Here is a 115343-nt window from a genome sequence, read left to right as displayed (position 1 = left end):
TAGCAATATCGAAAACGTGAAAGATTCCATCGTCTTCCATGCGGGCACGAAAGGGGAAAATGGCGTGGTGCATACCTCAGGGGGGCGCGTATTAGCCGTCACGGCGCTGGAAGATACGCTATTCGATGCGTTGCAACAAGCCACTGCCGATGCGGGGCGTATCTACTTTGAAGGAAAATATTTCCGCAAGGATATCGGCTTTGATTTGCTGTAGCCTTATCTATTTGCAGGTATCCGAATTACCTGTATATTTGCAGTCCCTCTGAAGGCCCATTCGTCTATCGGTTAGGACGCCAGATTTTCATTCTGGAAAGAGGGGTTCGATTCCCCTATGGGCTACAGAAAACAAGAAAAGTTGGTTTAAAGCGATACCGCTGAACACCAACTTTTTTTCGTTTTGGGGTATCGTTCGGTATCGTCTTAATTAGTGGTTTTGTTTCCCCTATAGCTTCCCCCTTTTTTCTCCTGTCCATATTTCCGTAATCTGCTTTCGGTACAACTTTGTATATTTGGAACCCACACATCCTGAAAAAAGACTGAAATGCCAATATATAAAATCGATGGAACCCAAATGATTAAGCTTCAACACACAACCTTTTCAACCGAAGGAATAGACGAAGCAAGACACTTACAGAAAATCATCATAAACTCCATTGAAACGGTTGAAAAAGACCTCTTTGTCATCAGCAGCGAATTTGGTGACTGGGAAGACAGCAAAAGGCGCATTGATATCCTTTGCCTTGACAAAAACGCTAATCTGGTTGTTGTTGAGTTGAAAAGAACCGAAGACGGTGGCCACATGGAATTGCAGGCCATCCGCTATGCAGCAATGGTTGCCAATATGACGTTTGAAAAAGCGGTCAAGGCATTTCAAAACCACATAGAGAAAAGCCGCCTTCAAGTAGATGACCCGCAGGAAGCGATTTTGAGCTTTTTAGAGTGGGACGAGGTTAATGAAGAAGGGTTTGCCAATGACGTAAGGATAATATTGGTTTCGGCAGATTTTTCTAAGGAAATAACGACTTCCGTTTTATGGCTGATTGAGCGGGATATCGACATCAAGTGCATCAGGATAAGGCCGCAAAAAGATGGCAGCAACCTATATTTTGACATTCAACAGCTGATTCCTTTGCCGGAAGCGACCGATTATCAGGTGAAACTCCGTGAAAAGGCAACAGAACAAAGGCAATCACGGCGGGAGGGAAGCAGGGATTACTCAAAGTTTGATGTAACGATCAACGGTAAAACCGAGTTCAACCTCAACAAAAGACAAACTATGCATTTGGTAATAAGTGAGTGCGTCAAATCAGGAATCAACCCAATAGATTTGATGAGGGTGACTGGGGAAAGGAAATGGATTTGGGTGGATAAAATCTGCTCTACCAAACAGGAATTTGAGTCCGAAATGGTAAAATCAGCAAAAAAATATGACCCCATCAGATGGTTTAACCAAGATGGCGAACTGCTTGTCTTCGATGGCAAAACATATGCATTCAGCAACCAGCAAGGAAAGGAAGCTTTTAATCTGGCGACAAACATATTCAGTAAGTATCCCCATTTACAGGGGGAAATAACGAAAAGCGAGTATTAATAAGGGCTGCACCATTCAGACCAAGAAATGATAATAAAGGGAAACAGGCAAAACGGACAACCCGTTTATATTAACAACCAAACCGCCAAACATCTACTTCGGCTCCCACTGGACGGAAGGGACTTTAATGAAGATTGGATACAAAGGCTTATCCACAATCAACCTGGTATTCTGCCGATAGGCGAAATCGAACCCGTCTTTAGTCCACCAATTGCAATTGGGCGGGAAATTTCCACCAAAGCGGGTTATATTGATAATCTGCTTATTTCTCCTGATGGCTATTTAACGATCATTGAGACCAAACTTTGGCGCAATCCCGAAGCAAGGCGCGAAGTGGTTGGACAAATCATCGATTATGCCAAGGAATTAAGCAAATGGACGTTTTCGAGCCTTGATAATGCGGTTGTGGCATTTAATCGGCTGTACAACAACAATGATAACGGCCTCTTGGAAACCGTGCGGGAATATGCAGAACTAAACAAGTCTGATGAACAGTTTTTCATAGACAATATATCCAAAAACCTAAAGCGTGGCCGCTTCCTATTGTTAATCGTAGGTGATGGGATACGTGAAAGTGTTGAAGAAATGGTGGAGTACCTCAGTCAGTCTCCACAATACCATTTTACATTGGCGCTGATTGAACTACAGGTCTTCAGATTTGGGGATGAAGACAATCAACTCATAGTAATTCCTCAGGTCGTGACACGGACGAGAGAGATTACGCGGGCAATTGTAAAAATAGAAGGCTCCTACCCCACTGATTTAACCGTCAACGTTGAAACCGACATGGGAGCGGATTCCGAATATCAAAAAAGCAATACGCAATCACGGCACACCATTACAGCCGAAGATTTTTTTGAGCAACTGTTTCAAAAAGCCGATGGCGAAACAGTCGAATTTGCAAAGCAGATTATCAAAGATGTTCAAGAAGTCGGCTGCCATATCGACTGGAATACTGGGAGTTTCGGAGTGAAGTTTTTTGACCCCAAGGGAAGCGGAATAAAAATACCTTTGTTTAACGTTGATAGGAATGGATTGGTTTATCTGGGCTATTCACAAACCGCGCTGACGAAGCTTGGTCTTCCATTGGAATTGAGTTATGACCTTGCGAGAGATACCGCTGCTTTACTTCCAGATATTCAGCAAAACCCAGTAACCAAAAATAGTTGGAATAAGTATTCAACCCTTTCAGACCTTAGGCCGGTTTACGATCAGTTTTTGAGTCGGTTTAAGGTTTATGTGAATGAATTAATACGCATTAGCCAAAAGGACAGTTAGCGACTTCATTAGAGAAGCATATTCGGAAAGTGTAGTTATTCATCGTTTTCCCGTATAAATCAAAAATAAGCACCGAAATCCTTTGAGAGACGAACGAAAAGCCAAAAATCAGGGAAACCCCTATTCTGCCTCTCGTTCGCTTCTCTAAGGGCTTAAAAAGTATTAAAAACGGATTAATTCTGGGCGAGCAACCACGCATCTACCGCGTTCGGGTCAAACCTTAACTGATTCCCCAATTTGATGAAGGGCATTCCCTCCGCCATCCGTCTGCGCAAAGCCATCTTGCTCGTGCCAAGCCGTTCAAGCATTTCTGCAAAGGTCATCCAATCCCTATGCGGCTTTTCATCGGCTACGATTTGGTCACTTGCTTTTCCTATTGAAGCCACCCGCAAAAATTCCAGTTCGGCATCAATCCACTGGATGGGATTGTATTGATGCTGCTCCTGTCTGATGGCTTCAAAGGACAGGTCATATTCTGCCCTGAATGCCTCGTAATGATTCCGGTTAGGGAAACGCCTGACTTGCAGGATGATTTTCTTGCAGAACTGGAGGTAATATAGCTTCTCGTCCTTTGATTTGAGCAGGCCTGTCAGATTTTGCATAAACGCAATGAGTTCCTGATTCACATATAGTCCTGAAACCTCATTCTTCAAGAGATTGAGCCTTTTCCTACCCTTATAGAGATTCCATCGTTTGGTAAAATATTTTTCCATGTTATTGACTGTTTATTCCATGCCAGACGTGTATTTCTTCATAGCATATAATGGCATGGATAATTACTGATTATTCTTAAACTGCTTCCTGATGTTCGTACATGGTATTCAGGTTATCCATAGACGCAAATATGTCTTCTTGCAAAACCTTCGCGTAGATCATCGTGTCCTGAATATTACTGTGGCCCAATAGCATCTGAAGGTGCGGTAGGCTCGTTTTTGAATGCAGGAGTGATGTTGCAAAGCTATGCCGAGCGCAATGAAACGATATATGCTTTTTGATACCAGCGAGTTCCATCAACTCTTTCAGTTTCTTATTGATAGTCGCATTGGCTATGTTTGGAAACACAGGCTTTTCTTCTTTAGGAATACAGTTTTTCCGGTATTTGCTTATTATCTCCTTTGCCTTCGGCAGTAAGGGTATCACAATCGGCTTTGATGTCTTTTCCATTGTCAATTCTATACTATCAGGATTTGTCTTGATATTCCTGTACTTCAATCCGATAACATCGCTGAACCTTAGCCCCGTCAGACAACTGAAAACAAACATATTCCGCGCATGGTTCAGGTTCCTACTATTGGGTGATAATTCCACCTTGATGAGTTTGTCCACTTCCTGAATGGTTAGAAATACCCTACTACCTTTGGCAGGTTTGAATTTGAAGTACTTGTAAGAGTTCTCCTTGATATATCGTTTCAGGACTGCTTGGTTCAGCATACTCCGCAGCACCTTGTGTTTGGTGAAACGTCCACCTACGCTGTTTTTTCTGACGGTGGCCATGTGGTGGTCAAACTTCTCAATGAACGCGTAATCAATATCTCCGAACGATAGCGTAGGGGCGATTGCTTTGAGGATACGGTACGTAGTAAGATAGCTTTTGAGGGTGTTGTATTTTTTCTCTCCCTCCCAGAGCGTAATTTGCGAATCCCAAAAGGCGTAGAAATCCGCTTTGTTGGGAGTATCAAAAAATGACATCGCAAGATTGATGGTGATTTGTTTGCCCATCGCCTCGTGGCTAAGCATTTGAGCATTGAAATCATTGATACGCTTGTTCAGATACGAGGCCAAGGCAATCCCTTTGGGGGAATTGCTCTTGGCGGTGTTCTCTTTCTTATTCCATTCTGATGGCATCACGGATTTTCCACTTGGGATTTTCATCGTTTTTGCCCCAACCCGCAGGAAGAAGTATATCGGACATGAGCCGTCTGCTTTCTTCTTGTCCATCCGCATTACCGGATATAATCTGTATGTGATTTTCATTTTGAAGTTATTTTTTTGGAAATTTCCAAAGACTTCTACAAAGGTTAAAACCTTCTATTACGAGCATTTGATAACTTACAGAAGTCTTGAAAGATTATTTTTTCTTAGTAATTTGAAGCGTAGACAAGGCTTGGCGCGGAAGTCGCGCAGAGCCTTGAATCCAACATGCGTTTATTTATCCCCTTTCTTCAAATAGCGTTTCTTTAATCCATCATCATCCAAGTAGATGCGCCTACTCTTTCGGGAATTGTACTCATGATTTTCTATCCGGATAAGCCCCTCATTTTCCAAAAGCGAGATGTGTTCAGAAACACAGCTGTTTTTGGCTTTTAGCAATTTCCCCAAGAATGCGTTCTGTGCGTAACAATACCCCTTGTTCACAGATAGTGAGGCAATGATCTGAAACAGTATTCTTGTTCTGGATTTTAGAGCACCATCAAATAGGACGGGGGTCAATGTCTTGCATACCTGCTTATATTTTCTGTGCAGGATATACGTTACTACTGCATTGGGGTGGAATTTATCCTTCTTGCCTTTTGCAAATCCCCTAAATTCACCAACATGGTGTATTGAATACATTTCGGGTTTGGGGCAGTCTTTCCGCAGATTATGGTACAAAACGCTTATCTTTCGCCCATGCCCCACACCGTTTGGCTCCATTTTTCTCTTTATCCAACCTTTGTTTTCCAGTTCGGCCAGACTACTCTTAATGGCGGATGGGACTAAGCCACTCCTTTCGCCTAAACTGCGGCTGTCCAAATAACAATGCCCTGTACGGCATGCAGACAGATAAATCTGCTGGAATAAAATCCTTGGTGAACTTGACAGCTCATTACCGCTTAACACATGGATGAAAGCCATAAATGTTTCTCCATTTTTCTGAAAGACGTCAAAGACGTCATTTTTTTGTTTTTTTGCCATTTGAAATTAATTAATTAATGAAACATTGACCTTTACACTTGTTTGGCCTTTGCTCCTATTAACTCCCCATGTCAAAAAGTCCAAAAATTGCTTGATTTAGGTATTACACTAAGGTCTATTTTCCTTAGGGGTATATATAAATTTCATATACATAGATAAATATATATAGATAACAAGTAGATAAGACTTCTTTCATTAAAGAAGCCAAATCTATTTATTCATATGAAAATCAAACACACCCCCTCAGAAGTAACACATAAGATGCTGATTTTAAATCAATAATATACAATTGTAATTTTTGCATTACATAAATTTCCGTACACTTAGTGTATCATCAGAAAAGATTTGAAGAATACTTGGAATTGTGTTACTTTAGCTGAAAAATGGAAATAATGTAGAGAGAGTCAAAACAAAAATATAGCGTATCTCATAACGTTGTCGTTCAGAATTACCACAAAACACGACTTAATACAACTTATGACATGGATACGCCCAGAAATGGGCGCAACCTTGTCTTTTGTATTAAGGGGCTGTGGTAAGCCTTGAACGGCGAAAGAATTTAGGTCTGCGCCCTGTTTATTTACTAACCGTTCAAAAATTACCACATGCCCAAAACCATCCGCTACCAAAATCTGGTTGCGAAATTCAAAAAACACAGATTCTCCACACCGGAATTGTTGAACCCCCATGAAATTGAGAATTTCGACTTTGATGTCATCAATCCATGGGAACTATGGCAGGGAAACCTTGATGCCGAAGTCATGTTGATAGGTCAGGACTTTGCCGATTCAGAATCCCTAAAAAATAATTTACAGGAAGACTGGCAAAAGGAAAAAAGTAGCTCAACGAATTTAGCCCTGATAGACTTTTTTAAGATATTAGCCCATCCTATTGCAGAAATCTCGTATGCAGGAACAAGCGAATTGCCCCTGTTCTTTACCAATGCGATATTGGGAATCAAGAAAAGTGAAACCCAACATATGAGCAAGCCCGTAAAGGATAGTTGGATACGGGAAAGCAGGGAATATTTAAAAGGACTTATTGACATCGTCCAGCCCAAACATATCATTGCGATGGGAAAGACCGCCTACAAGGCTGTTTGCGGCATCTACGGCATCAAACCTACGGCCGGCATGAAAGAGGTCACAGGAACAAAAATAAGGCTGCCTGACGGCAAGAATTTGTTTGTAGTGCAACATTGTTCCCCTTTGGGCAGGGTAGGCCGTTCGGCAGAACTTCAAAACGCTGATTGGGCAAGGATTGGGGGTGAAATCAAAAGCACCACCGCTACCACTCTCAGTACACACAATGGAAAACAAACCAAATATTAGCTAAACAAGAATAACCACTTATATGAAGTTTTTCATTATCCTGATGTTTATGCTCTGTTCCTTTGCATATACATTTTCACAGGATAGCCTCTCGCTATCACAACAGCATGAATTTCTAACAAATGAGAATATCGTACTGAAACCATCCCAAATCATTGCAAACTTTAGACCAACAGAGCGCCATTGGCTCGCAGACCGTGGAGACGATTGGACGCAGCCTAAACCAAAACCGTTTGAAAGTGCCTATCATTTGAATGTTTTTGACTTCTTTAAAGAGGCAGCCATTTATGATACAAACCTCAAGAAAGAGGTCTTCAAAGAAACGGATGAATACAAGTACCTGTTAGACAGCTTAAAGGGTGTAAAAGCAGAGTTTTTAAATTCTGCTTTTTATGCAGAAGAATGGAATGTCGGCACTTTTTTTTACGGTTTGCGTGAAGATTATGACATCAACAAGAGAGGCTTTTTTGTCCAAATTGGGCCTGTTAGACCTGATTATTGTAAAAGAAGTTTCTTGCCAAAAGTAATCGGTGACATTGAGTTTAAACAATTGCAAATTCATAAGAGATATGACAACCTATTTCATGGTAACAAAAGCTACACCCAATATATCTTTATACCAATGGATGCGACAACCGCATTAGAAGTTGAAGACAATAGGAGCGATGTTGGGTTTCTATTCGTTTTCGACATTAAAGGAGTATATACAGCCTTGTTTAATGACGAAGATTTTTCCGAACACCGGAGGAAATCTCTGATAAATAAGGAGCCTTGTCGGATTGAGGTTGTTAGAGGGAATAACTTGCGGTTGATCTTGTACAATAAAACCTCTGATAAAATATACTATGACAAAATTTTTCGGGCTATATGATAGTAATTGTTTTCTGATGGGGCTTACAAAATCTCTTATCTGCCTATCCTTTATTGTCTGCTTATCTGCCGATACCTTTGGTCAGGATGTGAAAGAGGTTCTTGTTTCAAGGGCACACCGAAAAGTACCCAATGGAAAAGTCTGGTCCATCTCAAACCAAGAAACCCACAAGGTACTGTTTTCCGAGGGGGCTTTGCAGTCGGGAACATTTTGCTATGCTTTCCTTTATTCCAATCCAGGGCACGTGTTTGGAATAGCTTACCAAGATGGCCTTGAACCAAAGAATAGACGACCTAAAAACATCGGGTTTACGTTCCAAAATATGGAAGAGACGATTGGAAGCGATGTTTACTTGATAAAACCACATTTCATCTTGCGAAATGGAATTGGAATGGATGCCGTCAAAAACAGCCTGTCTTGGGAGTATGAGCCTACGGAAGCCGTTTTTTACCCTGAAACAGTTGTTTTCACCAATGGTTGCATTTCGGAAATGGTGCTTTTTGAACGTGAAATGACGGAGACTGACAAAGCGAAGCATCAGGAAAGAATTGCCAAAACGGAGCAAGGCCAAACATCAGGGAGCATGGAATAGCTTTACATATCGGCAGCAAACAATACAGAGAAATGGGAGAAATGGTTGAACTTGAAAAATTACCGCAACACCTTGACACATTATCGCCAAGGGATTGGGATAGGCTCTTTGAACTCTTACCAGAGATTGAGAGAACTCAAGATTTTAGAGAATATGCTGAAATCATAAGCAAAACCGTTGGCGTTATCATTGACTTGCGGATTAATCCCGTGTTTGACTGGATGGCATGGAAAGAGGGCGAAGCTATGGCTACCAATAGGGATTACGACTATTCCCAACTTGATACGATTACCTTATGCAAACTGTTGGCAGCCATCATCAGGGCAGACAGGTTTACTGATGGCTTTTTGGCAGATTGCTTTGAAAGGGGTGTCATAGCAAAAATCCTTCGTGCGTTAAAAAACAAGGTGTATAGTTCAGATGCGTCCGAGGTTGTTTAGCCTGAATTATCAGAAATCCCTAAAGCGTTAGCAAAAAGTAATATAAACCTTAATTTAAATACTTATGAATCTGACAGATGTACTTATCTTTTTGGGAGTTGGAATTGTTGTATTTCTTATATTCCGTGAAATTGTCATGTGGTATTGGAAGATTAACGAAATAGTCTCAAATCAAAGGGTGACCAATGAATTATTAGAAGAGCAGAACGAGTTGTTAGAGGCCAATAACGAAATTTTGAGCCAATTCGTTGAAGACTTCATGAAGAAGTAGTATTTCTTTTGTCTAAAATTATGTATGTGCCTGATTTGCGGAGGTATGGATAAAATCATGTGCTTTTACAACCAACTTCCCCTATTGTTTCCCCCACACGGGTATTTCTTACAAGGTTGTGCGGGAAATTTGACGAAATACAGCGGTTTTAGTAGCCCCCTATGGGCTACTTAAGGAGACACCACATACAGGTTGTCTCCTTTTTTGCCAATAAGAATCTGTGGACCATCGTAATTTAATCCTTCAGGAATGGGGATGCCTGTTGATATAGTCCATGATCTTCCGGAATATCCTATCCCCGGTTTCTTTCTCTTTTTCGGCCAGCAATCCTATTTCAATGCCGCTGTACATCTCTTGCTGATACCATAGCAACAATTTTCTTTTCTCGGAAAACGTCAGGTTCCGTGTGCCGCAATCGGCAACTATGTTAGCTATTTCTGTGGGAATTTCCATTGTCGTATTTGTCCGTTCCGAATGCTTTTTCAATACATGAATTCACAACCTATTTAGTGGTAATCACGTAAACCGATCATCCGGCCCAATCTTGATGTCCCTTACACGCCCCCATATCTTTTCATTAGGATTTCCTGTTCTTTTACTTCATTGCGGCTCAATCACCAATCTCCTTACTGTTGCCACAGGCTCCAAGCAAGACCCTTACAAGGGGCAGGATATATTTAAACTATGTTTCATCATCTTTTAATCGTAAAGGTTGGTCTGATAAAAGTCAAGCAATTTATTCACCGCCTGTGATACGTATTCGGGTTTCCAGTAGGTCTGTATGTGTGTAGCGCCATCAATCACAAATAGTTTCTTGTTTTTGGCATTTATGGCCTTGGGGAATGCCTCATCTGTCATGTATTTTGTATCGGCTTTGCTACAGGTTATCATCAAAAGGGGTTGATTGATTAAATCCATGTTCGTGGTGGCATCCCAAGTCATTAAATCAAGTAGGCTGCTCGTAGTGTACAGAAAGGTCTCTTGACTTGAACCTGTCTTTGATTGGTTGGTCTGTGCATTTACTGCGTCGGTAGCTGCTGTTAACATCGCCAATGCTATAATTGATATTACCTTTTTCATTTTTAAATCGGTCAAAATTTTATTCCTTGCTTTTCAGTACCTCGGTCAAAATTTTCCGGGCCGTTTTTGCTTCTTTTTTTCCTATGGTTGATTTAACGATGGTTACGAATTGCTGTAACTGTTCAGGGGTTAAGCCTACATTGAGGCAGATGGTCAAATGTGAACGAAGCATGGGTTCCGCATTGCCAATTGCGCTAAGTACCGATACCGTCACCAATTCCCTGTCGGAATAGGTTAAAACATCCCGTTCAAAAATATCAGCAAATAGGTGTTCTTTCAGAAAAGTATCTATTATCGGTGCAAATGCCGAATAACCTGTAAGGGTTTCAGGTTGCTGCGATTGGGTAAGTTCTCCTAAAATCCTTTTCCCACGTTCGTATTTGCTTCCTGCTTCATCAATGGGTGAAGCATCATTGCCTGTTTTATCATTGATACCCCTGGTTTTCCGTTCATCAAGGATTTCCATAAAAGCCTGCAGGCCACGGATACTACGTGGAAATCCACAATAGGCATACAGATGCACCAATACTTCCCTTGTTTCATTAACGGTTAGCCCCGTTGCAATCCCTGCATTCAACGCTATTTTCAGTTTGGATAAATCGCCTTTTGCGGTCAATGCAGAAATGGTTATGATGCTTTGTTCCTTTGGGCTCAATGCATTTTCAACCGCTGTTTTTGGTTGTGCATTTGTATTAAAGACCATAACGGCTATTGCCATGAGTGACAGTATCGTTGGTTTTCTCATCCGTTATTGTTTTGGTGGTGCTGCGGGCTACTGGTTACTGTTATTGCCGTCCATTTTAACTGGACGGAGCAGACGAGAAAAAGTGAGTGACCCCATCTTCCATTTGCCGTTTTCTTTGATATACACTTCGGTCACCATAAAAGGATTTGTAACCGTATTGCCGCCAACTACCGCTTCCAAATCAATGTCATTTAAGAGAATGGCCGTATTACCAATAATGTTGACTATAACTGAATATACTGCCGCTTTCTTGTACCAAATGCCTCCGCTTTTGATTACATCCACTTCCCGTTGCCTTCCCCAAGCGCCGCCCATGTGAACGAACATGGACTTCTCATGAAATAAATCGGCCAGTGTATCGGCTTTTTTGTCTGCCATCCAAAGCCATTTCTCTTTTGAAAGGTCAATGATTTCCTGCTGCTCCACGCTTGCATTTTCGGTTTGTGCAAAAAGCGTCTGGACAGCCAACATCAATAGACACGCTCCGAGTATTGATACTGTTTTCATATCCTTGTTTATTTAAGTGAAAATTTTTAAAGCGGTTTTTTTAGTTTTATCATGTAATTTGTTTTACTGATCCAACCGTTTTTCTTTTAGCCAGGTCGCCAAGATTTCTGCCACTTCTTTGTTGTTTAAATCTGACATCGGGAAATGTGTATTTCCTTTTATGCCGATTTCGGGTAGGTGAACAATGGTGGCATCGCCGCCGTGAGCATTTACAACCTTTGCCCACTGCCTTGCCGTGGCCAGCACACTTCGCCAAAAGTTGAGCGAGGCAGCGCTGGTTTCTTCTTCCGGGATGTAGTCGCCAAAATAAACGACGATGGGGATTTTGGTCAGCTTTAAAAACTCACCAAGAGGTATGCCCCTGCCTCCACGGTTGCCTTCGGGTGTTTCGCCCTCGGGAAAAACAAATCCCCCCGGTTCATAGGAAACAATCGCTTTTACACGCTCATTCCTGATGGCAGTTTTCCAGCCCGGCGCTCCGCCTGCCGAATGTGTAAACAGGATGCCATCGGCCGACCTGTCAAACACCGCAGACATTGCATTGACTATGGTCTGTTCATCAATATTGCCTGTGCTGGGTGTCATCATGCGGAAAAATTGGTCGAGCGATTTTTCATCTTTGGGGAACTGTACACCCTCGTTGAAATCGGGATATAAACCGATACGGAATTGCGTAAACCAGGTCTGGTCATCGGGTGTAGCCGAGATTTGTGCAGGTGTTGTGGTTTGTCCCGCATCGCCGCGCCCCGGTTGGTCAACAAGGTACACACCGTAACCTTTGCGCAAAAAAATGTCGGCAAAGCCCTCCCGTCCGTCTGCGGTGGTTTGCCAACTGCGTCTGGATTGCCCGTAGCCGTGCAGGAATACCATTGCATTTTGCTTGGCATTTACAGGGATTTGGTAAAATACATCGGCATGGTCTCCATGCCTTGTCTGTCCACCCTGTGCCTCGTTCCACGGTTTGAGCGGGTCAAATGTCCCCTCGCTTTTGATTACCTTACCGCCCGCCGAAAATGCCCCTTGTTCTTTGATAACCAGATTGTCCTTGTTTTCTGCTGTTGTCGTACACGATGAAACGGTGGTGACAATGGCGCACACTGACAAAGCATTCAGCAATGCTTTACCGATGCCATTTTTGCTGTCTTTTTTGTCCATTATTTTAGGTTATTTTCTGTTTTCATCTATTTACCTACCCTTCCCTGTAAATGTGCGGGGTAGCGTTCGCCTGATATTTCTATTTCGTCCAACGCTGCATTGATCCTTCTTAAATCACCTTTTGTCAGTACAACACTTTCACTGCCGATGTTTTCTTCCAAACGGTGCAGCTTTGTAGTGCCGGGTATCGGGACTATCCACGGCTTTTGGGCAAGGAGCCAGGCCAATGCGATCTGCGCCGGGGTTTCGTTGTCGGCTTTTGCGATGGCTTTCAGCAATTCAACCAATTCCTGATTGGCTGCTAAATTTTCGGGGGAGAAGCGTGGCACAATGCTCCTGAAATCGGATTTGTCAAATTTTGTGTGTTTGTTTATTGCACCTGTTAGGAAACCTTTGCCCAACGGACTGAACGGAACGAAACCAATGCCCAATTCTTCCAATGTCGGTATGATTTCCTTTTCGGGTTCGCGGAAAAACATCGAATATTCGCTTTGCAATGCGGTAACAGGTTGTATGGCATGTGCCCTGCGTATGGTTCCCGTCCCTGCTTCCGATAACCCGAAGTGTTTTACTTTGCCTTCTTTTATCAAGTCCTTTACCGTTCCCGCAACTTCTTCAATCGGCACGTCGGGGTCAACCCTATGTTGATAAAACAAATCAATGTAATCAGTCTTTAACCTTTTCAATGCTGCTTCCGCAACCGCTTTGATGGTCTCAGGACGGCTGTCCATCCCTAATTCGGGCCTACCGTCTTTGAAGCCAAACTTGGTGGCAACAACCACTTCCTTGCGGAACGGCGCAAGCGCTTCACCCACCAATTCTTCATTGGCATAAGGACCGTAGGCTTCGGCCGTATCGAAGAAAGTAATGCCCTGCTTATAAGCCGAACGCAATAGTTTGATCGCGTCGTTTTTTTCGGTCGGTTTTCCATATCCGAAGCTTAAACCCATGCAGCCCAAGCCCAATGCGGATACTTCCAATCCGCTATTGCCCAATGTTCTTTTTTGCATCTTCTTATTTTGAAATCAGTTTATTCAATTAGTTGGTAAGCCCACCATATTTCCTCTACCCAATATTTTAGCAAAATTCCACATTAATAATAACCACATTGGTATATGGATTACTGTTTTCACTACCAATATTACTGATTGGGTATGGCGTATGGTTAGACCTATGGCAGAATGCTTAAATTTGTGTTACTAACAAATAGAACCAATGGAACAGGTAATCAATTTCGATACGATAAGTGATTATAATGCTTTTAATAACCACGAGACATTACATCCGTTGGTAAGCGTGATAGACTTTTCAAAAGCCAACCAAAGGACAGGTCATAAAATGAACTTCGGGATTTATTGTATCTTCCTGAAAGATGTGAAATGTGGGGATTTAAAATACGGGCGACATACTTATGACTATCAGGAGGGAACATTGGTGTTTATTTCGCCCGGACAGGTGCTGGATGTGGAAAATAAAACAGATTATTATCAGCCAGTAGGTCATGGACTGGTTTTTCATCCCGACCTGATACGCGGCACTTCTCTTGCCAAAGGCATCAGTGAATATAGTTTTTTTTCCTACAATACAAATGAGGCGCTGCATCTATCGGCAAAGGAACGTGAATTGGTATTGGATTGTTTTTCTAAAATTAATATAGAATTGCAGCATTCGGTTGATAAACACAGCAAAAAGCTGATTGTCTCAAATATTGAATTGTTCCTGAATTATTGCGACCGGTTTTATGACCGTCAGTTTATAACCCGTGAACATGTCAATAAAGGCATTTTAGAGCGATTTGAAGAATTGTTGAACAGCTATTTTGCATCAGATAAGCCTATTCATATTGGTTTGCCATCAGTTGCCCTCTGTGCCGATGAACTGCATTTGTCGACTAATTATTTCGGCGATTTAATCAAGAAAGAAACCGGAAAGTCTGCACAGGAATATATTCAGAACAAAATTATTGACGTTGCCAAAAACAAGATTTTCGACAGCAACAAAACTATTAATGAAATTGCTTTTGAATTGGGGTTTAAATACCCTCAGCACTTTACTCGCTTATTCAAACAAAAAACAGGGATGCCACCAAATGAGTACCGGAATTTGAATTGATACCCCAAAAATTGAAAGCTGCTGTTGTGGATGGGCATTTGCAAAGGGCGCAGTATAGCCATTCCCAGCCAAGACTTGTTTATTAATTCGATAAGTTCGTCTCCTTTTTTATGCCTTATATTGTCGTTGGTGTTCCAAAGGGATTTCTTCCTCGCCTTGGATAATTCTGGTTAACATTTCCTAAAACACTTTGAAATACAACGTATTTTTATTCGCTTTGTATTTCAGAGTGTTTTTTGCGTATAAGTTGATTAACAAATCGAAATATAAATAAAGAATTTGGAAATCTTTTAAAAGAGCGGAATTTGAAATAAATGATGGTGGAGGATTATAAAAATTCAACTTAAAAAAACCTGTGGTCCGTTTACCCCTGATGCTCAGGAACACCGTTTGGATCCATCCATACAAATTCCCAATGGTGGCCGTCCAGATCTTCAAAGCTATGCTGGTACATAAAGCCGTAGTCCGTGGCGGGGTTAGGTATTGTGGCACCTGCTGCTTGTGCTTTATCTACCATTTCGTTGACGGCATCTTTACTGTCGGCAGATAAAGCAATCAAGCACTCCACCGCCTTGTGGGCATCTACAATTTCTTTTTTGGTAAACGTCTGGAAGAAAGGCACAGTTAGCAGCATCACATAAATGGTATCGCTAATGATCATACAAGTTGCTTTCTCGTCAGTAAATTGTGGGTTAAATGTATAACCCAGTTTGGTGAAAAACGCTACAGATACGTTCAGGTCTTTAACCGGAAGGTTCACAAAAATTTGAGTTGCCATACGTGTCTTCTAATTTAGTTTATTCAAAGTTACGGTAACGCCACGTACGCGCATGCATGCAAAAACGACAAATTAGGGGGGTAATTGCGAAAAAAGAAAAAGAAAAATTACGTACTGTTTAACTTAAGTGAAAAAAACGCATTTCGCTTTTGCCAAATTTTGTAAAAACATTTAAAAATGGGATTATCAAATTTAGGCATTTTTCATACCGCAGTCGGTATCATTGCCATCGTCGCAGCGTTAGCTTCCTTTGTGAAACATGGAAAAATAAACCTCGAAAGCAAAAGCGGGAACACCTACTTCTTTGGAACCATCATTACCTCTGCAACCGCCTTAGGCTTGAGCAGGGCAGGAGGATTCAACCCCGGACATGTGTTGTCGTTACTCGTGCTGGCCCTCGTGGTTGGCGCATTTGTTCTTCACCAGTGGAAAACAGGGAATAACAAGGCCCGCTATTTTGAGAACTTTTTCCTTTCGTTCAGCTTTTTTCTTTCCATGATTCCTACAGTAAACGAAACCCTTACCCGTGTTCCATTGAAAGCGCCCTTAGCCAGCGGCCCCGGTGATCCGCTGATCGGCAAAACGCTGCTGGTCATACTGGTACTATTCATAGCCGGTTCCTGCTATCAATACATCCAACAAAAGAAAACCAATAAACGAGCGTAGCCCAAAAGGGGGCTATGCTCAACGATTAATGCGCTTACGGATACGGCTCAACGAGGGATTCGTGATCCCCAAGTAAGACGAGATGTGGTAAGCCGGGATGCGGTTTACGATGTCAGGATGCTCTTCCAGTAATTTGACGTAACGCTCTTCATGCGAATTGAACAGGAACTCCTCCGCTCGGGCCTGGGAATAATTGAAAAACAACTCCGCCAGTAAGCGGCCAAATTTACTCCATCCATGATAGGTATCATACAAATGGTTTAAATCACGGTACGTAATATATATGATTTCGGAGTCTTCCATTGCCTCTATGAAATAGGCGCAAGGGTAGCGCGTGATAAAACTCCTAAACGATACGATAAACTGGTTCTCGGAAATGAAGAAAATATTCTTCTGTTCGTCCGTCACCGGATCATTATAATAAATCCTGAAAATCCCTTTAAGTACCAAACCCAGATCATTACAGACCACATTTTGCATATTAAAAAAATCCCCTTTTTTAATCGTACGCGTTTTCCAGTAAGTCTGGCTTTCGATGATATCGTTGGGCGTCAGTGCTGCAAAGCTCATCAAATGTTGATGTAGTATCTCATGGGGTTCACTCATATACTGCTGTTTTTCAAAATAACGGATAACGCATTTATGTCGTTAAAAATAAAAAATCAAGCGACAACTTTTATAACCGGGATCTACTATAATACTTATTCAGGTTCTGTCGACCCGGGTCAAATTAAGGTTGTATACGTTGGATAGGGAAAGCGAACTCAAGATGCTATTTATTGACTATACTGTCAGCTAGCATTCAGCAAGTTGAACCTATGGGAGAAAGATTCATTTCCATCTCCGATGAGACCATAACCACCATGCCGGGTCTTTGCATATACTCTGCTCCAACATTTTGGCATACATCGTGGTAATGCATCCATCCGCTGTCTCTGAAGCATTTTCGCAGATGGTCTGAATTTCCATTTTCCATATATGATTTGGCTTGGAAGTCAATTCTACGTATCCCACGAAAGCTCCTAATCGTCTAGCGAGTTGCTCCGCTCCCGAAAACATTCGGGTTTGCTGGTTTAGGAAATCTACAGCGATTCCTTTGCCATTCCCGGGGAACTGATCGGCTATGAATAGGATAATCGAATTATTATCCTTCTCTTTTAAAAGAACCCTAAGCGCATGTCCGGATTTGATCAGCCTTAAACCATGCTTAGTTCTCCTGCTGCGAACGAAGTAATCGACAAAATTATTCTTTATGGGTTTATAAATGGCGTTTACACGGACATCTATATGCCGTGGAAGTTTATTGAGTACTTCCCAATTCCCATAATGCCCCATTAAAAGTATGGTAGGGCGTAGCCGTTTGTTCGATTTCCAAATTTCAGCTATCGTAGCCAGGCTTACTTCTAGCTTTGTCACCGATGGAAAAAGCACTTCCCACCCTATCTTCGCAAGGTTTTGGTAAAATTCGGCAGTACATTCACTAATCTCTTTATACGAAAAACTGGGAAAAGCCCTGGAAAGGTTTTGGATACATACGTTTAGCCGGTACCTAATGACTTTTCCTAAAAAGTAACCCAACATATTTTAATTTCTTATAAACTAGTATTTATGCTATGACAATCAATTTAGCTGATACCCTTAGTCTTTTTTGCCTTTCCACCGAGTTCTTTCAGACATTCCGCCCAGTCTTCGCTCATACTCCGCTCGTTATCCGCTGCGGCTGGATACCCTCTCCGTACCTGGGCTGTACCTGAACTGCTCCTGCTCCGCTATTTCTCCGCTGCTTCTCCGCTCGTTCTCCGCTACTCCTCCGCTGCTCCTTCGGTGCTTCTCCGCTGCTCCTCCGCTTGAGCAGCGGAGAACAGGCGAACAGGACTCCGAAAACCAACGGCTCAGATACCCCGCAGATGTGCGGCAGGTATTGCGCAGGTAATGAGGCCGGACGGAGGATGAATGGACGTTCTGCGGATAACGATGGCAGGAACGGCTCCGGTTTGGCTTGGGGTCAGCGGCGAAACCGTTTTGAAGACAATTTCGCCTGCCACGCGACAAGAAAGGTTGTTTTGATTAATTTAGCCGCGCGGAACAAATATAAATCCCGATGCGCAGGCATATCAAACAATTTTTCGAGGCAGATTCAGCGAGTGGCATAACGCTGCTTGTCTTTCTACTCCTTTCGCTTATTGTCGCAAACTCCCCGTTCGGGCCGGGATTCGAATCGCTTCTGGCACAGGAGATCGGCTTGGAATCCGGTGTTGTCCATTTGAGATACAGCATCCTCCTTTGGATAAATGACGGCTTAATGGCCGTCTTCTTCCTGATGGTGGGTATTGAAATCAAACAGGAGTTGGCCCATGGCCAACTTTCATCAGCGAAAAAGGCGTCATTGCCGTTCTTTGCCGCTTTAGGCGGTATGCTGGTGCCCGCCGGAATCTACACATTGTTCAACGCGGGCACGGAGACCAGCTCCGGTTGGGGTATTCCCATGGCTACCGACATTGCATTTGCCATCGGCATCCTGTCTTTACTCGGCAAGCGCGTACCGGTAGCATTGAAAGTGTTTCTCACCGCCCTGGCAATCGTAGACGACCTTGGCGCGATTCTCGTGATTGCCCTTTTTTACACCTCTGATCTCCAAGCTTCCTATTTACTGTATGCGTTGGGTGTATTTGTCCTGTTAACGTTCATGAACCGTATGGGGATCAAGTCCCTTTGGCTTTACCTCATTCCTGGCTTGTTTATCTGGTACCTCATCCACCACTCCGGTGTGCATGCCACTATTGCAGGTGTACTTACGGCCTTTGCAATTCCAATACAAGGCAAAAAAGCGGGACATTCACCAATCCAACAGGTCGAGCATGCTATTAGCACACCCGTCAATTTTATTATTATGCCCCTGTTTGCACTGGCCAACACCAATATCCGCTTCGAAAATGACATGATAGATGGACTGGCTAGTCCGCTGGGACTCGGGATTATCGCTGGCCTTTTCGTGGGCAAGCCCTTAGGCATCACGCTGCTATCATGGATTGCTGTAAAATTCAGAGTAAGTGAACTCCCCAAAAACACGAAATGGTTGCAAATCTTGGCTATCGGTCTCATGGGAGGTATCGGATTTACGATGTCTATCTTCATCGCCTTACTTTCGTTTGCCGACCTCTATCACCAGACGGAGGCCAAATTTGCTATTTTGGTCGCTTCGGCGCTTTCGGGAGTAATCGGCTATCTGGTTCTGAAACGATTAGGCAGAAAAGGCATTTCAACACAATAATACCCGGAACGATCTTATTCATTTCAGGTTGCATGCTTCCCGCTGGACACGCTTAGCAAGTGCAAACCATCTGGTAGCAAACAAAGCAAGTAAAAAATGCAACAGCTTGCACACAAATGATTAGATTTGCCTAATCTAGCCAGGTTGATACAATGAAAAAAGCGCTTGCACTACGTTTCGGTTTACTAATGATATCCTTATGGGCCGGGGCGTTGTCCTCATTTGGCCAGCAACCCGTGGTCTGGTCGGTTTCCTTAGGATCCGGCATAACGGATATGCGAAATTTCGGGTATGGCATGGATGAGTTTGTATACGACTTGCCCGGGAGTGATGAAGAGGCAATGCCTTTCCGGTATATAAACAACCCAATAGCATTGGGTACAGCAGGAATTGCGGTGAATGGCATGTTTAAGCGGCCAAGTATTTTTGGATGGGAAGCCGGGTTAAATATACGCACAGGAGGGTTCAAAATTTCGAATGACAATCCGCGGCAACTGGTTCCGGAAAATCCGAACGATCCCTTGCTCCCGAGGCTCGGTGCGACCGAGACGTTTCGTTATTGGGCACTTCACGTGCCGCTTTCGCTAACGTACAAGCCGTTTGACGTTGTGGGATTCAAAGCCGGTGTAGATTTCTACTACCAATTGTCCGGCGACCCCTCCGACGGCGGCGATGGCAGCCAGAGTCCGCTTGAAATGCATATGGGCAATCTTCTGTCCGCTTCTTACAAATACCCCTTTAATTTGGGCGGACACTTGGGTGCTTATTTTCCGGTAGGCGACAGCTTCCGCGTGGATGGGGGCTTTTTTGCGGATATTCCCACACGGATGAAATTTCAGGCCCCGAGTGGCACCAATAGCTCGGGTTATGATGCGTTTCGAGAAATGGGATTTTTCCTCAGCATCCGCTATAATCTGGATTTTTAGATCGTACTTATCTTTTACCGCTAATTGCCTAAGCCTTTGGCAAATCAAAATAAGCCTTGGCGTTGTAATAACAAATATCCTGAATGATCTTGCCCGTCCATCCGATGTCCCTCGGCAACAATCCTTTCGCTATGTCTTCTGCAAACAGGTTGCAGAGCAAGCGCCTGAAATATTCATGGCGCGAATACGAGAGGAAGCTACGTGAGTCGGTAAGCATCCCTACGAAACAGCTGATCAGCCCGATATTGGATAGGATGTTCATTTGCTGGGTCATGCCGTCCAACTGGTCCAAAAACCACCAGCCTGATCCAAACTGCATCTTCCCCATTATTCCTTCGCCTTGAAAATTTCCCATCATGGCCGCAAACACCGCATTGTCAGACGGATTGAGGTTGTAAACGACCGTTTTCGCCAGGCAGCCCTCTTCTTCCAAGGCATTGAAAAATCGTTGCATGCTTTCGGCCTGCGGAAAATCACCGATAGAATCGTAACCTGTATCTGCACCAAGCTCCCGCAGCTTCCGGCTATTGGTGTTGCGCAACGGGCCGAGGTGGAATTGCTGTACCCAGCCTTTATCGTGATAAAATTTGCACAGCTCAGACAGGACGGCGTATGTAAATGCCTCTTCGTATTCGGCGGCGAGCCGATCATCCCCGCTAAGCACTTGTTTAAAAATTTCATTTAATGAAACCGCGGATGTGCCCTTACGGGGCAGGTGGCTCAAGCCATGGTCGGCAATCCGGCACCCATGGCTGTGGAAATAATACAGCCTATTCCAAAGCGCGTCCAATAACGTATCCATATCGACAATGGCCACGCCACTGCTCGATTGCAGTCGCTCAATGTACTGGCGATATTCAGCGCCCTTGCTTAATTGGAAGGCCTTGTCGGGTCTGAAGGTGGGCAGCACGCTGGTCTCGAAACCAGATTCGGCAATGGTTTGGTGATGCCGAAGATCATCGGCAGGGTCATCCGTCGTACCCACCATCTCCACATCGAAATGGCGGAGCAGCCCTCGTGGTGAAAATGCAGGCGTTTGCAACTGCACCTGCGTGCTGTCGAAAATAGCATCTGCATTATCGGGACCGAGCAATTCGTGGATACCAAATGGATTTTTCAACTCCATGTGCGTCCAATGGTACAGTGGGTTGCGCAAGGTATAAGGCACCGCTTCGGCCCATTTCCTAAATTTCTCACGATCATCGGCATCGCCGGTAATGTATTGCTCGGGAATGCCCAACACGCGTTGCGCGCGCCACTTATAATGGTCGCCAGCAAGCCAGATGTGGGTGATGTTGCGGAAGTTCGCATCGGTGGCCACTGCATCCGGCGAGAGATGCGAATGGTAGTCGATGATAGGTAGTCCTTTAGCGTAGTCGTGATAAAGCGCCTCCGCCGTATCCGACTGCAACAAAAAATTATCATGAAGGAAATAAGCCATGGCTATTCAATTAGATAACGATTATTGTCCAAGAATCCCCAACTCCAGTCCCCGCAGTTCGGCAAGCCCCCGCAGGCGGCCAATGGCCGAATAGCCGGGAGCTGTGGTCTTCTGCAGGTCATCCAGCATTTGATGGCCGTGATCCGGCCGGAAAGGGATGGCTTGATCCCGCAGCTGGTTTTCTGCCGTCAAGGCTTTCATCACGGTATACATATTCACATCCCCATCCAAGTGGTCTGCCTCGAAGAAATTACCCTGCTCGTCCTTCTTTATGTTGCGCAGGTGCACGAAGTAAACCCGTTCTTTTACCGCTTCAAAAATAGCCGGAATATCATTCGATACGCCAGCCCCCAATGAGCCCGTACAAAAGCAGATGCCATTGAAGGGTTTATCCAATTCGCGAATGATATAAAGGAAGTCTTCTTTATTGCTGGCAATGCGTGGCAAGCCCAGGATAGGATATGGGGGATCATCGGGGTGTATGGTCATCCTGATGCCGCTTTCTTCGCAGACATCAGCGATGGACGACAAAAACCAAATCAGGTTTTGCCGTAGGCCATCGAAGCCAATGGCCGCGTATTCGCGGATACTCGCCCGCAGTTCGTCCAGTTCGATGCTTCGCTCACCGGGGATTCCCATCAGTACGTTGGTGCTGAGTAGATCAAGTTGGGCTGGTGTATAAGACTCAAATCGACGCTTTGCTTCGTCTTTAATATCTTCCGGATAATCTTGCTCAGCGCCTTCGCGCTTCAAGACAAAAAGGTCGAAGGCGGCCAGATCATTCCAATTAAAATACAACGCCTTCGAGCCATCCCGCATTTCCAGGTCAAGCTGGGTACGTGTCCAGTCCAATACGGGCATAAAGTTGTAGCACACGGTTTTTATACCTTCCGCAGCGAGGTTGAGCAGGCTTTGCCGGTAATTTTCGATGTAGGGGCCTGCATCAGGCCGGCGCGTTTTGATGGCCTCATGTACGGGCACACTTTCCACCACACTCCATGTCAGTCCCGCCGCTTCGATGATGGCCTTTCGTTCGCGGATGTCTTCCAGCGGCCACAACTCTCCGTGCGGGATATGGTGTAGTGCCGTGACCACTCCAGTAGCTCCAGCCTGTTTGATGTCTTGTAGCGAAACGGTATCTGCGGGGCCATACCACCGCCAGGTTTGTTCAAGTTTTTTTGCCATGTTTTCTCTTTTATTGCATTCAGCCATCAGCGGTTAGCTGCCAGCTATCAAATCAATCTAATGCGCTGCGCCCTCCTCACACCCCGCTCCACGCATTGAAGCCGCCGTCTACCAAAATCGTTTCCCCAGAGATAAAACCCGAAGCATCGCTCAGCAGAAAAATCAATGCGCCGGTCAGCTCTTCGGGGCTCCCCATCCGGCCGTATGCCGTATTGTTTACAAACCGCTGGGCACGTTCGGTATATGTTCCATCCGGATTGGTCAACAAAGTTCGGTTTTGTTCGGTAAGGAACACCCCCGGGGCGATGGCATTGACACGCACCTTATCACCATAGCGCTGGGCCAATTCTACCGCCATCCATTTCGTATAACCTTCAATGGCACATTTAGCCATGTTGTAGCCCATCACCCGGGTGATGGCTTGTTGGGCTGCCAATGACGAGATATTTACGATTGACCCCTTACCTTTTTCGGCTATCACGCGTCCAAAAATGTGGGTAGGTATCACCGTGCCAAATAAATTGAGTTCCACGGCTTTCTGCGTGTCGGCAATTTTAGCGTCAAACAGGTTCTGGTCCGGACCGATGGTGGCTCCGGGGATATTACCCCCGGCAGCATTTACCAGGCCATCTATTGTGCCCCAAGCATCCAGTATCGTATCTTTGGCCTCATGCACGGCTTGTTCGTCCAGCACATCTGTAATGACCGCGATCGCCTCTCCACCTTTAGCTTTGATAGCCGCTACCCGGGCCTCAGCCCGCTCCTTGTTGCGCCCCAACACGGCTACCTTAGCGCCCGCTGCCGCGGTGGCAAGTGCAAACGACTCGCCCAAAACCCCCGTTGCTCCCGTGATTACGACCACCTTACCCGCCAGCGAAAACTGTTGTATTCCATCCATAGCTCTTGAAATAAAGGTCTATATGCATTCAAACCCCAATATTAGGTAAAAAATGGACTCGTCCCATGTACTTTTTAAATAATTATCTACGAAAACGTTGTAGCGTCATTTAATTCGCCAATATTTGAAAACAGTTCATTTACAAAATTTTAACAATTTTATTTTAAGATATCGTTTTAAAGCGATACTTTTGCATCCCCAACATTGAAAGGGCTTACGTGTTGAAAAATAATTAATTACAAAAAATATAGATATGACTAAAGCAGAAATTATAGCAGAAATCTCTAACAAGACTGGATTAGAGAAAGTAGATGTTCAGGAAACCGTCGAAGCTTTTTTCAAAGTCGTGAAAAACGCGATGGTTGGGGGCGAGAACGTTTACGTAAGAGGTTTCGGCAGTTTTGTAGTGAAGCAACGAGCTGAAAAAACCGCACGCAATATCTCCAAGAATACCGCTATCATTATCCCTGCCCACTACGTACCCACGTTTAAGCCAGCGAAAACATTTGTCGAGAAAGTAAAATCCGGCAACAAATAATTTCTGTCTAAGGCAACGTTTACCCCACCATGCAACAACGGACCAAACAGATAGTCGCCATTACATCCATCGTGATACTGATGGGTTTTCTATTGGCGCAACCTATCAAAGGATTGGTCAACGAAGATAAGGGCGCTACTGCCACTTCTGATGCGGGTGCGGCTGCTGGAGTCTCACTCGAATTGGTCGCTCAGCAAGCCAAGCAAGGGCTCAATGCCAATATCATCAAAGAAATATCGGATATAGAAGCGCAGCTACCAAGTGCTTCCAACTCCGAAAAGATTGATTTGCTGCAACAGCTTGCAACCAAATGGGACGATGTAAACAGGCCAGCACCATTGGGTTTTGTCTACGAAGAGCTTGCCAAGCTTGATAACACGGCTGACCATTGGTTGAAAGCAGGCAATGCATACCGTGCGGCGTATACGAACTTACAGGATACCGTAATGGCGGCTGCCTTCACCGAACGCGCCATACAAGCTTACGAAAAGACACTTGAATTGGATGCGGCTAATTTAGCTGCTAAAACAGGATTGGGCAGTGCATACGTAAGTGGGACAAACAACCCCATGGCCGGCATCGCGTTGCTGCAGGAAGTCGTCAAAGCTGATCCGGATCACCTGGAGGCAAACAAAAGTTTAGGTTTGTTTTCGATGCAATCACGGCAATTCGACCGGGCAATCGATCGGTTCAAAACCGTGGTATCCATACAACCGGATGCTGAATCTTATTTTTACCTCGCAACAAGTTATGAAAACATTGGGTTGAAACGCGAAGCGATAGCTGCCTTTGAAAAAAGCCGGGATCTCGCCGCAGATCCAACCCTCACTCAGTTTATCAATCGTAAAATCGATGAATTGAGCAAATAATCATTCATTTATTCATTATTAAAAAAATTAAGCTATGCCAAGCGGAAAGAAAAGAAAAAGACACAAAATGGCTACTCACAAACGTAAAAAACGTTTAAGAAAAAACAGGCATAAGAAGAAATAACCTTGCCTGACGCAGACCCACTTCCGGAATGGGGTATATAAATGAGCGTGTTTCACAATTGAACTCTGCCTCACGGAAAACAACCGGAAGATGGGCGTGTTGATTAAACGTATTTTATTGTTTCATTCAAAGCAGGCATTCATGGCATAAAAGCCACAAAATGGGTAGCATGATTGTGCTATTTCCAGTATTGCCTGCTTTGCAAAAAGAGTAGCTGTTGGTAAAGGAGTTAATCATCGATTCGGCTCCCGAAAAGGGAGTCACTATCGCTTTACTTCAGGACAAACAGCTTGTAGAGCTCAGCAAGGAACAGGCGAATAATAACTACGCTGTAGGTGATATCTATTTAGGCAGGATAAAAAAAATCATGCCTGGGCTTAATGCCGCATTTGTAGATGTCGGATATTCAAAAGATGCATTCCTTCACTATTTGGATCTGGGTCCACAGGTGCAGTCGCTCATCAAGCTTACCAAATTAGTAAAGAATGGCAGTTACAAAGAGAAACTGCTCGATAGTTTAAAACTGGAAAAAGACATCAACAAAGCCGGCAAGATATCTGAGGTATTGGCCCGTAATATGTTGTTGCCCGTCCAGATAGCCAAAGAGCCCATTTCCACCAAAGGGCCAAGGTTGAGTTCGGATCTGTCCATTGCAGGAAGGTATGTGGTATTAGTGCCTTTCTCAAGCGCCGTATCCATTTCCAAACGCATTAAAGGCAATACCGAACGCAACCGGCTTAAAAAGATTGTAGAAAGTATCAAGCCCGCTAATTTCGGTGTCATTATCCGTACGGTATCGGAAGGCAAAGGGGTAGCTGAGCTGCAAAAAGATTTGTTGGATCTGATTGCGAAGTGGGAGGTCTTGACCAGTCGCTTGCGCGGGGCCGAGCCTACACATAAGGTGCTCGGTGAAATGGATAGGACATCGACCATCCTGCGGGACATCCTCACGGATGAATTTACGCACATTTATGTAAGTGACCCTGTCATCTTTGAGGAAACTCGTTCGTATGTGCAGGAGATCTCTCCTGACTTGGAGAAAATCGTCAAACTCTATAAGCACCGGGAACCAATTTTTGAACACTTCGGTGTCGAACGGCAGATCAAGGCAGCTTTCGGTAAAACGGTCAACCTCCATGGTGGTGCGTACCTGGTCATCGAGCATACAGAGGCATTGCATGTCATCGATGTCAATAGCGGCAACCGGACGGCCAATAAGGAAAATCAAGAGGAGAATGCCCTACAGGTGAATATGGAGGCGGCCAAGGAGATTGCACGCCAGCTGCGGCTGCGGGATATGGGAGGTATCGTCGTGATCGATTTTATCGACATGCACAAACCGACTAATCGCAAGGAATTGCATGCCTATCTCAAGCAGTGCATGGCTGCAGACCGCGCACGCCATACCATACTGCCCCCAAGCAAATTCGGGCTGGTGCAGATCACCCGGCAGCGTGTACGTCCCGAGATGACCATCGTCACCAACGAAAAATGCCCCGCATGTGACGGTACGGGAGAGATACGATCCAGCATCGTATTGATGGACGACATTCAAAACAACCTCAGTTTCATCCTGCACGAACAAAACGAAAAGGATATCACGCTGGGTGTACACCCATACATTTATGCGTATATTAAATCCGGCCTAATCTCACGCAGAATGAAATGGTATTTTAAATTTGGGCGCTGGATTAAGGTAAAACCGATTGCCTCATATTACCTCACCGAGTTCCATTTTTTCAATGGCAAAGACGTAGAGATAAAATTATAACTGAAAAGGGGAGTTGAGAAGCTCCCCTTTTCAGTTATCGTTTTTTAGGATTTCCGATGCCATCTCATCGATCGTTCCGTGTGCCAGCCAATGGATATGCAGTCCATCCTTTTCCATCTTTCGAAAATAAGTCATCTGCCGTTTGGCAAAGCGGTGTATTTCCGTATTAAGCCGGGCAAAAAACGTTTCTTCGTCCAGCTCCCCCAATAGGTATTGCACGGCATATTTATATTCCAATCCATAGTAAACCAGCCGATCTGGCGATACGCCGTTGTGCAACAATGCCTTCACTTCGTCCAGCAAGCCCATATCCAGCCGCTGCTGGAGCCTGGCTGTAATGCGCTGCCTGCGGATCGCTACAGGAGGATTGATACCGAAGATTGTAGCTTCCAACGCGGGCCGCGAAGCGAGGGGCAAGGGATGATGTTGGCACCACTCGGCGATTTCTATGGCACGGATGAGTCGCTTCCGGGTACTGGTATCAGGAACAAAATCCGGCGGCATCGGCAATTGCTGTAGCCGTTCTCTTAGCAACTCAATAGTCGACGATTCAAGCACCGTGCGCCGTGTGGCATTGACGGGGACGACATCATAAGTAAATCCTTGCACTATCGACTGAATGTATAAGCCCGTACCGCCGCAAAGAATCGGCTGTTTACCTGCTTCTTTGATGGTATCCAGCGCGTGGTATACATCTTCGCGATACCGCGTTACATGATACGTTTCCCCAGCATCAACAACATCAATGAGGTGGTAAGGGATATCGCCATATGCTTCTAAATCCTTGCCCGTACCCAAATTCATATCCCGGTATACCTGCCGCGAATCGGCACTAATTATTGCGCCATTTATACGTTTGGCCAATGCCACGGCCAATTGGGTTTTACCGGACGCCGTGGGCCCAAGGATGACTACCAGCTTCACACGACAGGGTTGTGTTTATAGGTCTTTATCAATTTTATGCTCCCGCTGTTGTAAACAGGCACATACCCCCGCTTTTTGCGCTCTTCGGCCGGTATTCCTTTAATTTCATCGGGAAGCTCCGGTTCGTAATACCGCGTCATCGTACTCGTATCTACCCAAAAGGCTTGAGGAGCCGTTTCACCAACAATCACAAAACCTGTCTTGCGGTAGCTGCTGCCATCCGTCCAATCCTTGTCGGCATAGGTCATGATATCTCCGGGGTCAAATTCTTGCAGAAATGCGTCGATAAGCTTGCTGAAACCGCCCACAACGTGGATACCTTGTTTGTGGCAAAACCTTAGCAATTCAAATGAGCGGTAATCAGCTGGTTTATCGTCCATTTTCCTCCCACCGCTGAATACCGCAATGGATACCAATTCGCCTTCACGAAATAATCCATAACGATATTTGCCTGGCAATGCAACCTGTAAATGATGATTTTGCTGAAAAACCATCGCCATGTGCTTGTCAATCCGGGCCACTACGGTACTCCGGGCGTGGACGCGCTGCGCAAGCCCCGCCAATGCGGCAATCCGGTTGAGCAGCAAATCCGGCTGTGCTATCCATCGATCCTCATCGATGTGAATGCAGCGGGTAGCGCTGTCTACAGGGATGCGTTCCTTGGCACTGCATAGGTAATAGACGATGCTTGGCATCCCGTCTGCATGCATCATGCAGGCATTTGCAGACAATGCCTTGAGATCAAACTCCGTATGCAGCTTCGCTTGCAAAGCCATCAGAAACTTATAAAAGGAACTGTTGACATTAAACATGGAAACAGGTAAATGAATTACAAAAGTCGCAAATTTTTCAAGAGCTACCTATAATTTGTGCAAATTAGCGATATTCGTCTAATATGAAAAATTTTCACCCGGTAATCTACCTCTTGGTGACTTGCCTTTGTGTAGCGCAGGGGGCCCATGCTCAGCGATATGCTCCCAAGGTAAACCATACGGTCTTGTTGAATAACCATACAAAGGTTATCCCGCTGCGTGAGCTAAAAAACCGTGGTATCGCTTATATCAGGTACCAGGATGAGCCAGCCTTAGCTACTTTTGGGGAGGTATTGGAGCGCTATGCTCCGACCGACCGTTTTTTTATACCTGACCAAACCGACACCTACCACGACCTCGACGAAGCGCTTAAATTTTATAACACCCTCATTTTCGCCCTAAATACTGCTGATTTAGCAAACAAGCGCTTATTGCAACTCATCAATGCACAAACCGTGGGCAAGCAAGTCATACTGGCGGTATTTGGAGATGGTGTGAAACTCGGCGAATTGGATTTCGTTTATTTTCCGATAGTATGGAGCCGGGAAGCAACCGAGACGGCAGCTGAAAATGCGGCGATGTCCATTTACGGAGGGGTTGCCTGTACGGCGCGCCTACCGCAGTCTTTTTCGGCAAGATACGCCTCCGGCGCTGGCTTTATCACCGAACAGACACGGCTGGAATATGCAGACGCCGCTGCTTTGGGTATCGACAAGTTCCGTTTAGAAGCCAACATCGATGCCATTGTAGCGGAGGCTATCCGTGAGCGGGCTACACCCGGCGCCGTCGTAATGGCCATTAAAAATGGAAAGGTGATCTTTGAAAAGGCATACGGCTATCATACCTATGAACAAGAGGCGCGCACAAAGGTGTCTGACATCTTTGATCTGGCATCTGTAACCAAAATTACCGCGACAACCCCGACCATCATGCGGCTCACCGAACGGGGCATTATCAGCTTGGACAGCACCATGGGCCATTACCTGCTGCAAGCGCAGGGTACCAACAAAAACGGCACTAAATTACGGGATGTCATGCTCCATGAGGCTGGTTTTATTCCGTTTATCGCTTTTTATCAGCACTTGAAACCTGGTGACCTGAGCACCGATTCATCGGCGGCATATGCGGTGAAAGTAGCAGACGGTTGTTACATCCGCACGGGCTATTACCAAGACGTCATGTGGCCTACCATGTTGCAGTCCAAAATCAATGCCTCCGGATCATATGTGTACAGTGATATCAGCATGTATGTCATGAAAGAGGTGGCCGAGCATCAGATGGGCATGCCCATACAAACCTATGTCCAGGAGGCGTTTTACCGTCCATTGGGTATGCAGACCGCTGGTTATCTGCCCCGCCAACGTTTTGACAGAAGCCGCATCGTGCCGACGGAAAACGACAAAACGTTTCGGAAAACCTTGCTGCAAGGCTACGTACACGACCAGGGTGCGGCTATGGCTGGCGGCATTGCGGGCCATGCGGGATTATTTGCCTCGGCAAACGATTTGGCCATCTATGGACAATTACTGCTCAACCGGGGGATATATGGCGGCGAACGCTATTTCAAAGCCGAGACGGTAGACCTATTTACGTCCAGGCAATCGGCCACCAGCAGAAGGGGACTGGGGTTTGATCGCTGGGATCCCGATACCACCAAGCACTATCCCGCTGCATTAGCTTCGGATGCCACTTTCGGACATACGGGATACACCGGCACCTGCATCTGGATTGATCCCAAAGAACAGCTAATATATATCTTTCTCTCCAATCGGGTACATCCGGCGGTGAGCAACAAGTTGATCAGCCTCAATATCCGGGGAAGGATACAGGACGTGCTATACGAAGCCATCAACACCGCGAACTTTTAACAATGGCCAAAACAAAAACCACCTATTTCTGCCAAAACTGCGGGTATGAGTCTGCTAAATGGCTCGGCAAATGCCCATCGTGCAACGAATGGAACACCTTCGTGGAGGAATTGGTCGAACCTGCAAACATACGTGTACCTGATTGGCGGACAGCCACAGGCCCGACCACTAAACGGACAAACAAGGCTGCACGCATACACGAAATCGTCCATCAGGAAGAAAGCCGCTACATCACGCCGGATGGCGAATTGAACCGCGTGCTTGGCGGGGGTATTGTCCCCGGATCCCTGGTGCTCATCGGCGGCGAACCCGGCATCGGTAAGTCCACGCTGATGCTGCAGATTGCCCTCGGTATGCCGGGGACAAAAACCTTGTACGTCTCTGGAGAGGAAAGCGAACAGCAACTCAAGATGCGCGCCGAACGGTTGCTCCAATCGTCAAAAGCCGAATGCTTTATCCTCACCGAGACCTCCACGCAAAACATTTTCAAACAAATAACGGCTGTCGCCCCTCAGCTGGTCATCATCGACTCCATACAGACACTGCATTCGGCCCAAATCGACTCGGCTCCTGGCAGCGTCTCGCAGGTACGCGAATGTACGGCAGAGCTCTTGCGCTTTGCCAAAGAAACCGCCATTCCGGTATTCATTGTGGGACACATCACCAAGGACGGCGCCATTGCAGGGCCTAAAGTACTGGAACACATGGTAGACACCGTGTTGCAATTCGAGGGCGATCGCCATCACGTATACCGCATCTTGCGTGCCGTGAAAAACCGTTTCGGGTCGGCCGCTGAGTTGGGCATTTATGAAATGCAGGGGTCTGGCCTGCGCGAGGTGAGCAACCCATCGGAGATTTTGCTTTCCCAGCGCGAGGACAGCATGAGTGGTATAGCCATTGCGGTGCTGGTAGAGGGTGCACGGCCCATGCTCATCGAGGTACAGGCATTGGTAAGCACCTCCGCTTATGGCACCCCTCAACGGTCATCCACCGGATTTGACACCCGGCGGATGAATATGTTGCTTGCTGTACTCGAAAAACGATTTGGTTTTCGACTGAGTGCGCAGGATGTATTCCTCAACATGGCCGGTGGTTTACGTGTGGAAGACCCGGCCATTGATTTGGCCGCGATTATTGCTATCATTTCGTCCCAACAGGACATCCCCGTTCCGGCCACATCCGCCTTTGCGGGAGAAGTGGGGCTTTCCGGTGAAATACGGGCGGTCAACCGCATCGAGCAACGCATTGCAGAGGCGGAGAAACTGGGCTTTGAAACGATTTATATTTCCAAGTACAATACCAAAGGGCTAAGCGATGGTAAATACCAAATAGCTATCAAGCCCGTGAGTAGGGTAGAAGAGGTCTTTCAGGCTGTATTCGGGTGATTGTTGTAGAAGGTGTCAATTAATCGTCTTTCCAAAAGGCGTAAAGGCTAGTCCCATTAACTTGAAATGCTGCCTTCCAAATGGAATGCCGATGACGGTCAGACAGAGCAACAGGCCGAAAAGAAAATGCGTAAGTGCCACCCATATCCCGCCAAACACAATCCAGAGGATATTCATGAGCGTATACAGGCATCCGGTGCTGGAAGGCGCATTGGTGACCACCGTGCCAAACGGCACCAACGACGCAATAGCCAGCTTAAAAAGCTGTATACCAAACGGGATGCCAACGATGGTCAGGCAGAGCACTATCCCGCCGATAAGGTATTCCAAAAAAATGAAAAAACCACCGAAAACGATCCAGATAAGATTGCCTATAAGATTCATTATGACGAAGATAAAAGCATGAGCAATGCGGTTTCATCCATTTTCCGCTGCTCACCCGTTTGCATATTTTTCAAGGAAAGCAGCCCGCTTTGGATTTCCTCTTCCCCGATAAGGATGACATAGGGGATTTTCTTGGCATCGGCATAGGCCATTTGCTTTTTCAGCTTAGCCGCGGTGGGATAAAGCTCCGCCGCGATATCAGCCTTACGCAGCTTTTGCAGCAAAGGCAAGGCATATAACTCAGCCAGCTTATCGAAATTACTGATGAGCACGTTGGTCGATTGCGCAGCACTTTCGGGGAATAATCCGAGTTCTTCCAATACATCATATATCCGATCCGCCCCGAAAGAAACACCTACCCCGGTAAGCCCTTTGAGGCCAAACATACCCGTAAGGTCATCGTAGCGGCCGCCGCCACCGATACTGCCCATGCTCACTTCGTTGGTTTTCACCTCGAAGATACACCCCGTGTAATAATTGAGACCCCGGGCCAAGGTGATATCTATGACGATAAAACGGTTCAGCAGCTCCGCATCACCCGTCAATTTTTCGACATAACCCAGCACGGTTTCAAGCTCATCAATACCTTGCAGCCCAGCACTTGACGATGCAAGCACCTGCTTCAAACGTTCCAATTTTTCCACATTGGATCCTTGCAACTGGATGATGGGCTGCAATTTTTCCAAATCCGCCGCCGAAAAACCCCGATCAAGCAATTCGGTGATCACGCCGTCCAAGCCAATCTTGTCGAGCTTATCTATGGCCACCGTCATATCCACGATTAACTCCGGCTTGCCCAATATTTCAGCGATGCCCGTCAGTATTTTACGGTTGTTGAGCTTGATGGTAAAATCGTTCAATCCTAAATTGGCCAGCGCCTCGTGGTAAATGAGCACGAACTCCGCCTCGTTAAGCAGGCTTTCCGAGCCCACCACATCAACATCGCACTGGTAAAACTCCCGGTAGCGTCCCCGCTGTGGTCTATCCGCCCGCCATACGGGCTGTATCTGAAACCGTTTGAACGGTAGGGTTAATTCATGCTGGCGCATCACCACATACCGCGCAAATGGCACCGTAAGGTCATACCGCAGTGCTTTTTCAGCAATATGCGGAATCAGTGGTGAAGACGCCCGTTCTTCCAGGAGGTTCATCGGCACTTTGGCCAGGTAGTCCCCGGAATTAAGTATTTTGAAAATCAGCTTATCTCCTTCGTCTCCGTATTTGCCGGTAAGCGTTTGCAGGTTTTCAACGGATGGGGTTTGTATCTCTCGATAGCCGTACTTTGTAAATACTCGCTTAATGGTATCAAAAATGTAATTGCGCTTTTCCATTTCCACGGGCGAAAAGTCGCGCGTGCCTTTTGCCAATGAAGGTTTAATTACTGCCATGCTGCAAAGATAGTTGTTTTCGTCGGGAGTTCTTCCCCTACAACACGTTCAACGCCTCGCAGGCTTTCTCTGCGGCTATTTTCTCCGCACTTTTCTTATTGTAGTCCCGGCCTGTGCCACATACTTCACCATCCACCACGGCATCGATGGTAAAGATTTTGATGCTATCGCCTTCTGCATTCTCCGTTTGCACAAAGCTCACCTCTTTGCCGGCCTGCTGGCACCATTCAATAAGCCTGCTTTTGAAATTGGTTTCCGTTTGCTCCAGTGTCTGGATATCCACATGGGGCTTGATGATACGGTTTATCAGGAAATTCTTGGTAAATACATAACCTTTGTCCAGGTAAATGGCCCCAATCAATGCCTCAAAAGCATCGCCCAGCAACGAGCCCTGTTTATTGGGGTAGTTGATCATACGCGTATCGTATTGGATAAGCTCATTGAGCCCCAGTTTTTTGGACAATTGATTGAGGTGCGCACGGCTTACGATTTTTGAGCGCATTTCGGTCAGGAAACCTTCGCCCTTATAAGGATATTTTTTGAATAACAGCTCAGCCACTACCGAACCCAGTACGGCATCCCCTAAAAATTCCAGCCGTTCATTGCTGTTTTTTGTGCCATCTTTCACCGGCACGGCCACGGATTTGTGGCGAAAGGCCAGGTGGTAAAGATGGAGGTTGCCCGGGACAAAGCCCAGCATGTTCTTCAGCGCCTTGACGTATCGGCGATTAGATGAAAAATGCAGTTTGTAAATTTTCGAAATAGGCATCTAATGACTAACTGAATACAAACATGCAAAGGGGTCTACCCCTTTGCTGCAAATGCCTTTAAATGCTACGCTTCAAATTTTTTAAATATGACCGTGGCATTATGTCCACCAAAACCAAAGGTATTGCTCATCGCGGCTTTGACCTCGCGTTTTTGTGCTTTATTAAACGTGAAGTTTAGTTTCGGATCAAGGTTGGGGTCATCTGTAAAATGATTGATGGTCGGAGGTACGATGTCATGCTGCACCGCCAAAATAGAAGCGATGGATTCAACAGCTCCGGCAGCCCCCAGTAGATGTCCTGTCATCGATTTGGTAGAGCTTATGTTAAGCCCATAAGCATATTCGCCAAAAAGTTCCAGAATGGCCATGATTTCACTGGGATCTCCTACCGGTGTAGACGTACCGTGTACATTGATATAATCAATGTCTTTGATAGTGATTTTGGCGTCGGCCATCGCATTGGTCATCGCGAGCCGGGCACCAAGACCATCGGGATGCGATGCGGTAATGTGATAGGCATCCGCGCTCATTCCCCCACCGATAAGCTCGGCATAAATTTTCGCCCCCCGGGCCTGGGCATGCTCAAGGCTTTCCAGCACAATGGCTCCGCCGCCTTCTCCGGCGACAAACCCATCCCGGTCTTTGTCAAAAGGCCTCGATGCCGTTGTGGGGTCGTCATTGCGCGTAGACAATGCATGCATGGCATTAAATCCGCCAATACCCGCTTCATTGATGATAGCCTCAGAGCCCCCACTGATGATGATGTCGGCAAATCCTGTCCGGATGTAGTTCAGCGAATCGATCAATGCGTGGGTAGAGGAGGCGCATGCAGATACCGTAGAGAAATTCGGCCCTCGCAATCCATGCCGCATCGAGATATGCCCGGGAGCAATATCCAGAATCATCTTGGGAATAAAAAACGGATTGAATCGCGGAGTCCCATCGCCTTTGGCAAAATTGCTCACCTCATCCATAAACGTCTTCAGTCCGCCAATTCCCGAACCCCATATCACTCCGATGCGGTTAGTATTTAATTTATCGAACTCAAGCGATGCATCAGCAATCGCTTCATCTGTCACAGCCAATGCGTAATGTACAAATGGATCTACCTTCCGGGCTTCTTTGCGCTCCATGAAATCCTCGGCATTGAAGCCTTTTACTTCACAAGCAAAACGAGTCTTGAATTTCGAGGCGTCAAACTTCGTGATAGGAGCAGCGCCGCTTACCCCTTTGATCAGGTTGTCCCAAAATGCCGAGACAGTATTCCCAATAGGAGTAAGCGCACCTAACCCTGTTACTACTACTCTTTTAAGCTCCATTTATTACGATTAGCCTAATGAAATTAGTTAGTTAACGTTTTTTTCTAAATAAGCGATGGCTTGTCCTACTGTGCTGATGGTTTCAGCCTGGTCATCGGGAATGGCTACGTTGAATTCCTTTTCAAATTCCATGATCAACTCTACAGTGTCAAGTGAGTCGGCACCTAAATCATTGGTGAATGAAGCTTCCGGTGTAACTTCGTTTTCGTCTACACCCAGTTTCTCAACGATAATAGCTTTAACTCTTGATGCGATATCAGACATGATTTTATAGTTTAATTGTTTAATAAATCTGTGCAAAGAAAAATAAATTTCAGCAAATACTAAAACGTTTTTGATTTTTAGAACATTATTCAGGCTCCTTTTGCTTAACCAAATTATGATTTTTTATATCAACGATTTAGCCGCTAATTTTTTAAGTCACATAACGGTTTATTGGTATAACGCTATTCCAGCATCTGCCTTCATTATCTTGTATATAATTGCTATACTAGTGTTTTTGTTTTCGTAATTTTGCGTTGAATATAGAAAAAACTTTGAACAAAGTCACATTAAAATACGAATTGGACCTTGATTTCGTCCTCATTGCCATTACTTCTTCGCTCAAGGACTATCGTTTGTGTTATTTCATCAACAAGCTTACGGGACTTAAGCTGAGCAAGGTTGAAGACCATGAAACTTGGATGCCGGCTCCCTTAGGAACGACGTACTTCAGCCGGTATGCTGATTTTCCAGAGACATCGGATACGGAATACTACTTATTAGCCAATAAAGGGGCGGAAGGGGGCTTATTAATCCCCGAAATGCGTCATTCTGATTACTTCTTACTCATCAAAAACTTTATTGACGACGAAGATCTGGCGGCTATCCAAGACCATATTACAGCTATTCCCGAAGTGGTGGTTGCCAGTGAAATCTCCCCACAAAAATTGAAATCCAAAGAAAATCTGATATTTTAGCGCCATATTTCGCTATGAAAATTGTCTCTTAGCGGCAGCGGAGAGACCGATAAATTCTTTTATGCAACTCAATTATATTGCATATAAAAGAATTTATCTAAGTTTGTCAAAGTGTATCAATGACACCACAGTTACAAGGAATAATCATTTTTTAATGCCTTATCAAAGGGGGGCAAAACAAAACAACTCTATAAATAAATGGAAAAGGTTCAAAAGCGAACTAAAATCGTAGCCACATTAGGCCCAGCATCGGCCAAAAAAGAAGTGTTAACCAGTATGATTGCCAAAGGTGTAGATGTCTGCCGCCTCAATTTTTCGCATGGCAGCCAGGAAGATCACCTCAAAGTAATCCATACCATACGGGAGATCAACCAAGAACACCAGACCAACATCAGTATTTTGGCAGACTTACAGGGGCCGAAAATCCGGATTGGCAAAATGAAGGAAGGTGGCGCAGTCTTACTAAACGGCGCACAGGTAGAGATTACCACACAAGAGCTCATTGGCGATGAAAACCGTATCTACATTACGTACGACAGCTTTCCACAAGATGTAAAAGAGGACGAGATTATTTTGCTGGACGACGGAAAAATCCAGCTGCGCGTGCTGCGCACCAACTTTGCAGATACCGTATGGTGCGAAGTGGTGCATGGTGGTGTACTCACTTCCCGCAAAGGGGTAAACCTACCCAATACCAAGGTTTCGATCCCCAGCCTGACCGATGAGGATTTGGATAACCTTAATTTTGTTCTCCAGTATGACGTAGAGTGGATCGGGATGTCATTTGTACGGACAGCCGAAGACATTGTGAAGCTTAAGGAAATCATTGCAGCTAAAGGTAAAACCGCACGCGTCATCGCGAAAATAGAAAAACCTGAAGCAATCGATAATATTGATGATATCATCGCAGCTACCGACGGCATCATGGTCGCACGGGGGGATTTGGGCGTGGAGATGCCCATGGAAGATGTTCCTGTGCTTCAGAAAATGATTGTAAAGAAAAGCCGCAATGCATCCAAGCCGGTGATCATTGCCACGCAGATGCTTGAAAGCATGATCACCACTCCCCGCCCTACACGCGCAGAGGTGAATGACGTAGCCAACTCCGTGCTTGATGGCGCTGACGCTGTGATGCTGAGCGGCGAAACATCAGTGGGCGAGTTTCCTGAAATTGTCATCGAAACCATGAGCAAAATCATTGTGCATGTCGAACAGACTTCTTATCCTTATTACAACTCCAAGAAATCCGATCATGGCACAGATTCCGTCATCCCGGACGCCATCTGTGGTTCGTCCGTATACTTGGCGGAGAAGACCAGTGCTTCAGCCATTGTCGCGATGACATATTCGGGCTATACCGCTTTCGAAATATCAAGCTATCGGCCCAATGCGGATATTTATATTTTTACCGGCAACCCTGTATTGCTCAATACGTTGAGCCTACTATGGGGCGTCAAGACCTTTTTCTATGACAAGTTTGAGAGCACGGACGGCAGTATCCACGATGTAAACTCGTTGCTGAAGGCGAAAAACCTCGTACAGCCCGGGCAAATCGTGATCAATACCGCATCGACTCCCTTACATAAAAAAGGAAAAACCAATACCATTAAGGTCACGGAGGTGGAATAAGGAGGAGGAAAAAATGATTGCCGAGCAGCTCCTTACAAAGGCGCAATCTTTGCTTTATTCGTTCGTAGACAAAGAAAAGGCCGCTCTTATGCGGATAAAAACGCAGCACCTGACCTATTTGGCCACCAGCGATCTCTTTAACCTCTATGATACAGCCGCCGAGGTAGAACGCGCGCAAATCGCCGGATTGTTTATCGAAACCGGTTGTGCGCTCGGCGGCTCGGCCATTGCCATCGCTAAGGCGAAAAGCAAGCAACGGGAGTTTCGGGTATACGACGCCTTCGGGTTGATCCCGCCTCCTTCTGAAAAAGATGATGCCGACGTGCATATGCGGTATGAAGAAATTAAAACGGGAAAGTCAAAAGGCCTGGGCAACAATCCCTATTACGGATATACCGAAAATTTAAAAGACGTGGTGACCGCCAACCTGGCCAAACATGGCGTGCCTATCGAGGCCAACAATATCAAACTGATAAAGGGGTATTTTGAAGACACCCTTTATCTCACAGAGCCGATAGCTTTCGCACATATCGATTGCGATTGGTATGCCTCTGTCATGAGTTGTTTGATGCAAATCGAGCCCCGTTTGTCGCCCAATGGTGTCCTTGTTTTTGATGACTACTACGCTTGGTCGGGGTGCCGCTCTGCAGTAGATGAATATTTCAGCGATAAAGCGGGATACACCTTTATTAAGAAAGGCCGCAAGCTGCACGTGAAGAAAACTGCATCATAATACTACCTTGGCGTTGGTTGTTGCGCCCGCGCTTTCTTTTCTGTTTTGCGTTTATCTTTATCGAATGGTTGTTTTGTGCTATCTGCGGTATGCCTCTTAATGAGGGGCACTACGTCGTAAAGATTCGGCATGGCTACAGCGTTGTCGCTCCTGTACGCATTGGGCATGGCTACACAGTTGTCACCGCGATAGGCATTCGGCATGGGGTGGGTGGAAAACGCGGAATCGATAAGCGGCGCGGTTACTTTTCCGGATGGGCTTGCCCTTACACGCGCTTTGGTACTGTCTTCCTGTCCAACTGTAATTGCAACGGGACCAAGTGCTGCAAACAGGATCGTAAAAAGCCGTTTCATAAAAATGCAAATTGGTGTATCAAAAGTAACGAAAAGAACCCCATAGTTTCGTAACTTGCCTTGTTAAAATATGTTAAATGCTGTATTTTGCTTTTAAGCTTATGTATTTTTGTGTGGGATGAAACATAAAAGCATTGCATTAATTATCGGGTTGATGACGGTGGCGCTTCTTGGGGTGATGGCCATGCAATATTTTTTCATCAGGCAATCGTACGTCCTGAAAGCGCAGTTATTTGACGAATCGGTGAAAGCCGCGCTCAACGCGGTTGCTGCCAAAGCCGAAAAAAGAGAGGTCATGCAGCTTGCGGATGCCCAGCGGAAAAACAAGGAAAAGCTGGAACGGGAGCAGCGCAGGCTGGAACAGCAACTTCGTATAAAAACAGAAATCGAGCACCTCCGGGAGCGGCAAGCGCAGCAATACGCTGCTTTCAAACGGCAAGAAGAAGCGTTAATCGCACAATACGACATTGTCTTGCCCATTGAAAGCAATGAATTTTATGAAACTTACCTCAACGATTCCCGGTATAAAGACCTTGTGAAGGTCAATTTCCAAACGAATGCCACTGTCAATGGCGTTTTCCAACGCAATGAAAACCTGATTAGCCTCTACGCTATCCAACAGGTGCCGTTGCTCAAAGCCAAGGATGATAGTATGCGTTATTTTATTCCGGTGGGGCCTGTCGCTTACAACGCTGAGATTTTAAATTACGCCATCAAGACTTTACCGCCCAGACAGGATCTCAAGCTAAAAAACGAGATTTTACGTAAAGAGCGCCAGCTTCAATTGCTGGAAGCTACTACATTGATGGATACCATCGCCATCCTGAGTGGCAAAAACCCGCAATTGGTGGAGGATTTTGCTGCAGAAATCGAGCTGTACAAACGACCATTAAGCCAGCGTATCGACGTGGGCTATATCAAAAGCGAGTTGGAAAAAGAGCTGTTGAGCAGGGATATCAATGCTGCTTTCAACCTGGAAATAAAAGATAAGCACACGACACTTTATACCTTCGCCAATTTATCGGGCGAAGCGCCTTCCCCCGAAAACCTTTATACCACGGAATTGTTCCGTGCAGATAACGAAAGCTCTTCGGGTCGGCTTTCGGTATATTTCCCCAACAAAACCAATATGCTCATGGGTAATATGACCGTGATGCTGTTTTCGTCGGCAGCACTTTTGCTCGTCCTTATCGGCTGCTTTGCCTACACCATCTTTACCATACTGCGCCAGAAGAAAATTTCGGAGATGAAAACAGATTTCATCAACAACATGACCCACGAGTTTAAAACGCCAGTGGCGACCATCATGATTGCCAGTGAATCCTTGCGGGATCCCGAGATAGCATCTGATCAGACGCGCGCGGCGCGCTTAGCCAATATCATCTATGACGAGAATGTACGCTTGGGCGATCACATCGAGCGCGTGCTTAATATTGCCCGCCTTGAGAAGGGCAATTTAAAGTTGGAGCGCCGCGATGTGGACATCAATGATCTTGCCCAAGCCGTGGTAGATAGTATGGAGTTGCAATTGTTAAAAAACGGTGCCAATGTACACATGCAGCTCGATGCCGAGCATGCCATCGTGGTAGGAGACGAACTGCATTTATCTAACGTGCTGTTCAACTTAATAGACAATGCCATTAAGTACAGTCCAGAAAATCCAGCTATTACTATCAAAACTAAAAATGCCAATGGCCACATTCACATTACCGTGGCCGATAAAGGCATCGGAATGAACCGCGATCAGCTCTCCAAGATTTTCGATCAGTTTTACCGTATCCCTACCGGGAACCGCCACGATGTAAAAGGATTTGGCCTTGGACTGAGCTATGTGAGTGACATTGTAAAACGATTCGGTGGCAAGGTGCAAGTGAAAAGCGAGAAGGACAAGGGAACGGCATTTGAAATCATGCTGCCGTGCAAAGGATAGGAAAACTATTATGCAGAAACCTGCATGAGCAGCACGTACAAAAAGGAAAACAGTTAGCTCATGCAAGCTTCATCGCCACTTAAAAACAAATAATTCGGATGAAAATCTTATTAGCAGAAGACGACCCCAACTTGGGCGACATTTTGAAAGATTACCTCGAACTGAAAGGAAAGTTTGACGTTACGCTTTGCAAAGACGGCGATGAGGCGCTACGCCAGTTCAACAAAGAAAAATTTGACCTCTGCATACTCGACGTAATGATGCCCCGCAAGGATGGGTTTACGCTGGGCAAAGAAATCCGGGATGCCAACGCGGATATCCCCATTATCTTTGCCACCGCAAAAGGAATGATGGAAGACAAGACCGAGGCTTTTGAGCTCGGTGGCGATGATTACATCACCAAACCCTTCCGCGTGGAAGAACTATTGCTCCGTATCAATGCCTTGCTCAAGCGTGCTTCTCGGGATAAACCGGGCGAGGAAGAGCTCCCGGACAAGTTCCAAATCGGCGACTACCAATTCGACTACGTTGCCCAGCAAATCAGCAGCAATGGATACCAACAGAAGCTATCAACCAAGGAGGCCGAGCTGCTACGCTTACTTTGCATCAAAAAAAACGATGTCCTTACGCGTGAAGAAGCCTTGCTCAAAATCTGGCATGACGACAATTATTTCAACGGCCGTAGCATGGATGTATTCCTGAGCAAGCTGCGCAAATACCTGCGCGATGATCCCAAAGTGGAAATCGTGAATGTACACGGCAAGGGGTATAAACTACTGGTAAGCTGATCAATTATTTTTGCGTATCTCAATCTTAATTCCGATATTAGCGCCCGCTTATGGAGAAAGGCAGAGGGAATGGACCCTGTGAAGCCTTAGCAACCTGTCACCAGACAAGGTGCTAAATTCTACCTCGGTTTATCGGGGAAAAATAAGCAGACACAACTCACCTTGTGCCCTCTCCCCTAAAGCAATGTAAAAACAGAAGATCTGTATATTAAATATTTTATCCATACATTGTCATGTTAAAAACCAACAATTTGGGTTACCCGCGCATCGGTGCCCTACGGGAGCTGAAGAAAGCTAACGAAGCCTATTGGGCAAAAAAGATAGGCCAGCAAGAGCTATTGGACGCTGCACAAACCATCCGCGAAAGCAATTGGAAAACCCAACAGGAGGCCGGTATAGACCTCATCCCATCAAATGACTTTTCGTTCTACGATCAGGTATTGGATCTCTCCCTTACCGTGGGCGCTATACCAGCACGCTATCAAGGGTTTTCATTGGAAGGAGCCTCTTCTTACAACCTCGATTTATATTTTGCCATGGCTCGTGGTTTCCAACAAGACGGCCTCGATGTGACCGCCATGGAAATGACCAAATGGTTTGATACCAATTACCATTACATTGTTCCCGAATTTGTAAAGGATCAACAATTCCGCCTTACCTCGGAAAAGGTCATCAACGAATTCAATGAAGCCAAACAATTAGGCATTATTACCAAGCCGGTAGTACTAGGCCCTATCAGCTACCTGCTGCTGGGCAAGGAGAAAGAAGCAGGCTTCAGCCGTTTGGAGTTGATAGACCGCTTATTGCCCATTTATGAAGTGATTTTGGGCAAATTGGCGCAGGCCGGAGCAGAATGGGTGCAGTTTGACGAGCCCTTCCTGGCATTGGATATCGACAACAAGGTTCGTGAGTTATACGCTCGCGTATACGACCGCTTATCAGCGGCTGCCAACGGCATCAACTTGTTGGTGGCCACTTACTTCGAATCGCTGCTCGAAAATGCTCAAACAGCCCTCACCCTGCCCGTGCAGGCATTGCATATAGACTTGGTGCGTGGCGAACAGCAATTGGATAACCTGTTGCCCGCCGTGCCGACCAACCTCATCCTTTCACTCGGCGTAGTGGATGGACGCAACATCTGGAAAAACGACTACCAAGCATCGCTCCAAAAGATCAAACAAGCGGTAGATGCGTTAGGTGCCAACCGCGTGTGGGTAGCTCCGTCGAGCTCGCTGCTCCATGTGCCGTTTGATCTGGATTTGGAAGATAACGAGCAATCGCTGCCTGCCGAGGTGAAAAATTGGTTGGCCTTCGCCAAGCAAAAACTGGCGGAAGTAAAAGATTTGGCTGTATTGGCAACGAGTGATGCCGATGAAGCCACGTTGGCCCGCTTCGAGGCCAATAAAGCCGCACAGGAAAGCCGCCGTACATCGGCGCTGATTCACCGCGATGCGGTGAAAGCACGTGTAAAAAGCATTACCGACGCGGATGCGCAACGGACGAGTCCATTTGCCGAACGCAAAGCAAAGCAACTGGCGAAGTTCAACCTTCCTGCTTTTGCTACCACCACCATCGGTTCTTTCCCGCAGACAAGGGATGTCCGCAAATGGCGCGCTGATTTAAAGAAAGGGGCCATCACGCAAGAAGAATACGATAAGCTCATTGCCGAAGAAACCGAGCGTACCATCCGCCTGCAAGAACAGTTGGATATTGACGTGCTGGTACACGGCGAATTTGAACGCAACGACATGGTGGAATATTTCGGTGAGCAGCTCTCCGGCTATGCTTTCACCAAAAACGGGTGGGTACAGTCCTATGGCTCACGCTGTGTAAAACCCCCTGTCATCTATGGGGATGTAAGTCGTCCCGAAGACATGACCGTACGTTGGTCATCCTATGCGCAGTCGCTCACCGACCGACCCGTAAAAGGCATGCTCACTGGGCCGGTGACCATCCTGCAATGGTCATTCGTACGCAACGACCAGCCTCGCTCGGAAACCACTTACCAGATTGCACTGGCCATCCTTGACGAGGTGCAAGCCTTGGAAAAAGCCGGCATCAAGATTATCCAAATCGATGAGCCCGCCATCCGCGAAGGACTGCCCTTGCGTAAGGCCGACCACAAAGCATACCTCGATTGGGCTGTACGTGCGTTTCGTGTATCTTCATCCAATGTCGATGATGATACCCAGATCCACACGCACATGTGCTATTCGGAGTTCAATGACATCATCGAGCATATTGCCGCCATGGATGCCGACGTTATCACCATTGAGACCTCCCGTTCGCAGATGGAATTGCTGGATGCCTTTGCGGACTTCAATTATCCGAATGATATCGGTCCCGGTGTTTATGACATCCACTCACCACGCGTACCCAGCAAGGAAGAAATTGTGGCCCTATTAGAAAAGGCCAAAGCGGTCATTCCTGCTGAGCAACTGTGGGTAAATCCCGACTGTGGTTTGAAAACCCGCGCTTGGCCGGAAACCAAAGCCGCCTTGGAAGCCATGGTGGAAGCCGCTAAAACCCTGCGTGGCGTAACGGAGGCGGTGTAATCCGTTAACGAGATAAATAAATTTTTCAATCCTGTTGCCTGTCAAGGTAACAGGATTTTTTATACAGTCACCTGCTTCCCCTTGGTCATTACGCTATTGCAAAAGGGCTTTTGCCCGTTCCATTACCGGATCATGTCCCTGCATGAAATCTGCAATCGTTGGTTGTACCGGGTAATCGGGTATTAACCCATGACCAAATTGAGCATCTTTTCCATCGGTATCCAAAACGAATTTCAACAACGGAATACCAATCTCCAGTTTCGAGTATGGCAGTTTCAGGACAATCCTTAAACCGGAAGTGTTCCCATGATAACCGCCGCCGGCCTCTTCGCCGACGAAGGTTGCGTCCGTATGGATTTTAAGCAACGAAGCAAGTGTTGCCCCGGCAGAATAGGTGAGGCCTCCTGTGAGGACTACAAGTTTTCCATCGAAAGGATTCGGTTTTGCTTTCGCATGTTTTAGAATACCGGGCTTCCGCAAAATCCGTCCGTCCATATCCAAGTAATGCTCCGTCCGCATGATACTGTCCAATTTATGGTAATCATGCTTGTAATCAGAATAGGCATAAAACGAATACGTAAATGCGGAAGCTTGCACATAGTTAAATTTGTTGTAATCGATACTCACCAAATAAGACATCACCTCGTCTTCATACCCTTCGTTGCCGCCTTCATTTTTTCTGATATCCAGGATGAGATTGCGGATTTGGTTGTCACGCAGTTGCTGAAACGCTTCCGCAACGAATTGTTCAAAATCCATTCCAGCACTGCGGTAGGCGGCAGCGCTAAAGGTGTTCAGCGTCATTACGGCTGTTGAGTTCATCGTATCTATTGAGAATACCGCCGGCCGGTCGAAGCTTCGGGCTGGATACACACGGTTCAGCGAGTCGTTCAGATTGGCCAGTTCATTCAGCGAAACCGATGGTATACGCTTTATTCGACGGGATGCGCCTGTAGCTGTATCGATTACGTCTATATCAAAACTGCCGGTCATCGGAAAACATCGACCGAAATATGCGTTGAAGTTATAACCCGATTCAATCCATCGGTATTTGCTGCTGATATTATAGCCGTCAGACGGTTCGAGTGCCATAAACGTATCCATAATGCTGTCGATACTCACCCCGTTTATCCCCGTGAGCTGGAATCCTTTGGTGCCTGCATTACCGACATCATTGAGGATGTAGCACTGGCCATCTAATATTCTGACAAACAAAGGGAAGTAACAACCTTTATACCGCATGTAGGACTGCGCCGCCCGGCCCAGTTGTACGAAGGTATGCGCCTCCTTGGTAAAACCGATAAGCGGTGCGATAATCCTGTAAAACTCCAATACATTAGCTCGCCGCTTAATCTTCGACCGCAGCACCAGACAAAGGCTGTCAAACTGTGGTTTGGCATTGTACCAGAATAGGCCGGTATGCGCTTCCATCAACGATTGAACCAGCAAATCGAAATCACGGTACATCTGCGCCTTGGTCAAAGGCTGGAGTTTGGTTTTATGGGCCCGGCCCAGCAACTTATCCCATGCTCGATATTGATGGAGAGCGACCAGAAGAGTATCCTTCTTCAGGTAATCATAATTGAAATATGAAACGCCGATGATGGACTTTAGGTACGCCAATGCTTCCTGAGTGCGGCCAGCCATGGCCAACGCACATGCTGCATCGTATTTATCGGGCGGCTCGATGTCATCGGTTGCTTGAAAGATTGCCGCATAAGCCGCTACCGCTTGCGTATAGTCCTTTTTTTCGTAAAGCAATTTTCTTGCATCAAGTATCCGTTCATAGTAGCGGAATTCCTGGCCAAAAGAACGCAGCGAAGAAATAAAACCCACGAAGGACAGGAAGAATAACAATAATCGTTTCATGGCGCAAAGCTACCGTACAGCCGCCATCAGAAATTGAACAGATTTAACCTGTTATAGCTTACTAAATTGCTTGGGTAGAAAACCTGTGATGGCCTTGAAGGTGCGGGTGAAATGGGCTTGGTCGGCAAAACCACACGCGTAAGCAGTAGCCGTAAGTGAAGCATCGGTTGACTTGATTGTGCGCATCGCTTTATCTATCCTTATCCGTTGAACGAACTCTGTGAAAGTCGCTGAAAAATAGACCGGGAAATACCGCGAGATGGTCACTGGATGCACGCCCACTCGGCGGGCTAACTCCTCCAGGTGTATAGGTGTATGCCCCTCGTCCTCCAGGATTTCCCGAAGTCGTTTTGCCCACAGCGGTAAATTCTTTTCGCGTTTAGTCCGAGGGGGGGCGGATGGGGATAGGAATAGGTCGTAAAACATTGCTCCCAGGGTATCAGCGCAGGAAACACGGCTGTATTCAAGTTTGTGATACAGCTTCAGTAGCGAGACCTTAGTCCGCCTGGGCTCGTCCGTCAACCGCTTGAGGGAACCTTCCGTCATGCCCAATTCATTCAGAAAAAACGGACTAAAGGTAAGGTTGATTTTCCGGGTGTTGGCGCTGTAATTACGGCACCGATGGGTTACACCTGCCTCAATATACTTCAGGTTGCCCACTATTCGTTGATAGTTACGTCCTTGGATTTCCTCTGTGTAAGCGCCATTTACTAATAGACTTATACTGGGGTAATCATGAGCGTGCCAATCTTCGAAGGCGTCGTTACCCCCGTAGACTGTTTTTTCCAGTAAGCAATCGTTTATTTTTTGAGCGGAAATCGCCTCACCATGAAAAAAAGTGTTTGCCTGTGTTGCCATCTCTCCCCGCAAAGATACTGATTAAAGAGCAATCTAGCAGCTATCATCATTATTTACACAAGGGTTTCGGTATTGACTTCTCAGCAAATAAGGAATAAGGTAGCCGATAAAATCCTATCTTTGCCCTATGCGGTTTGACATCATCACGGTATTGCCGGGCCTATTGGAAAGTCCCTTCGCTCACTCTATATTACAACGCGCGCAAAAAAAAGGGCTTTGTGAAATCGTGGTGCACAACTTGCGCGATTATGCCGATAACAAGCATAAAAGCGTAGACGATTATCCATACGGCGGTGGCAGCGGCATGGTGATGCAGGTGGCACCTTTTGCTGCATGCATTGAGAAGCTCCGGGCCGAACGGGCATATGACGAGATCATCTTCATGACACCCGACGGCGAAACGCTCAATCAGACCATTGCCAACCACTTGTCTGTCAAAACCAACCTCATTATTCTCTGTGGCCATTATAAGGGTATTGACCAGCGAATACGTGACATCTATGTGACCCGCGAGCTATCCATCGGCGATTATGTCCTATCGGGCGGCGAGTTGCCTGCGGCAGTCCTAGTAGATGCTGTGGTACGCCTCCTCCCCGGTGTCCTCTCCGATGAAACATCCGCGCTTTCTGATTCATTTCAAGGCGGTTTGTTGGATGCTCCCGTATATACCCGGCCTGCCGACTGGTTTGGGCACAAGGTACCTGATGTGCTGCTCAGTGGCAACCAAAGTGCCATCGATCAATGGCGGGACGAGCAGGCCCTCGCCCGCACGAAATCCCGAAGACCGGATCTGCTGGATGAATGATTTTTTTTGATTTTTATTGCAAAAAATTTGTTTGGTGGTTTTTTTTTATATTTTTGCCTCACTATGTTAATGAATAAGTTCCGCATCGCATTATGGTGGTGGCTCGATGGAAATAACGTCGGGCAGGCTGGAACGGTTACATGTGGCTAATCACAATTCAGATTTTTAACATATATGCCCCGACGTTTTAAAAATCCGTCGGGTTTTTTGTTGTCCATTAAAAGGAAAATATGGCTTATCGATTTAAAACCAACTACAAACACTTGCTGGCGGATACGACCACGCCGGTAAGTACTTATCTCAGGCTGCGCGATGTATTCCCTAATAGCTTGTTGCTGGAAAGCTCAGAGTACCACAGCCGCGAAAACAACATGAGTTATATTTGTTGCCAGCCCATTGCCGGTATCAAGCTGGACGGGAATTTCCTCGAAATACAATACCCTGGCAGCCCCATTGAAAGAAAACCCGCCGCAGATATCAACCTTCGCGAAGAAGTCTCCCTATTCAGGCAAGCCTTTGAAGAAACACCGGTATCGGACTTTAAGGCCATATCCAATGGGTTATTTGGATTTTTCACCTTTGACACAGTAAGCCACTTCGAGGATATCGAGCTGAAAAGCCCAATGGATCCCAACCGGAATATTCCTTTCTTGCAGTATCATGTTTATCGGTACGTGATTGCCATCGATCATTTCCGCAATCAGCTTTATATCTTTGAACACCAGCTTGAAAACGAAGAAGGCCCCTCCGGCCTGGAAAAAATCCAATACCTTATCCAAAATAAAAATTTTCCGGAATATAGCTTTTCCATCAATGGGGAGGAAACATCCAATATGACCGATGAAGGGTTCAGGGCACTTGTTGAAAAAATGAAAACCCACATCTACCGGGGCGATGTGTTCCAGATTGTGCCTTCCAGAAGCTTTTCGCGACCCTTTTTAGGCGATGAATTCAACGTATACCGCACGTTGCGTTCCATCAACCCTTCTCCTTACCTGTTTTATTTTGACTACGGTGATTTCAAACTCTTCGGCTCTTCTCCTGAAGCCCAGTTGACCATCCGCAACAACGAAGCGACCATTTATCCCATCGCTGGCACATTCAAGCGTAGCGGCAACCAAGAACAGGATGAAAAAATAGCAGAAGCGCTTAAAGAAGATCCCAAGGAAAGTGCCGAGCATGTCATGCTGGTTGACCTCGCCCGGAATGATTTGAGCCGCCATTGCGAACATGTTCATGTCAAATCCTACAAGGAGACGCAGTATTATTCGCACATCATCCACCTGGTTTCCAAAGTTTGCGGGGTATTGAAAGCGGGTGTAAACCCTTTCGACGTCGTGGGCGATACCTATCCAGCCGGTACGCTCAGCGGGGCACCCAAACATATGGCCATGCAGCTGATCGATCGCTACGAAAACCAGCAACGGAGCTTTTATAGCGGGGCTATCGGGTATATGGGCTTCAATGGCGACTTTAACCATGCCATTATGATACGCTCATTCTTAAGCCGCAACAATACCCTCCATTATCAAGCAGGAGCAGGTATTGTGGCAGATTCCAACCCCGAAAACGAACTTCAGGAAGTCAACAACAAAATTGCTGCCCTGCGCAGAGCGCTGGAGCTGGCACAAGATATTTAATACGATAATGAGCACCCCACAACAACCATCACTCCGAATATTGGTGATAGACAATTACGATTCGTTCACCTTCAATCTCGTACACCTCCTGCACGAATGCGGGCATGAGGCCACCGTGTGGCGCAACGATAAATTCGCGCTTGAAGAGGTGGCCGCTTTCGATAAAATCTTGCTATCGCCCGGCCCGGGCATCCCGGAGGAAGCTGGCCTATTGCTGGATGTCATCCGCAAATACGGCCCAAGCAAAAGCATCCTCGGCATCTGCCTCGGCCAGCAGGCCATTGCCGAAGTATATGGCGGTTCGCTGTACAACCTCGCCAAGCCCGTACATGGCACCGCCACGCCGCTGTCGATCACCGCATCCGATGAGCCCATTTTTAGCGGGTTGCCCCTGTCGTTTTCCGTGGGACGCTATCACTCCTGGGCCGTATCACGGGATGGACTACCCGACACGCTTCGTATCACTGCCGAAGACGAGCAAGGGGTCATCATGGGCCTTTCCCACCGTACGCTGGATGTCAAGGGGTTGCAATTCCATCCCGAATCGGTACTTACCCAATATGGCAAGGAAATGATCGCCAACTGGTTGTCACTCACAAACGGCCGCCCCCCACAGACCACTAACCCCCCATTTACGGATCTCCAATCACTGACTGCCGAAGAAATATGACCATCTTAGAAACCATCGTCGCCAACAAAAGACAGGAAGTCAAGCAGGCAAAAAAAGCCGTTACAATAGCCGATCTGGAAAAGAAGCCGCTGTTTGCCCGCGAATGCCTTTCGTTGCGCGAATCTGTGCTGTCGCCCACCACAAACGGCATCATCGCTGAATACAAGCGGGCTTCGCCGTCAAAGGGAATCATCAACGACCGCTCACCCGTGGCCGAAGTGGTGGCGGGTTACCAAGCCGCCGGCGTGTCGGCGATATCGGTACTCACGGATCAGGAGTTCTTTAAGGGCAGCCTTGACGATTTGGTAGCCGCACGGGCAGCATTACACATCCCGCTGCTTCGCAAGGAGTTTATCATTGATGCATACCAGCTGGTGGAGGCCAAGGCCCATGGGGCGGATATCATTCTGCTGATCGCGGCGGTACTCCAACCTGCCGAGCTTAAATCCTTGTCGGAAGCCGCCCAATCGCTCGGCCTTAGCGTACTGCTGGAAGTGCATGAGCGCGACGAACTGGAGCGCAGCATGATGGACAGCGTGGATGCCATTGGCGTAAACAACCGAAACCTGAAGGACTTCACTGTTTCATTAGCGCATTCCTTGGAATTAGTTGATTTAATTCCCGACCAGTTTATCAAGGTTTCCGAAAGCGGCATCAGCGATCCCGCTACCATCCGAAACTTACGCCAAGCCGGTTTCCAGGCTTTCTTGATTGGCGAGAATTTCATGAAGACCGAAGATCCTACGCAAGCAATACAGCACTTTGTAGTGTCTTTATAGTCATCCGATTAGCAAAATTTCCGTATTTTTGCGCCGGATACCAAAAGATTCCGCATGGCTGTCAAGATAGGCAATATCGACCTTGGTGAATTTCCCTTGCTCCTCGCACCGATGGAGGACGTAAGCGACCCGCCTTTCCGTTTTGTATGCAAACAAAACGGGGTGGATATGATGTATACCGAATTCATCTCCTCCGAGGGACTCATCCGCGATGCCGCCAAGAGCCGGCAGAAACTGGACATTTTCGAATACGAACGCCCTATCGGCATCCAGATTTTCGGCAGTGACATCAATACGATGCGTGAGGCCACCGAAATCGCCTCGCAGGCAGGGCCCGACCTAATTGATATCAACTATGGTTGTCCCGTCAAAAACGTAGCCTGCCGGGGCGCGGGAGCAAGCCTGCTACAGGATATCGACAAGATGACGGCTATGACGAAAGCCGTGGTAGACGCCACGCACCTGCCCGTGACCGTCAAGACTCGCCTCGGGTGGGATGATAATACCAAGAATGTATATGAAGTGGCTGAACGCTTGCAGGATGTGGGCATCCAAGCCCTCAGCATCCACGGGCGCACGCGGGCACAGCTCTACAAGGGGCAGGCCGACTGGCACCTTATCCGTGAAGTGAAGCAAAATCCCCGGATACGCATCCCCATCTTCGGCAACGGCGACGTCGACAGCGTGGAAAAAGCCGCCGCATGGCGCATGGAATACGAGGTAGACGGCATCATGATTGGCCGCGCATCCATCGGCTACCCGTGGATATTCCGCGAAATCAAACACTTCTTCCACACGGGTGAATATTTGCCCGGACCCACCATCGCCGAGCGGGTGGCTATCTGCCGTACACACCTTAAGCAGTCCGTGGAATGGAAAGGGGAGAAAACCGGTATCTTCGAGATGCGCCGTCATTATGCCAACTATTTCAAGGGCATACCACATTTCAAGGAATACCGCATGAAGCTGGTATCACTCGCCGACATTGCCGATATACATGCCGTGCTCGATGAAATCAGCGAGCAATTCGAACTGGAAGAGGCATAAGTCTTTACCTGCGCATGAGTGCCAAGAGCTGTTTACGCTCGATGAGCAATGTCACCACCGCAAAGACGATGAATAACAGGTTGCCGATGATCAGATGGCGATCAAATACATCGAATCCCAGCCAGCAAATGACTACACCAATCAGGATATAGGTAATGTTTTTGCCGACATGATACGGGATAGGGTAGTGGTGCTGCCCCCATAAATATGAAATCAACACCATGCTGCCATAAGCCAAGAGGGTCACCCAAGCTGAGGCTACGTAACTGTATTGTGGAATAAAAATGAAATTGAAGGCCAGCGTGATGAGGGCCCCAATGCCAGAAATGTATAGTGCAAACCGCGTCTGATCAGACAGTTTGTACCAAATCGACAGGTTCATATAAATGCCCAGCAGCACGTAATTCAGTAGCAGGACGGGTACAATACGGAGACCAGACCAATATTCGTCCCGCGCCATAGGGCTATCGCTTTTTATGAAATATTTAAGCCATTCCATATTCACCGTAATGCCTACCATCACCAATACCATGGCAATAATGAAATAATCCATGATAAGCGCATAGATCTTGCGTGCATTTTCGTTTTTGGCATAACTGAAGAAAAAAGGTTCGGCCCCCAACCGGAACGCCTGAACGCCGATACTCAGGAAAACAGCAATTTTGGACACCGCGCCATAAATCCCCAGATCCCGATCGCCCGCTTCGCTGGGAAGCAATTTAGGGATCAAGATTTTGTCGATATGCTCATTGATGATGAACGAGATGTTGGCTATCAGAACAGGGAAACTATAAACAACCATATCCATAGCCAACTTGCGCTCCAAGCGTAGTTTCATTTTCACCACCTCGGGTAGCAGTAGCAGTAACGTAAGGCCGCTGGCCACCAGGTTGGACAGGAAAACATATCCCACCCAACCTTCTTGATACCACTCCGCAACATAGGCTGTATACGCGGTATCCAAAGCGAGAAACCAAGGGATGACTACAATGAACAGGAGGTTGAGCCCCACGAATGTCAAGATATTAATCAACTTGAGCAGTGCAAAACGTATCGCCCGCCCCTCGGCACGCAGGCGAGCAAACGGAATAACAGCCAACGCGTCCGCCACTAAAATCCATGCAAAATAGCGCACATACCGATTATAATTCGCATCATAACGGCCATTGTTCAGCCATGTAGCAATACTCTCCGAAAAAAAGTGAGCCATCACAATGAACACCAATGAGGTAAACAGTGTGATGATAAAACTGTTATTATATACCTGTGCCTTGTTTTCTTCGTGTTTTTGCAAATACCGGAAATAGGTGGTCTCCATACCAAAGGCCAGTACGGCATTGAGCATCGCTGCCCAGCTATACATGTTGGTAAAAATTCCATATATTGAAGGGGCGAACTTGCTTACATACAGCGGTGTAAGCACAAAGTTAATAAGCCGAGCGACGATGGTGCTCAGCCCATAGATAGCGGTTTGTCCGGCGAATTTTCGAAGTACAGACAAGTTCTTAAAACATTAAGGTCAACCACGCGATTTCCTGATGACCTCAAAGTTACGATAGTTTTTCACTTCGCCCGCCACGTGATCCACTTTTTCGACTACAGCCGCTTCGGGACCTTCATGGCACCACTCCAGAAAAGATTCCAGTGCAAATGGGTCGCCTTCTGCTTCAATGTATACCGTACCACCAGGTGTATTTTGGGCAAATCCTTTTACACCCAACTGGTCGGCCACAGCCTTGGTCGTCAGCCGGAAATAGACACCCTGCACCTTGCCAGATACTATGATATTGAGGTGTTTGATGTGGTCTTTACTCGCCATTGCCTTGATTTATTGCAAATCGCCAGCCAAAATAACGAGAATCGACGAAATGTCGTGCATTTTACCTTATAACAATCTAGTGATTCCGCCGAAGCGGTAGCTGATGCCTATCTCATGGGTGGCATTGCTGATGCCCCGGTTCAGGGCCTCGTTGCGCGTGCCGAACTGGTAGCTGTAACCAATACCCAGACGCTGCACATTTATCTGTGCCATGCCCGCCGCCGCTCCGCACGTTTACCCCAACACCCAGTGACCGCTTCACGAACACCATCGCCTTATATGCCCATCCCAGTTGTGAAGCCAAACACACCACGCTAGCGCGTGGTGTGTTTGGTTATGTTATTTATTTTCAATATGCCTCCACTCCAATTGATCGCCCAATAAGGTGAAGTGCATAAATCCCCGATGCACGGGCGGTTTTACCCACCAACTGGAAGAAACGGAGTTATTCGTGATGATATACCTTCCCAAGGTATAAATCACTTCATGAAAATGCTCATGACCTTGCATGATCAATTTTAGGTTTTTGCCTTCAAAAAGGCGGAAGAAATCCAACGAATTGTCGATGCTGGAAAAGTCGGGAGTCGCTACGAGCGCCCCCAATTCAAATAGTTTGCGGGTGGTGACAAACGGGATATGGCCACATACCGCAATAGGTGCCGTCGGTAATACAGTGGCCAATTCCTGTTTCAGCCAGGCCATTTGTTCTTCATCTACATGACCCACTACCCTGTTTTCCGCTTCAAGCAATTTGAGGTTGTCCAGTACAAAAAACCGCCATCCCTTATGTTCAAAAGTGTAATAACGTTTGCCTACTTTTTTTTCATACATTTTTTTAGCATAAAGCGGATGGGATGGATCTTCCTTGTTTTGTTTGGCTATTCCGAATAATTCGTGGTTGCCAATAGCGTGATAAATGGGCATATTGAACTGTTTAACCTCACTTAGGTACAGATCGTACAATGAATCTGCGAGCGACTCACTCGCTGCATTAACGTCACGAACGAGGTCGCCACCCGAAATAACAAAATCTGGTTTTAGCCGGTTAATGCTATCTACGGCCTTACGAAAATAATGCAAAGAGGAATCACGGAATGTTAAGTGAGCATCTGAAATGAATACAAAAGAAAAGCTGTCAAGCGGGTGTGCGGGAGTGGCTTGTGCGGCAGCCTGTACATAAAGCATAACAAGGCAGCCCAATACAGCCACGCATTTATTTCTAATATTCATAGCTATATTCAGTTACATCAACGCGTTGGATTTAGTACGATGGTGTCTACGACCTTGCCTTGTTGATCGACCACTTCAAACCGGAGCCGCCCGCCATCGGCGATAGCCCTCACCATGGCATTGTTGGAATTAACCAACACCGGGAATCGATTGGCTCCAGGCTGGGGATCTACCTTGATATGGCGGTGGAGATGGCCACTGATCATGATTTGGGCACCGGCGTCATTCAGCAGCGGGACAAACTTATCGGCAATTTCCTGTTCGCCGTGCCAGCCTCCGATTGGGGGCATATGGCAGATGACTACCTTGTAGGGGGCGTCGCGGTATTCCGGACTTTGCAGCGCCAGTTTCAACCAAGCAGCCTGTTGGGTACGGTATTCATCCATATTGACGATGCCGCTGTACTCGATATCCGTGTCGGGTTTGTCTTCTCCACAGTCCAACACGACGAAGCAAACGGGACCCCGGCGCATCAGGTAATACAAATGGCCGGATAAGGTGGGAAAATAATCTGGGAATTTTTCGGCAAAATTTCCCCGGGTCTCATGGTTGCCCCGCGCATAGTACATGGGCTTTTCGCCTGCGAACAACAGGGTAGCCGTATCCATGTAATGTGCAAAAAGCTGCTCCTCACTCCGCAGGTCATTGGCCATATCGCCGTTGAAAAAAAGGAGGTCTGTCCCTGCCCAGTCTACCTGCCCCAATAGGTTTTTCATGACGTCATTGCGCCCATGGATGTCATTAATGATGGAAAACGACAAATTCGCCTGCGCTGGATTGCTGGTCGTAAAGGTCAATGGCCCTTGGCGATATACCTGTGTTGCGACCACCCGGCCATACTGCACATCGGTACCCACGTGGCTGGTCACCTCCTGAGCATACACCCGATAGCGGTATTTAACGCCGGGTTGGAGGTTGCGAAGGGTGACCTTATGCAATTTGGACACATCCTTAAAGCCATGGCTGGAAGCGAAATACTTTGGCCGCTCTTGCAAATAGAAGTGGCTGCTATCATCAGGGGCCAGCTCCACCCAGGCAATGGCGTCTTTATCGGTTGTCCATACAATCGTAACGCCCGTATCGTGCAATGCTTGTAGATAGGGGCCATGGGTAATGGAAAAATCGCTTTGTGCAAAGCCCTCCCCAATAGGAAGGAGGCTGCATAGAAAAAAAAGGATCAATCTGTTCATCTTATCAATCGTCTAATATCCGGGGTTTTGGATCAGTAAGTTGTTTTTATTCAACTCATCCCTTGTGATTGGCAAAAAATAGGCCTTATCATTCCACGAACGGTTTTCAAACAATTCGTGGGATACCGTTGGTCTCGTGGCCGTTGTTTTGTCTGGATTGAGTTTGTATACCACTTTAGCAATATGGGCAGGTTTGTACGCTTCTGGGCCAATAGCCCAACGGCGGACATCAAAGAACCGGTGATCTTCGAATGCCAGCTCAACACGGCGTTCATTGCGGTAGCGCGCGCGCAATGCATCACCCGACTCCGTGATGTCCTGTAGCCCCGCCCGTTTACGTATTCTATTGATATAGGTGCGGGCTTCCGCATCCTCTCCCAATTCGATACAGGCTTCGGCATAGTTGAGTAATATTTCCGCATAGCGGATGAATCGCCAAGTAACCGTTTGCTTGATGTATTGGGCATCAATAGCCGGGTCTATGTATTTGCGGCAATAGTAGCCCGTATAGGATCCGTTCCAGTCTTCGATACTGCTTTGCCGCGTATCCACACCAGGCACAATCACGACACTGTTGGTTGCGTTGTCCCATCGCTCCCAGGAGCCTGTTTGCACTTTATTCAGCGGATCCAAGCCCTTTGCGTCGTCCGGGCGTTCCCGCCAAGGGGCTTCATTGTAAAAGATGGTTGCATAAAAGCGTGGCTCCCGATCTTGATAGGGTTCTGCGGCATGCACTGGATTATTCCAGTCGAATTTCGTACCATCAGCCATCTCAAAGGCATCCACCATTTCACCTATCGGAGCGTTGGTACCCCAGCCGTGATAGCCATTGGGTGATGTATAGAGGCCGAAGTTCTGGGCCATAGGGGTGGTGAAAAATTTGATGAAAATATCCTCTTCGGTCTGTTTGGAAATGAAGAGATCAACCATATTCTGGGCCACGGAATCGCCTGGCCCCGGTTCAGCACGGAAAAGGCTGTATTCATTGAGGTCGATCACGGCTTTGGCCGCATTTTTTGCTGCACGCCAACGTTCGGTCTGATCGCCGTCGGTATAACTCACCAATTCCGGATTGGCATAACCCGAAAAAATGGATGGTGTATGATACAGGTCGCTTGCCGCATAAAGCAATATTCGTGATTTCAGTGCTAGTGCCGCCCCTTTAGTAGCACGGCCTATGTTGTTGCCGCTGTGCTGCACAGGCAGCAATTCCGCTGCTTGGTCGCATTCACTGACGATGAAGTCCACACATTCGGCAAACGTACCCCGGGCGACACTGAAATCGTCGTCAAGTTCGTAGACATCGGTCACCAAAGGTACCCCGCCATACGTACTTACCAGAAAAAAATAGAGGTAGGCGCGGAGGAAGTGGGCTTCGCCAGCCATCCGATCCTTTAATGTTTTTCCATCGACCACTTCCGTACCAAATGGCACCTCTTCGAATTTCTGGAAGAAGATGTTGCAATAACGGATGGATTTATACAGGTCTTCCCAAGAGCGGTAGCGGGTAGCGCTTCCCCAGGCGGGCAGGTTGTCTTGTGTAATGACGCTGTTATTAAAATCAAGCGATGCAGCGTTCCCACGGTAATGCGACTCGTCCACAATGTTTGATTTCATCCGGCCATCTGACAGGGGATCGTCCAAGCGGAAATAAATCTGGTTGATGAACGTCTCCACCAACGCGGGGTCGCTCCATACCGCGGTTTCCGAAAATTCTGTGAACGGCGTGGTTTCCAAAAAATCTTGATTACAGGATACCATCACCATACTTATCAATGCGATAAACCCTTTTGTTATCTTATTCATGTCTTGTATCATTAGAAAGTTAGTGTTACACCAAGATTATACACCTTGTTCAAGGGGTAGGCTGTTGCAGACGTCGTTTCCGGATCAAAATCCTTCACGTCGGTAAACGTCAACAGGTTCAATCCCGAGAAATAAACCTGGGCGCTGCTCATCCGCATTTTTTTGCAGATGGCTGCCGGAATTTGATATCCGAAATCAACTGTTTTCAAGCGGATGTAGTCGGAATTTTGTAGCCAGTAGGTATTTTGATTGTTGCGCCAATATTCACTATAGCGGTTCCATGCACGCGGTTTATTGGCGTCAAGGTTATCCGGTGTCCAGCGCCCCTCAACATCCTGCGTGAGGAAGTTGCCTGTCTCTCCCTGATGCTCATAGTAATTATTCCGAACTGCTCCTGTAGCCCATTGGAAGAATAATGACGTATAGAAACCTTTATAAGAAAGGTCGATATTCAATCCTCCTGTTTGCGTAGGCAGGTCGGTTTCATATATGCGGATGCGATCCAGCGCATTGATTTCGCCATCATTGTTTACGTCTTCGAAAATGACATCGCCAGGACGGGCATTTGTCCAGTGCGGATAGGCATCCACGGCTGCTTGGTCACGAAAAATACCGATGGCTTTATAATACAAGTTGGTATTCATCGGATGCCCGGTAGATTGCTGGTAATCAGGCGACCCGGGGGTTTCATCCCAAAACTGGATTCTGTTTTTATTGAAGTTGATATTGGCCGACAGCGAATATTGGAATTGCCCAAGACTATTTTGGTAACCCAATTGGAATTCCGCTCCTTGGTTGGTCACTTCGCCGATATTTTCGCTTGGAAGTGTGAATCCAGAGGATTGCGGCACCGAAGCATTCCGCCTCCACAGGATGTCTGTCCGGACATTATGGAAGTACTCGGCCGATAATGTCACGGTGTTGTTGAACAAACCAACGTCAAAACCGACGTTGGATTGGTTGGCCACCTCCCAAGTGACATTTGGGTTGGGAATGCGAAGCTCGCTCAGAATTTTCGATTCTACGTTGCCGTTGAAGACATAAATCTGATTGGCCGCTGAAGCAAATCCATAGCTAGCCAAGTATTGATACGTCCCGATCCGGTCATTACCGGTTTGACCCCAAGATCCACGGATTTTGAAATCGCTGACGACGGGTTTCAAGGGCTGCCAGAAGGTCTCGTCTGAAACACGCCATCCCAATGACACACCGGGGAAAAAGCCAAACCGTTTTGCCTCTGGGAAGATGTATGAACCATCATACCGCCATACAAATTCAAACAGGTACTTATTGCTGAAATCATAATTGACCCGGCCGAAATAGTTCAACCGCGCCTGAAGGGATGCCGAACCACCGTTGTTTTTCTCGGCGTCACCCCCAGCAAATAGCTGATCCAGCGCCGTGGAAACGAAATTTTTCCGGTAAGCGTTAAAATTCATGGACTCACCAGAAATGCGTTCCACCCCAAATAGGGCCTTAATATGGTGTTTATCCTGCAGGTTCAATTGGTAGTTCAGCAACGTATTCAAGGTAAGCAAATCGCCATCCGACATTTCCTGCGTGAGTTCAGGATTGGTATAGCCCTTTTGTCCCTCTACCAGTATAGGCTCTCCATTATCATCGCGGCTCACGCCATCCCATGCATACAAATACCAAGGTGTACGCCACAATTTGTCATTGTTCAGGCGACGGTCATAAGCGGCGCTGCCCGTTAATGTCAACCCTTTTACCCCCGGAATGGAAATATCCAAGGTTGCCTTGGACTCCAGCATGGTCGCTTTATTCCGATCATAACCGGTCTGGTTGGTTGTTACCACCACCGGGTTATTGCCGTATTCAATGTCCGGGCCATTCATGCCGTTGGGCCAGTATGCCGGCATATTGGGTTTGCCACGGCGCAGCATGACAAAGATGTCAGATGCGGAGCGGGTGGGGTAATTTCGGTTTTCTTCCCGCCCAGCCACATTGACACTGTATTTAACATAGTCCGACATTTTCCCGTCCAAGTTGATGCGGAAATTCATCTGCTTATAATTCGTTGCGCTGTTTTTATAGATGGCATCTTGGTAGTTGGTTCCTGCCGAGATAAAGTAGGTGAGGTTTTCCTGCCCGCCGGAGATGGTAAGGTTGGCCGTGCGCTGTGCTGCTGCGTCCTTGAACGTAGCATCATACCAATTGGTATTGGGATATAACCATGGATCGTCGCCATTCCGGAAATGCTGTATTTCTTCTTCAGAATACTTGGCTGGTTGTCCGGCGTACATACTGATTTCATTCAACATTTGTAGGTAAGTTGCCGCATCAGCCGTATTCGGGATAACGGTGGGCATGCTCCACCCCTCATTGTAGGAAAATGAAATCTGGGGCTTCCCCTGCTTACCCCTGCGCGTAGTCACCAAAATTACACCGTTGGCAGCCTGTGCCCCATAGATGGCGGCTGATGCATCTTTCAGTATTGTTACGCTTTCGATATCCGTCGCATTCAACCGCTCCAAAGGTCGATTAGCCACCCCATCTACTACGATAAGCGGCGAATTATCTCCCAATGTGTTGGCCCCGCGAATGCGGAAGGTAGATCCATCTCCGCCGGGTTCGCCCGAGCGGGTAACGGCGACCAAGCCGGGCAAGCGGCCAACCATGGCATTAGACAAGTTAATGGCCGGGGCTTTCGTGAGTGTCTCGCCCTTCACCGTCGCCACGGATCCCGTAACGGTCGCTATCCGCTGCGTGCCGTAGCCAACCACCACCACCTCATCCAGTCCACTCACTTGCTCTTTAAGGGTTACGTTGATCGTGTTGCCTGCCGAAGCCGAAATTTCTACTGGTGCATAGCCAATGATCGAAAAGACCAGCACTTCACTGCGGTTTGGTAGTTGAATGCGATAATTGCCTTCGGGATCTGTCGTCACCGCGCGTGTGCCTCCTTTTACGATGACAGTCACTCCCTCCAAAGGCCGACCTTGTTCGTCCGTCACCTTGCCTGTGATGGTGATTTCCTGCCTGTTTTCCCCTTCTCTCATCGGGAGGTTTATTGATCCGGAGGTGATGATGATATTCTGCGCCACCAATTTGTACCCCAATCCCTGCCCCTTAAGGCTTTCTGAAAGCACCTCTTCGATGGTGGCTTCCTTCACGTTGATGGAAATGGGTTTCGTATTCCGAATCGTCCATGTGTCATAGAAAATATGATAACCCGTCTGCTTTTTGATATCCTTAAACACCTCTACAAGCGTTGCTTGTTGTTTTTGCAAAGTAACACGTTGGGCATACGTAAACGCGCTCACCTGCAAACAGCTGATTAGCAACAAAATACAGGACAGTTTCATAACCAATAAATATTTGGGCTTCACACAGTTACGAAGATGTAAGTAATGTGCGGTAAAAATTTCGTACATTTGAATAGGGTTTATAAAAAATGATTTTCCAGTTATTTTAGTTAAATCCATTTGGCCCAAAGCCATTCGCATTCAGGGGCGGTCGCAACGCTCCTGATTGCCTTTTTAGCCTTGAGCTCTGCATCTGTCCAGGCTAAGTCATGACTATCACCCTCCTTCCTGCTATCTTAAACCGGATGGATCCGGTGAGCGCAATGGTTTTTAATAGCGTTTCGAAATCTTCGAACCTTGAAATGGTACCTCCGAAATACTTATTTGTCATATCGCCCTGATACTCTACCTCAATATCATACCACCGTGCGATGACATTCATCACTTGGCTGATATGCTCATCAGCAAAGGCAAAATATCCGTTTTTCCATGCGATATATTGTTCTACATCCACAACGGAGACACGCGTCGTTGCGCCACGGACGATGCTTTGTTGCCCCGGGATCAACTTATTTGTTTTTTTGGATTGATGGTTGACAATTTGTACCCACCCTTCTACCAACGTGGTTTTGACAACGGGTTCGTCTGCATAAGCTGTAATATTGAATTGGGTACCAAGGACTTCCACGATTTGATCCTTCGTTTTCACCAGAAATGGCATTTTTTTGCGCGGTGTCTGCCCAGCCCCTTCCAACCATTGTTCGCTTACTTCAAAGTAGGCCTCTCCTTCAAGTTCAACGACACGCTCATCTCCAACAAACTGGCTTGGGTATTTCAGTGTAGAGGCCGAGTTGAGCCATACATTGGTACCATCAGGCAGGGTGATTTGATAGATGCCGCCTCGGGGAATAGTCATCGACATCGGCTCCGGGAGCTTTCTTTTCTGCGTCCCGCTTGGCACCAAAAGCCTGTCGTCCAAAACGATACTTCCATCCACGTAGGTGATATGGTCGCCCACCACAATGCCTGCCTGATCTGAGCTCAGGTTTATTTCCCGTCCGTCGGCCAACCTCAATATGGCCTTATTACCTCCGGGCACAATGGGCAATGCAACATCCGCCACATCAGCATGGTTTTCCTTTGCTGTTTGATTGGGCCAACGCCCATACCGAAAGAGCAACATACCGGCGCACAGCAATGCGGCAATTCCGGCCAGCCATCGCCAGCGGCTTAATTGCGATATCTTCGGTGTTTCCGGCGGTGCTAACGGCGGATCAGTCGCGACACTTGGATGGCGGAGGATACCTTGATACATCCGCTCACTGGAAGCAGGTTCTGGGAGGAGGCCTTCGTCCAACTGCTGCCATAATTCATCCACGGCATCACTTAAGGTGCCATTATCTCCCTGTTGCACATGCCGCTTTAATTCCGACAGCTCATCCGCATTGATTTCGTTTGCGAGATAACGTTGAAGCAAATAGCGTAAATGTGCTTTATCCATCGTGGTACTTCCTTAATAGTATGCAAGCAACCACCCCATGGGGGGCAGTCTCCGCCTTTAATATTATAAACGAATAGGTCGTGAGGAAGGACTATTGAGATTTGTTTTTTTAGGAATAAATCATACCATGTTGGGTAAAGCGGAGTTTCAGCGTCCTTAATGCGCTGACCATGTGGTTCCTTACCGTATTGGGAGAAATCTGAAGCCGTTCGGCTATTTCGTCATACGAGAGCCCCTCATCCCTGCTTAGCGTGAAGACCAGCTGCTGCTGCATCGGTAAGGCATTGATGGTTTCTCGTGCAAAACGATTGAGATCTTCAAAAAAAACCGCTTCTTCGGTATTGTTTGTGCTGTTGGCTACAGATTTTTTCGCATAATCTGAGGCATTGGCTTCTACCAATTTTTTCCGGAAATGGTCTATGGCAAGCCGCTTGGCCGTCAGGTAAAGATAAGGGTACAGTGGTTGCTCAGCATCCAGCTTCTGCCTGTTCAGCCACAGGGAAACAAATGTTTCCTGCAAAAGCTCTTCGGTCTTCGCTGTGTCCTTGACCAAGGCCAATATCATCCGATAAATCTGCCCATGCAGCTGATCATAAATCGCGCGAAAAGCAGCTTCCTCCCCATCCCGCAAACGGGTAATCAACGCTGGATCGACAGGAGTAGACATAGCAAACAATAACCTAATTAATTTTGAATTGCAGGGTTATCCTTGGTATCAACAAACTTAATGTTGTTTTTTAAACCACACAAGGATATGTTTCACAAACAAAAATAGCGGGGTTAACTAAAGTTAATATGCAATTCGTATTAAGTTTATGTTAGCAGGACAAAGGCGTGTCATTTCAAGGTGTAACGTCAATTTTTTCCACAGCTTCCGCAGTGTGTCTTCCGGCCGCCGGCAAAAGGACAAAATAATAATAGGAAATAAAACCGATGCCAAAGCTGAATGGTATGGCTGTATAATAACGAAGGAAATCGTATTCCGGCCAGAAAAACTCGAAGGTCATCCACGTGCAGTTGGCGCATATCCAGCATAAAATGGCCAAGTTGTGGTACAGCTCGCTTTTGATGTATCGGGTCTGGATGGTGATCCGGACGGCTAATAACAGCGTTGGAATAATCATCACCATTCCCAATGGCTGCCAAAGCATCGCCCAGCTGATGTCTTTGATTAACCAAAAGACAATGTGCAAATTTTCCGTAAAACGGAAGCGGGCAGGGACTTGGTAGACGGGTTCTTCCATGAGCGGTGGTTCCATGTATTGATTCTTTAAGATCCGAAAGTATTTCTTTTCATGCATATACGCAAGAGGGTAGCCATTAAATCCTTAAGTTTGTATCCACATGAGCAACATCATACCACCTGCGTTAGTTCGCCGATTAGGCAACCTGGCCGGGTTTGACACTGTGGCTTTTGAGGCCATACATGAACAGGAAGGAGGCATTACGTCCATCCGGATTAATCCGGCGAAGGCAAATAACGTGGATACCGCATCCCTTGAACGTGTGCCTTGGTGCGACAAGGGGTTTTACCTTGCACAACGGCCTGTATTCACGCTGGATCCGCTATTCCATGCCGGCTGCTACTACGTACAGGAAGCTTCCTCCATGTTTATTGCCCATGCGATAAGCAAGCTGGCATTGGACGAGCGACCCTTGGTAGCATTAGACCTCTGTGCCGCACCCGGCGGTAAGAGCACGCTGCTGAATACGTACCTGCATCCAGATAGCTTGCTCATCGCCAATGAACTCATCAAGACCCGGGTGACCACCCTGGCCGACAATCTTGTTCGCTGGGGGCATACCAATACCGTTGTCACGAACAACGATCCGTCGGCATTCAGGCATTTGCCCGGCTACGTGGATATGCTGTTGGTGGATGCCCCTTGTTCAGGTTCGGGCATGTTCCGCAAAGACCACGCGGCCATCGCCGAATGGTCTGAAGGAGCCGTGATGCTGTGCAGCGAACGCCAGCGGCGCATCCTTGCTGATAGCCTGCCCACACTGAAGGAGGAGGGCATCCTTTTGTATTCCACCTGTTCATATTCGGTGGAAGAAAACGAAGAGATAGCCGATTGGCTATGTGATACGCAGGGCATGGAGCCGATCGGTATCCCGATAGACGAGGGCTGGGGAATCGAACAAACACTATCGGAAAAACATGCCTGCCCAGGCTACCGCTTTTATCCGCACAAGTTGCGCGGAGAGGGTTTTTACCTTGCGGCTTTCCGCAAAGTTGCCCCGCAGTCTTCCTTTGATCAGCGTAAGGTAAAAACGGAAAAAGCCCTTGCACCCATGGTGCTAACAAATTGGCTTGCTGAAAGCGACGCTTTCTTTTCGTTTACGGTAGGAGACGACCTGCACATCTTGCCCAAGGGACGTGAGGCGGATCTGCGTATCCTGCGGGATATGCTCTACTTGCGCAATGCTGGCACACGCGTGGGTCGCCCGGCCAAAGGCGAACTTATCCCTGCACATGATCTGGCATTGAGCAACGCACAGCACCCCGACCTTCCCCAACTGGCATTGGATAAAGAATACGCCTTGGAATACCTCCGCAAAGGCAATCTTCCTGCAATGCATGATCCGAATGGCCCCAAGGGCTGGGCACTGGCTTCCTATAAGGGCACGCCCTTAGGCTGGGTGAAGGTACTTCCCGCCCGCATCAACAATTATTACCCCAAAGAATGGCGCATTGCCACGCTATAACAAATCATTCGCTAAATTGGCCAACTCGCTACGTTCGCCCTTTTGCAGGGTGATGTGGGCGTATAGGGGATGGTTTTTCACATTTTCGATGAGATACGACAGTCCATTGCTTTCGGCATCAAGGTAAGGCGTATCAATTTGATAAATATCGCCCGTGAAGACAATTTTGGTATGTTCACCCGCCCGGGAAATAATCGTCTTGATTTCATGGGGCGTCAGGTTCTGGGCTTCATCTACAATAAAGAAAATTTTGGTAAGCGTGCGCCCACGGATGAAAGCCAACGGCGTAATCGCTATTTTTTCCGTAGCAATTAGTTCATCTATCTTTTCAAGCATCTTTTCATCATCCGCATATTGCTCTTTGATGAAACGGAGGTTGTCCCAGATAGGAGCAAGAAACGGATCCGTTTTGGATTTAGCATCCCCCGGCAAAAACCCAATTTCTTTATTGCTCAATGGGATAACCGGACGCGTGATATAAATTTGCCGGTAATTCTTCCGCTGCTCCAACGCGCTCGCCAATGCCAGCAGCGTCTTTCCCGTGCCCGCATTGCCTTGGATACTCACTAAGCGGATAGCGGGGTCAAGCAGGGCATGGAGCGCGAACGCCTGCTCCGGATTTCTGGGCTTGATGCGGAATACCGGGGCTGTTGATACCGGGGCTAATGTCTGCGTGCTTTTATGGTAAAAAGCATGAAACGTCTTACGGTGTTGCTTCAGCACATAAAATTGATTGGCTCCAATGTGATTGAAGGGCATATTTTCCACGGCTATGGTTGTCCGGTTTTTCAGGGCCTCCACCAACTCGTCAGGCAGATCCCTCCGTACGGTCTTGCCGGTATAGAGCTCCGCTACATTTTTTATCTTTCCTGTTTCGTAATCTTCTGCCATCAGGTTCAACGCCTTTGCTTTAAGCCTTAAACAGATATCCTTTGAAACCAAGACAACCTTCTTTTCCGGGTTTTCTTCCATCAGAATAAGTGCGGCATTGATGATCTGATGGTCATATTTTTCATTCCCAAAGATCGCCGCTGCGTCAGTACGCTGGGGATTCCCTGAAAGGATGACCCTGAATTTTCCTTTGGTTTGCCCATTGAGATGCACCCATTGGTTGATGAGTTTTTTCTTGGAAAGACTATCAATCAATCGAATAAAACCACGGGCTTCGAAATTCCTTGTTTCATTGCCCCCCTTCATATTGTCGAGTTCTTCAAGTACCTGTATTGGAATAGCCACGTCATGCTCCTGAAAATTGTTCAGCGCATTGTGGTCATACAAAATGACCGAAGTATCTAACACAAAAATTTTGCGGGATGCCGCCATCAGTAACCTACTTTCCTTATCCAAATGAAGGTATAAAAATACGACTTTTTCTCGTGACGTTTTTTAAAAAACGGGGGTTTAAATGACGAAAACAACTGGACATAGCGACAAACTTAACACTAAATTGTTGATAAGTTTACTTAACCAACATGTGGATAAGATAGATTTCTATTTGCAATTAATACCTTATTCAACCCAAAACGGCGCATATAGACCCCGAAGCATTGTTGATAAAAGCGGCTTCAAAGGTGGAAAACTTGTTAACAAAATAAATCACTTTTCCTTGACACCGATACTTTTTGTTCTTACCTTAGTCAATATCAAGTACGGAGTTCTTTGAATCGCCCATAATAAAGTATCCAAGATGGAGTAATGCCGAAAGGCTGTTATTCCGGATGGCTTTAGCGATGGATTGGCTCTTAGCGGTATCATGCCGATGGAGATTTGTTCGCTGCCTTGAAAAAGGAGCAACCCAATCAAAACATACGCAGTGGATTTTGTGCATTATCGCAGTCCCCACGGGGAAAGCAACGAATGGCAAAATTGCATCATGTAAATGCAGCCTCTTGGCAAGCATAGGACAGATGCCGACAATGACTAAGACTTGATGCCTAAATTACAGCTACGGTTGTAATTAAGGTTAAAAACGGAGGATTCAAATCGAAAGAGGCGGTTCTCCGTTTTTTGTTATCCCTGCCCTTGTTCCAATCAAAACTGCACGTCAGCCCACACGGGATAATGATCCGAAAGCTTTGCTTTGATGATTTGATAATGATGTATCTTAAATTCCTTGCTTGCCAAAATATAGTCGATTTGGAAATTAGGAAAATCCCCATTATAGGTAACCCCCCAGCCTCGTCCCTTTTCATGGAAAGCATTCTGTAATCCCGCGGAAACTTTGTTTACCGAATAAGATAAAGGTGTGTCGTTAAAATCGCCGGCAATAATGTATGGGGTTTCACAAGCCCTGCTATGTTCGCGCAGTATCTCGGCCTGATCACTCCGGGCATTGAACGCATGTTTCAGGCGCGATCCGATGCGTCTGGTAGAGGCAGCATCTTTTTCGATGGTCTTTGATGGCCTTTTTATAAAATCATAGTCTTCTTTCTGGAAGCCGAACGAACGCAAGTGGACATTGTATACCCGGAAAATCTTGCCGCCTTTATCAATATCTGCGTAGATAATCCGATTCACGCCAAGTTCATGTTGAGGCAAATAGCCAGAAGCAACAATGGGGTAGCGCGAAAATATCGCAATACCATAAGCTTCATATTCGTTTTCTGCTGTAGGAGAAATGTAATGGTAAGGCGTTTTGATTTTCCGTTCAAATTCTTTAACCATTTTATACCGCCCTTTTTGGCGGGTATAGTATTCCTGGATACATATCACATCAGGAGAAATGCTGTCCATAAGTTTCATGGCATCCTCCCAAATGGTAAGCTCGGTATCTTGCTGTTCGAAAGCCCTGAAAAAATGCACATTATAGGTCAACAGCCGGACATGGGCGGCATCCGGCGTAGCAACTACCGCTTCGGGCACTTTGCTGTTGAAGCCTACATGCTTGCTCAATGTGCCCCAACCCAATAAAATGGCCAAAAAAGAAATGGCTGCGTAACGGGCCCTCAATGTCAGCCAATATACGATAAACACGATGTTGATGATCAGCAAGGGTAGGTAAGCAATACCAAAAAAGGCACTGGGCCAAAAGGCTTTTGGATTGATAAACGGAGCCGAATAACTTAACAGCAGCGCTAAGACTGCAAGGAAATTGGCGAATAAAACAGACTTACCGAAAAAATTCAGTGCTTTCTTGCGACGTGGTTTCGATACCATCAGTACTCATTTTGGCCCTGTTTGCTGGCTTTAAACAAGGCTTCTTTCTCGGCTTTGGTAAGGCTTTCATAACCGGATTGCGAAATTTTGTCCAAAATCCGATCGATGACTTCCTGATTGGGTACCAAAGGTTCTTCGTATGGGGGCGCATCATTCCGTACAACACGTAATTTTCTTTTCTTACGTTCAACGCCCAAAATACGGCTCCAGTCTTGCCCGTTCTGTAATCGTTTGATGTATACAAAGCCGAACAATGCCCCGCCAATGTGTGCGATACTTCCCCCAGCATTAAACCCGCCAATGGCCAGCACATCAATAGCAATAAATGCCAATGCCAGGTATTTCAGCCTTACATTGCCAAAAAACAGCATCCGGATGGTGTAGTCTGGCAATAGGGTTGCCGTTGCAAACACGATGGCGCTCACACTGGCCGACGAACCAATCATAACTGTTCGGAATGCTTCTGCTTTAAATATAGGTATTAGGTTAAAGGCCAGTAGGTAAAGCAGCCCGCCCGCGAGCCCCCCGGCGAGGTACACGAAGGTGAATTGCCGCTTTTTGAGAAAATCAAGGAAAATAATACCCAGCCAAAACAACCATAGCATATTGAAAAGCACATGGAACAACCCCTGTTGTGTAAACATGTAGGTGGCAATGGTCCACGGCTTATATAGCCATGCCGTTATTGATGCCGGAAGCTGCAGCCATGACATCAAATAACCGGACAACGGGATGTCCGTAAAACGTAGGGCAGTAATCAGCGATAGCATATTGATACCAACAAACACCAAAATGTTGATAGCAATAAACAGATATAAAGGACTTCCTGAACGGAAAGCCTTATCCCATAGACCGCCAATCCATGACCTTTTCATCGCTGTGCTTCCTGTGTAATTTCCAGATAACAGTGGCTAATATAGCAAAAATTTTTTTTAATCGTTTTCATCGAAGATATAACAAAATCAGCGCTTGTTTCATTTTACCAATAATTGGGCCGCCTGATTCCCCATAACTTGATGAGCAAGAATCCGAACAATGCGCCGCCAATATGTGCAAAATGCGCAATGGATGTGCCCGTGCGCGATATACCCAAATAGAGCTCGATAAGAATCATGACCGGAATAAAATATTTCGCCTTAATAGGCACCGGCAGAAAAATCAACATCAACGGGGTGTTGGGAAAGAGGTAGCCAAACGCGATCAAAAGCCCATATATAGCGCCGGAAGCTCCCACCATGGGGGTATTATAAATAGATACCAGTTTTTCAAAACTTCCCTGCGTCAATTCAGGATGGTTGCCATGCACCACCCCCTCAAGCATATCGAAGCGCAGCCAACCCCTGGCGACTACCGTGCCCGTTATCTGATAAACCTCTGCGGCCTGTACCGCAAATTGCAACACCAACGCGCCAAGGCCGGTAATCAAATAATAATTCAAAAATCGCTTGGAACCTAACACCTGCTCCAATACCGGCCCAAACATGAAAAGCGCAAACATATTGAAAAAAATATGCATAAACCCGCCATGCATAAACATGTAAGTAACAACCTGCCATATTTTAAAGAAAGGTGAATCCGGATAGTATACGCCGAAAAAACGGTTGGCCTGTTCGAAAATCATTGTGCCAACAAAGCAAATGATGTTAATGATAAGCAGATTTTTGACTACCGGGGGTAGCCCTGCAAAAGGAGATGCGGAGTTGTTATACATGGTTATTCATTATTCAATTAGTTGCGCTCGAAGCGCGCTGATAGTTCTTGCAATGTAAAAGTAAGGATTATCGGTTTGCCATTCAATGACACATTTGGCATCTCGCAGGCAAAGAGCCGATCAATCAGTTCGACCATATCATCAACCGACAGTGCCATACCGGGTTTGATAGCGGCATGCCGGGCCAAGCTTCTGGCCAGTTTTTCACGTTTCGGAAGTTTCAATTCTGCTTGGTTGTTTTTATAGTCTTCCAGCAGTTGTTCCAATACCTGCCGTTCGTTTACACCGGATGTCAAGTCTGCTGGGATACCTTCAACGACAAACGTATGCTTTCCAAACTCCCTGATCTGGAAACCCAACGCCTGGATGTCTGGAAGTAAATCGGTAATCAATTGGAAATCCGAGCCGGTAAGCGCGATAGTCTGTGGAAACAAACTTTGCTGGCTTGCACCCTGTCGGTTTTCAAGTTGCTGGCAAAACTGCTCAAACAAAATGCGCTCGTGTGCAGCTTGTTGGTCAATTAGGATAAATCCCGAGTGGATCTGCGAAATAATATAGCGGCTATGTAGCTGGAAGGGCTGTTTCTTGGGCGGCTGAGTATATTCATTGGATAAATCATCTTTTCCATGAAGCGTTAGTTGGGTATCTGCGGCCTTTTCCGTGATTTGATAAAGGGTGTCCCAATTTTGTGGGATAGCTGCCGACTGCGTCCCGCCACTGGGCTTCCCGCGGTCAAATGGATTAAAATTGGGATTAAAGGTAATGGAAGGCGGAGTGATTTCTTCCAGCGGCTTCGGACTGATCATATTGCTGAAACCGGTTTCCTGATTGAAATCAAGCGTAGGTGTAATGTTATAGCGCCCCAGTGAACGCTTTACCGCCGATTGCAAAATCGCATAGATCGCCCGTTCATCTTCGTATTTGATTTCCGTTTTGGTGGGGTGGACATTGATATCAATTTTTGCCGGGTCGATTTCTATAAACAAGACATACAGGGGGAAACTGTCCGACGGCAGGATGCCCTCGTAAGCCTTGACGATCGCATGATTGAGATAGGGGTCTTTCACAAAGCGGTTGTTCACGAAAAAAAACTGCTCCCCCCGGGTTTTCTTCGCAAATTCAGGTTTTCCAATAAAGCCCTTGAGGTTGATAATGGTTGTTTCTTCCTCCACCGGTACCAGCCGTTGGTTGTAGCCGTTTCCAAATACATGCACGATACGTTGCTTCAGGCTTTCACCGGGCAGGTGAAACAGCTCTTGGTCGTCGCTATGGAGGCTGAAAAAAATATGCGGGTATGCCAAGGCTATCCGCTGGAATTCATCCACAATATGGCGCATCTCAACCGGGTTGCTTTTAAGAAAGTTGCGCCTCGCCGGAATGTTGTAAAACAGGTTTTTCACGCAGATGCTGGTGCCTGCGGCAAGGCCTGCCGGTTCTTGCCGTACCACTTCGGCCCCTTCAATTTCAATCAATGTGCCCAGCTCATCTTCTACACGACGGGTCTTGAGTTCGACATGCGCAATAGCCGCGATGGAAGCCAGCGCTTCCCCGCGAAATCCCATGGTACGGATGGCAAACAAATCCTCCGCCTTGCGGATTTTGGAGGTCGCATGACGCTCAAAACACAACCTGGCATCGGTCACGCTCATGCCACATCCGTTGTCTATCACCTGGATGAGCGATTTACCGGCGTCCTTCACAATCAGCCTGATCTTATCGGCCCCGGCATCTATGGCATTTTCGATCAATTCCTTCACTGCGGACGCCGGACGTTGTACCACCTCTCCTGCGGCAATCTGGTTGGCTACGGCATCCGGCAACAGTTGGATAATATCTGACATGCCTGCGAAGTTACGAAAACGTCCCTACTCCCCGCATTTCTTGTTCAAGAAAGCGTGCTGTCTGGCTCCTTTTGCATTGAGTCAGGTCTTCGGGCGTACCGCTAAAAAGGATTTCTCCACCACCTGCGCCCCCCTCAGGGCCAAGATCCACTACCCAATCGGCCACTTTGATGACATCCAGGTTGTGCTCAATCACCAATACGGTATTTCCGCGATCTACCAACCGATTGAGCACTTCGAGCAATACATTCACATCTTCAAAATGAAGCCCTGTCGTCGGCTCATCGAGGATATAAAAGGTCTTTCCCGTATCTTTCTTGGAGAGTTCCGTGGCCAGTTTCACGCGCTGCGCTTCGCCTCCGGACAATGTTACGGACGATTGGCCCAACGTGAGATAACCAAGTCCCACGTCTTGCAAGGTCTTGATTTTACGATATATCGATGGGATATTTTCAAAGAAGGAAACCGCCTCATCGATGCGCATATCGAGCACATCACTGATGGATTTGCCGCGATAGCGTACCTCCAGCGTTTCACGGTTGTAGCGCTTGCCATTGCAGGTCTCGCAAGGCACTTGCACATCCGGCAGGAAATTCATTTCGATGACCTTCATTCCCGCACCTTGGCAGGTTTCACACCGTCCGCCCTTTACGTTAAAAGAAAAACGCCCGGGCTTGTAACCCCGAATTTTGGACTCGGGCAGTTGCACAAAAAGCGCCCGGATATCCGAAAAAACGCCCGTATAGGTAGACGGGTTAGAACGGGGTGTACGGCCTATGGGGGTCTGGTCTATCTCGATGACCTTATCGACATGTTGCAATCCATCGAGCTTCTTATAGGGTAGGGGAGTCTTTTTTGCCCGGAAGAAATGTCGGTTTAAGATGGGATACAGCGTTTCTGTAATCAAGCTGGACTTGCCGCTTCCCGATACGCCGGTAACGACGATAAGTTTGCCCAACGGAAAGTCAGCGGAAACATTGCGCAGATTATTACCGGAGGCACCGGAAAGATGTAGTATGTGGCCGTTGCCCGCCCGCCGTTTTGCCGGTACAGCGATGGCCTTTGTTCCGTTGAGGTATGCCGCAGTGAGTGTATTAGCAGATTTGATGGCTTCGGGTCTGCCCTGTGCCACCACCAGCCCACCATGTGCGCCTGCTGCAGGACCCATGTCGATTACATAATCGGCATGGAGGATCATATCCTTATCGTGCTCCACCACCAATACGGAATTGCCGATATCACGCAGGTTTTTCAAGGCCTTGATAAGTCGTTCGTTGTCGCGCTGGTGCAGCCCGATACTGGGCTCATCCAAGATATACAACACATTGACCAGCTGCGAGCCAATCTGGGTGGCCAGCCGGATACGTTGTGCCTCCCCACCGGAAAGTGTTTTTGCTGTACGGTCAAGCGTCAGGTAATTGAGTCCCACATCCAGCAAAAAGCCCAATCGTGCGCGGATCTCTTTCAGGATTTCCGTAGCGATGATGAGCTGCCTTTCATCCAGTAGCTGCTCGACAGCGTCAAACCATGCCGCCAGCGTGGTAATATCCATTACCGCCAGCTCGTGGATGTTTTTGCCACCTATTTTAAAGTGGAGCGACTCTTTCTTGAGACGGGCACCCTGGCACACCGGGCACACTTTCTGTACGCGGTAGTCATCCAGGTTCTGCCCGCTGACGCCGAGCCGTTCATTTTGTTCTTCAAGCATTTTGAAAATGCCCTCAAAGGTAATCTTATAATCCTTCGTATTCCAGCTACTATAAGTGACCGGTACGGTGATATCTTCCTCCGCACCATACAACAGGGTATCGAGTTGCTTGTCTGAGAGCTTTTCGATGGGAGTAGTTAGGGAGAAATCGTATTTTTTGGCAATGGCTTTCAGTACCTGAAAATTCCAGGTATCACGGTATTCGCCAAGCGGGGCTAGCCCACCTTTCACGATACTGAGCTTTGGATCCGGAATGACCGCATGGCGGTCTATTTCGTATACGTATCCCAGTCCGCCACAATGTGGACAAGCACCATAAGGTGAATTGAAGGAAAATGTATTGGGTTGTGGCTCGTCATAGGAGATGCCCGATTCTGCATCCATCAAATAACGGCTGTAGAAGTATTCGTTGTTGGCCTTGTCGCTGACCTTGATGATGCCCTTCGCCGCCTTCATGGCCTGCATCACCGATGTGTAAAGCCGTTTCCGATCCTTTTCCGAGACCATAAGCCGATCAACGACCATTTCGATATCGTGGATTTTGTACCGGTCGACCTGCATTTTAGGGGCGATGTCCAACAATTCACCATCCACGCGCACCTTCACATAACCCTGTTTGCGGATCTGCTCAAACAGCTCGCGGTAGTGACCTTTGCGGCCCTTCACCACGGGCGCCAGTACATTGATTGCTTGCCCCTCAAACTGTTGGATGATGCGGTCTACGACCTGATCTTCCGACATGCGTTCCATCTTTTTTCCCGTCACGTAGGAATAGGCCTCCCCGGCACGGGCAAAAAGCAGGCGCATAAAATCATACACCTCGGTGATCGTCCCTACCGTAGAACGGGGATTCTTGCTGGTGGTCTTTTGTTCAATGGAAATCACGGGGCTAAGTCCCGAAATTTTGTCTACATCCGGGCGTTCCATGCCCCCCAGAAACTGGCGGCTGTATGCACTGAATGTTTCCATATACCGGCGCTGGCCTTCTGCATAGATGGTGTCAAAGGCCAGCGACGACTTGCCGCTACCGCTTAAGCCGGTTATGACCACCAATTCATTACGAGGAAAGCTTACGTCAATGTCCCTGAGGTTATGTACTCGTGCGCCAAAAACTTGTATTTCATGTTGTTCACCCAAGTCGGGCGTCGTTTGTTTCGTCATTTACCCTAATCAATAAAAATCATGTGGTAAGCAAAAATACACATTTTTTGTGAATTTTATTAGTAAAGGAAAGAGGAATGTCCTTTCGAATAGTCTGTGAAATAATTGTTTTTACGCTCAAAATTTACGATTTTTGCAACTAAATAGCTTAGCATCACGTTTTGGCAAAAAATAAATTGGTTGCACCATTTTTGAAATGGGTGGGGGGCAAAAGGCAACTGCTTGACGCCATTAGCTCAATGAAGCCCGCCCAATTCGGTTCGTATTACGAGCCCTTTGTAGGTGGGGGAGCCGTATTGTTCCACCTACAGCCAAAAAGAGCGACCATCAATGATGCGAATGCCGAGTTAATAAATGTCTACAACGTCATACGGAATACACCCAATGAGTTAGTCGAAGACTTAGTCACGCATGAAAATGAGGCGGACTACTTTTATCGGATAAGGGCGCTTGATCGACTCCCGGCCTATGCGGATTTGCCGGCTGTAAGGCGAGCGTCGCGGCTGATCTATCTCAATAAGACTTGCTATAACGGCTTGTACCGGGTCAACAGTGCCGGGGAGTTCAATACGCCGTTTGGCCGGTACAAAAACCCCAATTTTATCAATGCGCCTACGATAAAAGCCGTTAGTAAATACCTGAATACACCGACTATCCGGATATTGAATGTTGATTATGAGAAGGCCTTAGCTGACGCCTCCCGCAATGATTTTGTTTATTTAGACCCGCCTTATCATCCGGTATCACAAACCGCGAACTTTACGGGATATGTCCAGGGAGGATGGGACGAGGACGACCAAATACGCCTTCGGAATGTATGTGATGAGTTGAATGCAAGGGGTGTCAAATTTTTGCTTTCTAATTCCGCTACTCCGTTTATCGGCGATTTATATGCGAATTACCGCATCCATACTGTGAAAGCAACCCGATCCGTCAACTCCGATGCTGCCAAACGGGGGGAAGTCGACGAATACCTCATCTGCAATTATGGCTGATTCCAAGAATGAGGCCGCCTGGAAGTTGTTGTTTGAGCGGCATCAAATCCTAAAAGCAATAGAAAAAACGGGTTATTACCTGATTACTTCTACCGAAATTAATGCCATTAGGGAAGCCCGGTTAATGACCAAATTTGACCACCAATCCCAACTTCCCCGCTTATTTGCTGCCCATCATCTTTCCATCCTTCCTGTCACGCGAAGAAACTACCTAATTTCCTCTTTTAACGCATTTCACCCTTTTGAACCGGATGATGATGTGACCGTTCATAAAATAAAATTTCCCAGCCATATTGAAAGCTTGGATTTCAGGAACATCACAAGCGAGTCAACCGCGTTAAACTGCGCCTTTATCACCGGGATTATCCAGGATTTCGTCAATGATGACACCTTGTTTGCGACGGTCAATGGCAGGATGAGCTCTTCCGCTTTCGATTTTAATGTCCGTTGTGCGGATGGGCAAACGAGAAATGTGGCTGTCAAAAATGCCCAGATCGAAATTGATGCAGGATATGAAGGCGCACGTTCCCTAAGTCTTATTGAAGCAAAGAATTACATCGCCGGAGATTTCCTGATTAGACAGCTGTATTACCCTTTCAGGCTTTGGCATGGGCAAATAAACAAGCCGATTAGACCCTTGTTTTTGACGTATACGAATGGCATTTTTCAGCTCAGGGAGTATGTTTTTGAAGATTTTCGCACCTATAATTCCCTGCGCTTGCATCGCCAAAAAAAATACATCATCGATGAAGGCGAACCCCCTATTAATTTACAGACCATCCTGGACGTATTGCACCGGACATCGGTTGTTGCAGAACCCAATGTTCCATTTCCTCAAGCCGATTCATTTCAACGGGTGATTAACCTATGTGAATTGCTGTTTGATGAAAAGGCACTATCCCATCAGCAAATAACCTCAAATTATGATTTTGATAGGCGGCAGACCAACTACTATAGCGATGCAGGAAGGTATCTGGGATTAATTGACAAAACACATGAGGGAGGAGAACCTTTGTTTTATCTTACCGACAAGGGTAATGCACTCTTTCAATTAGACATCAAAAAAAGACAGCTGGCTTTGGTCGCCGCTATTCTTGCACATGCGGCATTTCGCTCATCCTTCCTATCATACATTGAAGAGGCAGAGGTGCCCAATAAAGGTAAGATTGTTGAAATCATGAAAGCCAGCCATATTTACGGTGTTGCGGCAGAAAACACATTTAGACGCAGGGCATCAACCATTTCCCATTGGATAAATTGGATCATGGGGCTCATTGAAGCGTAGTCCTCGATAAAAAAACGGCCTTCATCTTTCCGAATGAAGGCCGCGGTTGAATAGTTCTTATCTTATCGTCTTAGGCGACTGCGGGCGACTCCGCTTCCTGTACCAATGCTTCGTCAACGAGTATACGGCCGCAATGCTCGCAAACGATGATTTTTTTGCGTTGCCGGATTTCGAGTTGCATTTGGGGTGGTATTTTATTGTGGCATCCTGAGCAGCTGTCGCGGTCAATGGAAACCACGGCCAGCCCGTTTTTATAAGACGTCCTAAGTCTACGGTATACGCGAATCAAGCGATCCTCAATCTCCGTTTCAGCTTCATCGGCCTGCTTTAAGAATTCGTCTTCTTCCTTTTGGGTTTCTCCAGTGATGGTATCCAACTCGCCCTTTTTTACTTCGAGGTCTTTTTTGGCCGTTTCAAGCGTCGCCTGCGTATTTTCGTAAGCTTCCGTTTTGTTCTTGATTTCAAATTCAAACTCACGGATTTTCTTTTCGCTCACCTGAATATCTAGCCCTTGGATTTCGATTTCCTTGGTAATGGCATCGTATTCCCGGTTGTTTTTTACCTCATTGAGTTGTCCTTCATACTTTTTGATGGCAGCCTGTGCATCTCTAATCATGTTGCGGCGATTGACGATGGAGTCTTCCAACTCATCTAATTCGCCCCGGATTTTCTCAATGCGGGTTTCCAGTCCAGCAATTTCATCTTCCAAATCACCCACTTCCATAGGCAACTCGCCCCTTACCTGGCGAATTTTGTCTATCTTCGTGTGTATGGTTTGCAATTGCCAGAGGGCCCTTAGCTTTTGTTCAATGGTCTGTTCCATTTAACTGTAGTATTTTATCGGATTCGTATCTATTTCCGTCAAACGGACTGCAAAGGTAGGAAATTTTTTTCGAATAATTTCCAACAATAATTGCTGCGTAAATTGTTCGCTTTCAAAATGTCCCACATCTGCAATCACAATTTTTCCCTCCGCATCGAAAAACTCGTGGTATTTGTAATCCGCCGTCACAAACGCATCGGCCCCCGAGCGGATAGCCTGGCTGAGCAGAAAGCCTCCGGCTCCGCCACAAACGGCAACACGGGTCACCGGTGTCCCGAGGAGAGCCGTATGCCGGATTACAGTCGCACTGAGCTGTTCTCTCAGTAGGCGGAGGAATTCAAGTTCCGGCAACGGGCGTTCCAGTTGGCCGATAATGCCGCTACCCACCTGCGGATGGTTGTTTTGCAAGGGGTATATGTCATAGGCCACCTCTTCATAGGGGTGGGCTTCAAAAAGACCAAGCAGTATCTTCCGTTCTCTGTTGGCCGGATATATCACCTCTACCCGCACTTCTTCCTCACGGTGTTGCTTCCCCGGGCTACCCACGAATGGGTTAGTTTCTTCATTGCCACGGAATGTGCCATAGCCCGTCATATTAAAGCTGCACTCGTCATAATTCCCAATATGGCCTGCACCGGCAGCAAATAACGCCGCCCGTACCGGCTCCGCATGGCTTGTTGGCACAAATACCGAAAGTTTGCGGAGCAATTCGCTTTTAGGGCTCAGTATAGCTGTATTTTGCAAGCCGAGTCGTTCTGCTATTTTGCTGTTTACACCTCCCTTTACGTTGTCGAGGTTGGTGTGGATGGCATACAGGGCTATATCATGCTTGATGGCTTTCATCACCACGCGCTCTACATAAGTATTCCCGTTGAAGCGCTTGAGCCCTTTGAACACGATGGGGTGGTGGGAAATAATCAAATCACAGCCTAGGCCGATGGCCTCATCGACTACCTCCTCCGTGCAATCCAGCGATACCAACGCCAGGTTGACTTCCTTGCTCGGGCTACCCACTAGTAAGCCAGCATTATCATAGGGTTCTTGGTAATCCAAGGGTGCCAATGATTCCAGGTAAGCCGTCAGTTCCTGCAGATACATAGCCAATCAATCTTGTTGTTTGTTTCTGAATTTTTCGTGTTCCATCAGCAGGTTTCTGAAATTGCTTACTTTCACCCAATACACAATGAAATAAACCGTGCTTAGCAAAAAGATGGTGATTAGTATAAACGGCGGAAACGGGATATTAGCGAGCAGAAACAACCAAGCATACCACATGCCTGCCGCGCGCCCCGGGTTTTCTTCCTCGGCTATCTTCCGGTCGAAAAACTCATTGGTTAGCGAGTCGGCCAGGCGGGAAGCGACGGAGAAATTCCAGTAGATATTGAAAAAAGGGATGATCAGCAGCCACGCCTGATCCGGATTCATTAACCGGTTTTCGGGACTGATTGACAATAGTGTTTTCCGCACCGTATTCGCATAAAATACCCATATAAGCAGCCGGATTAGGAATACTGCAGCCGCCAATTGCATCATTTCCGGCGAAAGATTCTCGTAGTCGATATTCATCGTCGCTAAATTACGGTGATTTAGGCACAATACCCAATGTCTCCGCATTTGATTGAACACGGATGACGCTAATTCGTTTAATTTGCATCAGCCGTGTTTCATTCGCAAGCGCGTGTCATCTCAATATGCAGGATGCCTGCATCCATATAGGGTTCGCTGGTCTGCTCGAAACCAAGGTGATTGTAAAATGCTTTCAAATGTTGTTGGGCACCGATTTTTATGGTGTGTCGTCCATACCGTGCATAGATCGCTTCAATACTCCGTAGCATCAGTTCCTCGCCAAGCCGTATGCCCCGGAAATCCTTGGCCACCAATACCCGGCCAATGCTTGTCGCGTCCGGATAGGAAATACCCCAAGGAATGAGCCGCGTATAGGCAGCAAGCACGTCCCCATGCCATCCCATCAAGTGGAAAGATTTCTGATCTTTGTTGTCCAGGTCACTGTATACACAGGCTTGCTCCAAAATGAAGACTTCCTGCCTTAGTTGCAAGATTTTATAAAGTTCCTCAAGCGACAGGGCATCAAAGGGCTTTATGTCCCATGCATGTATCTGTTTATCCATGATTAGCGGTTAGTTTTCGTCTCCTACCTCAGCCAGCAGTTGGGCCAGTTTGTCCGGCATGGTCATCTGCGGGTTGTGGTCTGCTTGCATGTGAATGATTTTCCACCCATATCCCTTCGCCCGGCTAGCGAAAAAGGCAAATGCATCCTTTTCGGGATCTTCACCTTCATAGGTCAATATATACGTGGTCGGTATTTCCAGCCGATTCTTGTTTTTTAGTACGAGTGGTTGAGAAAATGTCTTGGCGGGTTGCGGTACATCCCGCGGGAAACCCTGGCCATCCGTATTCCAAAACGGGTAAACCAGGCCGTCCTTCGACGGCATTTCCCCGCCCGGGCTTTCTTGCCCATGTGCCGTGGCCACACTTTGCCCATCCTCCGGTACAAAGGCATCCAAATAAATCAACTGCCGGACTCGTTCGGGAATGCTGTCAGCCACGCCGGTCACCACCATTCCTCCGTAGCTGTGGCCCAGTAAAACGACATCATGCAGGTTCTCGAACAAGATGGTGTTGACCACATCAGCGATGTGCATGCTTAGGTCAATCTCCGGTGATGCCAAATGCACCCGTTCGCCTAAACCCGACAGGGTAGGACGATATACGATATTTCCCTGCAAGCGGAGCAATGAATCCGTTTTCTTAAACGACCATCCGCCACCCCAGGCGCCATGCACCAACACGTAGGTCGTTTGCTGGGCCTTAGCCCATGTCGCTAACAGCAATCCACCAATAAGCAAGATATAGACCACCCTTTTCATATTGAAGACAAATTATGACACATAATTAGTGGTTTTTCGACAAATGACCAAAATTTTTCCATCCCAAAATCCCCTCCATATAGGTGTCGATAAGGCTCACGTTAAGCATATCGTTGACATAACCAATGTGCATGTCAGGCCTGACGAGAATAATTTTTGTCCCATCCGCCTTTACGTCAAACGCACTAAAGACACCATTGTTCTTTGCGGAATACGGCAAGTAGTAGAGGTGCATCTCCCTTGGATATTTCTGCCGCACCCACTGCCCAATTACATGAAGCTGATGCTGGCTGATGGTTCCTAAGAGGAGCAGTACAAAACCTGGTTTTTCGCACCATCGGTGCAAGTCTGTCCGGCTTTTTGTCTTCTCATCAAATATCGGCAAAAAGGGGAGCCTATCTCCAGCCTGTACACCACGGCCCGTGGCGTGGTGGATAGCAAGCGGGGCTTTGCGGTAATGTATATCCAATTGTGCGATACGGTCAAAAAAACGACCGAGCCTTGCAGTTTTTTTGTTGATATAATACAATCCCAAAGACAACAATGCGTCCCTCAACGGGGCAAGCCAAGGTGGCATAGCCGAGATGATCGCAAATGCCCGACTGGTGGCCCGGAGGGTAGCCCTTGCCACAGGCACACGTTCTTGTTCATAGCTATGCAGCACCAGGCGATCCATCCTGCCATTTATCACGCCGGCGAGCTTCCAGGCCAAGTTCGCGGCATCCTGCATTCCGCTATTCATTCCTTGGCCCCCAATTGGTGAATGTATATGTGCTGCATCACCTATCAAAAAACAACGTTGGCGGGCGAATTGTTCGGCCATGCGCTTGTGCAGGAGAAATCGATTGATCCAAAAACTCTTGCTTACCGGAAGCTCAAAGCCTATCACCTCGTCTATAGCAGGTTTGATATCGGCATATTGGATGTCACATAGCGATTGCTTTTCCCTATTCTTGGGTAATCGTCCAAAAAGTCGGTATTGGCCGCTTACGCCGTATGGAAAAATGCCCAAAAACCCCTTCTTCGACAGAAAAAAATGGACGAAGCGTTTATAGGGTCCATCTATCTGGACATCCGCTAGAAAAAAATATCCGTTATACGATCTTCCTTCAAACGAAACACCGATGCTGTCCCTTACGGTGCTATTTGTGCCATCGGCTCCGATTACCCACTTACATTCCCATTTCTGAATGGTGTTTTGGTGCATCAGCTCCACACTGGCCATGTTATCATCTTGCTGGAGCGATACCAGCCGTGTCTCCCACCTTACAGGACATGCTTTTTCCGTCAATCGATCTATCAACAGTTTTTCCGTCTTGTCTTGCCCAATGATGTGAATAAATGGAAATGCGGTATTGGGACTATCCATTTGGGAGAAATCCAGCTTGCCTAATGTCGTTTTCTGCCCCTGTAACTGTAAGCCATAGCAGGGTGCTCCTTGGGCAAGCAGCTGATCGGCCAATCCCATTTGCCTCAGTAATTCCAGTGAACGGGCGTGCACCGCAATGGCTTTGGACATCCTATCCGGCCCCGGCTTGGCGTCGATGATCACCGGCTGTATGCCAAAGCGAAGCAGCTGGGCGGCCATCATCAAACCCGAAGGGCCGGCACCTACAATGAGCACATCGGTGTATTTGACACTATCCACGGTTAGAAAATCAGGAAGATTGCCGGTTTTTTGTGAAAGTCATGGTTCCCTTTTTTCCATTGTTGTATCGGCTGACTGACGATTCGCTCATCCGCAGCGGTGAGGTTACATGCCACGCAAAGCCGCGTTTGCGGTTTACCTATGCGCAAAATTTCCTCCAGCAACTGATTGTTGCGGAAAGGTGTTTCAATGAACAGTTGCGTCTGTCGTTCGCGTTGGGCAGCCTGTTCCAGCGCTTTGATTTTTTTGCTCCGTTCCGCTTTGTCAATAGGCAGATAGCCGTGGAATACAAAACTTTGTCCATTGAACCCTGAAGCCATCAATGCCAACAGGATAGCACTGGGACCAACCAAAGGAGCCACATCGATACCCCTGCGGTGGGCTTCTGCCACGATGTCTGCCCCGGGATCCGCCACGCCTGGGCACCCGGCCTCACTCATCAGGCCCACGTCTTTGCCGTCAAGCAAGCCTGAAAAAAAAGATGTTGTGTCCGCCTTGTCCCGGGCATGTTTGCCATAATCATGCAACACCAACTCTCGTTGAGCCTTCTGGAGTCCCGCTTGTTTGAGAAACTTACGGGCGGTTTTCTCATTTTCCACAATATATTCGTCGATGGTATTGATGATATGTACAAGGTATGGCGTAAAAGACGCTGCAACGGCATCATCTGCAAGCGGCACGGGAATCAAGTATAATGTTCCATAAGGCATGTACAAAGGTAATGAAATTGTGGTACGGCTTTTTTCGTGTGGTATACTTTATTTATTCAAACACATTTATTAAATTGGCCAAAAATCTGCTATACGCATGGTCACGCAAACTACTGACGGGGTAAAAGTTTCAGTTGAAACCGTGTATCAGCCCGAATATTCCAATCCGGAAAACGAGCATTTCATGTTTGCCTACAAAATCACCATTGAAAATTTAAGTGATTACAGCGTACAGCTTTTGCGCAGGCATTGGTATATCTTTGACTCAAACGGCTCACACCGGGAAGTGGAAGGAGAAGGGGTTGTCGGCCAGCAACCCATTATCGAACCCGGCGAACAGCACGAATATGTATCCGGTTGCAACCTCAAAAGCGATATGGGTGCCATGAAAGGAACGTATCAAATGCTCCGCGAGTTCGACGGATGCCTCTTTGAAGTCAGTATCCCTAAATTTGACCTGATTGCTCCCCATCGTTTAAATTAATTTTTCACCGCAGAAAGTAACTTGCCAACGTCAGCCTTGCCAGTATTGGAAATAGGGAAGCCCGTTTGAGTCCACAGCATGAGCCACATATCCACAAAGCACCTATTCAATAGAGTACCAATATATTTGCGTATTTTTGCACAAAATTTATGCGATGCAAAAAACGGCAATGTTATTCGGGGCAACTGGACTTATCGGCGCTGCACTATTAAGACACCTGCTCGATAACCCGGCTTATGATCGAATAATCGTCATATCCCGTAGGGATTTGGCTATTAAGCATCCTAAATTAATACAGTTAATTGCTGATTTACAGTCAATTACGAAAATAGAAACCCAATTGGTTGCGGACGATGTATTCTGCTGTTTAGGTACAACAAGGAAAAAAACCCCAGATTTGGCGGCATATTATCAAGTAGACCACGATTATCCGCTGGCTGCTGCATCACTAACGAAAAAAAACGGAGCCAGCTCCTTTATGCTGGTTTCAGCCATTGGTGCCGATCCCCGATCGGCTAACTTTTACTTGCGGATGAAGGGAGAAACCGAACGGGACATCTCAGCGGTTGGGTTTGATTACCTACATATTTTCCGGCCGTCATTGCTTACAGGCCAGCGAAAGGAACGCAGGGGGCTTGAATCCATTTCCGAAGGGGTTTTCACTATCATTAATCCGTTTTTAGTGGGCCGGATGAAACGATATCGGAGCATTCCGGCTGCAGACGTGGCCAAGGCTATGGATAGCGCCGCCCAGCGCAAAACAAAAGGGACATTTATCTATTATTGGAACGACATTAAGAACGTAGTGTGAGTATTTTATCTACAGAACGGTTGGGACATAGCTATCATGACAGGTGGCTATTTAGGAATCTTCATTTCGGCCTGCAGCGGGGGGATAGGGTGGCATTGGTCGGGATCAATGGAACGGGCAAATCATCTTTGCTCCGTATCCTTGCTGGAGCACTGGATCCCGTCGAGGGAATCGTGGTCAAGGAAAAGGGCATCCGTATCGGGTTTCTTCCCCAAGATCCCGATCTAAGTGCTTACGCATCTATCAATGATTTCATCTATAGCGCAGACAACGAACAGCAGCGGCTTATCCGGTTATATGAAGAATTAGTTTCGGATCCCCAAGCAGATACGGATCGGCTGATGGTGCTGAGCGACCAACTGAGTGCGTTAAATGCATGGGAATATGAGCACACTATCAAGAGTATTCTTTCCCGTTTGCAGATTACCGATTTCTCCCGGGAAGTCGCCAAACTTTCCGGCGGGCAACGTAAGCGCCTTTCATTAGCCAAGCTGCTCATCGATGAACCGGATGTCTACATCTTAGACGAGCCAACCAATCATCTTGACATTGAAACCATCGAATGGTTGGAAAAGTTGCTTACGTCCGGGCAGAAGACGGTATTACTCGTTACGCACGACCGGTATTTTCTTGACGCCGTAAGTACAGAAATTCGCGAACTGGACAACGGTAAACTCACGGCTTATACAGGCAATTACAGTTATTATTTAGAAAAGAAAGCGGAACAGGAAGAGGCGGCAGGCATCCTGTTGGAGCGCAATCGGAATCTGCTTCGTAAGGAACTGGAATGGATGCGCAGGCAACCCCAGGCAAGGGGCACCAAATCCAAGGCCCGAATTGATGCTTTCCATGAATTGGAGGATAAAACAAAAACGCAAAAACAAAGCAATAGCGTCCAGCTCAGTGTAAAGATAAGCAGGCAGGGCAATAAAATATTGGAACTGGAAAACGTATCCAAAGGCTACCAAGGGCAGACACTCATTAGTGATTTTTCCTATGTTTTCAAAAAAGGGGATCGCATAGGCCTTGCCGGTCGAAACGGTACCGGCAAATCCACTTTCCTCAATCTGATCACTGGATTGGAACAAGCGGATAGTGGGACTATCACACCGGGTGATACGACAGTATTCGGCTATTACAAACAGAGCGGTTTGGTACCTTCGGAAAATGAACGGGTAATTGATGTCGTAAAGAATGTTGCTGAATATATCGATATGGCCAACGGTGATGCACTATCCGCTTCACAACTCCTTACACAATTTCTATTTCCTCCGGAAAAACAATTCAGCATGGTCAGCAAGCTCAGTGGGGGAGAACGCAAGCGGCTGCAGCTGATGCGTGTACTCATGCAAAACCCTAATTTTCTCATCCTTGATGAGCCGGCCAATGATTTAGATATCGACACATTAAATGTGTTAGAAGCTTTTTTAGCAAATTATCCAGGCATACTGCTCATGGTTTCCCATGATCGTTATTTACTTGATCGGCTTACTGACCAACTATTCATTTTCGAAGGTAATGGTACTGTTACTATTTACAATGGCAACTATGCAGATTACAAAACAGATCAAGGGATTCTCAATCAGCAAGCCAAGGCAGCCATTGAACAGAAAGCTTTGCCAAAAGCAGAAAAAGCAACCACGAAAAAGAAGCTGACTTTTGCCGAATTAAAAGAGTATGAGTCTTTGGATACGGAGATCCCGTTGCTTGAGCAGCGAATAACTGAACGAACTACCGCTTTGAATGAGACAAGTGATTATACTTCGATAACTGAAATTGCCACTGAAATCGAGCAATTAAATAGAAATCTCGACGCCAAAACGGCGCGATGGCTGGATTTGGCGTCGTATATGTAATGATGTTCCACGTGGAACATGAAGAAGTTAAAAAACTTCATTTAATGTTCCACGTGGAACAAAACCCAAAGAAAACATGTTTAAAAAATATAATGTCATTGTAGTAGGAGGGGGCCATGCAGGATGCGAAGCAGCTGCAGCTGCAGCTAACTTGGGTTCTTCTGTCTTACTCATTACAATGAATATGGCTACCATCGCTCAAATGAGTTGCAATCCCGCAATGGGGGGCGTTGCAAAAGGTCAAATTGTGCGAGAAATTGACGCGATGGGGGGATATTCAGGTATTATTGCCGACAAAACAACCCTCCAATTCCGCATGCTTAACCGTTCCAAAGGGCCTGCGATGTGGAGTCCCCGCTCACAGAACGACCGTATGCGCTTTGCGGAAGAATGGCGGTTACAACTGGAAGCATTGCCAAACATCGACATTTGGCAAGACACTGTTAAAGAAATCATCGTCAAAGACGGCAAAGCTAATGGTGTAGTGACATCACTTGGCCTCGCTATTGAAGGTGACGCAGTAGTGTTGACCAACGGCACCTTCCTCAATGGCACCATCCATATCGGCGAGAAGCGTTTCGGAGGTGGACGTACCGGAGAAAAGGCAGCAACAGGTCTCACTGAACAATTGGTCGCTTCAGGGTTTCAATCGGGACGCATGAAGACTGGTACACCTCCACGTGTAGACGGAAGAAGCCTCGATTATACCAAGATGGAAGAGCAATGGGGCGACGATGAACGCGGACGATTTTCTTTCACCGATGTTACATTACCTACCGAACAACGTTGCTGCTGGATCACATACACCAATGAGGCGGTACACGAAACACTGAAGGAAGGTTTCGAAAAATCACCCATGTTTACCGGCCGCATTAAAGGGTTGGGGCCTCGCTATTGTCCATCCATTGAAGATAAGATAAATCGTTTTGCTGAACGCGACCGTCATCAAATATTCGTGGAGCCTGAAGGTTGGAAGACGGTAGAAATCTATGTCAACGGATTCTCCACTTCCCTTCCCGAGGATGTTCAACTCAAGGCACTCCACTTAATTCCAGGCTTCGAACATGCACGTATGTTCCGACCCGGCTATGCGATCGAATACGATTATTTCCCGCCAATGCAATTGGATTTAACATTGGAGACTCATCGAATCAAGCACCTTTTCTTCGCAGGACAAATCAATGGTACCACAGGATATGAGGAGGCGGCCAGCCAAGGATTCATCGCCGGTATTAATGCTCACCAGCGCATCAATGATTTACATGAGTTGATTCTTAAGCGATCAGAATCTTATATTGGCGTACTCATCGATGATTTGGTAACTAAAGGTACCGAAGAACCTTACCGGATGTTTACATCCCGAGCAGAGCATCGGCTTCTCCTTCGACAAGACAATGCGGATGCCCGGCTTACACCTATTGCCCACCAATTGGGATTAGTATCCGACGAGCGCCTTGAACAAGTGAAACAAAAAGTCGCTTCCGCGGATTTAATCGTTGAGCACCTCCGTACACATTCCATCGATACCGAAGCCATAAATCCTGTTCTCCAGGAATTGCATACAAGCCCGCTTACGCAGAAGACGCGCTTATTCCATATCCTCACCCGGCCACAGGTAAGCATCGCCGACATTGCCCGAGCAGACAGTACATTAGCAAACCTGTTAGCCCGGTACGACAAGGCCGTCATCGAGCAAGCCGAAATCAAAGTCAAATACGATAGCTACTTTGAAAAGGAAATTGAAATTGTAAATAAAATGCGCCGCATGGAAGATCAGGAAATTAATCCCGATTTTGATTATACAAACCTCGTATCGCTTTCGAAGGAGGCGCGGGAAAAATTAATTAAAGTCAAACCCCGCACACTCGGGCAAGCATCCCGTATTTCCGGGGTTTCCCCATCGGATATATCCGTTTTAATGGTTCATATGAGCTAATTGTCTTATTTTCAATATTTTAATTGGTTAAAAAATAGGCTTTCATAATTTAGTTATAAGACACTTTCTTCAACATAGCTGATGTACGAATCGTTTCAAAGAAAAAATCGCTCCAATCGCCTAAAAATAGCCTTAAATTCAAAATGGGTTATTTTCACCTTTTTTTTGGGTCTTATTTTACTCACTTGGCAGTGCGCAAGTATACAACAGCCTACCGGTGGCCCCAAAGATTCGATACCGCCAACGATCATCAATGAAACACCCGCAAACCTGACCCGTAATTTCAGTGCGAATGAAATCATCATCGAGTTTGACGAATACATCCGGCTAACCAATCCGCTGAAGGAAATCAGTGTATCGCCGGATATCGACCAACCCATCAGTCCCCGTGTCCGCAGACGGAATATCGAAATAACCTTGCCAGACTCACTGGCGGAAAATACGACATATACCATCAATTTCGGAAAAGCCATTGGGGACTTTAATGAAAACAACCCCTTGCTCAATTATAGCTATGTCTTTTCCACAGGAGACGTTATCGACTCATTGGCGGTAAGCGGGCGGGTAGCGAACGCGCTAACGAAACTACCGGAAAAAGAAATTACGGTCATGCTCATTCCCATTAGCCAAGATTCTATCTTCGGTAAACGCAAAGCCAACATATTTACGTTGACAGATACTGCCGGGAATTTCCAATTAAAAAATCTGCGGGAAGACGCATACCGCATCTACGCCCTTAAAGAAGAAAATAACGACCGCGTGTATAATGATCCCAGCGAACTGATTGGATTTCTCAATGATTCCATCGTATTAAATAAAGATACCACCGGCATCCTGCTCCAAATATCACAAGGTATCGCACGGGACTTCCGGCTGCTCGACCGGAAAATAGAGCAAAACGGCCGCATCTTGTTTGCCTTCAATAAGCCACTAGCAAATCCGGATATCATCATCACGCATCCCTCTCCTCTCAACACAGACAAACAGATTGAGTACTCACCAAAACGCGATTCTGCCATTGTGTGGCTCAGCGACTTAACCTTTGATTCGTTAAAAGTTCGTTTCCTCGACAACGGCAACCTGCTGGATTCCGTCACCATGCGTCGCGGCCGAAACGAAAAGTATGACCGCGACTTCATTATTACGGATAACCTCACTGGAAATAAAGTGAACCGAATCCGCCACATTGAACTTACAGCCAGCTCGCCCGTACAGGCTATTGATAGGAGTAAAATTATCCTTTTGGAAGATTCGGTACCAAGGACAAATTTCCAGCTTGCCAAGGACACTACTGCACAGCGCCGATATATCCTGCGCTATAATTGGCGACCCAAAAGAAATTATTCGCTGACGTTGGAAGAAAGCGCATTCACCGGCTTCTTTGGTGATAAAAACAAGAGCGTATCCAAATCGTTTACCATGGATGAAACCGAAAATTTCGGCGATATTATCCTAAAAATAAACATACCCGATACCGTACACCAATACCTCGTCCAAATAACCAACGAAAAAATGGATTTTGTCTACCGAAGCGTCCCGGTAAAGACATCTACCAGCATACCTTTTCGGCAAATGCCAGGCGGTAAATATACCGTACGTATTATCTATGATGAAAATAACAATGCCGAATGGGATCCAGGCAACGTCTATGATAGGCGGCAACCAGAGCGAGTATGGTACATTGGCAAAACGTTTATTATCCGGGCCAACTGGGAACAGGAAGAAATCATTAACGTACCCGAATGATAGTCTCGAGGACCAGCCATTAAGAAAACCAGCTCGAATACATGACGTACCGCTGTGGCAATTCATTAAGCAACTGCCGTTGTTCGTCTGTAATAGGTTTAATTTTCTTTGCAGGAATTCCAGCATACAAATACCCACTTTCACATCGGGTTCCTTCCAGTACTACCGCCCCTGCAGCAACAATTACATATGCTTCCACCACGACGTGATCCATAATGATGGCCCCCATGCCAATCAATACCCGGTCTTCTAGTGTGCAGCCGTGCACCATTGCTTGGTGTCCGATGTTAACGAATGATCCAATCACCGTCTCTGCGGTTTGATACGTACAGTGAATCACCACGCCATCCTGTATATTCGTACAGCGCCCTATCTTAATACTATTCACATCACCGCGAATAACCGCATTGAACCACACCGAACAGTGTTCGCCCAGCTCCACATCACCCACAATGGTTGCATTATCTGCAACAAAACAATTCGCAGCTATCTGTGGATAAACACCCTTTACGGGAAGAACTAATGCCATCTCAAGTATTTTTATCAGCCCAAAACATCAAAAGACCGTGTCCACTAACGTAGCAGATCGATCCGGATAATCAGTTGTGTAATGCAAACCCCGGCTTTCCTTTCTCGCCATGGCCGACTTAATGACCAGGTACGCGACTTGGATAACGTTTCGCAACTCACAAAGCTTCACAGAGAGCCTCGTATTCTTATAAAAACTTTCTGTTTCATCATACAACAGCCCAAGCCTGCGCATGGCACGCTCCAACCTAAAATCAGAACGCACAATGCCTACATAATCACTCATCACCTTCTGCGTCTCCCGCAGATTGTGGGTCACCAAAATATCTTCATTTGATAGCGCCGTGTTGGAATCGTCCCAATCCGGTATCCCATCAGGTACAACAATGTTTCGGAACTTCCGTATCGCATCTTCATAAATTCGATGAGCAAACACCGTTGCCTCCAATAACGAATTAGAAGCCAGCCTATTAGCACCATGTAAACCCGTAGACGAACACTCACCGCATGCATAGAGGTGTTGAATAAATGATCGACCGTGCTCATCCACCATAATACCACCGCACAAATAATGGGCAGCGGGCGTCACTGGAATATAGTCCCTGGACATATCAATGCCAATAGATAGACACTTTGCATAGATATTGGGAAAATGCTTCAAGATCTCTTCTTTACTCCGATGCGCGATGTCCAAAAAAACAAAATCATCACCGGATTTTTTCATCTCCGAATCAATAGCTCTTGCCACAATATCCCTTGATGCCAATGAACCCCGTACATCATACTCCTCCATGAAACTTTCACCATTCTTTCGTCGAAGCACACCTCCATAGCCACGCACCGCTTCTGATATCAAAAAAGACGGATACTCCCCAGGATTATATAATGCTGTTGGATGAAACTGAATAAACTCCATATTCCGTACCTTTCCCTTGGCTCGGTAGACCATGGCAATACCATCGCCGGTAGCTATCACCGGATTCGTTGTACTCGAATAAACATGCCCCGCTCCACCAGAAGCCATTACCGTCACCTTACTCAAAATCTTTTCCACCCTGCTATCCACCGTATTTAGCGCATACACCCCATAACAAGTAATATCCGGAGTACTTTTATCTACAAATACACCTAAATGATGCTGCGTGATTAAATCCACTGCAAAATAATGCGTAAACAACGTGATATTAGGATTTTCATGAACCTTCTCCAGCAATACCCGTTCAATTTCAAAACCTGTAATATCCTTATAATGCAATACCCGATGTTCAGAATGACCGCCCTCCTTAGCCAAATCATAGACACCGCTAGTCGTCTTATCGAAATGAGTTCCGTAATCGATGACTTCCTGAATACGTTTCGGACCTTCCTTCACAACGTTTTCCACAACTTTCACATCACACAAACCATCGCCAGCTACCAGTGTATCAGTGATATGCTTCTCAAAGGAATCACTTTTATCCACAACTACGGCTACGCCTCCTTGTGCATATTTTGTATTAGACTCATCTTCGTTTGCTTTCGTGATAATCATCACTTTGCCGTGATTAGCGGCCTTAAGCGCAAAACTCAGTCCTGCAATGCCCGAACCGATAACCAAAAAATCAACAGTATGCATAAAATAGAATAAGCGGCAAAATCACAACTGCCGCGTTCGACAAGAAAACCTGTGAAAAACCTGTAAACAAAACGTTGAATAAAAATGAAAACTCATCAGTTTACCACACATGTGTCAATTTTTAAACAAAGACACGCAAAAAATCCCCACCAACAGGTCACAATATTAACAAATATCATCCAATAATTGCTATACATCACGCCATGGAAAACAATTTTAAGTAAAATAAAAGCCATTGAAAATCAGCTATAAAAGATTAAAATATTGTTAATAACATGTTAAAAAAAAGATCTAAGTCATAAAACAAAATAAAATCGACATCGATTCTTCACAAAACCAACACCCTAACAAACAATAAGAACATTTATATTAAAGATCATTTATTACTTATTGCCCCTGTGGGAATGATGAAAACCATGTCAAATTGTTTAGCTACCTTTGTATATCATGAATGCTTATCTAACTGAACTGGATACAAAAGGCTATATCGATGAACCAATCGATCCAACACTCGATTTGGTAGATGAGATAAACAAGCTAAAAAAAGAAAAAAATGCTGTGCTCTTGGCGCATTATTACCAAGAGCCGGAGATACAAGACATAGCCGACTACATTGGCGACAGTTTGGGACTTTCCCAGCAGGCTGCCAAAACAGAAGCGGATGTCATTGTGTTTGCCGGTGTGCATTTCATGGCTGAAACAGCCAAGATTCTTTCGCCTCAGAAAAAAGTATTGCTTCCCGATCTCAAGGCTGGTTGTTCGCTTTCCGACAGCTGTCCGCCCCATCTTTTTGCTAAATTCAAGGAGCAATATCCAGATCACATTGCCATTACGTATGTCAATTGTACAGCTGAACTAAAAGCGCTCAGCGACATTGTCTGCACATCAAGCAATGCGGTACAAATTGTGGATAGTTTGCCCCGGGATCAGAAAATCATCTTTGGTCCGGACAAGAACCTGGGTGACTACGTGAGGAAAAAAACCGGACGCGATCTGGTACTGTGGAATGGCGCCTGCATGGTGCATGAACTTTTTTCGCAGGAGCGCATAGCCCAATTGAGAAGTGAGTATCCACATGCCAAATTCATTGCGCACCCAGAGTGTGAAAAGGAGTTGCTGGAAGCTGCAGACTATATCGGATCTACCGCAGGATTATTAAAATATACACAAGAAAACCCTTCGGATACGTTTATCGTCGCTACCGAAAGCGGCATCATCCACCAGATGCAAAAGGCTACGCCTTGGAAGACTTTTATACCTGCGCCGCCAAACAATGCCTGTGCCTGTAACGATTGTCCCTATATGAAGCTCAATACCCTGGAAAAGGTGTATAATTGCATGAAATTTGACCTCCCAGAGGTCGATTTGCCTGCTGATATCATTGCTAGGGCTAAACAGCCCATCGTGCGTATGTTGGAAATTTCAGCCCGCTTAGGACTGTAAGCATGTGCTGGATTTATTAAAAAGAGAAGATGTTTGATAATAAGGAAAAGACCGATTTGGAGCATTTGGGCGAGTTTGGTTTGATAGCGCACATCACCAAAGCCGTTGAACTCACTGAAAAATCCACGCTAAAAGGTATCGGCGACGATGCTGCAGTACTGGATTTTTCTGGCAAAAAAACGCTGGTATCCACGGATTTACTATTGGAAGGTGTCCATTTCGATCTGCGCTATGTACCACTTAAGCATTTGGGCTATAAAGCCGTGCAGGTAAATCTCAGTGACATTTATGCCATGAATGGCATAGCTTCGCAGGTAACCTTTTCCATTGGACTATCAAGCCGCTTTCCGCTTGAGGCGGTGGAGGAGCTTTATGCCGGCGTGCTCTTGGCCTGTAACGCATACAACGTAGATTTGGTAGGTGGTGATACCTCTACATCTCAGCAAGGGTTGATCATTAGCGTGACCAGCATAGGCCATGCAAAAGAGGCGGACATTGCTTACCGTCATGGTGCACAAGAAGGCGATTTAGTTTGTGTATCCGGTGATTTGGGTGGTGCCTATATTGGTTTGCAGCTACTGGAACGGGAAAAACGTATATTTTTGGAGAATCCAAATATACAACCTGATCTTGAAGGAAAGGATTACATCATCGAGCGCCAGCTGAAGCCCGAAGCCCGGAAAGACATCGTCCAACTGCTGGCAGACATCGGTATCAAACCGACGGCCATGATTGATATTTCAGATGGGCTGGCCTCGGAAATCCTGCACATTTGCGAAGCTTCTGGAAAGGGATGCAGATTGTATGAAGAAAAAATCCCAATTGATCCCATGACGTATGATACCGCGAGGGAATTTGGCATCGATCCCACGATTTGTGCATTAAATGGCGGAGAAGACTACGAATTGCTCTTCACCGTCAGCCAAGCCGACTATGACAAGATAAAAAGCCAACCGGATATCAGCATCATTGGCCATATTACTGAACAGGCGGCGGGCTGTGAATTGATTTCAAAATCCGGAAACGTGCATCCCATCACCGCGCAGGGATGGAATGCATTTGCTAAACCGCAGGTTTAAGGAATCCCCGCAATACGTACTGCAAAATACCGCCATGGCGGTAATATTCAATTTCGATAGCGGAATCAAACCTGGCCTTTGCCTGAAATGAAATAATTTGGCCATTGGCCTTTATCGCTTTGACTTCAAGCAGTTTATGGGGTATTAAATCGGTGGATATACCCGTTATATCAAACGTTTCCGTTCCATCCAGCCCCAAAGATTCCGCATTTTCCCCTTCTGGGAATTCCATCGGTATGACACCCATTCCCACTAGGTTGCTGCGGTGTATGCGTTCAAAACTTTCAGCAATAACCGCTTTTACCCCTAATAAGTTGGTTCCTTTGGCAGCCCAATCGCGCGAGGATCCACTGCCATATTCTTTGCCCGCTAAAATAACCAGTGATGTATTATCCATTTGGTATTTCATGGCAGCGTCGTAGACCGACAGCGTTTCACTTGTGGGAAAGTAAGTTGTATAGCCACCTTCTTTCGTTGTAATTTTGTTGCGGATGCGTACGTTTGCAAATGTGCCCCGCATCATTACCTCATGGTTTCCCCGTCGTGAACCATAGGAGTTAAAATCTTTGAAGGCCACCTCTTTAGAAAGTAAGTATTGTCCTGCGGTGGATTCGGGTTTAAATGATCCCGCTGGCGAAATGTGGTCGGTTGTCACCGAATCGCCCAAATATAACAGTACCCTTGCGTCGCGGATATCGGCGGTAGGCTGTGGTTCGCTACTGATATCCTTGAAAAACGGAGCTTCCTGTACATATGTTGAATGCGTATTCCAGCTGAAATTTTTTCCCTGCGGGGCTATCAGCTGTTTCCAGTCCTCACCACCATCGAAAATGACATCGTATACTTTCTTGAAGTCTTCTACGCGCAAACAAGCATTGATGGTATCTAAGATTTCCTGCTGCGTGGGCCAGATATCGTGCAAGTATACCGGATTCCCATTTGGATCATAATCCAGCGGCTCATTGAGCAGATCCACGTCTACCCGGCCTACCAGGGCGTAGGCCACTACCAGCATGGGTGACATCAGGAAATTCATCTTTACCTGCGGGTGCACCCGTGCTTCGAAATTGCGGTTTCCGGAAAGTACGGAAGCCACCACCAAATCGCCCTTGTCCACTGCCTCTGCGATATGAGGAGGCAGCGGTCCGCTATTTCCGATGCAAGATGTACAGCCATAACCTACCGTATGGAAACGGAGGGCCTCCAGGTCTTCCAGCAGGTTTGCCCGGTGCAGGTATTCCGTCACCACCTTTGAACCCGGAGCCAAGCTTGTTTTGACCCAAGATTTTGTGCGCAACCCCTTTGCTACCGCTTTGCGGGCGACCAATCCCGCACCCACCATGACTGCCGGATTTGACGTATTGGTACAGCTGGTGATAGCTGCAATCACAATACTGCCGTCACTAAGTACATACTCCTTGTTTTTAATCTTTATCCGTACGGATCGGATGTCTTCGGTTTCCACCTCCACGCCAGAAGCTACATGTTGGTCTTCGTAGGTAAATTCACTTCCCGATCCACCTTCGGAAAGCCAAGCCTGTTCTTGGCGATTTTTAATGGGCAAATAGTTTCTTCGATATTCTTTTTCCAGTAAAAAGGAAAATTGCGGGGAAAGGTCTTTCACCAATATCTTATCTTGGGGACGTTTCGGGCCGGAGACCGTTGGTTCCAGGGTATCCAAGTCGAGCTCCAGCACATCCGAATAAACGATTTCCTCCTTCCCCGTACGCCATAATAAATTTTCCTTGCAGTATTCTTCCACCAATTCGATTTGCTCCGCTGAGCGATTGGTACGTCGCATATATTCAAGTGTCTGTCCATCTATCGGGAAATAGGTAACCGTACAACCAAATTCAGGCGACATGTTGGATATGGTAGCCCGGTCGGTCACGCTCAGCTGATCCAGCGCATCGCCAAAAACTTCAACAAATTTACCGACTACGCCATAATCACGCAGCAGCTTGGTAATGGTGAGCACCATGTCCGTGGCGGTGCAGCCCGGAGGTATCTTTCCAGTGAGTTTCAGGCCAATGACCTGTGGGCAGGTAAAATAGATGGGTTGTCCAAGCATGGCCGCTTCGGCTTCAATTCCCCCTACACCCCATGCGATGACACCGATACCGTTTACCATGGGCGTATGGGAGTCCGTTCCTACCAACGTATCGGGAAATGCCCAGCCATCACGGGCGATCACGCCCTTTGCCAGGTATTCGAGGTTTACTTGGTGGCAAATGCCCATGCCTGGTGGCACCACCGTAAAATTATCCAGTGCCTGCTGGCCCCATTTAAGTAATTCATAACGTTCGGCATTGCGCTCGTATTCCAGCGCCACATTGTTGTGGTAGGAGTAGTCCGTGCCGAAATAGTCAACCTGTACAGAATGGTCAATGACTAAATCAACAGGGATGGCCGGATTGATTTTGCTGCCATCTCCGCCTTTCCGGATGACTTCGGCCCGTATAGAAGCCATATCTACCACGGCAGGCACGCCAGTAAAATCCTGCATCAATACGCGCGCCGGTTTAAAAGGGATTTCCTTGTCCGTGCCTGCAGGATTCCAGTAAATCAAAGTATCTAAGTGTTCGTCTGTAATGGCAAAGTTATCGTGGTTGCGCAATACATTCTCTAATAATATGCGGATAGAAAACGGCAATTTGCTCACCTCTTTGCCCTCATCTTCCAATTTTTTCAAGGATGCTATCTGGTACTTCATGACGTTTAGTTAGCGTTTATATTTAGAATAATACGTTTTCTTCTTGATTGTTTGATGCCAAGTCTCTCCATCGTTTGGCTAGGGATCCTTCATGTTTTGGGATAGCCACGTGCTGTGCTAAAATAACCAAAATAATCGATGCATAAAACTGTGAACGATAAAGGTATGGCATTAAATTCAAATTTTTTTGTCTGATTTACAAATAATTATATACCTTTGATTTTTATTATTTTTTAATTTTTCAATACAATGGCAGAAGGAGTAGTTAAATTCTTCAATGAAACTAAGGGTTTTGGTTTCATCGTTCCAAATTCTGGTGATAGTGAAATTTTTGTTCATTCATCAGGTCTTATCGACAAAATCCGTGAAAAGGACAATGTTTCCTACGATGTCGAAAGAGGCAGAAAAGGTTTAAATGCGGTAAATGTTAAGGTGATCTAAGGATTACCCACTAATTATATTTATTGTATTTAGCCGGCTATCTTGTGATAGTCGGCTTTTTTGTTGTTTTTATTTCGGTATCCCGGTCACCGATGAGGGTGCCGTAAGGTTTCAGCGCATCTACATGGTCGAAGATCACTTTGGCCACACCAAGGAACGGAACAAAGAGGATCATCCCGGCCACGTCCCATACCAGATTGCCCAGCAAGAGGGCCATGAGGGTAGCAAGCGCATTTAGCTGTATTTTTCCACCGGTGATCTTAGGCGTCAAAATATAGCTGTCAATCTGTTGCATGACGATGAAAAACAGGGCCACAATGATGGGTGTCATCAGCGTGTCGCGGGTGATAAATGTATACAGGATCACGATAGAACTACCGGCCACCGAGCCGATGTAAGGGATAATGTTAATAAAGGCTACCAACATTCCAAAAAACAAGGCATTTTCTATGCCAATGATGGCAAGGCCAATGGTATTAATAACTGAAAAAATCAGTGCTACCGAACACACACCCGCCAAATACGCACTGGCCACATCTGTCGTTTTATCGACAACATGATGGGCTTCCTCGAGATTAGTTGTCCCGGCGTACCGACCTACCAAATCCAACACAAAATTTTTAATACGGCGTCGGTAAATCAGCAGTAACGCCGTATAAGCCGTAATGACCAGCAGGTGAACCAAAAGCGAAAGCAAGGATCTAAAAATATCCCCTACAAATTTCCCAGCGAGGTTGGTCAATCCGGTAACCTGCTTTTGCAAATAGGCTTTTTGCTGATCTACCGGCAACTGGAAATGTTCGGAAATGTAGTTGTGGCCGGAGTTGAGCATATCATTTAATTTGGCACCAACCATCGGCAAATCTTTTCCTAATGCAACGACCTGGTTAACGAGCAAATAGCAAATGCTTAACAACAATGCCAATAGCAACAGGACACAGATTACGGCTGATAAACCACGTGGAATTTTCCGTCTTTCCAATCGACGGCATAACGGAACCAACAGCATGGCCATCATGCCCCCAATGGCAATAGGAATAAGAAATAACTTAGCTACATAAAGTACACCAAAGACCAAAACAATGAAAAGCAGCACATCATTGAATCGGGAAACAGGGTTACTTTTGGACGGCATTACAGTATGTTATCTATTGCTCCGGCGAGTTTCCGATCTTTTTCGGTAACCGTATTTCCCGCGTCGTGTGTAGTTAGCCAAATTTCAACCTTATTCCAAGTATTGGTCCACGTCGGGTGGTGATTATGCTGCTCGGCCAACAGCGCTACACGGAGCATAAAAGCAAAAGCTTCCGAAAAATCTCCGAATGTAAACGCGCGGTAGAGGGTGTTATCTTTTTCCTGCCACATTCCGTTGGTATTTGGTTGTTTATGAATCATGGATTTGCATCATTGAAACAACTGAAGGATTGATTTTGTTTGCTCATCCGAGCACTTCTTCAAGTACTTCATGGGACTTGATCTCACCCAGGTGGTCGATATGGAGCCGGTAGAAGTCGATGATTTTATCGAGTAGGAGCCGCCTATCGGCTAGCGGGATGCGCACAGCGGCCAACTCATCAAAAGAGCAGCCCAGCAAGGTTGCCAGCTGGGCGCTATGCGGATCTTGCAGTACCAGGCTATGTGCGGGGAGTGTATGGCAGAAAACGCCATCTTTTAAATCAAAAAAAGTTTGTCCGGCTTTGGGCAGGGCCGGATTAAACCCCAGGTAACGGGAGAGCTTCAACAGAAAAAAAAGATGGAAATTAGGAGGCATCTTCTCCAGTGTATCCAACCACGAAATGGCATTAAACAGGTAATCGAACAGCGGTTCATCCGGTGATTGCTGGCGCAGGCATTTGTAGAGTATCTCATTTAAGAAAAGTACGACGGTGCTTTTGGCAATATCGTAGGGAATCGTTTGGAAATGTGGCATTTGCCGGGCTTCGGCTATCCGTTGCAGCGACGTGTTCCCCCGATGATAGACCACCATATCAAGCAAGTGCAAGGCTTGCAGGAGCGTGATGCTGATTTTCGCTTTCGGTTTGCGGGCTCCGTTGATGATGTACGACTGGAGCCCGAATTTTTCCGTAAATACCTGCACCACCACACTGCTTTCGGAATAGTTGGTCACCTTTAATACGATACCTCTGGTTTTGTGCAACATAGCAACAGCAGGGATTCTAAATCACCCCCCAAAATAGGAGCACAATTTCGGAATAAAAATCATTCCGCCAATGATCAGTGAAAAAATAGCAGCTATCAGTACCGCTCCAGCGGCAGCATCTTTGGCTTTTTTGGCCAACGGGTGATAGGTTGGCGACACCAAATCCACTATCGATTCTACGGCGGTATTCAACAATTCGGTCACGAGTACCAGCGCGATACACAGTGCAATCCAGTACCAGTCTGAAGTAGTCAGTGGCAGCCATATTCCAAGGATGATCACCAGCAGCGAACAAGCCACATGGATTTTAAAATTCCGCTCCGTATGGAAAGTCGCCGAGATGCCGACCCAAGCATGGGCGAATGGATTTGAGTTTTTTTTACTCATTGTCGTTTTGCCGTTCTTTGCGTTCTTCGAGGATGCTTTGTCGTTCGATTTTCCGGATAAAGCTATAGAAAATGGTTAGAAAACCAATGCCAAATAGGATGACGCCAATAATCATCACCCATTTATATAGCCTGATCTCCAAAGCCATGAGGTAATAACCCACTGCACCCAATACCAGGCCGGCAATGGTGTATAACAATCCCCTACGTAAATATTTATTCATAGTTTTTGCTTTTAAAACGAAGACAATTAGACAAAGATAAGGTTTACCTCTTGATGTAATTACATGGAGAATACCTATCTTTAGCTTCTATTTTGTGTGATGGCCACGATGACTTTACGGGATATTGCCAAAGCATTGGATTTATCGGTTTCCACGGTTTCCAAAGCCTTGCGTGACAGTTATGAAATCGGCGAAACAACCAAAAGCCGGGTGGCTGCTTACGCCCAGGCAAATCATTATTTGCCCAACAGGATGGCCAAGAGCCTAAAAGAAGGCAAGAGCGGGTCCATTGGTGTAGTTATCTGTTCCATTGACAATAGCTTTGTCTCGCGCATGTTGGATGGGATCGATGGGGCTTGCACAGCAGCGGGTTACGACATCATCATCATGCAGAGCAAAGAATCCCTGGCCCAGGAAAAATCCTGCCTCAAACAGTTGGAAGCCCGAGGTGTAGAAGGCATTCTCATATCCCCGTCGGCTGAGACGGTTCATTTTGGCCACCTTACCGCCCTGAAAGACACCGGTATGCCCATTGTACTGTTTGACCGGATTAGCGAACAATTCGAATCCTATCAAGTTGGGATAGACAATTATCAAGGTGCTTTTCAGGCAACACAGCATTTGATCGCCAATGGTTATCGGCGCATAGCGTTGCTTAATCTCGGCCCGGATATCCACTTTGCTTCCGAGCGGAGCGCGGGTTATCTCAGTGCATTGAAACATAACCATATCCCCTATCGTGGAGATCTTATACGACTGTGCCATCCAAGCGGGCGGGAAACATTGAATGACAGCGTACGCACACATATCCGTGCACTGGTTGGCTTAGCCGAACCACCAGAGGCCCTGTTTGCGGCTACCGATCAGCTGTCTACGCAATGTCTCAGCGCCCTCCGGCAGTTAGGGTTCCGTATTCCCCAAGAGATGGCATTGATAGGTTTCAGCAACACCGAGCTTGCCGACATGCTTACCCCATCACTTTCCACGGTGTATCAGCCAGCTTTTGAAATCGGCCGCTTGGCCGCTGAAAAATTAATCAAGCAGATCAGCGGAAAAAATGTGTCTCCGGATTATGAAACGGTGAAACTCCCTGTCCGGCTGGATCTCCGGGAATCAAGCAGGCCTAAGGCTCAAGCAGCTGTATAATACGAGAGCAGATGTCTCGTGCTACATCCCGTTTGGGTTTCAGATCAAATGCCTCAACGGAGCCGTTTCGATCGATAATGGTGATTTTATTGGTATCGCCGGCAAACCCGGCACCTTCATCGCGGATAGTGTTCAGCACGATAAAATCCAAGTTTTTCCGATGGAGTTTATCCACGGCATGGGCCTGTTCGTCATGTGTCTCCAGCGCGAAACCGACCAAAACCTGTTCGTTTTGTTTCCGTTGTCCCAGGGTGGCCAAGATGTCGGCCGTTTTGGTCAGCTCGATGGTCAGGCCCTCTTCTTCCCCTTTCTTGATTTTTTTATCGGCTACGGTTTTGGGCGTATAATCGGCCACGGCGGCGCTCATTATGGTAATGGTCGTTTGGGGAAAAAGTGCCAAGCAGGCATCCAGCATTTCGCCGGCAGAGGTGACGGCAATGTGCGCTGCTCCCGCAGGGGGTACCAAGTGGGTTGGTCCGCTTACAAGCGTTACATCTGCCCCGAGCTGGAGCAGCTCGGCAGCAAGTGCATAACCCATTTTACCACTGGAATGGTTGCCGATAAACCTTACCGGGTCTATGGCTTCGTAGGTAGGTCCCGCTGTTACCAGTGCTTTTTTTCCCGCTAATGGCCGGTTATCATCGAAGTATTCGTTCAGGGCAGCCAGTATTTCTTCCGGTTCGGCAAGCCGCCCCTCTCCCTTCAGTCCGCTGGCTAATTCGCCATGTCCCGGCGGGATAATCCGGTTGCCAAACGATTGAAGCCTGGTGATATTAGCCTGTGTACTGCCATGGGCCCACATATCCAAATCCATGGCTGGGGCTACAAAGACTGGGCTTTTGGCCGAAAGGTATATTGCACAGAGGAGGTTGTCACACAAGCCGTGCGCAAATTTGGCCAACGTATTGGCACTTGCAGGAGCCACCACGACGGCGTCAGCATCTAACGCCAGGTGCACATGGTTATTCCATTCGCCAGTTGAGGCATCGAAATAATCCACAAAGACGGGATTGCCCGAGAGCGCAGAAAGCGTAAGGGGCGTGATGAATTGCGTAGCATCGGGTGTCATCACCACCTGTACGCGTGCCCCGTCTTTGACCAACAAACGAACGAGGAAAGCAGCTTTATATGCAGCGATACTACCGCAGACGCCCAAGAGGATATGCTTTCCGCGCACGCTCACTACTCATCTTCTTTATCCCTTGTCGGGTTTCTGAAGTATACTTTATCGTGCAGGAATTCGTCTATAGCCACAAGCGTGGGCTTTGGAAGGCGTTCGTAATGTTTGGAGATTTCAATTTGTTCACGGTTTTCAAAGACCTCTTCGAGGTTGTCATTGGTCGTTGCAAATTCAGCCAGTTTTCCGTTCAGTTCTTCCTTCATGTCTACAGCAATCTGGTTTGCGCGTTTGCTGATGACCACGATGGATTCATAAAGGTTGTCCGTCTTTTTGTCCAAATCCCTCAAGTCACGGGTGACGGTGGAGTTGGGGATGGTTTTGCTTATTTGAATACTCATATCTTTTCTGTGTAAATTAATTCTGGGGAATGCCCGTAGGGGGCGTATTGCTCGTCGTTTCGTCTGTCGCCGTCTTGTTCACTGCTGCCGCTTCCATGGCTGCCGTAATTTGGGCCATTGTGCTTTTCGCCTGTTCCAAGCCTTTTTCCGAGTCCTGTTTGAGTTGATCAGCATCCTTACGGAATTTGCTTTCGGGATACGCCGATACGAAACGCTCGTACAAGTCCAGCGCTTCTCCGAAACGTTCTTCCTGTCTTCTTGGCGAACTTTGGTTGGCATAGAGGTATTGTGCCTTTATGGACAGAAACTCCATTTCTTCAGCATATTTTGTGTCCGGAAATTCACGCAACACATTGTCAAAGGCAATGACCGCTGCCCGGTAGTCGTCCTGGAGGCCCATATCGAGGTAGAGCTTGGCGCTGTTGAATGCCTTGGTTTCGAGTTTATCCCGCAATTGCTGGATGAGATCACCGGCCTCTTTAGACCGCTCACTCTGTGGATACAAGTTGATAAACAGTTGCAGCGCTTCAATGGCCCGGTACGTGTATTCTTGGTCGAGACCCACTTTGGGTGATTCGAGGAAATAGCAATAAGCACCCATGTAGCGGCATTCTTCAGCGCGCGCACTATTGGGGTATGTATCGGTAAACTGCTTAAAATGGAACCGTGCCGAGGTATAATCACGGAGGTTATAATTGGTATACGCCGTATAATAATACAGATCCTCCGCCTCTGCCTGACCCCGGTATTTCGTCATCAGATCATCAAATAAGGTAAGGGCCTTGGTGTACTTCTTATTGGTATAATATTTCATCGCCTCCTGATACTTCAGGGCGATGTTGTTGCTGGCACGTAGTTTTTCGAATTTGCTCTTACATCCGGCAGCCATCACGATCAAAAATACCATGGCAGCCCACGCCACTATTCGCCTGTTTATAAACATCCTGCAAAGATAAGGGAATTTAAAATACCTGTCAATTAAATTTTTATGGGGCAAGATAAGCGGAAAACGCTGGATAGGCAAACAGTTTAACAGAGTTTAACAGATGCGTCACCCCACGGCACAATAATTTTTCGGTTACAGCATTCGCCAATCGGGTAATTTTAACTATTTTGCCCGCAATCATTTCCGCAAACATGAAAAAACAATTACCACGCCCGCTTAGCCGTGTCTTTTTGATTGCGCTGGGCCTCTATTGCCTTTGCATGACTACCGTTGTTGCCCAGACCCAATCGCCCAGGGAATTCTTGGGTTATGAAATTGGTGCCCGGTTTACGCCCCACCATCGAGTAGTCGCTTATTTCGAGCATGTAGCCGCTACGAACAAGGATGTCAAACTCGTTAGCTATGGCACATCCAATGAATGGCGTCCGCTCATTGCGGCCTTCGTTTCGTCATCGGCAAACATGGCCAACCTGGAGACCATCCGGAAAGACAACCTCAAGCGTGCTGGCCTTGAATCCGGAGAAGCGACGACCCGCGTACCAATTACTTGGCTAAGCTACAATGTCCATGGCAATGAAGCGGTATCCTGCGAGACAGCGATGAAAACGCTTTGGGAGTTGGTAAATCCGGCAAATACCGAGACGAAGAAGTGGCTGGAAAATACGGTGGTGGTCATCGATCCCTGTCTCAATCCCGATGGACAGGAGCGTTACGTCAATTGGTACAACCAAAAAGTCAACCGCAGGCTACAGCCCGATCCGCAGTCCCTGGAGCATGCTGAGCCGTGGCCCGGTGGAAGGCCCAACCACTACCTGTTCGATCTCAATCGCGATTGGGCGTGGCAAGTGCAACGGGAGACACAGGCCCGCATCAGCCTATACAATCAATGGATGCCGCAGGTGCACGTCGATTTTCACGAACAGGGCATCAATGCGCCCTACTACTTTGCTCCCGCCGCAGAGCCGGTACACGCTTTTGTATCCGACTTCCAGCGATCTTTTCAGGAGACGGTAGGCCGCAATAATGCCCGGTACTTCGATGAAAATGCCTGGTTGTATTTCACCCGCGAAGTATTTGATTTATTTTATCCCAGCTACGGCGACAGCTGGCCGATGTTCAACGGTGCCATCGGCATGACCTACGAACAGGGCGGATCCGGACGTGCCGGCCTGGGTGTCCTTACCGCCCTTGGCGATACGCTGACGCTTGCTGAGCGGATATCGCACCATTACACCTCCGGGATGGCCACCATTGAAACCGTTTCGAACAATGCCGGAAAACTCATTGATGAATATGCAAACTATTTCAACGAAAGTCGCTCAAATCCCAAGGGCCAATACAAAGCCTATGTCATCAAAGCCGGTAATAGTCCTGAGCGCCTGTTGGCGCTGAAAAAACTGCTTGACCGCAATGGCATCCAATACGGCGAGGCATCCAGCCGATCCGGCCTGAAGGGGTTTGACTACTTTTCAGGGAAAACAGCTTCTTTTGCGCTTGAATCCGGCGATGTGGTGGTAAGTGCCTACCAGCCCAAATCTGTGTTGGCGCAGACCCTTTTCGAGCCCAACCCTGCACTTTCTGACAGCGTCACCTATGACATTACCAGCTGGGCGCTTCCTTATGCTTACGGACTACAAGCCTATGCGCTGGAAACCCGGTTGGATGTGACGGCAGCGACGCCAATCGCCGCTTTCGAACCCAATCACCCTACAGGAAAACCACTGGCGTATATTGCTCCTTGGACGTCGGTAGCCCATGCGCGGTTTGCTGCTGCCCTGCTCAATGCAGGCATCCGTATCCGCTATGCAGACCACGCCTTCACGCTTGGCGGGAAAAACTTCCCTTCCGGTTCACTGATCATTCCCCGTACGGGCAACGAAAAACGATCAGATTTTGCCGACAAGGTCATCCAACTGGCCAATGATCACCAAATACATATCGAAGGCGTGACGACGGGCTATGTAGACACCGGTAAAGATTTCGGTTCCGGAGCGGTAAGGCCCATACAGGCACCCAAGGTAGCATTGATTGCCGGCGACGGCACTTCCTCCTTGAGCGTGGGCGAAGTATGGCATTTCTTCGAGCAAGAGCTTGACTATCCGCTTTCCATCCTGGAGCCACAGCAGCTTAGTTCAGCAGATCTCAGTGCGTACAATACCATTATCCTGCCGTCTGGCAACTACGGCGCGTGGGGTGATGCTGCCACTAAAAAGCTGGAAGCTTGGATAAGAGCAGGAGGCAAGGTGATTGCGATAGAAGGAGCCGTTGGCTTCTTTTCCGGCAGGGATGGTTTTGGCCTTTCCGCCTATTTGAATGAAGATGAACGGAAAGCCGCTGAGAAAAAGCGTGAGCAGGAAGCTGCGGAAGAGCGTATCGCAGACTTCCAGGCGCGTGAGCGAGCAGAGATTGCCCATTCCGTATCGGGAGCTGTATTTGAAGTGAAGGTCGATGCCACTTACCCGTTGGGTTTCGGTACCGAAGGGAAATACTATACCCTCAAGAATAACGGCAGGCGGTATGCCTACCTGAAAGAGGGCATCAATGTGGGTATCATACCGGATCTGAACTATTACCGCACGGGGTTTGTGGGTGCGAAAGTGAAGGAAGCCGTGGGCGAATCGTTGGTGTTCGGTGTGGAGCACGTCGGACGGGGCCAGGTGATTTACCTCGTGGACAATCCGCTATTCCGTGGTTTCTGGGAAAATGGAAAGCTCATCTTCAGTAACGCATTGTTTATGGTAGGGCAGTGATGGGTGCGGAGGGTCTCTGCTTGCAACATTACTGCATATGCAATAATTAAGAAAATATCCGTACCTTTACACTCTGAAAATCATAAAGGTTATGGAACTAAGGGAAAGAGTAGAACAGGCCCTGGACTCCATCCGGCCATATCTTGAAACGGACGGGGGGAATGTGAGTATTGATGAGATTACGGCAGATAAGGTGGTCAAATTGAAGCTTTTGGGTTCCTGTGCGTCCTGTGCGATGAGCATCATGACGTTTAAGGCCGGCTTGGAGCAAGCCATCAAGAAAGCCGTTCCGGAGATCACTGCCGTTGAGGCAGTCAATATCACCGAGATGGATGATCCGAATGCAACCATGCCGATTCCAAGAGTGGGTGGATAGACATTTAGGGGGGATTTAACATTATTTAACGGAAATTAAAACTTACGAATGTGTAGCTTTGTTAGCTAATTATGAGGTTTTTCCATCATATATTCGTGATTTTGTTTGTCATAGGATTGGCAGGTTCATCCTTTGCCCAGCAGAAAAAGCTGGTGCAGTTTAGCGGTGTTATCCACAATGCGGATACCAATGTAGTTGTACCGTATGTTACGGTTGTCAATCAATCCTACAAAGACCAGACATTTACGGCAAACCATCAAGGCTATTTTTCATTCGTTGCCCACGCAGGCGATACGATTATTTTCCGTTCAGTAGGTTATCGCGCCGCGCGGGTAGTCATCCCGAACGTGCGGGAAGACAAGTACACGGCAATGGTCAACATGACGGCAGAGATTAAGGAACTGCCCATGGTGACCCCCTATCCATGGGCCAGTATAGATGAGTTCAATATGGCTTTCATGTCACTTGAAATTGCGGATGATGACATCATTGTGGCCAAGAAAAACCTTTCTCCCGAGTCCATTGCCGCCTTGGCGGCGGTGACGCCACGTAGCGCGGAAGAGATCCAGAATTTCAGCGCTATGCAAAACCACATCCAGCTTTCCAACCAAGCGGTCAACCAGCGCATGGCCAATCCATTGCTGAGCCCCTTTGCTTGGGGAAACCTGATTCGCCAAATAACAGAAGGAAATAAGAGCCGGAACCGGAGCAGCAATCGGTGATCTACGACAGCCGTACCGTCTGTTTGACGCTCAATCGTGAAGATACCGAAGAGATCAAGGCCGAGAAGGCCAAAACAGTGAGGAAGACCAGCAGGAAGTCTCCTATCCGTATCGCTACGGGATATACATCGGTGACTAAGTTTTCCCCTTCGCCGAATCGAATCCATCCAAAAACCTGCTGCGAAAAGCAGAATAGCAATCCCAATACCAGCCCCGCTACACAGCCTATCAATGAGATGAGTAGACCTTCGTAGAAGAAGATGCGCCGGATGAGCGAATGATTTGCACCCATGCCCATCAATACGGAAATATCCTTCTTTTTGTCGATGACGAGCATGGTGAGTGATCCCACGATGTTGAAAATAGCAATCATTCCCGTGAAGGCGATGATGAGGAAGACGGCCCACTTTTCCGTGCGGACGATTTTATACAACGTTGGGTTTTGCTGCTCGCGGTTTTTTACCACAAAGCTTTCGCCCAGAGAGGCCCCAAGTGCCCGCTGCACGATGGCAATGTCCAATCCCTGTCCCACGTTGATTTCGATGGCCGATACCTGCTCAAATTCACCCAGCACCTCCCGCGCAAAATCCATGGGTACAATCAGCAAGTCATCAAATTCCTGCTGGTATTGCAATACACCCGCCGGACGGATGGTCCGCATCGTGAATTCCTCCGCCGGATTAAGGCTATTCACCACGCCTTTACGTGGGGAGAAGACTTCGATACGGCGTGCATCATCCTGCAAGGAAACACCCAGTGTACCCTGTACCCTTGCGCCCATTACGGCATATTGCTCGTCACCCTGTTTCAGTACAAAATGGCCGTCATCCAGCAGCGTGTCCATGGCCAGCAGGGCATTGTCCACGGTCATTCCTTTTATCGTGGCGATGTATTGAGCTTCCCCGTAGCGGAGCAGCACACGCTCTTGCAGGATCTCGCGGTATGTCGCTACACCGGGTTGTCTCTTTATCGTGTTTGCGGTGAGCGAATCCATGGCAAATCCCTTCCCTTGTACCGCTTCGATGCGCAGGTCTGGTGTGAAGGAGCTGTACATGGAAAAGATCAGGTTTTCCAGCCCGTTGTAAAACGAGAGAATGACGATGAGTGACGCACTGCTTACCAGCACGCCTACCACACTGATACCCGAGATGATGTTGATGGCATTGACCGATTTCTTGGAAAACAGGTAGCGCTTGGCAAAGTACAGTGCGATGTTCATGGCAGCCTATCCCCGGATGAATGGATTGGTTTTCTTCTCGTAGCCAATGGTTGTTTCCGACCCGTGGCCGGGATATACGACCGTGTCGTCAGGCAGCGTGTACAGTTTGTTGGCGATGTTGTCCAGCAGCAGCTGGTGATTGCCGCCGGGGAGGTCTGTGCGGCCGATGCTGTTTTTAAAAAGCACGTCGCCCCCGATGAGGAAGCCATCTTTTGCAGCATAGAAGCACAGGTGAGCCGGAGAATGGCCCGGAGCGAAGATAAGCTCCAGTTCGCTCTCGCCGAAGGCCACGCTGCCCGAGGCAGGGAGAAATGTCTCCGCAATGGGCGATAGCTCATAGCGGATACCCATTTGGGGGGCATAGTTTTGCACTTCCACCAGCAGCGGGAGCTCCCCTTCATGAAATTGCGGGAGCAGGCCATACGTTTCATGGACATATCGGTTGCCCAATACATGGTCGATATGGCAATGTGTATTGAGCAGCAACTCCGGCCGGAGCCCTTCGACTTCGATGAAGTCCTTCACCAGCTGCTCCTCCTTACTGCCATACATCCCCGGATCGATGATGGCCGTTGCCCCTGTATCGTCATACAAGAGGTAAGTGTTTTCCTGGTACGGGTTGCACACGAAAGACTTGATATGAATCATATCGCAAAGGTAAGTGTTTTTTTGACTCACTTCCAGCGCAGCGACTGGATGAGCGTATCAATATCCGCCCGGATAAAATCCAATACCGGCTGTATGGAGTCCAGGCGGGGTTTTTCATTGAAATACAGCGCGCCGCGCAGGTAATGCCGGGTACTGTCCGTCACAAAAAACTGGACGCTTGATGCGGTATTCCCTTTGATGTCGTATTTCAAGCCGTATACCCCGTCATCCGGTCGGTCGATGCGGTGCTGGTCGATGGCCGTCGCTTTGACGGTATGGTTGAACGCAAATGTCCGTGCGTCTTCGACCAATTCATTGAAGATCTCCCGGTTGTGCACCGGCATGTAGCTTAGGTGTATCCGGGCATTGAATTGCGGAAACCAGACATCCACCCAGCACGGCTGGGCATCAGCCGTCTGGTCAGGCTCGATGGCTGCATAGGCGGGGAAGTCAAATGTATATGGGCAATCCCCGGAAAAACGTTGATACGTCTTTTCTGGAAATGTGATGCGGAAATAACCGCGGGGTTTGGGCGAATAATCCTCCGATGTGCAGCCTGCCCATACCCCGGAAGCGGCAGTGCCCAAAACCAATAAGTAGCCCACGTATTTCAGCATCAGGTAATGTTCCAAATCTCCCAATTGCGCTCCGCCTGTAATTCCAGCATTTCGAGCCCGTTTTTTGTAGCGGCCCCCTGTGCTTTTCCCCGTTTCAGAAATTCCGTTTCGCTGGGGTTGTAGATGAGGTCATACAGGAGGTGTTGGGGGCCGATGTGTGCATAAGGGATCTCCGGGCAATCGGCCGTAGCCGGATAAGTACCCAGCGGCGTGGTATTGATGATCAGCGGATGAGCTGCGATGATATCGGCATTCAGTTGCGCATACGTATACTGTCCGGATAAAGGGGAGCGGGATACCAGCGAAAAACCTATTCCCAATTGGTTGAGCGCGTAGACGACCGCCTTCGCCGCCCCGCCGTTGCCCAGCACCAATGCCCGCTTGTGCCCGCTCTGGAGCAAGGGTCTCAGCGATTCCATGAAGCCGTAGACATCCGTGTTATAGCCCGTCAGCCGTGGCTTACCACCATCCGGCCGTTCGATGCGGATGCAATTGACCGCCGCGATGGCCTCCGCCTCTGCAGATAGCCGATCTACATAGTCCATCACCGCTATTTTATAGGGGATGGTCACGTTGACCCCCATGAGGAGCGGCTCATTGGCCAGCAGGAGCGGAAATGCCTCGATGGATGGAATGGCATACAGCTCATAGCCTACCCCCGTCAGTTGCTCCCGCGCTATCTTGGCATCATAGTATTTTTTTGAAAACGAGTGAGACAGCGGGAAACCAATCAATCCAAACTTCTTCATCAGATAAAATTATGGAACGTATCGCCGCGGAGGCCCAATCGGGTGGTCTCCAATGCAATGATTTCATTGGTACTGATGTTGCCGAGATTGACATTGGGACCAAGAAGCTGGATAAAATAAACCTGCTGCGATTTGAGCGGGGCTTCCCAGATGATTTTTTCGTTTGGTATCTCCACCAGGATTTCATCTACCAAGCCTTGCCTTACTTCGCCGGATTCACGATACAATCCCACGTTGCCGCTTTCGCGCGATTCCGCTATCAGGCGCCAAGTGCCCGCTTCGAGCTCGGCTTTCATCAATGAAATCCATTTATACGGGGCCATGATTTTAGTGCCGTCTTTCGATCCCACTTCCGAGATCACGGTCACGTGTTGTGCTACCTTAGCGATATACGCACATTTTTCTTCATGGGCCATGGTAATGGAGCCATCGGATACTTCGGCGTAGCCCAGCTGGTATTTTTCCAGCAGGCGGAGGAAATCGTCAAACTGGTTGCGCACGATGAATGCTTCAAACAAGGTACCGCCAAAATACGTTTCGATCCCCGCATCGCGGTAAACCGCCAGCTTATCTTCCAGGCCGGGCGTGATGTAGGCCGTCGTCCACCCCAGTTTCACAAAGTCAATGTAGGGGGCACCTACGGCCACGAGGTCTTCCGCTTGCCGGACGCTCAGGCCCTTATCCATGACCATGGTCAATCCGTTTTCCCGGGGTTTGTGCGTCCGTAAGGGGACATTATTCAGCTGAAAATTCATGAAAGTGCTATAATCCTGCATACGCCAGAACGTTACTGCATGTATTTTTTAATGACTTCGGCTATTGCTTTATTATCCCTTAGTTGGGGCAGATATTCAAATAACACCACATGTTTTTGGGGATCTGCGGCGAGGCCCAGTTCGAGGTAATTCAGGGCTTCATTGTACCGGCCCACGGCAATCAGGTACGCCACCATGCGGTAGTATAGTTCTGCAGCGTCTGGATTGTTCTTAATGGCCTCTGCAATGGTCTCGATGGCCCGATCCAGCTTATTCCGTTCGTACAAAATGGATGAAAAATCCAGCCAGGCCTCTATATCCACCGGGTTAAGCTCCACCACTTTCTCATAAGCCAGCTCGGCCTCGTCCAGTTGTTTCAACTTATACCGTGCATCAGCGATGGCAAACCAATAGTCCGGATTATCCTGTTCGATATCGAGCGCTTTTTTGTAAAAGTGCAACGACTCAAAATACCGCTCTTCATAATCGAGCGTCACGCCGATTCCAAACCAGGCGTCGGCCAGGTTGGCATCAATCTTTACGGCCTTTTTATAATAAGACCGTGCCTCGTCCATTTGTTCCAGCTTCTCGTAGCATTCGCCGATGGCACAATACGTTTCGGCACCGGGTGGTTCGTATTCGAAAGTCTGCTTGTACACTTCAATGGCTTCACTGTATTTATCCATGTTTACCAGCGCATTCCCCTTGTTGAAATAAGCCGAGGCAAAGTTGTCCTTGATGAGGATGGCATAGTCATATGCATCGATGGCCTCGTCATACCGGCCCAGCTTATGGTAGGCATTGCCCAGGTTGTACCACCCCGCGTACGAGTACGGGTCGTTGTCTATATACTGTTTATAAAAGCCGATGCTCTCCTCCTGCCTATCCAGCACATCGTAGCAGAATGCCAGCTCATACAGCGCATCCTGGTTTTCCATGTTTTGCTGCAAGCTGCGTTTGAGGTAATGGATAGCCTTTTCATAGTCGCCCTTATTCTGGTACAAAAGCGCTATCTGCAAATAAATGTCGTCGGTATTTTCAGCAAGATCCAAGGCTTTATCCAAGCTATGGAATGCTTCGTCATAGCGCTCCATGTTGCCCAGGATACCCCCCTTTATGAGGTAAATGTCGCCTTCCGAAGGCTCCAGCGTTTCCGCTTTTTCCAAGGATTCCAGTGCGCGGGCAAACTGGTTGGTCACGGCAAATAACTGGGCCTGTTTGAGGAAGAAAATAGCGACAAAGGGGTGTTGGCTTACAGCATATTCCACCACTTGTAGCGCTTTGATGGGATCATTCTTGTCCATGTAATAGTCGATAATCCCCTCAAAGGCCTGTGTATCAAAAAAGTACTGATCCTTATTGCGAATCATTTCTTCATAACGTGCTACCGAAAACTTCGGATCTTCGGCAGGCCCATATTCGAAATCTTCTTCCATCTATTCTCCTAATTTTAAGAACTAATACGAGGTTTCACCCTCTTATGTCAGTCACAGTTTGATGATAACAAAATAGGAATTTGTTGGCTGATGTTGTCAACACAAGTTTTCAACAATTTAGCAGCACAATATCTAAACCACACAAAATCATTTAATTATCCGGTTGATAGTTGTCAATAACCTGATTGGGGTTTAAGCTGCGGTCATTCCTCTTTTGTTCATTTCCCACCATGTCTGCGTCAAATAATAATACAAAGATACACATAAAGAAGCGAAAAATACAGCAATGAAACATGGTTGTTGCGTTGGAGCATGTAAGTCCAAAAATTCGTAGATTTCCGCTATAAAAAAGTTCTCAATGGCTGCGGAGAGATCGATAAATTGCTTTATATGCTGCACGATTATATTGCATATAAAGGCGAATTTAGCTAAGTTTGGCTGAATGCATAAGCCCTTGTTGCGCATACTGATATACGTGTTGTTGGTTGTTGGATATTCCTTGCCCTTCCGGGGCATGGCGCAAACCATTCAGTTCCAGCAGCTGAATGTCGAAGATGGGCTATCCCACAACCACGTTACGGCCATCCTGAAAGATGAGCGAGGTTTCCTATGGTTTGGCACACCCGCCGGACTTAACCGCTATGACGGCCACGAGGTCAAGGTCTTTCGGCACATCGCCAATCAGCCCCACAGCATTGCAGACAATGATATATTGGGGTTATTCCTCGGCCCGCGCGAACAGTTGTGGGTAAAGACGAAGCTGGGTATGACCATTTATGATGATCGACGCGA

General features: G+C 47.1%; 110 protein-coding genes, 1 tRNA gene and 1 riboswitch (2 of these 112 running past the window's edge). Of the genes, 46 read left to right on the top strand and 65 right to left on the bottom strand.

Going from position 1 to position 115343, the window contains the following annotated elements:
* From purD to BMW65_RS14380, 4 genes are all read left to right on the top strand, one after another.
* Positions 1 to 214, top strand: partial view of a phosphoribosylamine--glycine ligase gene (gene purD, locus BMW65_RS14400; protein ID WP_090606376.1) — the end only. The gene continues 1061 nt to the left of window position 1, outside the view; 214 of the gene's 1275 nt are visible here — the last part of the coding sequence; the start codon falls outside the window, past its left edge; the stop codon is at positions 212 to 214.
* 53 nt (positions 215 to 267) lie between these two features.
* Positions 268 to 339: transfer RNA gene (locus BMW65_RS14395), tRNA-Glu, on the top strand.
* Positions 340 to 571: 232 nt separating this feature from the next.
* Positions 572 to 1591 carry an endonuclease NucS domain-containing protein gene (locus BMW65_RS14385; RefSeq protein ID WP_177181140.1) on the top strand — a complete coding sequence of 340 codons (1020 nt, stop codon included), beginning with the start codon at positions 572 to 574 and terminating at the stop codon, positions 1589 to 1591.
* 27 nt (positions 1592 to 1618) lie between these two features.
* Positions 1619 to 2869 (top strand): PDDEXK family nuclease, encoded by a 1251-nt coding sequence (locus BMW65_RS14380; protein WP_090606373.1) that lies wholly within the window; start codon positions 1619 to 1621, stop codon positions 2867 to 2869.
* A gap of 173 nt (positions 2870 to 3042) precedes the next feature.
* On the opposite strand, the gene BMW65_RS14375 is transcribed toward BMW65_RS14380, so the two are convergent.
* The 3 genes from BMW65_RS14375 to BMW65_RS14365 form a co-directional block, all read right to left on the bottom strand.
* Positions 3043 to 3582, bottom strand: a complete 540-nt coding sequence (locus tag BMW65_RS14375; protein WP_090606371.1) for a MerR family transcriptional regulator — start codon at positions 3580 to 3582, stop codon at positions 3043 to 3045.
* A 76-nt stretch (positions 3583 to 3658) separates the two neighbouring features.
* Positions 3659 to 4843 (bottom strand): site-specific integrase, encoded by a 1185-nt coding sequence (locus BMW65_RS14370; protein ID WP_090606370.1) that lies wholly within the window; start codon positions 4841 to 4843, stop codon positions 3659 to 3661.
* 171 nt (positions 4844 to 5014) lie between these two features.
* Positions 5015 to 5764: a helix-turn-helix domain-containing protein gene (locus BMW65_RS14365; RefSeq protein WP_090606369.1), complete on the bottom strand. Its 750-nt coding sequence runs from the start codon at positions 5762 to 5764 to the stop codon at positions 5015 to 5017.
* A gap of 605 nt (positions 5765 to 6369) precedes the next feature.
* On the opposite strand from BMW65_RS14365, the gene BMW65_RS14360 reads away from it, so the two are divergent.
* From BMW65_RS14360 to BMW65_RS24230, 5 genes are all read left to right on the top strand, one after another.
* A complete protein-coding gene (locus tag BMW65_RS14360) occupies positions 6370 to 7095 on the top strand; it encodes a uracil-DNA glycosylase family protein (protein ID WP_090606367.1) in 726 nt (241 codons plus the stop codon).
* Between the two features lie 22 nt (positions 7096 to 7117).
* Positions 7118 to 7966, top strand: coding sequence for a hypothetical protein (locus tag BMW65_RS14355; RefSeq protein ID WP_090606366.1), 849 nt, complete (start codon positions 7118 to 7120; stop codon positions 7964 to 7966).
* Positions 7941 to 8558 carry a hypothetical protein gene (locus BMW65_RS14350; protein ID WP_177181139.1) on the top strand — a complete coding sequence of 206 codons (618 nt, stop codon included), beginning with the start codon at positions 7941 to 7943 and terminating at the stop codon, positions 8556 to 8558. The genes BMW65_RS14355 and BMW65_RS14350 overlap by 26 nt, the downstream gene beginning before the upstream one ends.
* Positions 8559 to 8590: 32 nt before the next feature.
* The gene (locus BMW65_RS24460; protein ID WP_218145416.1) at positions 8591 to 8998 is read left to right on the top strand and encodes a DUF6508 domain-containing protein; all 408 of its coding nucleotides are present in this window, start codon (positions 8591 to 8593) and stop codon (positions 8996 to 8998) included.
* A gap of 64 nt (positions 8999 to 9062) precedes the next feature.
* Positions 9063 to 9269, top strand: coding sequence for a hypothetical protein (locus BMW65_RS24230; protein ID WP_090606364.1), 207 nt, complete (start codon positions 9063 to 9065; stop codon positions 9267 to 9269).
* Between the two features lie 243 nt (positions 9270 to 9512).
* Here the strand turns inward: BMW65_RS24230 and BMW65_RS14335 are convergent, their stop codons facing one another.
* The 6 genes from BMW65_RS14335 to BMW65_RS14310 all read right to left on the bottom strand — a co-directional run bounded on the left by BMW65_RS14335 (position 9513) and on the right by BMW65_RS14310 (position 13766).
* Positions 9513 to 9722, bottom strand: a complete 210-nt coding sequence (locus tag BMW65_RS14335; RefSeq protein WP_143053891.1) for a hypothetical protein — start codon at positions 9720 to 9722, stop codon at positions 9513 to 9515.
* A gap of 246 nt (positions 9723 to 9968) precedes the next feature.
* The gene (locus BMW65_RS14330) at positions 9969 to 10316 is read right to left on the bottom strand and encodes an alpha/beta hydrolase (protein WP_245747648.1); all 348 of its coding nucleotides are present in this window, start codon (positions 10314 to 10316) and stop codon (positions 9969 to 9971) included.
* 52 nt (positions 10317 to 10368) lie between these two features.
* Positions 10369 to 11094, bottom strand: a complete 726-nt coding sequence (locus BMW65_RS14325) for a carboxymuconolactone decarboxylase family protein (RefSeq protein WP_090606361.1) — start codon at positions 11092 to 11094, stop codon at positions 10369 to 10371.
* Positions 11095 to 11121: 27 nt separating this feature from the next.
* Positions 11122 to 11601: a nuclear transport factor 2 family protein gene (locus tag BMW65_RS14320; protein WP_090606360.1), complete on the bottom strand. Its 480-nt coding sequence runs from the start codon at positions 11599 to 11601 to the stop codon at positions 11122 to 11124.
* A gap of 63 nt (positions 11602 to 11664) precedes the next feature.
* On the bottom strand, positions 11665 to 12756 hold the full coding sequence (locus BMW65_RS14315) for an alpha/beta hydrolase (RefSeq protein ID WP_090606359.1): 1092 nt from the start codon (positions 12754 to 12756) through the stop codon (positions 11665 to 11667).
* Positions 12757 to 12782: 26 nt separating this feature from the next.
* Entirely contained in the window at positions 12783 to 13766 is a 984-nt protein-coding gene (locus tag BMW65_RS14310; RefSeq protein ID WP_090606358.1) for an aldo/keto reductase, read from the bottom strand.
* A 205-nt stretch (positions 13767 to 13971) separates the two neighbouring features.
* On the opposite strand from BMW65_RS14310, the gene BMW65_RS14305 reads away from it, so the two are divergent.
* Positions 13972 to 14868 (top strand): helix-turn-helix domain-containing protein, encoded by an 897-nt coding sequence (locus BMW65_RS14305; RefSeq protein ID WP_090606357.1) that lies wholly within the window; start codon positions 13972 to 13974, stop codon positions 14866 to 14868.
* Between the two features lie 364 nt (positions 14869 to 15232).
* Here the strand turns inward: BMW65_RS14305 and BMW65_RS14300 are convergent, their stop codons facing one another.
* Positions 15233 to 15646, bottom strand: coding sequence for a VOC family protein (locus BMW65_RS14300; protein ID WP_090606355.1), 414 nt, complete (start codon positions 15644 to 15646; stop codon positions 15233 to 15235).
* Positions 15647 to 15823: 177 nt separating this feature from the next.
* Between BMW65_RS14300 and BMW65_RS14295 the strand changes: the two genes are divergently transcribed.
* Entirely contained in the window at positions 15824 to 16312 is a 489-nt protein-coding gene (locus BMW65_RS14295) for a hypothetical protein (protein ID WP_090606354.1), read from the top strand.
* 18 nt (positions 16313 to 16330) lie between these two features.
* Here the strand turns inward: BMW65_RS14295 and BMW65_RS14290 are convergent, their stop codons facing one another.
* The gene (locus BMW65_RS14290) at positions 16331 to 16918 is read right to left on the bottom strand and encodes a Crp/Fnr family transcriptional regulator (protein ID WP_090606353.1); all 588 of its coding nucleotides are present in this window, start codon (positions 16916 to 16918) and stop codon (positions 16331 to 16333) included.
* A gap of 225 nt (positions 16919 to 17143) precedes the next feature.
* Positions 17144 to 17893, bottom strand: coding sequence for a lysophospholipid acyltransferase family protein (locus BMW65_RS14285; RefSeq protein ID WP_090606352.1), 750 nt, complete (start codon positions 17891 to 17893; stop codon positions 17144 to 17146).
* Positions 17894 to 17960: 67 nt separating this feature from the next.
* On the opposite strand from BMW65_RS14285, the gene BMW65_RS23915 reads away from it, so the two are divergent.
* The 3 genes from BMW65_RS23915 to BMW65_RS14275 all read left to right on the top strand — a co-directional run bounded on the left by BMW65_RS23915 (position 17961) and on the right by BMW65_RS14275 (position 20509).
* Positions 17961 to 18245, top strand: coding sequence for a hypothetical protein (locus BMW65_RS23915; protein WP_143053890.1), 285 nt, complete (start codon positions 17961 to 17963; stop codon positions 18243 to 18245).
* 168 nt (positions 18246 to 18413) lie between these two features.
* Positions 18414 to 19583 (top strand): Na+/H+ antiporter NhaA, encoded by a 1170-nt coding sequence (gene nhaA, locus BMW65_RS14280; RefSeq protein ID WP_090606350.1) that lies wholly within the window; start codon positions 18414 to 18416, stop codon positions 19581 to 19583.
* A 152-nt stretch (positions 19584 to 19735) separates the two neighbouring features.
* Positions 19736 to 20509, top strand: coding sequence for a hypothetical protein (locus tag BMW65_RS14275; protein WP_090606349.1), 774 nt, complete (start codon positions 19736 to 19738; stop codon positions 20507 to 20509).
* A 28-nt stretch (positions 20510 to 20537) separates the two neighbouring features.
* Here the strand turns inward: BMW65_RS14275 and uxaC are convergent, their stop codons facing one another.
* From uxaC to BMW65_RS14260, 3 genes are all read right to left on the bottom strand, one after another.
* Entirely contained in the window at positions 20538 to 21950 is a 1413-nt protein-coding gene (gene uxaC, locus BMW65_RS14270) for a glucuronate isomerase (RefSeq protein ID WP_090606348.1), read from the bottom strand.
* Between the two features lie 21 nt (positions 21951 to 21971).
* Entirely contained in the window at positions 21972 to 23135 is a 1164-nt protein-coding gene (gene uxuA, locus BMW65_RS14265; protein WP_177181138.1) for a mannonate dehydratase, read from the bottom strand.
* A 76-nt stretch (positions 23136 to 23211) separates the two neighbouring features.
* On the bottom strand, positions 23212 to 24033 hold the full coding sequence (locus BMW65_RS14260) for an SDR family oxidoreductase (RefSeq protein WP_090606345.1): 822 nt from the start codon (positions 24031 to 24033) through the stop codon (positions 23212 to 23214).
* 253 nt (positions 24034 to 24286) lie between these two features.
* Between BMW65_RS14260 and BMW65_RS14255 the strand changes: the two genes are divergently transcribed.
* The 3 genes from BMW65_RS14255 (at position 24287) to BMW65_RS14245 (ending at position 27335) form a co-directional block, all read left to right on the top strand.
* Positions 24287 to 24571: an HU family DNA-binding protein gene (locus BMW65_RS14255; RefSeq protein ID WP_090606344.1), complete on the top strand. Its 285-nt coding sequence runs from the start codon at positions 24287 to 24289 to the stop codon at positions 24569 to 24571.
* A 29-nt stretch (positions 24572 to 24600) separates the two neighbouring features.
* On the top strand, positions 24601 to 25440 hold the full coding sequence (locus tag BMW65_RS14250) for a tetratricopeptide repeat protein (protein ID WP_090606343.1): 840 nt from the start codon (positions 24601 to 24603) through the stop codon (positions 25438 to 25440).
* Positions 25441 to 25781: 341 nt separating this feature from the next.
* Positions 25782 to 27335 carry an Rne/Rng family ribonuclease gene (locus BMW65_RS14245; protein WP_090606342.1) on the top strand — a complete coding sequence of 518 codons (1554 nt, stop codon included), beginning with the start codon at positions 25782 to 25784 and terminating at the stop codon, positions 27333 to 27335.
* A 30-nt stretch (positions 27336 to 27365) separates the two neighbouring features.
* Here the strand turns inward: BMW65_RS14245 and miaA are convergent, their stop codons facing one another.
* Both miaA and BMW65_RS14235 read right to left on the bottom strand, forming a co-directional pair.
* Complete coding sequence (gene miaA / locus BMW65_RS14240; protein WP_218145415.1) at positions 27366 to 28259, bottom strand: tRNA (adenosine(37)-N6)-dimethylallyltransferase MiaA; 894 nt, start codon at positions 28257 to 28259, stop codon at positions 27366 to 27368.
* Positions 28256 to 29035 carry a hypothetical protein gene (locus BMW65_RS14235; protein ID WP_143053888.1) on the bottom strand — a complete coding sequence of 260 codons (780 nt, stop codon included), beginning with the start codon at positions 29033 to 29035 and terminating at the stop codon, positions 28256 to 28258. The genes miaA and BMW65_RS14235 overlap by 4 nt, the downstream gene beginning before the upstream one ends.
* 119 nt (positions 29036 to 29154) lie before the next feature.
* On the opposite strand from BMW65_RS14235, the gene BMW65_RS14230 reads away from it, so the two are divergent.
* Complete coding sequence (locus BMW65_RS14230) at positions 29155 to 30939, top strand: serine hydrolase domain-containing protein (RefSeq protein ID WP_090606339.1); 1785 nt, start codon at positions 29155 to 29157, stop codon at positions 30937 to 30939.
* A 2-nt stretch (positions 30940 to 30941) separates the two neighbouring features.
* Positions 30942 to 32324 carry a DNA repair protein RadA gene (gene radA / locus BMW65_RS14225; RefSeq protein ID WP_090606338.1) on the top strand — a complete coding sequence of 461 codons (1383 nt, stop codon included), beginning with the start codon at positions 30942 to 30944 and terminating at the stop codon, positions 32322 to 32324.
* Positions 32325 to 32339: 15 nt separating this feature from the next.
* On the opposite strand, the gene BMW65_RS14220 is transcribed toward radA, so the two are convergent.
* From BMW65_RS14220 to BMW65_RS14200, 5 genes are all read right to left on the bottom strand, one after another.
* On the bottom strand, positions 32340 to 32708 hold the full coding sequence (locus BMW65_RS14220) for a YccF domain-containing protein (protein WP_090606337.1): 369 nt from the start codon (positions 32706 to 32708) through the stop codon (positions 32340 to 32342).
* A complete protein-coding gene (hisS, locus tag BMW65_RS14215) occupies positions 32708 to 34096 on the bottom strand; it encodes a histidine--tRNA ligase (RefSeq protein WP_090606335.1) in 1389 nt (462 codons plus the stop codon). Before hisS ends, BMW65_RS14220 begins: the two co-directional genes overlap by 1 nt.
* Positions 34097 to 34133: 37 nt before the next feature.
* The gene (gene rnc, locus BMW65_RS14210; RefSeq protein WP_090606334.1) at positions 34134 to 34865 is read right to left on the bottom strand and encodes a ribonuclease III; all 732 of its coding nucleotides are present in this window, start codon (positions 34863 to 34865) and stop codon (positions 34134 to 34136) included.
* Positions 34866 to 34930: 65 nt separating this feature from the next.
* A complete protein-coding gene (gene fabF / locus BMW65_RS14205) occupies positions 34931 to 36184 on the bottom strand; it encodes a beta-ketoacyl-ACP synthase II (protein WP_090606333.1) in 1254 nt (417 codons plus the stop codon).
* A gap of 27 nt (positions 36185 to 36211) precedes the next feature.
* Positions 36212 to 36448: an acyl carrier protein gene (locus BMW65_RS14200; protein ID WP_079717265.1), complete on the bottom strand. Its 237-nt coding sequence runs from the start codon at positions 36446 to 36448 to the stop codon at positions 36212 to 36214.
* A gap of 272 nt (positions 36449 to 36720) precedes the next feature.
* Here BMW65_RS14200 and BMW65_RS14195 point away from each other — a divergent pair, with 272 nt between their 5' ends.
* The 3 genes from BMW65_RS14195 to BMW65_RS14185 all read left to right on the top strand — a co-directional run bounded on the left by BMW65_RS14195 (position 36721) and on the right by BMW65_RS14185 (position 39505).
* Entirely contained in the window at positions 36721 to 37143 is a 423-nt protein-coding gene (locus tag BMW65_RS14195) for an IPExxxVDY family protein (RefSeq protein WP_090606505.1), read from the top strand.
* 198 nt (positions 37144 to 37341) lie between these two features.
* Positions 37342 to 38772, top strand: coding sequence for a pyruvate kinase (pyk, locus tag BMW65_RS14190; RefSeq protein WP_090606331.1), 1431 nt, complete (start codon positions 37342 to 37344; stop codon positions 38770 to 38772).
* 13 nt (positions 38773 to 38785) lie between these two features.
* Positions 38786 to 39505: a TylF/MycF/NovP-related O-methyltransferase gene (locus BMW65_RS14185; protein WP_090606330.1), complete on the top strand. Its 720-nt coding sequence runs from the start codon at positions 38786 to 38788 to the stop codon at positions 39503 to 39505.
* A gap of 2 nt (positions 39506 to 39507) precedes the next feature.
* Here the strand turns inward: BMW65_RS14185 and BMW65_RS14180 are convergent, their stop codons facing one another.
* A complete protein-coding gene (locus BMW65_RS14180; protein ID WP_090606329.1) occupies positions 39508 to 39858 on the bottom strand; it encodes a hypothetical protein in 351 nt (116 codons plus the stop codon).
* 118 nt (positions 39859 to 39976) lie between these two features.
* On the opposite strand from BMW65_RS14180, the gene BMW65_RS14175 reads away from it, so the two are divergent.
* From BMW65_RS14175 to metE, 3 genes are all read left to right on the top strand, one after another.
* Positions 39977 to 41788 (top strand): sensor histidine kinase, encoded by a 1812-nt coding sequence (locus tag BMW65_RS14175; RefSeq protein WP_090606328.1) that lies wholly within the window; start codon positions 39977 to 39979, stop codon positions 41786 to 41788.
* A 98-nt stretch (positions 41789 to 41886) separates the two neighbouring features.
* Complete coding sequence (locus BMW65_RS14170; RefSeq protein ID WP_090606327.1) at positions 41887 to 42576, top strand: response regulator transcription factor; 690 nt, start codon at positions 41887 to 41889, stop codon at positions 42574 to 42576.
* A 45-nt stretch (positions 42577 to 42621) separates the two neighbouring features.
* Positions 42622 to 42725, top strand: a riboswitch (SAM riboswitch).
* An 84-nt stretch (positions 42726 to 42809) separates the two neighbouring features.
* A complete protein-coding gene (gene metE / locus BMW65_RS14165; RefSeq protein WP_090606325.1) occupies positions 42810 to 45131 on the top strand; it encodes a 5-methyltetrahydropteroyltriglutamate--homocysteine S-methyltransferase in 2322 nt (773 codons plus the stop codon).
* 93 nt (positions 45132 to 45224) lie between these two features.
* Here metE and BMW65_RS14160 read toward each other — a convergent pair whose 3' ends face one another.
* Both BMW65_RS14160 and BMW65_RS14155 read right to left on the bottom strand, forming a co-directional pair.
* Positions 45225 to 47000, bottom strand: coding sequence for a S41 family peptidase (locus tag BMW65_RS14160; RefSeq protein ID WP_090606324.1), 1776 nt, complete (start codon positions 46998 to 47000; stop codon positions 45225 to 45227).
* Positions 47001 to 47051: 51 nt separating this feature from the next.
* The gene (locus BMW65_RS14155) at positions 47052 to 47858 is read right to left on the bottom strand and encodes an AraC family transcriptional regulator (protein WP_090606323.1); all 807 of its coding nucleotides are present in this window, start codon (positions 47856 to 47858) and stop codon (positions 47052 to 47054) included.
* Between the two features lie 127 nt (positions 47859 to 47985).
* Here BMW65_RS14155 and trmD point away from each other — a divergent pair, with 127 nt between their 5' ends.
* The 5 genes from trmD to dusB all read left to right on the top strand — a co-directional run bounded on the left by trmD (position 47986) and on the right by dusB (position 52799).
* Positions 47986 to 48663 (top strand): tRNA (guanosine(37)-N1)-methyltransferase TrmD, encoded by a 678-nt coding sequence (gene trmD / locus BMW65_RS14150; protein WP_090606321.1) that lies wholly within the window; start codon positions 47986 to 47988, stop codon positions 48661 to 48663.
* A gap of 230 nt (positions 48664 to 48893) precedes the next feature.
* A complete protein-coding gene (locus tag BMW65_RS14145) occupies positions 48894 to 50303 on the top strand; it encodes an anthranilate synthase component I family protein (protein WP_090606320.1) in 1410 nt (469 codons plus the stop codon).
* Positions 50304 to 50310: 7 nt separating this feature from the next.
* Positions 50311 to 50973, top strand: a complete 663-nt coding sequence (locus tag BMW65_RS14140; protein WP_090606319.1) for an anthranilate synthase component II — start codon at positions 50311 to 50313, stop codon at positions 50971 to 50973.
* Positions 50970 to 51752: an indole-3-glycerol phosphate synthase TrpC gene (trpC, locus tag BMW65_RS14135; protein WP_090606317.1), complete on the top strand. Its 783-nt coding sequence runs from the start codon at positions 50970 to 50972 to the stop codon at positions 51750 to 51752. Before BMW65_RS14140 ends, trpC begins: the two co-directional genes overlap by 4 nt.
* A gap of 54 nt (positions 51753 to 51806) precedes the next feature.
* Positions 51807 to 52799 (top strand): tRNA dihydrouridine synthase DusB, encoded by a 993-nt coding sequence (gene dusB, locus BMW65_RS14130; protein WP_090606316.1) that lies wholly within the window; start codon positions 51807 to 51809, stop codon positions 52797 to 52799.
* 4 nt (positions 52800 to 52803) lie between these two features.
* Here dusB and BMW65_RS14125 read toward each other — a convergent pair whose 3' ends face one another.
* From BMW65_RS14125 to BMW65_RS14085, 10 genes are all read right to left on the bottom strand, one after another.
* On the bottom strand, positions 52804 to 54300 hold the full coding sequence (locus BMW65_RS14125; RefSeq protein ID WP_090606315.1) for an oligosaccharide flippase family protein: 1497 nt from the start codon (positions 54298 to 54300) through the stop codon (positions 52804 to 52806).
* An 18-nt stretch (positions 54301 to 54318) separates the two neighbouring features.
* Positions 54319 to 54600 (bottom strand): acylphosphatase, encoded by a 282-nt coding sequence (locus tag BMW65_RS14120; protein ID WP_090606503.1) that lies wholly within the window; start codon positions 54598 to 54600, stop codon positions 54319 to 54321.
* Between the two features lie 84 nt (positions 54601 to 54684).
* Positions 54685 to 54831 carry a hypothetical protein gene (locus tag BMW65_RS24225; RefSeq protein WP_177181137.1) on the bottom strand — a complete coding sequence of 49 codons (147 nt, stop codon included), beginning with the start codon at positions 54829 to 54831 and terminating at the stop codon, positions 54685 to 54687.
* Positions 54832 to 54957: 126 nt separating this feature from the next.
* Positions 54958 to 55848, bottom strand: a complete 891-nt coding sequence (locus BMW65_RS14115; RefSeq protein ID WP_090606313.1) for a metallophosphoesterase family protein — start codon at positions 55846 to 55848, stop codon at positions 54958 to 54960.
* 17 nt (positions 55849 to 55865) lie between these two features.
* Positions 55866 to 57038: a purple acid phosphatase family protein gene (locus BMW65_RS14110; protein ID WP_090606312.1), complete on the bottom strand. Its 1173-nt coding sequence runs from the start codon at positions 57036 to 57038 to the stop codon at positions 55866 to 55868.
* 12 nt (positions 57039 to 57050) lie between these two features.
* Positions 57051 to 58844, bottom strand: coding sequence for a RagB/SusD family nutrient uptake outer membrane protein (locus BMW65_RS14105; protein WP_090606501.1), 1794 nt, complete (start codon positions 58842 to 58844; stop codon positions 57051 to 57053).
* An 11-nt stretch (positions 58845 to 58855) separates the two neighbouring features.
* Entirely contained in the window at positions 58856 to 62170 is a 3315-nt protein-coding gene (locus BMW65_RS14100) for a TonB-dependent receptor (RefSeq protein ID WP_245747647.1), read from the bottom strand.
* Positions 62171 to 62372: 202 nt separating this feature from the next.
* Positions 62373 to 63611: a FecR family protein gene (locus tag BMW65_RS14095; protein ID WP_090606310.1), complete on the bottom strand. Its 1239-nt coding sequence runs from the start codon at positions 63609 to 63611 to the stop codon at positions 62373 to 62375.
* Between the two features lie 109 nt (positions 63612 to 63720).
* Positions 63721 to 64278, bottom strand: coding sequence for an RNA polymerase sigma factor (locus tag BMW65_RS14090; protein ID WP_090606308.1), 558 nt, complete (start codon positions 64276 to 64278; stop codon positions 63721 to 63723).
* Between the two features lie 175 nt (positions 64279 to 64453).
* Positions 64454 to 64870: a hypothetical protein gene (locus BMW65_RS14085; RefSeq protein WP_218145414.1), complete on the bottom strand. Its 417-nt coding sequence runs from the start codon at positions 64868 to 64870 to the stop codon at positions 64454 to 64456.
* An 85-nt stretch (positions 64871 to 64955) separates the two neighbouring features.
* Here BMW65_RS14085 and BMW65_RS14080 point away from each other — a divergent pair, with 85 nt between their 5' ends.
* Entirely contained in the window at positions 64956 to 66320 is a 1365-nt protein-coding gene (locus tag BMW65_RS14080) for a methyltransferase RsmF C-terminal domain-like protein (RefSeq protein ID WP_090606307.1), read from the top strand.
* Here the strand turns inward: BMW65_RS14080 and BMW65_RS14075 are convergent.
* From BMW65_RS14075 to uvrA, 6 genes are all read right to left on the bottom strand, one after another.
* Positions 66315 to 67643, bottom strand: coding sequence for a PhoH family protein (locus tag BMW65_RS14075; RefSeq protein WP_090606305.1), 1329 nt, complete (start codon positions 67641 to 67643; stop codon positions 66315 to 66317). The genes BMW65_RS14080 and BMW65_RS14075 overlap by 6 nt on opposite strands.
* Before the next feature lie 708 nt (positions 67644 to 68351).
* Positions 68352 to 69476 carry an endonuclease/exonuclease/phosphatase family protein gene (locus BMW65_RS14065; RefSeq protein WP_090606302.1) on the bottom strand — a complete coding sequence of 375 codons (1125 nt, stop codon included), beginning with the start codon at positions 69474 to 69476 and terminating at the stop codon, positions 68352 to 68354.
* Positions 69476 to 70351 (bottom strand): rhomboid family intramembrane serine protease, encoded by an 876-nt coding sequence (locus tag BMW65_RS14060; protein ID WP_090606300.1) that lies wholly within the window; start codon positions 70349 to 70351, stop codon positions 69476 to 69478. Before BMW65_RS14060 ends, BMW65_RS14065 begins: the two co-directional genes overlap by 1 nt.
* 104 nt (positions 70352 to 70455) lie before the next feature.
* A complete protein-coding gene (locus BMW65_RS14055) occupies positions 70456 to 71187 on the bottom strand; it encodes a rhomboid family intramembrane serine protease (RefSeq protein WP_090606298.1) in 732 nt (243 codons plus the stop codon).
* A gap of 17 nt (positions 71188 to 71204) precedes the next feature.
* Entirely contained in the window at positions 71205 to 73028 is a 1824-nt protein-coding gene (gene mutL / locus BMW65_RS14050; RefSeq protein WP_090606297.1) for a DNA mismatch repair endonuclease MutL, read from the bottom strand.
* A 10-nt stretch (positions 73029 to 73038) separates the two neighbouring features.
* Positions 73039 to 75897, bottom strand: a complete 2859-nt coding sequence (uvrA, locus tag BMW65_RS14045) for an excinuclease ABC subunit UvrA (RefSeq protein WP_090606295.1) — start codon at positions 75895 to 75897, stop codon at positions 73039 to 73041.
* Between the two features lie 161 nt (positions 75898 to 76058).
* Between uvrA and BMW65_RS14040 the strand changes: the two genes are divergently transcribed.
* On the top strand, positions 76059 to 76892 hold the full coding sequence (locus tag BMW65_RS14040; protein ID WP_090606294.1) for a DNA adenine methylase: 834 nt from the start codon (positions 76059 to 76061) through the stop codon (positions 76890 to 76892).
* Positions 76885 to 78177 (top strand): type II restriction enzyme, encoded by a 1293-nt coding sequence (locus BMW65_RS14035; RefSeq protein ID WP_090606292.1) that lies wholly within the window; start codon positions 76885 to 76887, stop codon positions 78175 to 78177. The genes BMW65_RS14040 and BMW65_RS14035 overlap by 8 nt, the downstream gene beginning before the upstream one ends.
* A gap of 70 nt (positions 78178 to 78247) precedes the next feature.
* On the opposite strand, the gene BMW65_RS14030 is transcribed toward BMW65_RS14035, so the two are convergent.
* The 7 genes from BMW65_RS14030 to BMW65_RS14000 all read right to left on the bottom strand — a co-directional run bounded on the left by BMW65_RS14030 (position 78248) and on the right by BMW65_RS14000 (position 84246).
* Complete coding sequence (locus BMW65_RS14030; protein ID WP_090606291.1) at positions 78248 to 79000, bottom strand: zinc ribbon domain-containing protein; 753 nt, start codon at positions 78998 to 79000, stop codon at positions 78248 to 78250.
* Complete coding sequence (locus BMW65_RS14025; protein ID WP_090606289.1) at positions 79001 to 80098, bottom strand: Nif3-like dinuclear metal center hexameric protein; 1098 nt, start codon at positions 80096 to 80098, stop codon at positions 79001 to 79003.
* Between the two features lie 6 nt (positions 80099 to 80104).
* Positions 80105 to 80566, bottom strand: coding sequence for a hypothetical protein (locus BMW65_RS14020; RefSeq protein WP_090606287.1), 462 nt, complete (start codon positions 80564 to 80566; stop codon positions 80105 to 80107).
* Positions 80567 to 80664: 98 nt separating this feature from the next.
* The gene (locus tag BMW65_RS14015; RefSeq protein WP_090606286.1) at positions 80665 to 81129 is read right to left on the bottom strand and encodes a GNAT family N-acetyltransferase; all 465 of its coding nucleotides are present in this window, start codon (positions 81127 to 81129) and stop codon (positions 80665 to 80667) included.
* Between the two features lie 9 nt (positions 81130 to 81138).
* Positions 81139 to 81888: an alpha/beta fold hydrolase gene (locus BMW65_RS14010; RefSeq protein ID WP_090606284.1), complete on the bottom strand. Its 750-nt coding sequence runs from the start codon at positions 81886 to 81888 to the stop codon at positions 81139 to 81141.
* A 25-nt stretch (positions 81889 to 81913) separates the two neighbouring features.
* Entirely contained in the window at positions 81914 to 83536 is a 1623-nt protein-coding gene (locus tag BMW65_RS14005; protein ID WP_090606283.1) for an FAD-dependent oxidoreductase, read from the bottom strand.
* A gap of 2 nt (positions 83537 to 83538) precedes the next feature.
* On the bottom strand, positions 83539 to 84246 hold the full coding sequence (locus BMW65_RS14000; protein WP_090606281.1) for an SAM-dependent methyltransferase: 708 nt from the start codon (positions 84244 to 84246) through the stop codon (positions 83539 to 83541).
* A 97-nt stretch (positions 84247 to 84343) separates the two neighbouring features.
* Between BMW65_RS14000 and apaG the strand changes: the two genes are divergently transcribed.
* The 5 genes from apaG to BMW65_RS13975 all read left to right on the top strand — a co-directional run bounded on the left by apaG (position 84344) and on the right by BMW65_RS13975 (position 91079).
* The gene (apaG, locus tag BMW65_RS13995; RefSeq protein ID WP_090606280.1) at positions 84344 to 84730 is read left to right on the top strand and encodes a Co2+/Mg2+ efflux protein ApaG; all 387 of its coding nucleotides are present in this window, start codon (positions 84344 to 84346) and stop codon (positions 84728 to 84730) included.
* Positions 84731 to 84884: 154 nt separating this feature from the next.
* On the top strand, positions 84885 to 85541 hold the full coding sequence (locus BMW65_RS13990; RefSeq protein WP_090606278.1) for an oxidoreductase: 657 nt from the start codon (positions 84885 to 84887) through the stop codon (positions 85539 to 85541).
* Positions 85538 to 87397 carry an ABC-F family ATP-binding cassette domain-containing protein gene (locus BMW65_RS13985; RefSeq protein ID WP_090606277.1) on the top strand — a complete coding sequence of 620 codons (1860 nt, stop codon included), beginning with the start codon at positions 85538 to 85540 and terminating at the stop codon, positions 87395 to 87397. The genes BMW65_RS13990 and BMW65_RS13985 overlap by 4 nt, the downstream gene beginning before the upstream one ends.
* Positions 87398 to 87473: 76 nt before the next feature.
* The gene (gene mnmG, locus BMW65_RS13980; RefSeq protein WP_090606275.1) at positions 87474 to 89333 is read left to right on the top strand and encodes a tRNA uridine-5-carboxymethylaminomethyl(34) synthesis enzyme MnmG; all 1860 of its coding nucleotides are present in this window, start codon (positions 87474 to 87476) and stop codon (positions 89331 to 89333) included.
* Positions 89334 to 89498: 165 nt separating this feature from the next.
* A complete protein-coding gene (locus BMW65_RS13975) occupies positions 89499 to 91079 on the top strand; it encodes an Ig-like domain-containing domain (RefSeq protein ID WP_245747646.1) in 1581 nt (526 codons plus the stop codon).
* A 19-nt stretch (positions 91080 to 91098) separates the two neighbouring features.
* Here the strand turns inward: BMW65_RS13975 and BMW65_RS13970 are convergent, their stop codons facing one another.
* Together BMW65_RS13970 and nadB are read right to left on the bottom strand one after the other, a co-directional pair.
* Positions 91099 to 91608 carry a gamma carbonic anhydrase family protein gene (locus tag BMW65_RS13970; RefSeq protein ID WP_090606272.1) on the bottom strand — a complete coding sequence of 170 codons (510 nt, stop codon included), beginning with the start codon at positions 91606 to 91608 and terminating at the stop codon, positions 91099 to 91101.
* A 27-nt stretch (positions 91609 to 91635) separates the two neighbouring features.
* Positions 91636 to 93222: an L-aspartate oxidase gene (gene nadB / locus BMW65_RS13965; protein ID WP_090606270.1), complete on the bottom strand. Its 1587-nt coding sequence runs from the start codon at positions 93220 to 93222 to the stop codon at positions 91636 to 91638.
* Positions 93223 to 93669: 447 nt separating this feature from the next.
* Between nadB and nadA the strand changes: the two genes are divergently transcribed.
* Together nadA and thiL are read left to right on the top strand one after the other, a co-directional pair.
* Complete coding sequence (gene nadA, locus BMW65_RS13960; protein WP_090606269.1) at positions 93670 to 94665, top strand: quinolinate synthase NadA; 996 nt, start codon at positions 93670 to 93672, stop codon at positions 94663 to 94665.
* A 29-nt stretch (positions 94666 to 94694) separates the two neighbouring features.
* Positions 94695 to 95744, top strand: a complete 1050-nt coding sequence (gene thiL / locus BMW65_RS13955) for a thiamine-phosphate kinase (RefSeq protein ID WP_090606267.1) — start codon at positions 94695 to 94697, stop codon at positions 95742 to 95744.
* Here the strand turns inward: thiL and acnA are convergent.
* A complete protein-coding gene (acnA, locus tag BMW65_RS13950) occupies positions 95728 to 98457 on the bottom strand; it encodes an aconitate hydratase AcnA (RefSeq protein WP_090606266.1) in 2730 nt (909 codons plus the stop codon). The genes thiL and acnA overlap by 17 nt on opposite strands.
* Positions 98458 to 98706: 249 nt before the next feature.
* Between acnA and BMW65_RS13945 the strand changes: the two genes are divergently transcribed.
* Entirely contained in the window at positions 98707 to 98898 is a 192-nt protein-coding gene (locus tag BMW65_RS13945; protein ID WP_090606264.1) for a cold-shock protein, read from the top strand.
* A gap of 37 nt (positions 98899 to 98935) precedes the next feature.
* Here BMW65_RS13945 and BMW65_RS13940 read toward each other — a convergent pair whose 3' ends face one another.
* Genes BMW65_RS13940 through BMW65_RS13920 form a run of 5 tightly spaced genes read right to left on the bottom strand, consistent with a single transcriptional unit; the run spans position 98936 to position 101669 of the window.
* A complete protein-coding gene (locus tag BMW65_RS13940; protein ID WP_090606262.1) occupies positions 98936 to 100033 on the bottom strand; it encodes an AI-2E family transporter in 1098 nt (365 codons plus the stop codon).
* The gene (locus BMW65_RS13935) at positions 100033 to 100293 is read right to left on the bottom strand and encodes a 4a-hydroxytetrahydrobiopterin dehydratase (RefSeq protein ID WP_245747645.1); all 261 of its coding nucleotides are present in this window, start codon (positions 100291 to 100293) and stop codon (positions 100033 to 100035) included. The genes BMW65_RS13940 and BMW65_RS13935 overlap by 1 nt, the downstream gene beginning before the upstream one ends.
* Before the next feature lie 43 nt (positions 100294 to 100336).
* Positions 100337 to 101059: a DNA repair protein RecO gene (recO, locus tag BMW65_RS13930; protein WP_090606261.1), complete on the bottom strand. Its 723-nt coding sequence runs from the start codon at positions 101057 to 101059 to the stop codon at positions 100337 to 100339.
* Between the two features lie 21 nt (positions 101060 to 101080).
* Positions 101081 to 101446 (bottom strand): diacylglycerol kinase family protein, encoded by a 366-nt coding sequence (locus BMW65_RS13925; RefSeq protein ID WP_090606259.1) that lies wholly within the window; start codon positions 101444 to 101446, stop codon positions 101081 to 101083.
* Entirely contained in the window at positions 101439 to 101669 is a 231-nt protein-coding gene (locus BMW65_RS13920) for a signal peptidase (protein WP_090606258.1), read from the bottom strand. The genes BMW65_RS13925 and BMW65_RS13920 overlap by 8 nt, the downstream gene beginning before the upstream one ends.
* A 99-nt stretch (positions 101670 to 101768) precedes the next feature.
* Between BMW65_RS13920 and BMW65_RS13915 the strand changes: the two genes are divergently transcribed.
* A complete protein-coding gene (locus BMW65_RS13915) occupies positions 101769 to 102815 on the top strand; it encodes a LacI family DNA-binding transcriptional regulator (protein WP_245747644.1) in 1047 nt (348 codons plus the stop codon).
* Here BMW65_RS13915 and coaBC read toward each other — a convergent pair.
* Genes coaBC through BMW65_RS13900 form a run of 3 tightly spaced genes read right to left on the bottom strand, consistent with a single transcriptional unit; the run spans position 102793 to position 105276 of the window.
* Positions 102793 to 103998 carry a bifunctional phosphopantothenoylcysteine decarboxylase/phosphopantothenate--cysteine ligase CoaBC gene (gene coaBC, locus BMW65_RS13910; protein WP_090606257.1) on the bottom strand — a complete coding sequence of 402 codons (1206 nt, stop codon included), beginning with the start codon at positions 103996 to 103998 and terminating at the stop codon, positions 102793 to 102795. The two genes, BMW65_RS13915 and coaBC, sit on opposite strands and share 23 nt — an antisense overlap.
* Positions 103998 to 104333, bottom strand: a complete 336-nt coding sequence (locus tag BMW65_RS13905; protein WP_090606256.1) for a DNA-directed RNA polymerase subunit omega — start codon at positions 104331 to 104333, stop codon at positions 103998 to 104000. The genes coaBC and BMW65_RS13905 overlap by 1 nt, the downstream gene beginning before the upstream one ends.
* Before the next feature lie 16 nt (positions 104334 to 104349).
* Positions 104350 to 105276, bottom strand: coding sequence for an outer membrane protein assembly factor BamD (locus BMW65_RS13900; RefSeq protein ID WP_090606254.1), 927 nt, complete (start codon positions 105274 to 105276; stop codon positions 104350 to 104352).
* 194 nt (positions 105277 to 105470) lie between these two features.
* Between BMW65_RS13900 and BMW65_RS13895 the strand changes: the two genes are divergently transcribed.
* The 3 genes from BMW65_RS13895 to BMW65_RS13885 all read left to right on the top strand — a co-directional run bounded on the left by BMW65_RS13895 (position 105471) and on the right by BMW65_RS13885 (position 109127).
* Positions 105471 to 108029, top strand: coding sequence for a M14 family metallopeptidase (locus BMW65_RS13895; protein WP_090606253.1), 2559 nt, complete (start codon positions 105471 to 105473; stop codon positions 108027 to 108029).
* Positions 108030 to 108120: 91 nt separating this feature from the next.
* On the top strand, positions 108121 to 108405 hold the full coding sequence (locus tag BMW65_RS13890; protein ID WP_090606251.1) for a NifU family protein: 285 nt from the start codon (positions 108121 to 108123) through the stop codon (positions 108403 to 108405).
* A gap of 95 nt (positions 108406 to 108500) precedes the next feature.
* Positions 108501 to 109127: a hypothetical protein gene (locus BMW65_RS13885; protein WP_245747643.1), complete on the top strand. Its 627-nt coding sequence runs from the start codon at positions 108501 to 108503 to the stop codon at positions 109125 to 109127.
* 1 nt (position 109128) lies between these two features.
* Here BMW65_RS13885 and BMW65_RS13880 read toward each other — a convergent pair whose 3' ends face one another.
* The 6 genes from BMW65_RS13880 to BMW65_RS13855 are packed head-to-tail and all read right to left on the bottom strand — an operon-like array spanning position 109129 to position 114551.
* Positions 109129 to 110346, bottom strand: coding sequence for an FtsX-like permease family protein (locus BMW65_RS13880; protein ID WP_090606248.1), 1218 nt, complete (start codon positions 110344 to 110346; stop codon positions 109129 to 109131).
* A gap of 6 nt (positions 110347 to 110352) precedes the next feature.
* Positions 110353 to 110994 carry an MBL fold metallo-hydrolase gene (locus BMW65_RS13875; RefSeq protein WP_090606247.1) on the bottom strand — a complete coding sequence of 214 codons (642 nt, stop codon included), beginning with the start codon at positions 110992 to 110994 and terminating at the stop codon, positions 110353 to 110355.
* 26 nt (positions 110995 to 111020) lie between these two features.
* Complete coding sequence (gene gldD, locus BMW65_RS13870) at positions 111021 to 111611, bottom strand: gliding motility lipoprotein GldD (protein WP_090606245.1); 591 nt, start codon at positions 111609 to 111611, stop codon at positions 111021 to 111023.
* A complete protein-coding gene (locus tag BMW65_RS13865; RefSeq protein ID WP_090606243.1) occupies positions 111611 to 112360 on the bottom strand; it encodes a shikimate dehydrogenase family protein in 750 nt (249 codons plus the stop codon). The genes gldD and BMW65_RS13865 overlap by 1 nt, the downstream gene beginning before the upstream one ends.
* Positions 112360 to 113115: a phosphosulfolactate synthase gene (locus tag BMW65_RS13860; protein ID WP_090606242.1), complete on the bottom strand. Its 756-nt coding sequence runs from the start codon at positions 113113 to 113115 to the stop codon at positions 112360 to 112362. The genes BMW65_RS13865 and BMW65_RS13860 overlap by 1 nt, the downstream gene beginning before the upstream one ends.
* Before the next feature lie 32 nt (positions 113116 to 113147).
* The gene (locus BMW65_RS13855; RefSeq protein WP_090606240.1) at positions 113148 to 114551 is read right to left on the bottom strand and encodes a tetratricopeptide repeat protein; all 1404 of its coding nucleotides are present in this window, start codon (positions 114549 to 114551) and stop codon (positions 113148 to 113150) included.
* 442 nt (positions 114552 to 114993) lie between these two features.
* On the opposite strand from BMW65_RS13855, the gene BMW65_RS13850 reads away from it, so the two are divergent.
* On the top strand, positions 114994 to 115343 hold the beginning of the coding sequence (locus BMW65_RS13850; RefSeq protein ID WP_090606239.1) for a hybrid sensor histidine kinase/response regulator transcription factor. It continues 3655 nt past the right edge of the window; 350 of the gene's 4005 nt are visible here — the first part of the coding sequence; it begins with the start codon at positions 114994 to 114996; its stop codon lies off the right edge, out of view.

This window comes from Parapedobacter koreensis (assembly GCF_900109365.1).
Classification (GTDB): Bacteria; Bacteroidota; Bacteroidia; order Sphingobacteriales; family Sphingobacteriaceae; genus Parapedobacter; species Parapedobacter koreensis.
This window is presented reverse-complemented; position numbering and strand designations above follow the sequence as displayed.

What these genes read in the sequence shown, in the direction of transcription:
- BMW65_RS13990 (WP_090606278.1), top strand. Translation starts at nt 84,885, where the DNA reads ATGCAAAAAACGGCAATGTTATTCGGGGCAACTGGACTTATCGGCGCT.
- BMW65_RS14315 (WP_090606359.1), bottom strand. Translation starts at nt 12,756, where the DNA reads ATGGACAAAAAAGACAGCAAAAATGGCATCGGTAAAGCATTGCTGAAT.
- BMW65_RS14105 (WP_090606501.1), bottom strand. Translation starts at nt 58,844, where the DNA reads ATGAATAAGATAACAAAAGGGTTTATCGCATTGATAAGTATGGTGATG.
- BMW65_RS14090 (WP_090606308.1), bottom strand. Translation starts at nt 64,278, where the DNA reads ATGTCTACTCCTGTCGATCCAGCGTTGATTACCCGTTTGCGGGATGGG.
- BMW65_RS14055 (WP_090606298.1), bottom strand. Translation starts at nt 71,187, where the DNA reads ATGTATAACAACTCCGCATCTCCTTTTGCAGGGCTACCCCCGGTAGTC.
- uxaC (WP_090606348.1), bottom strand. Translation starts at nt 21,950, where the DNA reads ATGGCTTATTTCCTTCATGATAATTTTTTGTTGCAGTCGGATACGGCG.
- BMW65_RS14320 (WP_090606360.1), bottom strand. Translation starts at nt 11,601, where the DNA reads ATGAAAACAGTATCAATACTCGGAGCGTGTCTATTGATGTTGGCTGTC.
- BMW65_RS14160 (WP_090606324.1), bottom strand. Translation starts at nt 47,000, where the DNA reads ATGAAACGATTATTGTTATTCTTCCTGTCCTTCGTGGGTTTTATTTCT.
- BMW65_RS13940 (WP_090606262.1), bottom strand. Translation starts at nt 100,033, where the DNA reads ATGCCGTCCAAAAGTAACCCTGTTTCCCGATTCAATGATGTGCTGCTT.
- thiL (WP_090606267.1), top strand. Translation starts at nt 94,695, where the DNA reads ATGTTTGATAATAAGGAAAAGACCGATTTGGAGCATTTGGGCGAGTTT.
- BMW65_RS14000 (WP_090606281.1), bottom strand. Translation starts at nt 84,246, where the DNA reads ATGCCTTATGGAACATTATACTTGATTCCCGTGCCGCTTGCAGATGAT.
- BMW65_RS13880 (WP_090606248.1), bottom strand. Translation starts at nt 110,346, where the DNA reads ATGAACATCGCACTGTACTTTGCCAAGCGCTACCTGTTTTCCAAGAAA.
- BMW65_RS14075 (WP_090606305.1), bottom strand. Translation starts at nt 67,643, where the DNA reads ATGGCGGCATCCCGCAAAATTTTTGTGTTAGATACTTCGGTCATTTTG.
- BMW65_RS13865 (WP_090606243.1), bottom strand. Translation starts at nt 112,360, where the DNA reads ATGAAGAAGTTTGGATTGATTGGTTTCCCGCTGTCTCACTCGTTTTCA.
- mutL (WP_090606297.1), bottom strand. Translation starts at nt 73,028, where the DNA reads ATGTCAGATATTATCCAACTGTTGCCGGATGCCGTAGCCAACCAGATT.
- BMW65_RS24460 (WP_218145416.1), top strand. Translation starts at nt 8,591, where the DNA reads ATGGGAGAAATGGTTGAACTTGAAAAATTACCGCAACACCTTGACACA.
- BMW65_RS14035 (WP_090606292.1), top strand. Translation starts at nt 76,885, where the DNA reads ATGGCTGATTCCAAGAATGAGGCCGCCTGGAAGTTGTTGTTTGAGCGG.
- BMW65_RS14260 (WP_090606345.1), bottom strand. Translation starts at nt 24,033, where the DNA reads ATGGATGGAATACAACAGTTTTCGCTGGCGGGTAAGGTGGTCGTAATC.
- BMW65_RS14065 (WP_090606302.1), bottom strand. Translation starts at nt 69,476, where the DNA reads ATGGTATCGAAACCACGTCGCAAGAAAGCACTGAATTTTTTCGGTAAG.
- BMW65_RS14295 (WP_090606354.1), top strand. Translation starts at nt 15,824, where the DNA reads ATGGGATTATCAAATTTAGGCATTTTTCATACCGCAGTCGGTATCATT.
- BMW65_RS14285 (WP_090606352.1), bottom strand. Translation starts at nt 17,893, where the DNA reads ATGTTGGGTTACTTTTTAGGAAAAGTCATTAGGTACCGGCTAAACGTA.
- trpC (WP_090606317.1), top strand. Translation starts at nt 50,970, where the DNA reads ATGACCATCTTAGAAACCATCGTCGCCAACAAAAGACAGGAAGTCAAG.
- BMW65_RS14060 (WP_090606300.1), bottom strand. Translation starts at nt 70,351, where the DNA reads ATGAAAAGGTCATGGATTGGCGGTCTATGGGATAAGGCTTTCCGTTCA.
- BMW65_RS24230 (WP_090606364.1), top strand. Translation starts at nt 9,063, where the DNA reads ATGAATCTGACAGATGTACTTATCTTTTTGGGAGTTGGAATTGTTGTA.
- BMW65_RS13920 (WP_090606258.1), bottom strand. Translation starts at nt 101,669, where the DNA reads ATGAATAAATATTTACGTAGGGGATTGTTATACACCATTGCCGGCCTG.
- BMW65_RS14300 (WP_090606355.1), bottom strand. Translation starts at nt 15,646, where the DNA reads ATGGCAACTCAAATTTTTGTGAACCTTCCGGTTAAAGACCTGAACGTA.
- BMW65_RS14325 (WP_090606361.1), bottom strand. Translation starts at nt 11,094, where the DNA reads ATGAGAAAACCAACGATACTGTCACTCATGGCAATAGCCGTTATGGTC.
- BMW65_RS14010 (WP_090606284.1), bottom strand. Translation starts at nt 81,888, where the DNA reads ATGAAAAGGGTGGTCTATATCTTGCTTATTGGTGGATTGCTGTTAGCG.
- BMW65_RS13935 (WP_245747645.1), bottom strand. Translation starts at nt 100,293, where the DNA reads ATGATTCATAAACAACCAAATACCAACGGAATGTGGCAGGAAAAAGAT.
- BMW65_RS13900 (WP_090606254.1), bottom strand. Translation starts at nt 105,276, where the DNA reads ATGTTTATAAACAGGCGAATAGTGGCGTGGGCTGCCATGGTATTTTTG.
- BMW65_RS13915 (WP_245747644.1), top strand. Translation starts at nt 101,769, where the DNA reads ATGGCCACGATGACTTTACGGGATATTGCCAAAGCATTGGATTTATCG.
- trmD (WP_090606321.1), top strand. Translation starts at nt 47,986, where the DNA reads ATGCGGTTTGACATCATCACGGTATTGCCGGGCCTATTGGAAAGTCCC.
- BMW65_RS14115 (WP_090606313.1), bottom strand. Translation starts at nt 55,848, where the DNA reads ATGAATATTAGAAATAAATGCGTGGCTGTATTGGGCTGCCTTGTTATG.
- BMW65_RS14305 (WP_090606357.1), top strand. Translation starts at nt 13,972, where the DNA reads ATGGAACAGGTAATCAATTTCGATACGATAAGTGATTATAATGCTTTT.
- BMW65_RS14170 (WP_090606327.1), top strand. Translation starts at nt 41,887, where the DNA reads ATGAAAATCTTATTAGCAGAAGACGACCCCAACTTGGGCGACATTTTG.
- BMW65_RS14180 (WP_090606329.1), bottom strand. Translation starts at nt 39,858, where the DNA reads ATGAAACGGCTTTTTACGATCCTGTTTGCAGCACTTGGTCCCGTTGCA.
- BMW65_RS13860 (WP_090606242.1), bottom strand. Translation starts at nt 113,115, where the DNA reads ATGAATTTTCAGCTGAATAATGTCCCCTTACGGACGCACAAACCCCGG.
- gldD (WP_090606245.1), bottom strand. Translation starts at nt 111,611, where the DNA reads ATGCTGAAATACGTGGGCTACTTATTGGTTTTGGGCACTGCCGCTTCC.
- BMW65_RS14110 (WP_090606312.1), bottom strand. Translation starts at nt 57,038, where the DNA reads ATGAACAGATTGATCCTTTTTTTTCTATGCAGCCTCCTTCCTATTGGG.
- BMW65_RS14355 (WP_090606366.1), top strand. Translation starts at nt 7,118, where the DNA reads ATGAAGTTTTTCATTATCCTGATGTTTATGCTCTGTTCCTTTGCATAT.
- BMW65_RS14095 (WP_090606310.1), bottom strand. Translation starts at nt 63,611, where the DNA reads ATGGATAAAGCACATTTACGCTATTTGCTTCAACGTTATCTCGCAAAC.
- dusB (WP_090606316.1), top strand. Translation starts at nt 51,807, where the DNA reads ATGGCTGTCAAGATAGGCAATATCGACCTTGGTGAATTTCCCTTGCTC.
- uvrA (WP_090606295.1), bottom strand. Translation starts at nt 75,897, where the DNA reads ATGACGAAACAAACGACGCCCGACTTGGGTGAACAACATGAAATACAA.
- BMW65_RS14085 (WP_218145414.1), bottom strand. Translation starts at nt 64,870, where the DNA reads ATGGAACCACCGCTCATGGAAGAACCCGTCTACCAAGTCCCTGCCCGC.
- BMW65_RS14100 (WP_245747647.1), bottom strand. Translation starts at nt 62,170, where the DNA reads ATGAAACTGTCCTGTATTTTGTTGCTAATCAGCTGTTTGCAGGTGAGC.
- BMW65_RS14230 (WP_090606339.1), top strand. Translation starts at nt 29,155, where the DNA reads ATGAAAAATTTTCACCCGGTAATCTACCTCTTGGTGACTTGCCTTTGT.
- BMW65_RS14250 (WP_090606343.1), top strand. Translation starts at nt 24,601, where the DNA reads ATGCAACAACGGACCAAACAGATAGTCGCCATTACATCCATCGTGATA.
- radA (WP_090606338.1), top strand. Translation starts at nt 30,942, where the DNA reads ATGGCCAAAACAAAAACCACCTATTTCTGCCAAAACTGCGGGTATGAG.
- BMW65_RS14275 (WP_090606349.1), top strand. Translation starts at nt 19,736, where the DNA reads ATGAAAAAAGCGCTTGCACTACGTTTCGGTTTACTAATGATATCCTTA.
- BMW65_RS14360 (WP_090606367.1), top strand. Translation starts at nt 6,370, where the DNA reads ATGCCCAAAACCATCCGCTACCAAAATCTGGTTGCGAAATTCAAAAAA.
- uxuA (WP_177181138.1), bottom strand. Translation starts at nt 23,135, where the DNA reads ATGGCAAAAAAACTTGAACAAACCTGGCGGTGGTATGGCCCCGCAGAT.
- BMW65_RS14385 (WP_177181140.1), top strand. Translation starts at nt 572, where the DNA reads ATGATTAAGCTTCAACACACAACCTTTTCAACCGAAGGAATAGACGAA.
- BMW65_RS14185 (WP_090606330.1), top strand. Translation starts at nt 38,786, where the DNA reads ATGATTGCCGAGCAGCTCCTTACAAAGGCGCAATCTTTGCTTTATTCG.
- apaG (WP_090606280.1), top strand. Translation starts at nt 84,344, where the DNA reads ATGGTCACGCAAACTACTGACGGGGTAAAAGTTTCAGTTGAAACCGTG.
- BMW65_RS13875 (WP_090606247.1), bottom strand. Translation starts at nt 110,994, where the DNA reads ATGATTCATATCAAGTCTTTCGTGTGCAACCCGTACCAGGAAAACACT.
- BMW65_RS14015 (WP_090606286.1), bottom strand. Translation starts at nt 81,129, where the DNA reads ATGGATAAACAGATACATGCATGGGACATAAAGCCCTTTGATGCCCTG.
- BMW65_RS13855 (WP_090606240.1), bottom strand. Translation starts at nt 114,551, where the DNA reads ATGGAAGAAGATTTCGAATATGGGCCTGCCGAAGATCCGAAGTTTTCG.
- metE (WP_090606325.1), top strand. Translation starts at nt 42,810, where the DNA reads ATGTTAAAAACCAACAATTTGGGTTACCCGCGCATCGGTGCCCTACGG.
- acnA (WP_090606266.1), bottom strand. Translation starts at nt 98,457, where the DNA reads ATGAAGTACCAGATAGCATCCTTGAAAAAATTGGAAGATGAGGGCAAA.
- BMW65_RS14155 (WP_090606323.1), bottom strand. Translation starts at nt 47,858, where the DNA reads ATGGCAACACAGGCAAACACTTTTTTTCATGGTGAGGCGATTTCCGCT.
- BMW65_RS14350 (WP_177181139.1), top strand. Translation starts at nt 7,941, where the DNA reads ATGACAAAATTTTTCGGGCTATATGATAGTAATTGTTTTCTGATGGGG.
- BMW65_RS13945 (WP_090606264.1), top strand. Translation starts at nt 98,707, where the DNA reads ATGGCAGAAGGAGTAGTTAAATTCTTCAATGAAACTAAGGGTTTTGGT.
- BMW65_RS24225 (WP_177181137.1), bottom strand. Translation starts at nt 54,831, where the DNA reads ATGGCACAGATAAATGTGCAGCGTCTGGGTATTGGTTACAGCTACCAG.
- BMW65_RS13890 (WP_090606251.1), top strand. Translation starts at nt 108,121, where the DNA reads ATGGAACTAAGGGAAAGAGTAGAACAGGCCCTGGACTCCATCCGGCCA.
- fabF (WP_090606333.1), bottom strand. Translation starts at nt 36,184, where the DNA reads ATGGAGCTTAAAAGAGTAGTAGTAACAGGGTTAGGTGCGCTTACTCCT.
- BMW65_RS14175 (WP_090606328.1), top strand. Translation starts at nt 39,977, where the DNA reads ATGAAACATAAAAGCATTGCATTAATTATCGGGTTGATGACGGTGGCG.
- BMW65_RS13925 (WP_090606259.1), bottom strand. Translation starts at nt 101,446, where the DNA reads ATGAGTAAAAAAAACTCAAATCCATTCGCCCATGCTTGGGTCGGCATC.
- BMW65_RS14200 (WP_079717265.1), bottom strand. Translation starts at nt 36,448, where the DNA reads ATGTCTGATATCGCATCAAGAGTTAAAGCTATTATCGTTGAGAAACTG.
- BMW65_RS14140 (WP_090606319.1), top strand. Translation starts at nt 50,311, where the DNA reads ATGAGCACCCCACAACAACCATCACTCCGAATATTGGTGATAGACAAT.
- BMW65_RS14025 (WP_090606289.1), bottom strand. Translation starts at nt 80,098, where the DNA reads ATGTATCTGCAGGAACTGACGGCTTACCTGGAATCATTGGCACCCTTG.
- hisS (WP_090606335.1), bottom strand. Translation starts at nt 34,096, where the DNA reads ATGGCAGTAATTAAACCTTCATTGGCAAAAGGCACGCGCGACTTTTCG.
- nadB (WP_090606270.1), bottom strand. Translation starts at nt 93,222, where the DNA reads ATGCATACTGTTGATTTTTTGGTTATCGGTTCGGGCATTGCAGGACTG.
- mnmG (WP_090606275.1), top strand. Translation starts at nt 87,474, where the DNA reads ATGTTTAAAAAATATAATGTCATTGTAGTAGGAGGGGGCCATGCAGGA.
- BMW65_RS14370 (WP_090606370.1), bottom strand. Translation starts at nt 4,843, where the DNA reads ATGAAAATCACATACAGATTATATCCGGTAATGCGGATGGACAAGAAG.
- pyk (WP_090606331.1), top strand. Translation starts at nt 37,342, where the DNA reads ATGGAAAAGGTTCAAAAGCGAACTAAAATCGTAGCCACATTAGGCCCA.
- BMW65_RS14310 (WP_090606358.1), bottom strand. Translation starts at nt 13,766, where the DNA reads ATGCAAAAAAGAACATTGGGCAATAGCGGATTGGAAGTATCCGCATTG.
- BMW65_RS14375 (WP_090606371.1), bottom strand. Translation starts at nt 3,582, where the DNA reads ATGGAAAAATATTTTACCAAACGATGGAATCTCTATAAGGGTAGGAAA.
- rnc (WP_090606334.1), bottom strand. Translation starts at nt 34,865, where the DNA reads ATGCCTATTTCGAAAATTTACAAACTGCATTTTTCATCTAATCGCCGA.
- BMW65_RS14080 (WP_090606307.1), top strand. Translation starts at nt 64,956, where the DNA reads ATGAGCAACATCATACCACCTGCGTTAGTTCGCCGATTAGGCAACCTG.
- BMW65_RS14380 (WP_090606373.1), top strand. Translation starts at nt 1,619, where the DNA reads ATGATAATAAAGGGAAACAGGCAAAACGGACAACCCGTTTATATTAAC.
- BMW65_RS14335 (WP_143053891.1), bottom strand. Translation starts at nt 9,722, where the DNA reads ATGGAAATTCCCACAGAAATAGCTAACATAGTTGCCGATTGCGGCACA.
- BMW65_RS14330 (WP_245747648.1), bottom strand. Translation starts at nt 10,316, where the DNA reads ATGTTAACAGCAGCTACCGACGCAGTAAATGCACAGACCAACCAATCA.
- nhaA (WP_090606350.1), top strand. Translation starts at nt 18,414, where the DNA reads ATGCGCAGGCATATCAAACAATTTTTCGAGGCAGATTCAGCGAGTGGC.
- BMW65_RS14290 (WP_090606353.1), bottom strand. Translation starts at nt 16,918, where the DNA reads ATGAGTGAACCCCATGAGATACTACATCAACATTTGATGAGCTTTGCA.
- BMW65_RS14145 (WP_090606320.1), top strand. Translation starts at nt 48,894, where the DNA reads ATGGCTTATCGATTTAAAACCAACTACAAACACTTGCTGGCGGATACG.
- BMW65_RS14220 (WP_090606337.1), bottom strand. Translation starts at nt 32,708, where the DNA reads ATGAATCTTATAGGCAATCTTATCTGGATCGTTTTCGGTGGTTTTTTC.
- nadA (WP_090606269.1), top strand. Translation starts at nt 93,670, where the DNA reads ATGAATGCTTATCTAACTGAACTGGATACAAAAGGCTATATCGATGAA.
- BMW65_RS14255 (WP_090606344.1), top strand. Translation starts at nt 24,287, where the DNA reads ATGACTAAAGCAGAAATTATAGCAGAAATCTCTAACAAGACTGGATTA.
- BMW65_RS14235 (WP_143053888.1), bottom strand. Translation starts at nt 29,035, where the DNA reads ATGGCTTTGCAAGCGAAGCTGCATACGGAGTTTGATCTCAAGGCATTG.
- BMW65_RS14365 (WP_090606369.1), bottom strand. Translation starts at nt 5,764, where the DNA reads ATGGCAAAAAAACAAAAAAATGACGTCTTTGACGTCTTTCAGAAAAAT.
- BMW65_RS14020 (WP_090606287.1), bottom strand. Translation starts at nt 80,566, where the DNA reads ATGAATATCGACTACGAGAATCTTTCGCCGGAAATGATGCAATTGGCG.
- BMW65_RS13970 (WP_090606272.1), bottom strand. Translation starts at nt 91,608, where the DNA reads ATGGCATTAGTTCTTCCCGTAAAGGGTGTTTATCCACAGATAGCTGCG.
- BMW65_RS13905 (WP_090606256.1), bottom strand. Translation starts at nt 104,333, where the DNA reads ATGAGTATTCAAATAAGCAAAACCATCCCCAACTCCACCGTCACCCGT.
- recO (WP_090606261.1), bottom strand. Translation starts at nt 101,059, where the DNA reads ATGTTGCACAAAACCAGAGGTATCGTATTAAAGGTGACCAACTATTCC.
- BMW65_RS13895 (WP_090606253.1), top strand. Translation starts at nt 105,471, where the DNA reads ATGAAAAAACAATTACCACGCCCGCTTAGCCGTGTCTTTTTGATTGCG.
- BMW65_RS14030 (WP_090606291.1), bottom strand. Translation starts at nt 79,000, where the DNA reads ATGGAACAGACCATTGAACAAAAGCTAAGGGCCCTCTGGCAATTGCAA.